This is a genomic window from Kitasatospora sp. NPDC051164, from assembly GCF_044455625.1.
In the GTDB taxonomy this organism is placed as follows: Bacteria; Actinomycetota; Actinomycetes; order Streptomycetales; family Streptomycetaceae; genus Kitasatospora.
On sequence record NZ_JBITFB010000001.1, the window covers coordinates 453,601 to 567,409 of the forward strand.

General features: G+C 73.2%; 96 protein-coding genes and 4 pseudogenes (1 of these 100 cut by a window edge). 38 read left to right on the plus strand and 62 right to left on the minus strand.

Features of this window, described 5'->3' with window-relative positions; translation table 11 throughout:
- The 9 genes from ACIBEC_RS01970 to ACIBEC_RS02010 form a co-directional block, all read right to left on the minus strand.
- Positions 1-316, minus strand: partial view of an urease accessory protein UreD gene (locus tag ACIBEC_RS01970; protein WP_360490751.1) — the 5' portion only. 674 nt of this gene lie to the left of the window's left edge; 316 of the gene's 990 nt are visible here — the first part of the coding sequence; its start codon is at positions 314-316; its stop codon lies off the left edge, out of view.
- A gap of 44 nt (positions 317-360) precedes the next feature.
- Positions 361-981, minus strand: a complete 621-nt coding sequence (gene ureG / locus ACIBEC_RS01975) for an urease accessory protein UreG (RefSeq protein ID WP_360490389.1) — start codon at positions 979-981, stop codon at positions 361-363.
- 42 nt (positions 982-1,023) lie between these two features.
- Positions 1,024-1,728, minus strand: coding sequence for an urease accessory UreF family protein (locus ACIBEC_RS01980; protein ID WP_360490391.1), 705 nt, complete (start codon positions 1,726-1,728; stop codon positions 1,024-1,026).
- A gap of 68 nt (positions 1,729-1,796) precedes the next feature.
- A complete protein-coding gene (gene ureC / locus ACIBEC_RS01985; RefSeq protein WP_360490393.1) occupies positions 1,797-3,521 on the minus strand; it encodes an urease subunit alpha in 1,725 nt (574 codons plus the stop codon).
- Complete coding sequence (locus tag ACIBEC_RS01990) at positions 3,521-3,958, minus strand: urease subunit beta (protein WP_360490395.1); 438 nt, start codon at positions 3,956-3,958, stop codon at positions 3,521-3,523. Before ACIBEC_RS01990 ends, ureC begins: the two co-directional genes overlap by 1 nt.
- Positions 3,959-3,981: 23 nt before the next feature.
- Positions 3,982-4,908: a cobalamin biosynthesis protein CbiX gene (locus ACIBEC_RS01995; RefSeq protein WP_360490397.1), complete on the minus strand. Its 927-nt coding sequence runs from the start codon at positions 4,906-4,908 to the stop codon at positions 3,982-3,984.
- Between the two features lie 3 nt (positions 4,909-4,911).
- Entirely contained in the window at positions 4,912-5,217 is a 306-nt protein-coding gene (locus tag ACIBEC_RS02000; protein WP_360490399.1) for an urease subunit gamma, read from the minus strand.
- 56 nt (positions 5,218-5,273) lie between these two features.
- Positions 5,274-6,245 (minus strand): urea transporter, encoded by a 972-nt coding sequence (locus ACIBEC_RS02005; protein ID WP_360490401.1) that lies wholly within the window; start codon positions 6,243-6,245, stop codon positions 5,274-5,276.
- A 210-nt stretch (positions 6,246-6,455) separates the two neighbouring features.
- Positions 6,456-7,199 carry an alpha/beta hydrolase gene (locus tag ACIBEC_RS02010; RefSeq protein WP_360490403.1) on the minus strand — a complete coding sequence of 248 codons (744 nt, stop codon included), beginning with the start codon at positions 7,197-7,199 and terminating at the stop codon, positions 6,456-6,458.
- A 148-nt stretch (positions 7,200-7,347) separates the two neighbouring features.
- Between ACIBEC_RS02010 and ACIBEC_RS02015 the strand changes: the two genes are divergently transcribed.
- Positions 7,348-9,519 carry a HEAT repeat domain-containing protein gene (locus tag ACIBEC_RS02015; protein WP_360490405.1) on the plus strand — a complete coding sequence of 724 codons (2,172 nt, stop codon included), beginning with the start codon at positions 7,348-7,350 and terminating at the stop codon, positions 9,517-9,519.
- A gap of 142 nt (positions 9,520-9,661) precedes the next feature.
- Here ACIBEC_RS02015 and ACIBEC_RS02020 read toward each other — a convergent pair whose 3' ends face one another.
- Entirely contained in the window at positions 9,662-10,420 is a 759-nt protein-coding gene (locus tag ACIBEC_RS02020) for an alpha/beta fold hydrolase (RefSeq protein ID WP_360490407.1), read from the minus strand.
- A 275-nt stretch (positions 10,421-10,695) separates the two neighbouring features.
- Between ACIBEC_RS02020 and ACIBEC_RS02025 the strand changes: the two genes are divergently transcribed.
- Together ACIBEC_RS02025 and ACIBEC_RS02030 are read left to right on the plus strand one after the other, a co-directional pair.
- Positions 10,696-11,229 carry a SigE family RNA polymerase sigma factor gene (locus ACIBEC_RS02025; protein WP_360490409.1) on the plus strand — a complete coding sequence of 178 codons (534 nt, stop codon included), beginning with the start codon at positions 10,696-10,698 and terminating at the stop codon, positions 11,227-11,229.
- Entirely contained in the window at positions 11,226-12,176 is a 951-nt protein-coding gene (locus ACIBEC_RS02030; protein WP_360490410.1) for a hypothetical protein, read from the plus strand. The genes ACIBEC_RS02025 and ACIBEC_RS02030 overlap by 4 nt, the downstream gene beginning before the upstream one ends.
- A 58-nt stretch (positions 12,177-12,234) precedes the next feature.
- On the opposite strand, the gene ACIBEC_RS02035 is transcribed toward ACIBEC_RS02030, so the two are convergent.
- Positions 12,235-13,449, minus strand: coding sequence for a glycosyltransferase (locus ACIBEC_RS02035; protein WP_360490412.1), 1,215 nt, complete (start codon positions 13,447-13,449; stop codon positions 12,235-12,237).
- A gap of 200 nt (positions 13,450-13,649) precedes the next feature.
- On the opposite strand from ACIBEC_RS02035, the gene ACIBEC_RS02040 reads away from it, so the two are divergent.
- On the plus strand, positions 13,650-14,453 hold the full coding sequence (locus ACIBEC_RS02040) for a nucleotidyltransferase domain-containing protein (RefSeq protein WP_360490414.1): 804 nt from the start codon (positions 13,650-13,652) through the stop codon (positions 14,451-14,453).
- Positions 14,454-14,642: 189 nt separating this feature from the next.
- On the opposite strand, the gene ACIBEC_RS02045 is transcribed toward ACIBEC_RS02040, so the two are convergent.
- Positions 14,643-16,382, minus strand: a complete 1,740-nt coding sequence (locus ACIBEC_RS02045) for a 2-isopropylmalate synthase (protein ID WP_360490416.1) — start codon at positions 16,380-16,382, stop codon at positions 14,643-14,645.
- 180 nt (positions 16,383-16,562) lie between these two features.
- Between ACIBEC_RS02045 and ACIBEC_RS02050 the strand changes: the two genes are divergently transcribed.
- The 6 genes from ACIBEC_RS02050 to ACIBEC_RS02075 all read left to right on the plus strand — a co-directional run bounded on the left by ACIBEC_RS02050 (position 16,563) and on the right by ACIBEC_RS02075 (position 23,518).
- Complete coding sequence (locus ACIBEC_RS02050) at positions 16,563-17,246, plus strand: FCD domain-containing protein (RefSeq protein WP_360490418.1); 684 nt, start codon at positions 16,563-16,565, stop codon at positions 17,244-17,246.
- A 579-nt stretch (positions 17,247-17,825) separates the two neighbouring features.
- Positions 17,826-20,663 carry a nitrate- and nitrite sensing domain-containing protein gene (locus tag ACIBEC_RS02055; protein WP_360490754.1) on the plus strand — a complete coding sequence of 946 codons (2,838 nt, stop codon included), beginning with the start codon at positions 17,826-17,828 and terminating at the stop codon, positions 20,661-20,663.
- Positions 20,663-21,118, plus strand: coding sequence for a roadblock/LC7 domain-containing protein (locus ACIBEC_RS02060; protein ID WP_360490420.1), 456 nt, complete (start codon positions 20,663-20,665; stop codon positions 21,116-21,118). Before ACIBEC_RS02055 ends, ACIBEC_RS02060 begins: the two co-directional genes overlap by 1 nt.
- A gap of 5 nt (positions 21,119-21,123) precedes the next feature.
- Positions 21,124-21,594: a DUF742 domain-containing protein gene (locus tag ACIBEC_RS02065; protein WP_396287664.1), complete on the plus strand. Its 471-nt coding sequence runs from the start codon at positions 21,124-21,126 to the stop codon at positions 21,592-21,594.
- Between the two features lie 2 nt (positions 21,595-21,596).
- Entirely contained in the window at positions 21,597-22,244 is a 648-nt protein-coding gene (locus ACIBEC_RS02070; RefSeq protein WP_360490422.1) for an ATP/GTP-binding protein, read from the plus strand.
- A 104-nt stretch (positions 22,245-22,348) separates the two neighbouring features.
- Entirely contained in the window at positions 22,349-23,518 is a 1,170-nt protein-coding gene (locus ACIBEC_RS02075; RefSeq protein WP_360490424.1) for an FAD-dependent monooxygenase, read from the plus strand.
- A gap of 44 nt (positions 23,519-23,562) precedes the next feature.
- Here the strand turns inward: ACIBEC_RS02075 and ACIBEC_RS02080 are convergent, their stop codons facing one another.
- The 7 genes from ACIBEC_RS02080 to ACIBEC_RS02110 form a co-directional block, all read right to left on the minus strand.
- A complete protein-coding gene (locus ACIBEC_RS02080) occupies positions 23,563-24,165 on the minus strand; it encodes a DUF4328 domain-containing protein (protein WP_360490426.1) in 603 nt (200 codons plus the stop codon).
- A gap of 110 nt (positions 24,166-24,275) precedes the next feature.
- Complete coding sequence (locus ACIBEC_RS02085; protein WP_360490428.1) at positions 24,276-25,490, minus strand: transferase; 1,215 nt, start codon at positions 25,488-25,490, stop codon at positions 24,276-24,278.
- A gap of 270 nt (positions 25,491-25,760) precedes the next feature.
- Entirely contained in the window at positions 25,761-26,624 is an 864-nt protein-coding gene (locus ACIBEC_RS02090; RefSeq protein ID WP_360490430.1) for a serine hydrolase, read from the minus strand.
- A 125-nt stretch (positions 26,625-26,749) separates the two neighbouring features.
- Complete coding sequence (locus tag ACIBEC_RS02095) at positions 26,750-27,556, minus strand: hypothetical protein (RefSeq protein WP_360490432.1); 807 nt, start codon at positions 27,554-27,556, stop codon at positions 26,750-26,752.
- A 78-nt stretch (positions 27,557-27,634) separates the two neighbouring features.
- Positions 27,635-28,141, minus strand: a complete 507-nt coding sequence (locus tag ACIBEC_RS02100; RefSeq protein ID WP_360490434.1) for a SigE family RNA polymerase sigma factor — start codon at positions 28,139-28,141, stop codon at positions 27,635-27,637.
- A 252-nt stretch (positions 28,142-28,393) separates the two neighbouring features.
- Positions 28,394-28,801 carry a VOC family protein gene (locus ACIBEC_RS02105; RefSeq protein WP_360490436.1) on the minus strand — a complete coding sequence of 136 codons (408 nt, stop codon included), beginning with the start codon at positions 28,799-28,801 and terminating at the stop codon, positions 28,394-28,396.
- A gap of 110 nt (positions 28,802-28,911) precedes the next feature.
- Entirely contained in the window at positions 28,912-29,715 is an 804-nt protein-coding gene (locus ACIBEC_RS02110) for a flavodoxin family protein (protein ID WP_360490438.1), read from the minus strand.
- A gap of 139 nt (positions 29,716-29,854) precedes the next feature.
- Between ACIBEC_RS02110 and ACIBEC_RS02115 the strand changes: the two genes are divergently transcribed.
- On the plus strand, positions 29,855-30,760 hold the full coding sequence (locus ACIBEC_RS02115; RefSeq protein ID WP_360490440.1) for a LysR family transcriptional regulator: 906 nt from the start codon (positions 29,855-29,857) through the stop codon (positions 30,758-30,760).
- Positions 30,761-30,832: 72 nt separating this feature from the next.
- Here ACIBEC_RS02115 and ACIBEC_RS02120 read toward each other — a convergent pair whose 3' ends face one another.
- The 5 genes from ACIBEC_RS02120 to ACIBEC_RS02140 all read right to left on the minus strand — a co-directional run bounded on the left by ACIBEC_RS02120 (position 30,833) and on the right by ACIBEC_RS02140 (position 38,159).
- Positions 30,833-31,219 carry a hypothetical protein gene (locus ACIBEC_RS02120; protein WP_360490442.1) on the minus strand — a complete coding sequence of 129 codons (387 nt, stop codon included), beginning with the start codon at positions 31,217-31,219 and terminating at the stop codon, positions 30,833-30,835.
- A gap of 237 nt (positions 31,220-31,456) precedes the next feature.
- On the minus strand, positions 31,457-31,840 hold the full coding sequence (locus tag ACIBEC_RS02125; RefSeq protein WP_360490444.1) for a hypothetical protein: 384 nt from the start codon (positions 31,838-31,840) through the stop codon (positions 31,457-31,459).
- Positions 31,841-32,157: 317 nt separating this feature from the next.
- Positions 32,158-33,735: a hypothetical protein gene (locus ACIBEC_RS02130; RefSeq protein WP_360490446.1), complete on the minus strand. Its 1,578-nt coding sequence runs from the start codon at positions 33,733-33,735 to the stop codon at positions 32,158-32,160.
- A gap of 78 nt (positions 33,736-33,813) precedes the next feature.
- Complete coding sequence (locus tag ACIBEC_RS02135) at positions 33,814-34,677, minus strand: leucyl/phenylalanyl-tRNA--protein transferase (protein WP_360490448.1); 864 nt, start codon at positions 34,675-34,677, stop codon at positions 33,814-33,816.
- Complete coding sequence (locus ACIBEC_RS02140; protein ID WP_360490450.1) at positions 34,674-38,159, minus strand: amino acid adenylation domain-containing protein; 3,486 nt, start codon at positions 38,157-38,159, stop codon at positions 34,674-34,676. The genes ACIBEC_RS02135 and ACIBEC_RS02140 overlap by 4 nt, the downstream gene beginning before the upstream one ends.
- A 223-nt stretch (positions 38,160-38,382) precedes the next feature.
- Here ACIBEC_RS02140 and ACIBEC_RS02145 point away from each other — a divergent pair, with 223 nt between their 5' ends.
- On the plus strand, positions 38,383-41,562 hold the full coding sequence (locus tag ACIBEC_RS02145) for an EAL domain-containing protein (RefSeq protein ID WP_360490452.1): 3,180 nt from the start codon (positions 38,383-38,385) through the stop codon (positions 41,560-41,562).
- Here the strand turns inward: ACIBEC_RS02145 and ACIBEC_RS02150 are convergent.
- Both ACIBEC_RS02150 and ACIBEC_RS02155 read right to left on the minus strand, forming a co-directional pair.
- On the minus strand, positions 41,547-41,837 hold the full coding sequence (locus tag ACIBEC_RS02150) for a helix-turn-helix domain-containing protein (protein ID WP_360490454.1): 291 nt from the start codon (positions 41,835-41,837) through the stop codon (positions 41,547-41,549). The two genes, ACIBEC_RS02145 and ACIBEC_RS02150, sit on opposite strands and share 16 nt — an antisense overlap.
- A gap of 172 nt (positions 41,838-42,009) precedes the next feature.
- Positions 42,010-42,321: a helix-turn-helix transcriptional regulator gene (locus ACIBEC_RS02155; protein ID WP_360490456.1), complete on the minus strand. Its 312-nt coding sequence runs from the start codon at positions 42,319-42,321 to the stop codon at positions 42,010-42,012.
- Between the two features lie 127 nt (positions 42,322-42,448).
- Here ACIBEC_RS02155 and ACIBEC_RS02160 point away from each other — a divergent pair, with 127 nt between their 5' ends.
- Positions 42,449-44,017, plus strand: a complete 1,569-nt coding sequence (locus ACIBEC_RS02160) for an MFS transporter (RefSeq protein ID WP_360490458.1) — start codon at positions 42,449-42,451, stop codon at positions 44,015-44,017.
- 426 nt (positions 44,018-44,443) lie between these two features.
- The gene (locus tag ACIBEC_RS02165) at positions 44,444-45,934 is read left to right on the plus strand and encodes an FAD-dependent monooxygenase (protein WP_360490460.1); all 1,491 of its coding nucleotides are present in this window, start codon (positions 44,444-44,446) and stop codon (positions 45,932-45,934) included.
- A 100-nt stretch (positions 45,935-46,034) separates the two neighbouring features.
- On the opposite strand, the gene ACIBEC_RS02170 is transcribed toward ACIBEC_RS02165, so the two are convergent.
- From ACIBEC_RS02170 to ACIBEC_RS02185, 4 genes are all read right to left on the minus strand, one after another.
- The gene (locus ACIBEC_RS02170; protein ID WP_360490462.1) at positions 46,035-47,243 is read right to left on the minus strand and encodes a cytochrome P450; all 1,209 of its coding nucleotides are present in this window, start codon (positions 47,241-47,243) and stop codon (positions 46,035-46,037) included.
- 67 nt (positions 47,244-47,310) lie between these two features.
- Positions 47,311-47,967: an HAD family phosphatase gene (locus ACIBEC_RS02175; protein WP_360490464.1), complete on the minus strand. Its 657-nt coding sequence runs from the start codon at positions 47,965-47,967 to the stop codon at positions 47,311-47,313.
- Positions 47,968-48,126: 159 nt separating this feature from the next.
- Positions 48,127-49,143, minus strand: a complete 1,017-nt coding sequence (locus ACIBEC_RS02180; RefSeq protein WP_360490466.1) for a ScbA/BarX family gamma-butyrolactone biosynthesis protein — start codon at positions 49,141-49,143, stop codon at positions 48,127-48,129.
- Between the two features lie 248 nt (positions 49,144-49,391).
- Entirely contained in the window at positions 49,392-51,188 is a 1,797-nt protein-coding gene (locus ACIBEC_RS02185; RefSeq protein WP_360490468.1) for an alpha/beta fold hydrolase, read from the minus strand.
- A 289-nt stretch (positions 51,189-51,477) separates the two neighbouring features.
- On the opposite strand from ACIBEC_RS02185, the pseudogene ACIBEC_RS02190 reads away from it, so the two are divergent.
- The 3 genes and pseudogenes from ACIBEC_RS02190 (at position 51,478) to ACIBEC_RS02200 (ending at position 54,672) form a co-directional block, all read left to right on the plus strand.
- Positions 51,478-51,999: pseudogene (locus ACIBEC_RS02190) on the plus strand (peptidylprolyl isomerase).
- A 269-nt stretch (positions 52,000-52,268) separates the two neighbouring features.
- Positions 52,269-53,225 (plus strand): phosphatidylinositol-specific phospholipase C domain-containing protein, encoded by a 957-nt coding sequence (locus ACIBEC_RS02195; protein WP_360490471.1) that lies wholly within the window; start codon positions 52,269-52,271, stop codon positions 53,223-53,225.
- Between the two features lie 208 nt (positions 53,226-53,433).
- On the plus strand, positions 53,434-54,672 hold the full coding sequence (locus tag ACIBEC_RS02200; protein ID WP_360490474.1) for an acetylhydrolase: 1,239 nt from the start codon (positions 53,434-53,436) through the stop codon (positions 54,670-54,672).
- 96 nt (positions 54,673-54,768) lie between these two features.
- Here the strand turns inward: ACIBEC_RS02200 and ACIBEC_RS02205 are convergent, their stop codons facing one another.
- Entirely contained in the window at positions 54,769-55,191 is a 423-nt protein-coding gene (locus ACIBEC_RS02205; protein ID WP_396287665.1) for a winged helix-turn-helix transcriptional regulator, read from the minus strand.
- On the opposite strand from ACIBEC_RS02205, the gene ACIBEC_RS02210 reads away from it, so the two are divergent.
- On the plus strand, positions 55,192-55,590 hold the full coding sequence (locus ACIBEC_RS02210) for a DUF4440 domain-containing protein (RefSeq protein WP_360490480.1): 399 nt from the start codon (positions 55,192-55,194) through the stop codon (positions 55,588-55,590). It abuts the gene before it with no gap.
- A 345-nt stretch (positions 55,591-55,935) separates the two neighbouring features.
- On the opposite strand, the gene ACIBEC_RS02215 is transcribed toward ACIBEC_RS02210, so the two are convergent.
- The 3 genes from ACIBEC_RS02215 to ACIBEC_RS02225 form a co-directional block, all read right to left on the minus strand.
- On the minus strand, positions 55,936-56,664 hold the full coding sequence (locus ACIBEC_RS02215; protein WP_360490483.1) for a hypothetical protein: 729 nt from the start codon (positions 56,662-56,664) through the stop codon (positions 55,936-55,938).
- Between the two features lie 114 nt (positions 56,665-56,778).
- On the minus strand, positions 56,779-57,318 hold the full coding sequence (locus ACIBEC_RS02220) for a PadR family transcriptional regulator (protein ID WP_360490486.1): 540 nt from the start codon (positions 57,316-57,318) through the stop codon (positions 56,779-56,781).
- 247 nt (positions 57,319-57,565) lie between these two features.
- Positions 57,566-59,608 (minus strand): NADPH-dependent 2,4-dienoyl-CoA reductase, encoded by a 2,043-nt coding sequence (locus tag ACIBEC_RS02225; RefSeq protein WP_360490489.1) that lies wholly within the window; start codon positions 59,606-59,608, stop codon positions 57,566-57,568.
- Between the two features lie 249 nt (positions 59,609-59,857).
- On the opposite strand from ACIBEC_RS02225, the gene ACIBEC_RS02230 reads away from it, so the two are divergent.
- Positions 59,858-61,093: an FAD-dependent monooxygenase gene (locus ACIBEC_RS02230; protein ID WP_360490492.1), complete on the plus strand. Its 1,236-nt coding sequence runs from the start codon at positions 59,858-59,860 to the stop codon at positions 61,091-61,093.
- A gap of 31 nt (positions 61,094-61,124) precedes the next feature.
- On the opposite strand, the gene ACIBEC_RS02235 is transcribed toward ACIBEC_RS02230, so the two are convergent.
- Positions 61,125-61,700 (minus strand): TerD family protein, encoded by a 576-nt coding sequence (locus ACIBEC_RS02235; RefSeq protein ID WP_360490494.1) that lies wholly within the window; start codon positions 61,698-61,700, stop codon positions 61,125-61,127.
- 256 nt (positions 61,701-61,956) lie between these two features.
- Between ACIBEC_RS02235 and ACIBEC_RS02240 the strand changes: the two genes are divergently transcribed.
- A complete protein-coding gene (locus ACIBEC_RS02240) occupies positions 61,957-62,250 on the plus strand; it encodes a hypothetical protein (RefSeq protein WP_360490497.1) in 294 nt (97 codons plus the stop codon).
- Between the two features lie 90 nt (positions 62,251-62,340).
- The gene (locus ACIBEC_RS02245; RefSeq protein ID WP_360490500.1) at positions 62,341-62,835 is read left to right on the plus strand and encodes a hypothetical protein; all 495 of its coding nucleotides are present in this window, start codon (positions 62,341-62,343) and stop codon (positions 62,833-62,835) included.
- Here ACIBEC_RS02245 and ACIBEC_RS02250 read toward each other — a convergent pair.
- On the minus strand, positions 62,823-64,382 hold the full coding sequence (locus tag ACIBEC_RS02250) for a glycerol-3-phosphate dehydrogenase/oxidase (RefSeq protein WP_360490503.1): 1,560 nt from the start codon (positions 64,380-64,382) through the stop codon (positions 62,823-62,825). The genes ACIBEC_RS02245 and ACIBEC_RS02250 overlap by 13 nt on opposite strands.
- Positions 64,379-64,981, minus strand: a complete 603-nt coding sequence (locus ACIBEC_RS02255; protein WP_360490506.1) for a TetR/AcrR family transcriptional regulator — start codon at positions 64,979-64,981, stop codon at positions 64,379-64,381. The genes ACIBEC_RS02250 and ACIBEC_RS02255 overlap by 4 nt, the downstream gene beginning before the upstream one ends.
- A gap of 74 nt (positions 64,982-65,055) precedes the next feature.
- Here ACIBEC_RS02255 and ACIBEC_RS02260 point away from each other — a divergent pair, with 74 nt between their 5' ends.
- Together ACIBEC_RS02260 and ACIBEC_RS02265 are read left to right on the plus strand one after the other, a co-directional pair.
- A complete protein-coding gene (locus ACIBEC_RS02260) occupies positions 65,056-66,624 on the plus strand; it encodes an FAD-binding oxidoreductase (protein ID WP_360490509.1) in 1,569 nt (522 codons plus the stop codon).
- Positions 66,621-67,547: a diacylglycerol kinase gene (locus tag ACIBEC_RS02265; RefSeq protein WP_360490512.1), complete on the plus strand. Its 927-nt coding sequence runs from the start codon at positions 66,621-66,623 to the stop codon at positions 67,545-67,547. Before ACIBEC_RS02260 ends, ACIBEC_RS02265 begins: the two co-directional genes overlap by 4 nt.
- 223 nt (positions 67,548-67,770) lie before the next feature.
- On the opposite strand, the gene ACIBEC_RS02270 is transcribed toward ACIBEC_RS02265, so the two are convergent.
- The 3 genes from ACIBEC_RS02270 to ACIBEC_RS02280 all read right to left on the minus strand — a co-directional run bounded on the left by ACIBEC_RS02270 (position 67,771) and on the right by ACIBEC_RS02280 (position 69,996).
- Positions 67,771-68,106 carry a hypothetical protein gene (locus ACIBEC_RS02270; protein ID WP_360490515.1) on the minus strand — a complete coding sequence of 112 codons (336 nt, stop codon included), beginning with the start codon at positions 68,104-68,106 and terminating at the stop codon, positions 67,771-67,773.
- A 121-nt stretch (positions 68,107-68,227) separates the two neighbouring features.
- Positions 68,228-69,148, minus strand: a complete 921-nt coding sequence (locus ACIBEC_RS02275) for a DUF6891 domain-containing protein (RefSeq protein ID WP_360490518.1) — start codon at positions 69,146-69,148, stop codon at positions 68,228-68,230.
- Between the two features lie 305 nt (positions 69,149-69,453).
- Positions 69,454-69,996: a GNAT family N-acetyltransferase gene (locus ACIBEC_RS02280; protein ID WP_360490760.1), complete on the minus strand. Its 543-nt coding sequence runs from the start codon at positions 69,994-69,996 to the stop codon at positions 69,454-69,456.
- 310 nt (positions 69,997-70,306) lie between these two features.
- Between ACIBEC_RS02280 and ACIBEC_RS02285 the strand changes: the two are divergent.
- Both ACIBEC_RS02285 and ACIBEC_RS02290 read left to right on the plus strand, forming a co-directional pair.
- Positions 70,307-71,454 (plus strand): annotated as a pseudogene (locus ACIBEC_RS02285) (Cmx/CmrA family chloramphenicol efflux MFS transporter).
- A gap of 227 nt (positions 71,455-71,681) precedes the next feature.
- Positions 71,682-72,137 (plus strand): hypothetical protein, encoded by a 456-nt coding sequence (locus ACIBEC_RS02290; RefSeq protein ID WP_360490521.1) that lies wholly within the window; start codon positions 71,682-71,684, stop codon positions 72,135-72,137.
- A 13-nt stretch (positions 72,138-72,150) separates the two neighbouring features.
- On the opposite strand, the gene ACIBEC_RS02295 is transcribed toward ACIBEC_RS02290, so the two are convergent.
- The gene (locus ACIBEC_RS02295) at positions 72,151-72,891 is read right to left on the minus strand and encodes a helix-turn-helix transcriptional regulator (protein WP_360490524.1); all 741 of its coding nucleotides are present in this window, start codon (positions 72,889-72,891) and stop codon (positions 72,151-72,153) included.
- 85 nt (positions 72,892-72,976) lie between these two features.
- On the opposite strand from ACIBEC_RS02295, the gene ACIBEC_RS02300 reads away from it, so the two are divergent.
- Entirely contained in the window at positions 72,977-73,915 is a 939-nt protein-coding gene (locus ACIBEC_RS02300; protein WP_360490527.1) for an LLM class flavin-dependent oxidoreductase, read from the plus strand.
- Here the strand turns inward: ACIBEC_RS02300 and ACIBEC_RS02305 are convergent.
- From ACIBEC_RS02305 to ACIBEC_RS02340, 8 genes are all read right to left on the minus strand, one after another.
- Entirely contained in the window at positions 73,893-75,251 is a 1,359-nt protein-coding gene (locus ACIBEC_RS02305; protein WP_360490530.1) for a DUF2252 domain-containing protein, read from the minus strand. The genes ACIBEC_RS02300 and ACIBEC_RS02305 overlap by 23 nt on opposite strands.
- Before the next feature lie 206 nt (positions 75,252-75,457).
- Complete coding sequence (locus ACIBEC_RS02310) at positions 75,458-77,035, minus strand: multicopper oxidase domain-containing protein (protein ID WP_360490533.1); 1,578 nt, start codon at positions 77,033-77,035, stop codon at positions 75,458-75,460.
- The gene (locus tag ACIBEC_RS02315; protein WP_360490536.1) at positions 77,032-77,505 is read right to left on the minus strand and encodes a hypothetical protein; all 474 of its coding nucleotides are present in this window, start codon (positions 77,503-77,505) and stop codon (positions 77,032-77,034) included. Before ACIBEC_RS02315 ends, ACIBEC_RS02310 begins: the two co-directional genes overlap by 4 nt.
- Positions 77,506-77,859: 354 nt before the next feature.
- On the minus strand, positions 77,860-80,415 hold the full coding sequence (locus tag ACIBEC_RS02320; RefSeq protein ID WP_360490539.1) for an FtsX-like permease family protein: 2,556 nt from the start codon (positions 80,413-80,415) through the stop codon (positions 77,860-77,862).
- Positions 80,412-81,254, minus strand: a complete 843-nt coding sequence (locus ACIBEC_RS02325) for an ABC transporter ATP-binding protein (RefSeq protein ID WP_360490542.1) — start codon at positions 81,252-81,254, stop codon at positions 80,412-80,414. Before ACIBEC_RS02325 ends, ACIBEC_RS02320 begins: the two co-directional genes overlap by 4 nt.
- Positions 81,255-81,385: 131 nt before the next feature.
- Complete coding sequence (locus tag ACIBEC_RS02330; protein ID WP_360490545.1) at positions 81,386-82,174, minus strand: aminotransferase class IV; 789 nt, start codon at positions 82,172-82,174, stop codon at positions 81,386-81,388.
- The gene (locus ACIBEC_RS02335) at positions 82,167-83,090 is read right to left on the minus strand and encodes a GNAT family N-acetyltransferase (protein ID WP_360490548.1); all 924 of its coding nucleotides are present in this window, start codon (positions 83,088-83,090) and stop codon (positions 82,167-82,169) included. Before ACIBEC_RS02335 ends, ACIBEC_RS02330 begins: the two co-directional genes overlap by 8 nt.
- A 295-nt stretch (positions 83,091-83,385) precedes the next feature.
- The gene (locus ACIBEC_RS02340; RefSeq protein ID WP_360490551.1) at positions 83,386-84,327 is read right to left on the minus strand and encodes a DMT family transporter; all 942 of its coding nucleotides are present in this window, start codon (positions 84,325-84,327) and stop codon (positions 83,386-83,388) included.
- A gap of 132 nt (positions 84,328-84,459) precedes the next feature.
- Here ACIBEC_RS02340 and ACIBEC_RS02345 point away from each other — a divergent pair, with 132 nt between their 5' ends.
- The 3 genes from ACIBEC_RS02345 (at position 84,460) to ACIBEC_RS02355 (ending at position 87,931) form a co-directional block, all read left to right on the plus strand.
- Positions 84,460-85,362 carry a LysR family transcriptional regulator gene (locus tag ACIBEC_RS02345; protein WP_360490554.1) on the plus strand — a complete coding sequence of 301 codons (903 nt, stop codon included), beginning with the start codon at positions 84,460-84,462 and terminating at the stop codon, positions 85,360-85,362.
- 129 nt (positions 85,363-85,491) lie between these two features.
- On the plus strand, positions 85,492-86,967 hold the full coding sequence (locus tag ACIBEC_RS02350; RefSeq protein WP_360490557.1) for an MFS transporter: 1,476 nt from the start codon (positions 85,492-85,494) through the stop codon (positions 86,965-86,967).
- The gene (locus ACIBEC_RS02355; RefSeq protein WP_360490560.1) at positions 86,957-87,931 is read left to right on the plus strand and encodes an AsnC family transcriptional regulator; all 975 of its coding nucleotides are present in this window, start codon (positions 86,957-86,959) and stop codon (positions 87,929-87,931) included. The genes ACIBEC_RS02350 and ACIBEC_RS02355 overlap by 11 nt, the downstream gene beginning before the upstream one ends.
- A gap of 260 nt (positions 87,932-88,191) precedes the next feature.
- Here ACIBEC_RS02355 and ACIBEC_RS02360 read toward each other — a convergent pair whose 3' ends face one another.
- From ACIBEC_RS02360 to ACIBEC_RS02385, 6 genes and pseudogenes are all read right to left on the minus strand, one after another.
- Positions 88,192-88,662, minus strand: a complete 471-nt coding sequence (locus ACIBEC_RS02360) for a S26 family signal peptidase (protein ID WP_360490563.1) — start codon at positions 88,660-88,662, stop codon at positions 88,192-88,194.
- Between the two features lie 110 nt (positions 88,663-88,772).
- Complete coding sequence (locus ACIBEC_RS02365; RefSeq protein ID WP_360490566.1) at positions 88,773-89,801, minus strand: ABC transporter ATP-binding protein; 1,029 nt, start codon at positions 89,799-89,801, stop codon at positions 88,773-88,775.
- A gap of 160 nt (positions 89,802-89,961) precedes the next feature.
- Positions 89,962-91,290, minus strand: a pseudogene (locus ACIBEC_RS02370) (ABC transporter transmembrane domain-containing protein); the annotation flags it as partial.
- 78 nt (positions 91,291-91,368) lie between these two features.
- Complete coding sequence (locus ACIBEC_RS02375) at positions 91,369-91,563, minus strand: hypothetical protein (protein ID WP_360490569.1); 195 nt, start codon at positions 91,561-91,563, stop codon at positions 91,369-91,371.
- Between the two features lie 115 nt (positions 91,564-91,678).
- Positions 91,679-91,894: pseudogene (locus ACIBEC_RS02380) on the minus strand (MauE/DoxX family redox-associated membrane protein); the annotation flags it as partial.
- 93 nt (positions 91,895-91,987) lie between these two features.
- Entirely contained in the window at positions 91,988-92,188 is a 201-nt protein-coding gene (locus tag ACIBEC_RS02385; protein ID WP_360490572.1) for a hypothetical protein, read from the minus strand.
- A gap of 333 nt (positions 92,189-92,521) precedes the next feature.
- Between ACIBEC_RS02385 and ACIBEC_RS02390 the strand changes: the two genes are divergently transcribed.
- The gene (locus ACIBEC_RS02390; RefSeq protein WP_360490575.1) at positions 92,522-93,877 is read left to right on the plus strand and encodes a carbohydrate-binding protein; all 1,356 of its coding nucleotides are present in this window, start codon (positions 92,522-92,524) and stop codon (positions 93,875-93,877) included.
- 212 nt (positions 93,878-94,089) lie between these two features.
- On the opposite strand, the gene ACIBEC_RS02395 is transcribed toward ACIBEC_RS02390, so the two are convergent.
- The 3 genes from ACIBEC_RS02395 to ACIBEC_RS02405 form a co-directional block, all read right to left on the minus strand.
- Positions 94,090-97,074 carry a hypothetical protein gene (locus ACIBEC_RS02395; RefSeq protein WP_360490577.1) on the minus strand — a complete coding sequence of 995 codons (2,985 nt, stop codon included), beginning with the start codon at positions 97,072-97,074 and terminating at the stop codon, positions 94,090-94,092.
- The gene (locus tag ACIBEC_RS02400) at positions 97,074-98,945 is read right to left on the minus strand and encodes an HSP90 family protein (RefSeq protein ID WP_360490580.1); all 1,872 of its coding nucleotides are present in this window, start codon (positions 98,943-98,945) and stop codon (positions 97,074-97,076) included. The genes ACIBEC_RS02395 and ACIBEC_RS02400 overlap by 1 nt, the downstream gene beginning before the upstream one ends.
- 137 nt (positions 98,946-99,082) lie before the next feature.
- Complete coding sequence (locus ACIBEC_RS02405; RefSeq protein ID WP_360490583.1) at positions 99,083-100,114, minus strand: hypothetical protein; 1,032 nt, start codon at positions 100,112-100,114, stop codon at positions 99,083-99,085.
- A 315-nt stretch (positions 100,115-100,429) separates the two neighbouring features.
- Here ACIBEC_RS02405 and ACIBEC_RS02410 point away from each other — a divergent pair, with 315 nt between their 5' ends.
- Positions 100,430-100,753 carry a hypothetical protein gene (locus tag ACIBEC_RS02410; RefSeq protein ID WP_360490586.1) on the plus strand — a complete coding sequence of 108 codons (324 nt, stop codon included), beginning with the start codon at positions 100,430-100,432 and terminating at the stop codon, positions 100,751-100,753.
- A gap of 53 nt (positions 100,754-100,806) precedes the next feature.
- Here the strand turns inward: ACIBEC_RS02410 and ACIBEC_RS02415 are convergent, their stop codons facing one another.
- The gene (locus ACIBEC_RS02415; RefSeq protein WP_360490589.1) at positions 100,807-101,613 is read right to left on the minus strand and encodes a hypothetical protein; all 807 of its coding nucleotides are present in this window, start codon (positions 101,611-101,613) and stop codon (positions 100,807-100,809) included.
- A gap of 176 nt (positions 101,614-101,789) precedes the next feature.
- On the opposite strand from ACIBEC_RS02415, the gene ACIBEC_RS02420 reads away from it, so the two are divergent.
- Together ACIBEC_RS02420 and ACIBEC_RS02425 are read left to right on the plus strand one after the other, a co-directional pair.
- On the plus strand, positions 101,790-102,323 hold the full coding sequence (locus tag ACIBEC_RS02420) for a sigma-70 family RNA polymerase sigma factor (protein ID WP_360490592.1): 534 nt from the start codon (positions 101,790-101,792) through the stop codon (positions 102,321-102,323).
- An 88-nt stretch (positions 102,324-102,411) separates the two neighbouring features.
- Positions 102,412-103,344: an alpha/beta hydrolase gene (locus ACIBEC_RS02425; RefSeq protein ID WP_360490595.1), complete on the plus strand. Its 933-nt coding sequence runs from the start codon at positions 102,412-102,414 to the stop codon at positions 103,342-103,344.
- On the opposite strand, the gene ACIBEC_RS02430 is transcribed toward ACIBEC_RS02425, so the two are convergent.
- A complete protein-coding gene (locus ACIBEC_RS02430) occupies positions 103,318-103,824 on the minus strand; it encodes a hypothetical protein (RefSeq protein WP_360490598.1) in 507 nt (168 codons plus the stop codon). The genes ACIBEC_RS02425 and ACIBEC_RS02430 overlap by 27 nt on opposite strands.
- A gap of 179 nt (positions 103,825-104,003) precedes the next feature.
- Complete coding sequence (locus ACIBEC_RS02435) at positions 104,004-105,446, minus strand: glyceraldehyde-3-phosphate dehydrogenase (RefSeq protein WP_360490601.1); 1,443 nt, start codon at positions 105,444-105,446, stop codon at positions 104,004-104,006.
- 445 nt (positions 105,447-105,891) lie between these two features.
- Here ACIBEC_RS02435 and ACIBEC_RS02440 point away from each other — a divergent pair, with 445 nt between their 5' ends.
- From ACIBEC_RS02440 to ACIBEC_RS02460, 5 genes are all read left to right on the plus strand, one after another.
- Positions 105,892-106,362, plus strand: coding sequence for a GreA/GreB family elongation factor (locus ACIBEC_RS02440; RefSeq protein ID WP_360490604.1), 471 nt, complete (start codon positions 105,892-105,894; stop codon positions 106,360-106,362).
- Between the two features lie 249 nt (positions 106,363-106,611).
- Entirely contained in the window at positions 106,612-108,012 is a 1,401-nt protein-coding gene (locus ACIBEC_RS02445) for an MFS transporter (RefSeq protein ID WP_360490607.1), read from the plus strand.
- Positions 108,000-108,914 (plus strand): formate dehydrogenase accessory sulfurtransferase FdhD, encoded by a 915-nt coding sequence (gene fdhD, locus ACIBEC_RS02450; RefSeq protein WP_360490610.1) that lies wholly within the window; start codon positions 108,000-108,002, stop codon positions 108,912-108,914. The genes ACIBEC_RS02445 and fdhD overlap by 13 nt, the downstream gene beginning before the upstream one ends.
- Positions 108,915-109,832, plus strand: a complete 918-nt coding sequence (locus tag ACIBEC_RS02455; RefSeq protein WP_360490613.1) for a LysR family transcriptional regulator — start codon at positions 108,915-108,917, stop codon at positions 109,830-109,832.
- A 102-nt stretch (positions 109,833-109,934) separates the two neighbouring features.
- Entirely contained in the window at positions 109,935-112,286 is a 2,352-nt protein-coding gene (locus ACIBEC_RS02460) for an FdhF/YdeP family oxidoreductase (RefSeq protein ID WP_360490616.1), read from the plus strand.
- A 31-nt stretch (positions 112,287-112,317) separates the two neighbouring features.
- On the opposite strand, the gene ACIBEC_RS02465 is transcribed toward ACIBEC_RS02460, so the two are convergent.
- A complete protein-coding gene (locus ACIBEC_RS02465) occupies positions 112,318-113,619 on the minus strand; it encodes a DUF3533 domain-containing protein (protein ID WP_360490619.1) in 1,302 nt (433 codons plus the stop codon).
- Between the last annotated feature and the right edge of the window lie 190 nt (positions 113,620-113,809).

Genomic DNA, 113,809 nt, shown 5'->3' on the forward strand with positions numbered 1-113,809 from the left:
GCACGTCCGTCCGTAGCCGGTCGGCCTGCAGGATGCCGCCGCCGGTGGACATCAGGAAGGTGACGGCGAGGTCGGGGCGGGCCGGGTCGAAGTGCAGCGGGCGCATGATCTGCAGCGGTGACTTCTGGTAGTGGCCGGTGAGTTCGGTGCGTCCGCCGATCTTCTCGAAGGCCAGTTCCAGCAGCCCGACCTTGCCGGGGTGCCCGACCGCGAGGGTGTCGGGCGTCCCGGCGTGGCGGCGGACCTCGTACGGGACGCGGGCCGGCTCGTAGTGGCGGGGGTCGAGCCGGGGTACCGCCTCCGCCACGCCCGTCACGCCCGTCACGCCCGTCACCCCGTCGGTCACGACACCCGCAGCGGTCACGCCGGCACCTTCCGGAACGTCTCCAGGAACGCGGCGATCTCCTCCAGCCCTTCCCCCGTCAGGCAGTTGGTGAGCACCACGGGACCGCCCTCGCGCACCCGGTGGGCGTCGGACTCCATGATGCCGAGGTCGGCGCGGACGTACTGGGCGATGTCGATCTTGTTGATGACCAGCAGGTCCGACTCGGTGATGCCCGGTCCACGCTTGCGGGGCATCTTCTCGCCCTCGGCGGTGTCGAGGACGAAGAGGAAGAGGTCGACCAGTACCGGGCTGAAGGTCAGCGTGAGGTTGTCGCCGCCGGACTCGAACAGCAGGGTGTCGACGTCCGGGAAGCGTTCCAGGAGTTCGGCACCCGCCGCGAGGTTCATCGTCGGGTCGTCCCGGACGGCGGTGTGCGGGCAGGCACCGGTCTCCACACCGACCACCCGTTCGGGGTCCAGCATCCCGGCCAGGGTGCGGCGTACGTGCTGGGCGTCCTCCTGGGTGTAGATGTCGTTGGTGATGACGGCGGGGCGGTGGCCGCCCGCGATCAGCACCGGGACGAGCGCCTCGATCAGCGCCGTCTTCCCGGAGCCCACCGGGCCGCCGATGCCCACACGGAGCACGTTCTCGGTCAACTTTCCTCCTCTGGTGCGAAATGACGTACGAAAAAGGCGGGTTCAGCTCGCGAACAGTCGGGCCTCGGCCCGCTCGTGCCGTCCGGACATCGCGTCGGCGACCGGCACGCAGCCGCCCAGGTCGGCCAACTCCCTTTCCAGTGCCGCCGATACGACCTCACGGATGACCGGCGCGGCCGCCCGCAGCACCACCTGCGCCCTGCGGTGGTCGGTCAGCCGCAGGCGCAGGGCCGCGCCGACGAAGCTGGTGCAGAACGCGAACAGGTCGCCGGTGACGGCCTGTTCGACGGGGACGGCGGCCGAGGCGTAGGCCACCCCGGCGGCGACCGCCTGACAGCCGGGGGCGCGCTTGTCCGCGACCAGCGCCGCGTACCGTTCCAGCGGCTCGCCGCCCACCGATTCCCGGGCGATGTCCAGGAGTTGGCGTCCGGTTCGGGTGGCGGCCAGCCGTAGCTCACGGTTGAGCTTGGTAGCGTGCAGCCGTTGGTCGGTCTCGGCGAGCAGCTCCCAGTCGCCCGCCGTGGCGGCCCGGTGGGCGAGGGCGAGCGCGGTGGCGTCGGACGGTCCGACGCCGTGGCGCAGCAGGTCGGCGAGCAGGTCGGGCACAGCGTCGGGGGTGACCGTCTTGGCCTGGGCGTAGCCCTCCAGGCCGTGCGAGAGGGTGTAGAAGCCGCTGGGGAAGGCGGAGTCGGTCAGCTGGAGGCAGACCAGCAGGGCGTCCAGCCGCTCCTCGGAGACTGCGCTCACGCCGGAGGTCCCGCTCGCGCGAGGAGTCCCGCTCGCGCCGGAAGTCCCGCTACCGCCGGAAGTCCCGCTCACGCGAGGTAGAACAGGTGGTTGAGCGGCAGTTCGCGGGCCGGTTCGATGGTCGCGGGCTCGCCGTCCAGGGTGACCTTGTACGTCTCCGGGTCGACCACGATCTTCGGCAGCGCGTCGTTGCGCACCATGTGCTGCTTGCCGATCGACCGGCAGCGCCGCACCGGCAGGACCCGGCTGTCCAGCCCGAGTCGGGCGGGGACGCCGAGGTCCACCGCGGCCTGCGACATGAAGGAGACCCGGGTGGCCTGCCTGGCCCGACCCGACGCGCCGAACATCGGCCGGTAGTAGACCGGTTGCGGGGTGGGCAGCGAGGCGTTCGGGTCACCCATCAGCGCCCAGTTGATCATCCCGCCCTTGATCACCATCTTGGGCTTGGCGGCGAAGGAGTTGATCGGCCACAGCACGATGTCGGCGAGCTTGCCGGGCTCCAGTGAGCCGATGTGGTCGGCGGTGCCGGAGGCGAGGGCCGGGTTGATGGTGAGCTTGGCGAGGTAGCGCAGTACCCGGACGTTGTCGTGGCGTTCGCTGTCGCCGGCCAGTTTGCCGCGCTGGTCCTTGCAGTGGTGGGCGGTCTGGAAGGCGCGGGTGAAGGACTCGCCGATCCGGCCCATCGCCTGCGAGTCGGAGGAGAAGATCGAGATGACGCCCTCGTCGTGCAGGACGGTCTCGGCGGCGATGGTCTCGGCGCGCACCCGGGAGTCGGCGAAGGAGACGTCCTCGGGGATGTCGTGGCTGAGGTGGTGGCAGACCATCACCATGTCGAGCAGTTCGTCGACCGAGTTGACGGTGTAGGGCAGCGTCGGGTTGGTGGAGGACGGCAGGACGTTGGGCTCGCCGGCGATCCGCATGATGTCGGGGGCGTGGCCGCCGCCCGCGCCCTCGGTGTGGAAGGTGTGGATGGTGCGGCCGTCGATCGCGGACAGGGTGTCCTCGAAGTAGCCGGACTCGTTGAGGGTGTCCGTGTGGATGGCCACCTGGACGTCGTACTCGTCGGCGACGCTCAGCGCGGTGTCGATCGCGGCCGGGGTGCTGCCCCAGTCCTCGTGCACCTTGAGGCCGCACACGCCCGCCTCGACCTGCTCGCGCAGCGCTCCGGGCAGCGAACCGTTGCCCTTGCCGAGCAGCCCCACATTGACCGGCAGGTCCTCGACGGCCTGGTACATCCGGCCGATGTTCCACGGGCCGGGGGTGCAGGTGGTGCCCTTGGTGCCGTCGGACGGGCCGGTGCCGCCGCCGATGAGGGTGGTGATGCCGTTGCTGAGCGCCTCCTGCACCTGCTGCGGGGAGATGAAGTGGATGTGGGTGTCGATGCCGCCGGCGGTGGCGATCAGGTGCTCGCCGGAGATCACCTCGGTGCCCGGGCCGATCACCAGCTCGGGGTGCACGCCGCTCTGGGTGTGCGGGTTGCCGGCCTTGCCGACGGCGGTGATGAAGCCGTCCTTGACGCCGATGTCGCCCTTGACGACGCCGAGCAGCGGGTCCATGACGACGACGTTGGTGATGACCAGGTCGAGCGCGCCCTGGACGGAGGTCGCGGCCGGGTCCTGCGCCATGCCGTCGCGGATGCCCTTGCCGCCGCCGTAGACGGCCTCGTCGCCGTAGTGGCCCTGGTTGAAGTCCTGTTCGACCTCGACCACCAGATTGGTGTCGGCGAGGTGGAAGCGGTCGCCGACGGTGGGGCCGAACAGGTCGGTGTACTGCTTGCGGGAGAGGATGGCCATCAGCGGGCACCTTCCTGGCGGGTCTCCCTGGGGAAGTCCCGGGGCCGGCCTTCCTTGTGGTCGAGGTTGGTGCCCTTGAAGCCGAGGGCGATCGCCCGGTCGATGGCGCGGGCTCGGGTGGCGGGCGCGGTGATGCCGCCGTCCACCAGGTTGCTGAAGCCGACCAGGCGGCGGTGGCCGCCGAACTCGGCGAGCGTGACGTCCTTGGTGTCCCCGGGCTCGAAGCGGACGGCGGTGCCGGCCGGGATGTCCAGGCGCTTGCCGAAGGCGGCGTTGCGGTCGAAGTCGAGGGCGCGGTTGGCCTCGAAGAAGTGGTAGTGGGAACCGATCTGGATCGCCCGGTCACCGGTGTTGCTGACCGTGACGGTGGCCTTGGCGCGGCCGGCGTTGATCTCCACCGGGTCGTCGCCGTACAGGTATGCGGCGCCACCGGACATGGCTGGCCTTCCTCTCTGCCGGTTCAGTGGGGGGTGTGCGCGTGGGGGCGTACGTGGGGGTGCGCGGGGGGCTGGTGGTGAACGTGTTGTGCTTCGCCCGGCCCGTGGCTGTGCGCATGTGCTTCGCCCGGCCCGTGGCTGTGCGCGTAGCCGTGCCCGTGCTCCGCATCGAGGCCGGCCAGGATGCCGTCCTCCCCGTGCCCGAGGAGGTGCAGTGCCGCCGCGGTCCGGGCCGCGACCACGCCGGCGATCGCCGACGGCCGCAGCAGCGGACCGCCGTCGCGCACGTCGAGGGGCGCGCCGGGGGACGTGCCGCCCCGCAAGCCTTCCCGCGCCTCCGCCCGCGCGCCGTCCCGCGATGTGCGCAGGGCCGGGCCGAAGGAGGCCGGAACGGCCGTCACCTCGCGGGCGCCGAGCAGGCGGCAACGTTCGGCGCCCTCGGCCGGGTCGGGGTCGCCGCCGTCGAAGGCGACTTCCACCCAGCGGTGCCGCCCGTACTGGCGGACCAGCCGGGCGATCCGGAACAGCTCGGCGTCCTCGAAGGGGCCGGCCGCCGGGGCGGTGACCAGCACGGCGCCGTCGGGGGCTGTGGCGGCGGCGGCGCGCAGCCAGCCGACGAGGTGCTCGGTGGCGCCGAAGGGCGCGGTCAGGGCGAGCCGGCCGCGGCCGTCCCCGGCGGCGAGCCGGCGCAGCGCCCGGGCGGTGTCGGCCACGAGTCGGGGGTCGCGGCCGAGCGTCATCGGTACGACGCACACCGGCCGCTCGGTCGCGGCGAGCGCCGACCGTACGGCCTCGGCGAGCGGCCGGCCGGCGGGGGCGACGGCGTGGACGGTGGCGTGACTGGGGGCGTGGACGGCGGGCTCGTGCGCCGTCAGGGTGGCCAGGTCGCGTCCGCCGTCGCTCTCGTGTCCGCCGGCCAGCACGACGGTGGCGGGCTGCGGTCGTGCCATGTCTCAGGCACCCACCGGGTCGTGGCAGGAGACGAGCTTGGTGCCGTCGAGGAACGCGGCCTCGACCTGGAGCAGCGGCAGCATCTCGCGCACGCCGGGCATGACGTCCGCGTTACCGACGGCCTGCTTGCCGATCTCCATGCACTCGGCGACGGTGCGGCCGTCCCGGGCGCCTTCCATGATGGCCTCGCTGATCAGCGCGCAGGCTTCGCTGTAGTTCAGTTTGACGCCGCGGTCCCGGCGTTTGCGGGCCAGATCGGCGACGACGTAGATGTACAGCTTGTCCATCTCTCGCGGCGAGAGATTCACGGGAATCACTCTTCCTTTCCGAGGATCCGATGAAATGCAAGGAGTTGGACGGGAAATCAGACCCGGCGCAGACGGGGAACGGCCGGCACGGCCGCCAGGAACAGCATCGTGGTCAGCACGAACGGCCAGGTGAAGGCGTGGCCGCCGAAGGGCGCGGAGATCGCGGAGATCGCCGGCGTCAGGACGGTGGCGGCGGCCGCGCCGAGCAGGGCGTAGCCCGCGCTCCAGCCGCTCGGGGCGACGAACACCCCGCACAGCGCCAGTGCCACCAGCACCCCGCTGTAGCCGAGCAGCCCCTGCCCGACGGCTTCGGCGGGCGCGCCGAACGCCCAGGCGGTGAGCAGTCCGGTGGCGCTGCCCGCGCAGGCCATCAGGCCCGCGAGGTGGCTCGCCGCGAACAGGCCGGCCAGGAACAGCAGGCCGACGTACCACTGGGGCATGAGGAAGATCTGACCGATGTTCGCGAAGAAGCCGCGCCAGAGCTGGTCCCAGCTCAGTCCGGTCTCGCCGGCGGCCACCACGGACAGGGCGGCGGGTGCCTCCGCGCCGCGCCACAGCCGCCGGAAGCCGGGGGCGGCAACCGTGACGGCCGTCGCGACCAGGCAGAACGGCGCGGTCAGCGCCGGGAGCCGCCACGTCTCCAGGACCACCCCGAGCCCCGCCGTGACCACCACGGCGACGGCCGACCCGAGCACCGCCACCGCGACCGTGGCCGGATGCCCGGCCCCGAGGAAGACCGCGCAACCGAGCGCCACCAGGCACCCGTTGTACCCGTGCAGCCCGGCCTCCACGGCGCGCCGGTCGAGCCCCAGCCCGTGCGCGACGGCGGTGGAGACGGCGCTGCCGAGCAGACCGTAGAGGCCGTACCGCGGGTCGGCCGCGAACAGCGCGGCCAGGAAGAGGAGTCCGCACATGACGGACGGCATGAAATCGACCTGTGCGACGCCGCGCAGGACTTCGGCGACCAACCTGACGGATATCGGACGAGCCGCCGCGGCCGTGCTCTCCCCACCCTTTTGCTGACCCATGCTTCGCACCAATTTCCGGTACGGCCGGTGGGTTTGGAGGCAACCCCCGGCGATTCCTCCGGAACCGTACTCCTACGGATTGAGGAGTTGAATGCATACGGGGAGCTACGTCAAATCGACGAAGGGTGACCGCGAGGCCACTGAGCTGCAACATTCTGTTGAAATCGGCGCGCGTCGGGATCGTTGAAGAGAGAAATTCTTTGCGAAGTTTTACTTACCCGCACCCAAGTGCCGGACCAGGAACCGCTCCGAGGCCGCCACCTCGAAGTCCGGCACCTCCAGGTGGCCGCCGGGGTTGGCGTGCAGCGTCTTCTCCCGCGAACCGAACGCGCCGAACAATGCCAGCGCCCCGTCGCGCGGAACCAGCTCGTCGTCCCACTGCAGGACGAACTCCAACGGCACGCCCACCCGCGCCGCCGCCTCCGCCTGCGCCGCGTGCCCCGCCAGCCCGAACACCGCTGCGACGATGCGCGGTTCGGCCGCCGCGAGCGGAATGCCGACCGCACTCCCCAACGACAGCCCCCAGAACCCGACCGGGCCGAGGCCCTCCCCCACCGTGCCGAGCGCATCCAGCACGGCCACCCACTCCGGCACCGCCCGCTCCGCGAGCGCCGCCGTGTACCGCGCCACCCACGCGCTGATCGGCCGCCGGGCCGCCAGCAACTCCCCGATCTCCGTCACGAACCGCTCGTCCTGCGCGGTGCGCGGCCGCTCCCCGTGCCCCGGCGCGTCCAGTGACACCGCCGCGAAGCCGTACCGCGCGACACACCTCCGGGCCCGCTCCGCCACCGCCAGCTTGTCGCCGCCACCCCCGTGCCCGAGCAGCACCAGCGGCCGCCCGTCGAGCGGCCGCCCGTCCGGCCACCAGAGCACGCCGGGCACGCCGGGCACGCCGTCGAGGGTGAAGCCGCGCTGCGTGACGCCGTCCGAGCTGATCTCCGAGGTGAAATGCACCCAGCCATGATGGCGCCCGACACACGTTCGAGTCGCGGGTTTCCCCGCCCTGGCCGATTGTCGCCCCCGCCCTCGGGCGGCGGGGGCGGGCCGGGCCCTGGCTGCCGGACCGGTCCCGCTGTCAGACCGGTCCGGCAGAGTGCCGATCATGTTCAACGGACTGCACGACATCGACTGGGCGCGGCTGTCGCACGCCTACGGGAGCGCCGAGGAGGTGCCGGACCTGCTGGCGGCCCTGGCCTCGCCGGACGAGCAGGAGCGGGCCGACGCGCTCGACCACTACTACAGCGCCGTCCTCCACCAGGGCAGCATCTACTCTGCCACCACGGCCACCTTGCCGTTCCTGATCGAGCTGGTAAGCGACCCCGCGGTGCCCGGGCGGGCCGCGATCGTCGAGCTGCTGGTGAGCATCGGCCGCGAGGCGGCGGACTACGAGGCGTACGGGTTCGCCGGTGGGGACGTTTCCGACTCGCTGGCCCTCCTGCGCCGGCGCGCGGACGTGTTCGTGCGGTTCGCCTCGGACGACGACGCCGACCGGTTGCTGCGGCAGGCCGCCATCCCCGCGCTCGGGCTGCTCGTCGACGACGTACCGCGCGCGGTGGCGGTGCTGCGCGAGCGGCTGCCCGCCGAACCCGGGGTGGTCGAACGGCTGCTGCTGGTCGAGGCGATGGCCACGCTGGTCCTGCGCCGCCCCGAGGCGGTGGGCGAGGCGACGGCGTGGCTCACCGCCCTGGCCGACGACGAGGCCCTGGACACCACCACCCGGCTCGCCGCCCTCGTCCACCGCACCCGCTGCGCGACGGAGCCGGGCGGGGGCGAGGTCACGGCCGCGATCGGGCTGCTGCGGCGGGAGGCGGCACCGGCCGACGGCTGGTGGGCCTCGCCCCGGCCCGTCCAGGAGAAGCCGCCGATCGAGCCAGGCAGCGCTCCGGGGTACGTCATCGCCGCATTCGAGGAGTTGGAGCGCCACTCGGTGGTCCACTCGCCGACCACCCGGCTGCTGCGCACCTTCCACCAGGTGCTGGACGCCCGGGTGGTCGACCGCACCGCGCTGCTCGCGGAGCAGCTGCGCAGCCCGGATCCCGGCGCCCGCCTCGACGCCCTGCGGATGACCGCCGAGCTCGTCACGTCCTGGCGGGGCGACCACGGTTCGCTCATCGGCATGGTCGCCGAGCGGCTGGCCGACCCGCATCCCGAGGTGGTTGCCGAGGCCGCGGCCGTCCTCGGCACCTGCCACGCCGTCGCCGACCCCGCCCGCGAGGCCCTCGCCGCCCTCGTCGCGGCCCAGCGCGCGGAGTTCGGGCCCGAGGTGTGGTCCTCGCCCCAGCCGCACCGGCGCCGGGCCCACCAGGAGGCGGTACTGGCGCTGGCCCACCTCGGCGACGAACGGGCCCGGCCGGGACTGCTGACGGCGCTGGACAGCGGAGCCGACGCCTGGCGGGCGGTCGGTGTCGCGCGCCATCTCCCCTCCGCTGCAGGGACCTTGGCGCCACGCCTGGCCAAGATGCTGCGGGGCTTCGACCTGGCTACGCAGTGGAGCGACACGGAGGTGGGATCGGTCCTCGCCGCCCTCGGGGCGCTCGGGGACACGGCGGCGCTGCCGGCCATCACGGAGGTGCTCGACGCGGCGGTGCGGGAGAAACAGTGGCGTACCGCGTCCACCGCGCTGCAGAACCTGCGGCGCTTCGGCCCGGCGGCCGCAGGTGCGGGTACGGGTGCGGGTGCCGACTCGGGCTGGGGCTCGGGCACGTTGGCGCGGATCCGGGCGCTGACGACGGCCGCCGAGGCGGATCCGAGCGTGGTGGCCGCCGCCCTCGCCGCGCTGTGGGCGGTCGGAGGCGATCCGGCGGAGGTCCTGCCGCTGCTGCTTCCCGCGCTCGACGCCACCGGCCCCTTCCAGGTGAACGAGGCCGCCGACGTCCTCGGCGGGATCGGTCCCGCCGCGGCGGCCGCCCTGCCCCGGCTGCGCGCGTTGCTGGCCGACGACTACGACTGGGTGCGCGTCCACTGCGCCGCCGCGCTGTGGGAGATCGGCGGCGAGCCCGAGGCCCCGGCCGTCCTCGGCGCGCTGCTCCCGGCCTGGGAGAGGAACTCCGCGACCGGCGGCCACGTCGCCGCCTGCCTGGAGCGGATGGGTGCCGCCGCCGCGCCGGCCCTCCCGCTGCTGCGGGCGCAGCTCGAACTGCCGCGCCGGGGCGGCCGGTTCGGGACGATCGAGGAGGACGAGAAGCTGCAACGCCAGTGCCGCGCACTCCTCGCCCGCCTCGACGCGGCCGGCGTGACGTCAGCCGGTGTAACACCGGCCGGTCTGCCGGTGTGACACCGGCCGGCGGCCGGCGTGCAGGCATGACGTCGGCCGGGCGGCGCCACTCTCCGGGGCGCTGAAACGGGCGCGAAGCAGGGAGCGGAAAGTCGGCCGATCCGACGTCCCGCTCCTCCGCCGTGGCCCGGCAACCGGGCCGCTACCGCGCGTCCGCGGCCTCCCGCAGGAAGTCCAGCACCAGGGCGGTCGTCTCCTCCGGCCGCTCCAGGCTCGGCAGGTGGCCGGACCAGGACAGTTCGAGGTGGCGGGCGTTCGGGAGCAAGCCGGGGAGGGCGGCGGCGATCTCGCGGAAGTCCGGCACGTCGTGGGCGCCGCCGACGGCCAGGGTGGGGGCCTTGATCAGGGAGAGGTCGACGTCTTCCCGGTCCGGGCCGGTCGTCGCCTCCGCCTGCACGTCGAAGGCGTGCCGCTGCATCCGCCGGACGTTCGCGCGGACCGTCTCGTCCGCCTCCGGCCCCAGCCAGGTCTCGACGTTCAGCTCGACGGCCCCGTCGATGTCCCCGGCCTCGATCAGCTCGTCCTCGCGGCCCCCGAAGGCACGCAGCGTCTCGCTGGGCTGGTGCCCGGGCATGCCCGGGGCCAGCAGCACCAGCGCCGTCACCGCGTCCGGGCGCAGCGCGGCCGCCGTCAGGGCGATCCGGCCGCCGTGCGAGGAGCCGACCAGCGCCGCGGACTCGATGCCCAGGTGGTCCAGCAGGGCCAGGACGTCCCCGGCGTCGCTGTAGGGGCCGTCCGCGAGCGGCGAGTCACCGAAGCCCCGGAAGTCGCACCGCACCGCCCGGTACCCGGCGTCGACCAGCCGCTGCCACTGCGCGTCCCACATCCGCCGGTCGCATACCGAGGAGTGCAGCAGCACCACGGCGGGCCCGCTGCCTGATACGTCATGAGAAAGGATCATCGGCTGGATGGTAGCGACCCGACCCACGGATTCCCAAGCGGATTTACGCGCGGCCATCAGGCCTCCTGCCAGGCCTTTTGCCCCGCCTTGTGCCCCGCCTCCTGCCCGGCCTCCCGCCAGGCCTTCGGTCAGGCCGCCTCCCGCGCCGGCCCCAGCCCCCTCCGCACCTCGCGTCGATCCCCGGCGGCCCTTCCGGCCGTGGCTCTGAAGGAGGGCCCGCACGGGAGTAAGCGCTTCCGGCCGCCCACGGGCTCTGGGTGGGTGAGGAGGTGCTCATGGGAGACGCGAAGAGCGGGCCGAACGACGAGTTCCAGGCGTTCATCGTCGCGGTCTGGCCGCGCCTGGTACGGACGGCGTACCTGCTGGCCGGCGAGCAGTACGCGGCGGAGGACCTGGTGCAGTCCGCGGCGGAGAAGGCCTGCGCGGCCTGGCCGAAGGTGCGGCGGGCGGACGATCCGTACGCCTACGTGCGGCGGATCCTGGTCAACCAGCACGCCCGCCGGTGGCGGCGCCGGCTGCCGGAGCTGCTGGTGGACGCGGTGCCGGACGCGGCCGGACCGGAGGACGGGTTCGCCCGGTCCGACCAGCGCGGGGCGCTGCTCACCGCGCTGACGACGCTGCCGCCGCGCCAGCGGGAGGCGGTGGTGCTGCGGCACTGGGAGGACCTGAGCGACAGCCAGACGGCGACGGCCATGGGGTGCTCGGTCGGCGCGGTGCGCAGCCACGCGGCGAAGGGCATCGCGCGGCTGCGGCAGGTCACGGAGCTGGTGGGACTCAAGGACACGACACACATCGGAGGAGCGGTATGAGCGCGGACGTGGACGCCGGCAAGGACCTGTGGATCGGGCTCGGCCTGGCCGAGGCGGCGGCGGAGGCGAAGGTCGGCCCGGCGCCGGTCGCGGACATCGTGGCGGGCGGCCACCGGCGGCGGCACCGCCGCCGTACGGTGGTCGGCGCGGTGGCGCTGGCCTCGGTGGCGGCCCTGACGGGCGGGGTGCTGGCGCAGTTGCACCCCGGTCCGGCGGCCACCCAGCATGTCGCCCCCGCCGGGATCGGAGTCCCCGCCGGCACCGGAGCTGTCGGGACCGGAGCCGCCGGAACCGGAGCCGCCGGCGAGTCCGCCACCGTCCCGACGGCCGGAGCCGCCACCCCCGGCGCGCGCGACCCGTTCACCCCGGTCCGGGTCCGGCTCGGGCAGGGTGTCGCCAACGGCAAGACCTGGGAGATCTGGCAGGCGCTCTGGCCGGCGGCGCCGAAGGAGCGGGCGTACGAACAGGCGCTGGCGGTGTGGCAGGAGCGCACGCCCTTCGACTCCACCGTCCCCAAGCCCACTCCGGAGTACGTCGCCCAGTACTGGGACCCCGACTCCGATGTCATCAACACCTACTTCACCGTGGACGGGGTGCGCCTGGGCCACGACGCGGAGGGCAGCACCCCGTCCCCGGGCAAGCTCGACCCGCGCGAGCGGACCGTCCACGGCGGCGGCCTGTTCGGCCGCAGCAGCAAGGACGGCATCGTGCCGCCGGCGGACGTGGTGACGCTCTCCATCGGCCCCGACGTCGGCCGGGTGCTGGTGACCTGGGCGGACGGCACGACCACCGAGCCCCAGCCCGTCACCGTCGGCGACTCCCCGACCCGCCGCATGGTGGTCGCCCGCCCGGGGACGATGCGGGCGACGTCCTGGCAGTTCTTCGACAAGAACGGCAACAAGCTCCCGGACGAGGGCGCCAAGTACCTCACCGAGCCGGCCTCCTGACCTGCTCGGGAGTGGGAAGTCGGCCCCGCCGACTTCCCACTCCGCCCGGGGAACGGTTTCAGCCCACCGCGTCCAGCAGCAGCCTCGCCGCCACCGCGGTGCCGTCCGTGCGGATCTCGCCCGCGACGGCGGCGGCCCGCCGGGTGGTCTCCGGGGTCAGGGCCTGCCGGAGGGCGGCGGCCAGGGAGTCGGCCGTCGGGGTGGGGCCGTCGTGGGCGACGCCGATGCCCAACTCGGCCACCCGCGAAGCCCAGTACGGCTGGTCGACGATCTGCGGGACCAGGACCTGGGGCACACCGGCCCGGGCGGCCGTGGTGGTGGTGCCCGCGCCGCCGTGGTGGACGACGGCCGCGACCCGACGGAACAGCGCCTGCTGGTTGACCTCCCCGACGGCGAAGCAGTCGTCCGCGCCGTCGACCTCGGCCAGCTGGGCCCAGCCGCGTCCCAGCAGCACCCGGCGGCCCTGCGCGCGGACGGCCTCGACCGCCGCCCGGGCCGCGCCCGGCGCGTCGCGCAGCGGCATGCTGCCGAAGCCGACGTACACCGGTGCCTCGCCGGCCGCCAGGAAGGCCTCCAGGTCGGCGGGCAGCGGGCGCTCGTCCGGCAGGATCCACGGGCCGGTCTGTTCCACCTCGAGGTCGGCCGGGAGCCGCCACGGGTCGAGCGTCGGATCGGTGGCCAGCCACGGGCGGTCGGTGAGGACGTGGTCGCGGACGTTCTCGACCACCGGCAGCCCGACGGCCGCCCGGTGGTCGTTGACCGGCCCGCCGAACAGCGCGTTCATGGCCCCGATGTTGAGCTCCCACAGCTCCCGGTGGTCGGTCACCTCCGCCGGGTACGGCTGCATCGGGTACTCGAACGGCCGGTGGTGCGGGGAGGGCAGGACGGTCGGCTGCAGCGCGAGGTACGCGAAGCGCGCGCCCAGCTTCTCGGCTGCCGCCTGCGCCCCGGCCACGGCCGGGAACAGCCCGGTCGCCACCACCGCGCCGCCCGGCTCGGCCGCCCCGAGCACCGCCTCGTAGAACTGCTGGACCAGCGCGGCCGCCCGCTTCGGCAGGTCCGACGGCGCCGGCGGCGGCCCGCTCACCAGCGAACGCACCGACTGGCCGACCGGCACCAGGTCCACCCCGACCTCGGCCAGCCGCGCCGCGAACTCCTCGTCCGGCGGCGCGCACACCCGCACCTGCACGCCAAGCTCCTGCAGCCGCAGCGCCAACCCGGCCAGCGGCTCGACATCCCCGCGCGACCCGTACGCCGACAACACCACTCGCACTCGTGACTCTCCCGTTTTCGCCGGTCCTTGGGCTTGAGTTGGTGATTCTGCGGCATGACGGGGGCCTTGCGGCAAGGCCCCCGTGGCTCTATATCTTGAGAGTGGCGAGGAGTGAGTTCACCTCCTCTGCTTCCCTCACCTCGTCCTCCACTCCCTCGGCCGTTCGACCCTTCCGCCTTTCGCTCTGTCAGACTCTGTCCATGCGAACGATCATCGAGGGCATGGCCGATCAACTGACCACCGTGCCGGGCGTGGTGGGCGTGATGCTCGGGGGCAGCCGGGCGCGGGGCGAGTACAGTGCGGGCTCGGACTGGGATCTCGGGGTGTACTACCGGGGCGACCTCGACCTGGAAGCGCTGCGGGCACTGGCCGGCCCCGGCGTGGAGGTCGCCGGGCCGGGCGGCTGGGGGCCGTGGGTGAACGGCGGCGCGTGGCTGCGGGTCGACGGCGTCGCCGTGGACTGGATCCTGCGGGACCTGGACCGCGTCGAGCAGGTGTGGGCGGACTGCCGCGAGGGCCGCTACGAGGTAGGGGTTCAACCGGGCCATCCGCTCGGATTCTGGTCGCCCTGCTACCCCGGCGAGGTGGCGTGCGGGCAGGTACTCGCCGACCCCGCCGGCGAGTTGACGGCTCTGAAGCGGCAGACAGCACGCTACCCCGAGCCGCTCCGCGAGGCCCTGACGGCGGCCGCCTGGGAGGCCGGGTTCCTTCTCGACGTCGCCGAGAAGGGAGCCGCCCGCGCGGACGCGCTGTACGTCTCGCTCTGCCTGTCCCGGGCGTTCGGCGTCCTGGTGCAGGCCCTGCACGCCCACGACCGCCGCTGGTGCCTCAACGAGAAGGGCGCCCTGGCCGTCGCCGAGCAACTCACCGCCGCACCCGAGGACTTCGGCCGGCGAGTCCGCACCCTCCTCGCAGCACCCGGCGGATCGGCGCACGACCTGACCGCGACGGTCTCCCGGGCACAGGAGCTGACCCGGGAGACTGTCGTGAAGCTCGGACGTTGACCGACCATCAGGCGGAGCGGTCTTCAGGCGAAGCGGCCCTCAGGCGAAGCGGCCCTCAGGCGAAGCGAACGGGCTGCCGTCCGGACGGTGTTCCGGTCGGTTCGGCGTCACGGCGGACGGGGCTCCATGAGTCCCTCTCATGACCCCGACCTATGAGTTCCTCGCATGACCCCGACCCATGAGCCCCGCTCATGACCCCGACCCATGAGCCCCCCTCATGACCTTCCCGGTAGCGCCGCCGGCGGCGGCCCGGCCCGCCGCGCTCAGCACCGCCCGTACGCCGGCTGTGAGGACGGAGGTGTCCCGTCCGGCGCCCCAGACGACCCGGCCTCCGATCCGCGCCTCGACGTAGGCGACCGCTTCGGGCCCGGAGCCCACCGCGTGTTCGCTGAAGGAGAGGATCTCTGCCCCGACCGCGTCCGCGACGGCGTCCAGCGGTCCGACGCCGGTGCCGCGCCGTCCGTCGACCTCGGCCCAGTCGTCACCCACCTGCCAGGCCCATGAGGAACTCTCATCGAGGTACTCCGCCCGGAACAGCCGGTACAGCTCCTCGCCCGTCACTTCCCTGCCGCTGTCGTCGGTCGCCTGCTGTACGGTCCGCGCGAACTCGATCTGCAGTCGTCGGGGCAGCTCGAGCCCTTCGCCGGCGCGCAGCAGATAGGCGATGCCGCCCTTGCCGGACTGGCTGTTGACGCGGATCACCGCCTCGTAGTCGCGGCCCAGGTCGGCCGGATCGATCGGCAGGTAGGGCACCGACCAGGGTGCCTCCCGTTCGGGGACGCCCAGTTCGGCGGCGGTTTTGGCGTGTTGCACGAACCCCTTCTTGATGGCGTCCTGGTGGGTGCCGGAGAAGGCGGTGTGCACCAGGTCGCCGGCGTACGGGTGTCGTTCGTGGACGGGCAGCCGGTTGCAGTGTTCGACGGTGCGCCGGATCTCGTCGATGTCGGACAGGTCGAGCATCGGGTCGACGCCCTGGGTGTGCAGGTTGAGTGCCAGGGTGACCAGGTCGACGTTCCCGGTGCGCTCGCCGTTGCCGAACAGGCAGCCTTCGATCCGCTGTGCGCCGGCCAGCACCGCGAGTTCGGCGCAGGCGACGCCCGTGCCCCGGTCGTTGTGCGGGTGGACGGAGAGGATCACCGCGTCGCGCCGTTCCAGGTGCCGGTCCATGTACTCGATCTGGTCGGCGTAGACGTTGGGTGTGGCGATCTCGACGGTCGCCGGCAGGTTGTGGATGACCGGACGGTCGGGACTCGCGTCCCACAGCCGGGTCAGCCCGTTGCACACCTCCAGCACGTAGTCGGGTTCGGTCAGGTTGAACACCTCGGGCGAGAACTGGAACCGCAGGCCGTCCCGGCCCTCCCCGAGCCGGGCCATGTGGGTGGCGGCTTCGGTGATGAGCGCCCGCAGCTCCGCCCGTTCCTTGCCGAGGACGACGTCCCGCCACAGCGGCGCGGTCGCGGTGTAGAGGTGGACGACGACGTGCGGCAGGCCGGCGACGGCCTCGAAGGTGCGCTCGATCAGGTCCGCCCGGGCGGCGGTGAAGACGACGACCGTGACGTCTTCGGGGACGGCGCCGGGGGTGGTGGCGAGTTGGCGGACGAAGTCGAAGTCGGCGCGGCTGGCGGAGGGGTAGCCGACTTCGATCTCCTTGAAGCCCATGGCCAGGAAGAGGTCGAACATCCGTTGCTTGCGCGTCGGGTCCATCGGTTCGGCGAGGGCCTGGTTGCCGTCCCGCAGGTCGACGGGCACCCACAGCGGCGCCCGCTCGATGCGCCGGCCGGGCCAGCGCCGCATCAGGGCGGGGACGTGGACCCGGTCGTGGGCGGGGCGGTAGCGGTGGGAGGGCATGGCGCCGCCGCGTTGCGGGTTCCAGGCGGGGGTGCCGGCCGGGACGGGCCCGGCGGGGGCGTGCAGGGTCGGGAAGATCATGCGAGTTCCTCATGACGCATACCGGTGACCGGCAGGTCGGCGCCCCGCAGCGGGGTGCCGGTCCGGTCACGCCCCGCTGCGGCCACCAAGAAGAAGGCCCCCCACGGGGAGGATCCACGGCTGCATGTTGGGTAGAGTACCCACGACACAAGTCCTCAGACAACCTGACAGGTGAGCCCGATGATCCCGCTCCGCCCCTCCCCCCTCGCCGAGCAGGCCGCCGCGCGGATCGAGGAGCAGATCCGGTCCGGCCAGTGGCCGGTGGGCGGGAAGCTGCCGGGCGAGGTCGCACTGGCCAAGGAGCTGGGTGTCGGCCGCTCGACGATCCGGGAGGCGCTGCGCACGCTCGCCGCGGCCGGAATGGTGCAGAGCCGCCAGGGCTCCGGGGTGTTCGTCACCGCCGACCGCCCCGCCGAGGACTGGCCTGCCCGGCTGCGCCGCGCCGAACTGGCGCACGTCTACGAGGTGCGGACGATGGTCGAGGTGCAGGCCGCCCGCCTCGCGGCCACCCGGCGCACGGAGGCGGACCTCGCCGCCCTCGACGCCGCACTGGCGGCCCGCCGCGCGGCGGGCGGGGCCGACGACACCGCCTTCGTGGACGCCGACATCGCCCTGCACACCGCCCTCGTGACCGCTGCCCACAATCCCGTCCTGGACGACCTCTTCGCCCAGTTCGCCCCGGTTCTGCGGGAGCAACTGGTCACCCTGGTCGGCCTGTTCGACCTCCGGACCGAGGACCCGAACCAGGGCTACGACTCGCACGCCGCTCTCGTCCGCGCCGTTCACGACGGCGACCCGGAGGCCGCCGGTCGGGTCCTGGCGGCCGAGCTGGAGGCCACCCGCTCCCGCCTCCTTGCGGACTGAGCCTTCCGACGGACCGCGAAGCCGGCGAACGTGCCCGGTGAACCCGCCGAGGCCCGGTCCCGTTGAGTCCGGTGGAGCACCCGTCACGGGCGCTCCCGATACGGCGTCACACAGTTTTCACACGGTGGCCACCCGCCGGCCGCGCGACGCGTTGACACTGTGTCAAGCGAGTCCGAAACGGCCTGCTCCGTATGCATACAGTCAACGACTGAATGACATTGTGTCCCATGTGTGTGCAAGCACAGCCCAGGTGGCGAACAGGCTTTCACTCCAATCACACGGTATGACTAGTATCGCTTCGTCAAAAACCCGTGCCCGGACGGCCCGGCCCCTTACCGGCCGGCCGCCAGCCCCAAGGAGTCTGCTCTGCGCGCGCGTGCGAATCGGCGGCCCCCGACGCCGAAGGGCCCCCGCAGGCGTCCACGCCTGTCCCTGCGGACGGCGCTGCTCGTCCTGGCCGTCGTCCCCAGCATCGCCCTCGTCGTCCTCTGGGCGGTCACCAGCGGCGAGACCGTCTTCGACTTCCAGCGGCAGGCCGCCCAGGGCCTCCTGGCCCAGAAGGCCGGCCAGCCGTCGAACATCGTCTACTACAACCTCCAGGAGGAGCGCCGGCTCAGCGCCGAGGCACTCGCCCGGCCCGGCGCCAACACCGACCAGCTACGCCGCCAGCGGCAGTCGACCGACGACGCGGTGCGCCAGTTCCAGGCCCTGTCCGGCGAGACCGCCGACAGCGCGCCCGGGGAGGTGCGCAGCGCCGTCGCCGAGGCCCGCCAGGCCATGGGCAAGCTGGCCGAGCAGCGCGCCGCCGTGGACCGCGGATCGGTCGACCAGCAGACCGTCTACGCCTACTACACCGACCTGATCGCGGTGGACCTGCGGCTGTTCACCGCGCTCAGCCACGTGGACACCGGCGAGGTCACCTGGATCTCCAAGACCCTGGTCAACGCCTTCTGGGCGAAGGAGATGCTGGCCCGCGAAGACGCCGTCCTGGCCCGCGGCTGGCCCACCGGCCGGCTGAGCACCGCCGACTACCAGGCCGTCCAACAGGCCATCGGCGCGCAGGACCACCTGCTCACCGTGCAGGTCCTCCCGTACATCCCGGACGGCGAGGCCCCCGCCTGGCACGACCTGATGAACAGCCCGGCCTGGCAGGCCAAGGCCGCCGTCGAACAGCAGCTGACCAAGCCCACCGCCGCCGACGCGGCCGGCACCGTCAAGCTGCCCGCCGGCCAGGACCAGTGGCGCCAGGCCCTCGACCAGCTCAACCCCCCGCTGGTCAAGGCGATCGAGACCCGCACCAGCGGCATCGTCGAGGTCGGCAAGGGCACCATCCTGAGCCTGCTGACCCGGGTCGTGCTGACCACCGTCATCGGACTGATCACGGTCGTCGCGGTGGTCATCGCCTCCTGGCGGATCAGCCGCTCGCTGCGCCGCCGCATCAAGGAACTGCACACCCAGGCCGAGGAGATGCGGCGCACCCTGCCCGAGGTGGTCGAGCGCCTCGGGCGCGGCGAGCAGGTGGACGTCGAGGCCGAGACCCGCACCATCACCGCCGGCCCGCACGGCAACGGCACCGACGAGCTGGCCCGCCTCGGCCTGGCCCTCAACCTGGCCCGCGCCTCCGCCCTGGAGGCCGCCGTCGGCCAGGCCGAGCAGCACCGCGGCTTCGAACGGCTGCTGCAGCGCATCGCCCGCCGCACCCAGCTGCTGATCGGCCGCCAGCTGCGCAAGCTGGACGAGCTGGAGCGCAAGCACGAGGACCCGGAGGTCCTGGAGGGCCTGTTCGACCTCGACCACCTCACCGCCCGTCTGCGCCGCTACGAGGAGAACCTCGTGATCATGGCCGGCGGCCAGCCGCAGCGGCGCTGGCGCAAGCCCGTCCCGCTGCTGGACGTGCTGCGCGCCGCGCAGGGCGAGGTGCAGGACTACCGCCGGATCATGCTCGACGTCGAGGGCCACCCGTGGCTGTCCGAGCGGGCCGTCGGACCGGTCGCGCACGTGCTCGCCGAGCTGATGGAGAACGCCACCACCTTCTCCAAGCCGCCCACGCCGGTCGAGGTCCGGGCCGCCCTGGTCGGCCGCGGGCTCGCGATCGAGATCGAGGACCGCGGCCTGGGCATGGACCCGGCGCAGTACGACGCGGCCAACGAGCTGATGAGCCGTCCGCCGCGCACCGACGTGCTGGCCCGGGCCGACGACATCCGCCTCGGCTTCCACGTGGTCGCCCGCCTCGCCACGCTGCACGGGCTGAAGATCGAGTTCCGCCCGTCGGCCTTCGGCGGTACCCGGGTGGTCGTGCTCGTCCCGGACGAGCTGGTCATCGACGGCGACACCGGGCTGCCGGACGGCTCCCCCGGCGCGCCCGCCGAGCCCATCCCGCTGGTCCGGCGCTCGCGCCGGGCGGTGCGCTCGGCCTCCGACGAGGTGCCCGCCCAAGAACCGGCCGGACCGCCGGTCGCACCGGTGGAGTCCTTCGGACAGGGCCACTTCGTGCCGCAGGCCGCGCCCGTGCCACTGGCGGTGGCGGCGGCTCCCTACCCGGCGGGCCCCTACCAGGCTGCGCCCGAGCAGGAGGTGCCCCACCCGGCAGCCCCCGCGCACGAGGGTCCCGTACCGGCGGATCCGGTCCAGGAGGCACCCGTACAGGAGGCCTTCCCACCGGTGCCGGCGGCCCCCGCCCTGGAGGCGCCGTACCCGTCGGTTCCCGTCCAGGAGCCGTTCCCGCAGGGGCCCTACTCGCAGCCGCCCTTCCAGGAGCAGCCCCTCCCGCAATCCGCCCTCCCGCAGTCCCCGCTCCCGCCCGAGCAGCCGATCGAGCACAGCTCCCCCGGCGACCCCGCGCCCGCGGGGGACACCCCGGCCTACCCGGACATCGCCTACGCCCGGGTCACCGAGGCCGAGGCCCCGTACGCCGACGAGCAGTACCGCCCGGCCGACCACTATCGGCTGGCCGAGCGGCGCAGCACCCGCGAGTACCCCACCTCGGTGCCGTACAGCCCGGCCGAGGGCGGGCAGCCGCCGCTGCCGCAGCGCGTGCGGCAGGCCAGCCTGGCCGCCGAGCTGCGGGTGCCGCCGCCGGCCCCGCAGTGGGTCGAGCGCCCCGCCGAGGCCGGATCCGGGGCCGGGTCCCAGGCCGGGACCGAGGTCACCGCCGACGCCGCCGCACCGCCCGCGGGCCCGTTCCAGCGCTCCGACCGCCCGGTGCGGCGCGCGGGTGCGGCAATCGGTGCCTTCCAGCGCCAGTCCCGTGCCGCCCGGGCGCAGGACAGCGGCGAGCACCGGCTGCCCGCGGTCCCCACCCCGGCGGCTCCCCCCGCCCCCGGCGCCCCCGCCGGTCCCCCGGCTCCCGCGCCCGGCCCCTCCCCCTGGGCCCTGCCTGCCGCGGACTCCCGAACCACACGAACGGATGACCAGTGATGAACCGCACGATCGCCACCCACCAGGACCTGGACTGGCTGCTGGACGGACTCGTCGACTCGGTGCCCGGGACCAGGAACGCCGTCCTGCTCTCCGACGACGGTCTCGTGGTGAGCCACTCCCGCACCATCGAGCGGGCCGACGCCGAGCGGCTGGCCGCCGTCGCCACCGGCCAGCAGAGCCTGGCCCGCGGCGTCGGGCAGCTCTTCGACGGCGGGCCGGTGCACCAGGTGATCGTCGAGCTCGCCGAGTGCTGGCTGTTCATCATCGCCGCCGCCCAGGGCACCCACCTGGCCGTGGTCGCCTCCCAGGAGGTGGACGCCGAGGTGATGTCCGTCGCGATGCACACCCTGGTGCAGCAGGTCGGCCAGAAGCTCACCACCCCGGCCCGCAGCGAGAACGCCCCTGGTGCCCCCGCCTCGTTCGACGTGTTCGCCGCCCGGAACCGGGGCTGACCCGGGTGGGCCCGTACGGGAACGACGCCGCGCGGGAGGACCCCCGGCGGCGCGGCGCGGTGCCGCACTGGAGCGAGCTGGAGGAGGACGCGGAGGACGAGGCGGGCAGCATGGTCCGCCCGTACACCATCACCCGCGGCCGCACCGCGCCCGAGCGGGACGACCTCACCCTCATCACCGTGCTCACCACGGTCGAGGAGGAGGCCGCCGTGGCCCTGGCGCGGGGCAGCCGCGCCGGTGCCCGCGGCCTCCAGCCCGAGCACCGTCTGATCCTCGACCGCTGCCGGCGCCCGGCCGCCGTCGCCGAGGTGTCGGCCGGCCTGGACCTCCCGGTCTCGGTCACCAAGATCCTGCTGGGCGACCTGGTCGCCCAGGGCCTGCTGAAGGCCCGGGCGCCGCTCTCGGTGGCCCGGGCCGCCGGGGGCGTGGACCTCGGCCTGCTCACGGCCGTACGCGAAGGACTCCGGAGACTCTGAACATGGCAACCCCCCGCTCCGCCATCGGCGACCCCACCGCCCCCCACTCCGCCACCCACTCCGCCATCGACAGCCCCGCGGCCGCCCCGGCCGCCCCGGCCGCCGTCAAGATCCTCATCGCCGGCGGCTTCGGCGTCGGCAAGACCACCCTGGTCGGCTCGGTCAGCGAGGTCACCCCGCTGCGCACCGAGGAGTACCTGACCCGGGCCAGCGTCGGCGTGGACGACCTGTCCGGCGTCGACCAGAAGGACACCACCACCGTCGCCCTGGACTTCGGCCGGATCACCGTCAGCCCCGAGCTGGTCGTCTACCTGTTCGGCACGCCCGGGCAGGAACGCTTCTGGTTCATGTGGAACGACCTGGTCAACGGCGCCCTCGGCGGGATCGTCATCGCCGACACCCGCAGGTTGGAGACCAGCTTCGCCTCGATCGACTTCTTCGAGAGCCGGGGCATCCCGTTCGTGGTCGCGATCAACTGCTTCCACAACACCAACACCCGTACCCCCGACGAGATCCGGGCCGCGCTCGACCTCGACCCGCAGGTGCCGATGCTGCTCGGCGACGTACGCGAGCGCGCGTTCGGGCGGGACCTGCTGCTCGCCCTGGTCGACCACCTGATGGAACTCGCCGCCGCCTCCCCCGTCGGCTGAACCGTCCTTCCTCCTCCCCCGGCGATACCCGTCATCCCAGCCTCACACGTCGTCCCAGCCTCACCCGTCCCCCGGCTGAACCGCACTTCCCTGGGAGCACCAGCATGACCACACCCCTGCGCGTCCTCGTCCACGGCGGCGGCATCGGCGGCCTCACCCTCGCCACCGCCCTCGCCCAGCGCGGCCACCACGTCGATGTCGCCGAGCTGCACGAGCAGTTGGAGGCGCTCGGCGTCGGCATCATCCAGCCGTCCAACGCCCTGCACGTGATGCGCGAGATCGGCGTCCTGGACGACTGCCTGGCCGCCGGCTTCGAGTGGGAGGTGCTGACCATCTGCGACCCGGCCGGCGCCACCCTCGCCAAGATCCCGCAGCCCCGGATGGGCGACGCCCCGTCCAACAACGGCATACCGCGTCCCGCCCTCGCCCGGGTCCTCGCCGACGCGGCCGCCAAGGCCGGCGCGACCGTCCGCTTCGGCACCACCATCGCCTCGATCTCGGACCACACCAGCGGCGATGGTGACGGCGCAGGCGCAGACGCAGGCGGCGGCGTCGACGTCACCCTCACCGACGGCCACGCCGCCCGCTACGACCTGGTCGTCGGCTTCGACGGCATCGGCTCGCCGCTGCGCAAGCACCTGTACGGCGAGACGTACGCCCCCGAGTACACCGGCTTCGCCAACTGGCGCGTGACGCTGCCGCGTTCCCCCGAGGTGCAGGGCGTGGTGATGTCCGCCGGCAACCTCGAGGCGAAGGCGCTGCTCACCCCGATCAGCGAGGAACTCATGTACCTGGGCTCGGTGTTCGCCGAGGCCGAGGACTTCCGTCCGGACCCGGAGCGCGCCCACGAGCAGCTGCGCGAGCGCCTGGCCGGCTTCGACGGCCCGATCGCCGAGGCGCTGGCGCAGGTCACCGACCCGACCGCCGTGGTCTACTCGCGGATCTCCCAGGTCACCGTCGAGGAGCCGTGGCACGTCGGCCGGATCGTCCTCGCGGGCGACGCCGCCCACGCCTCCACCCCGCACCTGGCCCAGGGCGCCGCGATGGCCGTCGAGGACGCGCTCGTGCTCGCCCAGAGCCTGGACGCCGCCGACACCGTCCCGGCCGCCCTCACCGCCTGGGAGGAGCGCCGCCGCCCGCGCGCCATGTGGGTCCAGGGCCTGTCCCGCGCGATCCTCAAGCAGGAGACCGGCACCCCGACCACCCCGGAGGAGGACGAGCTCCTCAAGGTGGGCATCCCGGGCGCGGCGCACGTCCTCGTCCAGCCGTACTGACGGCTACGCCTGGTCGGCTGCCGGCTGCCGGCAGCCGACCAGGCTCAGCGGAGTGCTTCAGCGCGCCGCTGGGTCTGCCAGCTGCCGATCCGGTGGATGGTGTAGATGATCAGCACCCCGGCGAGCACGTCGAGTGCGGCGGCCACGGTGCCCAGGTACACGGCACGGCGCAGATCGTCCTCCGAGAGCGCGTCCTGCATGACCTGGTACGTGTAGGCCCGCCCCACGTAACCCCCGATCACCCACGCTCCCCACCAGGCGGCGAGCAGCGGACCGGGATTCGACCGCCGGGGCGCGCTGGCCTTCCAGATGTCCGTCACGACCTGGTACGGGATCCACAGGTTCGCCACCGGGGTGATCCAGGAACCGACCGTCCAGCCCCGGGCCCGGCGCTGGCTGCTCGGGCCGCCCAGCGACTCCGCGTTGATCCGCGCCCGCCACAGCCAGGCCAGGAACACCACGCCGGCCGCGACGACCAGTACCAGGCCCTTCCAGAAGGTGAAGAAGCTCGAGAAGTCATCGGCCGCCTGGAGATCCGACTCGGTCGCGTTCCCCGCGAGGGCGTCCTCGACCGCGAGGTAGACGCGCCAGTCGGCCACCGTGAGCAGGACGTCGTACAGCAGCGACAGGAGGATCAGGACCGTCACGGCGACACCCCAGCCGGTCACGGCCCGGCGCTGCCCCGTTCCGCCCCCGCCCGTGCTCTCGAACGTGCTGCCTTGCTGCGGATGGTCCACGTTTCCCCCAGAGTTCGTGTTCACCAGAGTCCGATCAACTGCAGTGCCCGATAGCCGAGCCAGCCCGCCAGGACCACCGCGACCACCAGCCCGAAGCCCGTCTGAGCAGCGATGTGCGTCACGAACCAGGCTCTCAAGACCATCGTCCGCCGACGCGGCCCCGAGGACGCCAGCGCTGTCCCCACCGCACGAGCCACCTCGGCTGCGGGCGTTTCCCTCGCGCCGAGACTCGCTCGCTGGTTCCAGCCCCGCCACCCCTTGAGCCGGAGCCCCACGGGGAACACGCGGGGCGTCCAGGAGTCGTCGAAGACGATGACGGCGGAGATCCAGTGCTCGCCGGTGCCCGACCCTTCCGACGGTACGGGCTCGGGCAGGTACGCGCTCAGCCGGGCGACCAGGTCGGACGGGGCGCCGCCCGGAACCAGCAGGACCAGTTTCTTCGCGGGCTGGGTGGTTCGCGCCTGCTCGACTTCCCACCACAGCCCGTCCCCCTGCCCGAGGCACAGGACGATGAGCTGGGACAGGTCCATCAGCCGCAGCACGGTGGGCTTCCAGTCGTCCAGCGGCAGGTAGAAGCGCGCCGCGCCGAGATGCGGCAGGCGCTCCTCCGGACGGCCCACCGCGATCACGGGGCCGACGGCGCCCAGAGCGCCCGCGAGCTGCTCCTCCCGCGTGTGGAGGTTGATCTCCGCTACGTCGTCGACCTGGGCGGCGCTGTCGTCGTCACCGAAACTGCGCAGGTAGAGGACGGGTTGGCGGCCGCTCAGCAGCAGGGCCCGGGCCGCCGGTCGAGCCGCGTACGGGCGGGTGCGGCGCAAGATCAGGAAGCCTGCCGCCAGGGCCGCCAGACCGCCGAACAGCAGCAGGAACTGCGCCTCCAGCGGCATCTTGTGGCCTTGCTTCTCCGACTCGGTGACCGCGTAGAATCCCCCCCCGAACAGCATCAGTCCCAGGCCGTTGGCCAGCCGGAGCGCCCTGTGCCACGGCTGCCGGCGCGGCACGTACCGGCTGACGATCCGCACGAGCTCCGCCGCCCCCGACCGGCGGCGGTGGCGCAGCCACAGGACCGGCCCGAGCAACACCAGGGCGGGCGCCCCGAACCAGAGTGCCAGGGTCGCGTTCCGGCCCATCTGTTGGCCCATGCCCACGCTGACCAGCAGGTGCAACGCGACGTAGGCCGACAGGACAGTGAGCCCCGTGACCAGTCGGGCGAAATTCCGCAGGCGCGACGACACTTCGGCTCACCCCCAAGCTCTCCCCCGACAGTGTGAGCGGAATGCCCCGAGTCCATACCACGTTTGACTGATCGTCATGCACACGGAGACCGTCTTGTATCCGTACGGGACGGCGGGGCACGACAGCACCCCGGCGGACGGCCTGCACGCCGGTCGAGACCGGGTACTTCCGGTTCGCCCGGCCTGCGGCTCCGGGTGATCGGCTGCTCGCGCTCGATCAGCGGCGCTTCGGACTCACCGGGCACAACGGGTTCGTACGGATCAACCTGCTCAACGAAGCGGCGCTGGACGGGCTGACGGCCCTCGCCCGTTCATCTCCCCGCCGACGGTTCCGCTGACGGCCCCGCCGGTGGCCCCGCCGGTGGCCCCGCCGACGGCCCTGCTGATCTGCCCGCGTCGTGCCCAGACCGCCGCCGAGATGCGGGCCAGGAGGCGGGCGGCCGGATCGGTGCGGTCGGTGCCGGAGGCGAGCGGGCCGGTGTAGCAGACGGCGAGGAGGTACGGCGGGCAGTCCCTGGGGTGAATGAGGCCCACGCTGTGGCGGACGCCGGGGAACCAGCCGTTCTTGAACGCGATCCGGGTGCCCGGGGGGAGGCCGGCGGCGAGGTCCACCCGGAAGTCGTTGTCTTCGAGGAGCGCGAGGAGTTCGGGCTCCCCGGCGAGCGAGTGCAGCAGCCGGACCAGGTCGCGGGCGCTGACCCGGTTGTGCACGCCCGCTTCGCGCGCCGCGTAGTCCTCGATCCCGCGCGGGCTGGCGCTGCGGGTCGCCCCCGCGCGCCGCCAGACGTCGGCGACGGCCTGCGGGGTGGTGCGGGCCAGGCAGAGGTTGGTGGCGAGGTTGGAGGAGTGCGTGATCATCCGCTCGGCGAGGAGACGGAGGGGCACGTGGGTACCCAACAGCTCCCAGGGAAGCGGATCGCTGTCCCAGTCCGGATCGTTGCCGAAGTCCCCGCCCACGACGGACGCGAAGCGGTTCACCACCGGAACCTCGGCATCGAGGTTCACCCGGCTACGGGTCAGCGCGGCCAGCACCGCGACCTTCATCGTGCTCGCGGCGTCGTGCAGTTCATCCGGATTACGGACGAATACCGGCTCCGCCACGCCCGCCCAAGGGGCCACCACCACAGAGAGCATGGAGGAAGAGTAGGGGACGGGGAGGCCGCTCCGACCCCCACCGCAACCGCGTGAAGGAAAAGGAGTGGGAAGTCGGCCGTCCCGACTTCCCGCTCTCCGCCACGGGCTTTCGGCCAGGCAACGCGTCAGGCGAGGGCGCCGAGGATAGGCGCCCAGGTGGCACCGGTGAGTGCGGCCACCGCCTGCTGCTCGGTGAGCGGGGGCGCGGCCCGGGTCGGCTTCGGCGTCTCGCTGCCGGTGCCGCCGCCGGTGCTGTTCCACTGCACCATCTGGAGCTGCGCGCCGGTCGACTTCAGGGTCACCGTCACCGTCCAGCGGTGGGCGGTGTCGGCACCCACCGGGTGCTTGGCCGCGTTCTGCTCGGCCATCACCACGGCACCGCCGGGAATCGCGGCACTGCTCGGCAGCTCGCTCAGCGCGCAGATGTCACCCTTGGGGCGCGCGGGCGTCCGATCGCAGCTCAGCCCGTCGCCGTCCCTGAGCGGCAGCTTGAGCCGCACGGCAGAGACGCCGACGAACGCGGCGCCCTGACCGTCGTCCAGGACCAGTCCACCGTTGGCGACGTACCCGCCAGACGGGTCCGAGGGGTTGTTGCTCTGCCCGGTCTCCTGGCTGAACCGGCCCCCGGGGAACGTCGCCTCCAGGGCCTGGACCATCTGGGTGTCGGTGATCGCGGAACGGGGCGTCGCCAGCGCCGCCACGGTCTCCATGTCGGATCCCGCGGAGCGGCCCCAGGTGAGCGCGCCGGGCATCACCAGGCCGGCGGCCGCGAGCACGGCGCAGGCACCGACCCCGGCGATGACGCCGGCGGTGCGCCGCCGCCGGCGGCTGCGCCCGCGCTCGACGGATCCGCGCATGAGCGTGGTGAGATCGGGGTCGAGGGAGTCGGTCGTGCGGTCCAGGGCATGTGCGAGGTCTGCTTCGAACGGCATGCTGGCGTCACCTTTTCTGTCGCTGCTGGGGGCTGTGTGGCGGCTTTGACCTGCGTGCACCGGTACTCGGTGCGGCACTCAGTGCGGAACCAGGTCGGACAGGCTGTCGCCGAGCAACGCACGCACCCTGCCGAGCGCGCGGGTGCCCTGGGAGCGGACCGCGCTGCTGCTCAGCTTGAGCATCCGGGCGGTCTCCTCGATGCTGCGGTCCTCCCAGTAGCGCAGCAGCAGCACCGCCCGGTCGCGGGGCGGCAGTTGGCCGAGCGCGTCCAGCAGGGTGAGCCGCAGCGCGGTGTCCGGACCGGACGCCGCACTGTCGGGCATGGTCCCGACGGGGCGCTCCCCGGTGCTCCGCCGACGCCGCAGGCTGAGGAAGGTGCGGACCAGGACCGTCTGCGCATAGGCCTCCGGGCTGTCCGCACCGGCCACCCGCTTCCAGTGCACGTACACCCGGCTGAGGGTTTCCTGGACCAGGTCCTCGGCGAGGTGCGCGTCGCCGGCCGCGAGGACGTACGCCGAGCGGTACAGCGCCTTCGCCCTCGCCGCCACGAACTCCAGGTACTCGGCCTCCTGTGCTGATTTCACGCGGTCCCCGCCCGTTCTCTTGTTCCGTGATCCCCGTGCATACCCCTGATGACTACGTGGGGCGCCAGGATGTCGCGCGGGCGGGAACCCTTTCTTCAGGGAGCCGGAATACGGTCGGCCCCCGAGCGAAGACCTCCGGCGACAACCGCCAGGTCTCGGCTCAGGGGCCGACGTACGCGAACACGCCTCCGCGAGGGTGTCATCACATCACGGTGTCACAGCAAGGCGTCGCACCAAGGCGTCGCAGCAAGGTCAGGCGTCGGCGCTGCCGCCCCGGCCGCGCTCGCGCAGCGAGATGCGGTTACCGTCCGGATCCACGGCCTCGATGGCGATGCCGAACCTGTAGTCCTCCGGCTCCGGGCGGTCGAAGGTCACACCACGGTCGCGGAAGACCTTGAAGTCCGCCCGCAGATCATCCGATTCGAGGATGACCGGACCGGGCGCGGCGCCCAGCAGCACCTCGGACGGCTGCCCCGCGGCCGCGTCGTCGGCCCACAGGATGATCTCGACCGGGCTGCCGGGGACGCCCACGGTGAGGAAACGCCCACCCGGGTTCGGGAAGTCGATGCGCTTCTCCAGGCCGAGCTGCTCCGTGTAGAACCTCAGCGCGCGGTCCTGATCGGTGACGTAGAGCGTGACGTACATGACGTTGGTGAGCATCGCGGTGTCCTTCCATCTGTCGGCCTGCGGTACTTCACCGACGGACCCCGGCAGACGAATGTGACGGACGGACGAGAGAAGGCTCCGCGATCCGCCGGTCCGGTCGGCCGTCAGGCGCCGGTCAGCACGGTCGGCACGCCGTCCGTCTCCCTGAGGGAGGCCGACAGGGCGCGCGCCTCGTGCTCGGTCATCCGGGGAGTGTCGTACGGCACGGCGTTGACCCAGCGCTGGGTCAACCGGGCGATCCGCTCGCCGTAGCGCTGCGCGGTGATCCGGTCGCCGCGCGATCCGGCGTGCTCCGGCCCCAGATCGGCATGACTCTGACTCATCAGACCCAGCCACGAACCCAGCCGGTTCACATCGTCGCGGGTGCCGCCGCTCCAGTTGTTGCCCGGCATGTCGCCCACGCCGATCCACTGCATGCCCAACTGCGCGGCGAAGACCGCCAGCTGCTCCAGGACCGTCAGCTTGTCGCCGCTCTGCGACGCGGACATGGTGAACCCCCCGGCCAGCTTGTCCTTCCACGCCTGCGTGACGAACGGCGTGAACGCCGCCTCCATGAACGCCTTGAACACCGCCGACACGCTGCCCATCAGCGTCGGGCAGCCGAGGACGATCGCATCGGAGCGCTCGAGCAGCGCCAGCACCTCGGCATCGTGCCAGCGGCCCGCGACGACGTCCTCGGGCCGGACCTCGACGAGATGCACCCGGGCGCCCGGCACCTGCCGCGCCCCGTCGGCGAGGTGCTCGGCCAGCACCCGGGTGTGCCCGTGCACCGAGTGGAAAGCCACCGCCACCGTGACCTCCGGCGGCTCCTGCCCACGGTCAACGCCCGCGCCCGTGCGGTCAGCACCCTCGCCCTGCCCACGGTCAGCACCGTCGCCCTGCGCACGGTCAACACCACTGAATGCCATGTCTCTTCACTACTTCCGGTCGATCGTGGGGAAGCTCCCCGCTTGCCCACCCATCACAGCCCGCGCACGGCACGGCATCAACGCCGAACTCCGGCACACAGCGATCGGCCCCACCGATCGATCGCGTTAGCCTGGTCCCGTGGACAGGATCGAACTGGAAGCATTCGTCGCCGTCGCCGAAGAACTCCACTTCGGCCGCGCCGCCGCCCGCCTGCACCGGGGGCAACCCACCGTCAGCGACGCCGTCAGACGGCTGAAGAACACCCTCGGCGGAAGGCTGTTCCACCGCACCAGCCGCCGGGTGGCGCTGACCGACCTCGGCGAAGCACTGCTGCCCGACGCCCACGCCGCCCTCGCCCAGCTGCGCCGCTTCCACCAACGCGGACGTTCCCTCGCCGCCGGCGGCCGGACCCCTGCCACCCTCGTCGTCGCCCACGCCGAATACACCGGCCACCAGTTGCTGCTGCACTGTCTGCCGCAACTGCGCGACCGCTTCCCCGACGTGGCGATCGTGCCGGAGGCCATGCCGACCACCGCCCAACTCACCGCCCTGCGGGCCGAGACCATCGGGCTCGGCATCGGCTGGGCAACCGGCGACATCACCGGCGTCCGGGCGAGGGTCCTGTCCACCGAGAGGTTCGTGGCGCTCGTCCCCGCGGCCCACCCCTTCGCCGGACACGCCGAGCTCCACGCGTCCGAACTGTCCACCACCGACCTGCTCACCTGGCCCCACCAGATCAACAGCGGCCTCTGCGACCGGCTCCTGTCCGCCTTCCACATCGGCGGGGCCGACCTGCGCATCATCAGGACCGCCGGCAGCGTGCACGCCATCGCCGCCCACGTCGCCGCCGGCACGGGCATCGGCATCACCGTCGAATCCGCACTCGACCACCAGCCGCCCGGCCTGCGCGTCATCCCCCTCGCCGGCCCCTCGACCACCGTCGACCAGGTCGTCCTCACCCCCACCGAGCCGTCGGACACCGCCACCGCCCTGCTCGACCTGCTGCTGCGCGCCGCGGCACAGTCACTCCCACGCCCGGCATGAGCAAAGCTCATGGAAGAGCATCCCCCTTCGAACCCGTCCGACTGCCGGTCGCCCCCGCAGGTGACCGGCGGGTCAGCGGGCCGGGTCCTCGAACTGCCGGATCTTGTCACCGGCGGAGTAGACCTGCCGCCCGCCGGCGTCGAGGGCCGTGAGGTCGGTGGCGGTACCCGGCTTCACAGCGTAGGCGAAGAACCCCCGCCCGCCGGGTGCGGCCGTGATGGCGACCGGCCGGGGTGCGCCCGCGCTGCTGTGGGCGAGGAGGCCCGCCACGCTGGGGTCGGCGGCGCCGTACACGAGCAGGACGCGGTCGTCCAGGCCGTCGACGGCGACGTTGACCGGGACGGTCTTCGAGACCGGCGGGTCGCAGCCGTGCCCGGTGGCGCGGTGGTCGACCGAGGCCTGGGTGCAGAGTTGTCCGTTCTCGGCCAGGAGGTCCACCTGCCAGGGGATACCGTCCACTTCCCCCCCCAGCGATCACCGCGACCCGTGGTGCGTCCGTGCCGGGGAGGGTGGTGGCGGCCGCCGGGGCGGGGGCCGCGGGCGAGCCCGAGCCCGCGGGGCCGCAGGCGGCGAGCGCCGCGGCCAGGGAGAGCAGGATGACGAGGCGGGTCCGGCGCATGACCGTTCCTTCCGTACCGGAGCGGAGGGCGGGGCCCGCGCCCGACGGCGCGGGCCCCTCGTGCTGGACGTCCTCGGTCAGTTCGTCGCGAACGCCTTCGAGCAGGGCGCCGAGCCGTTCCCGTACCACCGCAGGTAGTACGCCGTGCTGGTGTTGACCCCGATGCCGCGCGGGTCGACGTGGTCCCTGCCGTCCACGTCCCAGCTGTAGCTGGAGAACACCTTCTGGGAGCCGCTGGTCTTGACGAGCGAGACGTAGAAGTTGTGGGCGGAACCGCCCTCGCAGGCCCAGCCGCCGATGTGCACCAGGCCACCGCTGGGAACGAAGTCCGAGCTCGTGTGGTACGACCCCGCGCCCCAGGCCTGCCAGAAGTCGGTGGCCTGCGCCGAGCCAGTGGCGAGTCCGGCCGCCAGAACCGTGGTGGCCGCGATGGTGGCTGTGCTCAGGACCTTTCGGAACATGTGCGTTCTCCTGTCATCAGAGTGATTCACACGCCGGATTGGCAACCTCGCATGAGCTTCGAGCGCGACGGCCTCGACACCATCCGGCTTCGACACCATCCGGCCTCGACACGATCCGGCCTCGCCCTCGGAGGAAATCCTGCGCGGGCGACCACGACACCGAATTGTAGAAATGCGCATGACAGAAGGAGCTCGAGCGGCGGCCCCATCCCCTCCACCCACCGGCACCCCCTGGGGCCCGGCGCCCGGAGGGCGACAACGACAGCGGGCCCCTCGACCGGTGAACAGGTCGAGGGGCCCGCGGCGATGACGGTTGGTCAGCTCGCGCTGGGCTTCGGCGCCGGCAGGGTCGCCGAGCCGGCGATCAGCGGCCATTCGCGGTGGAACGGGGGCAGCGGCAGCTTGCCCTCGATGATCGGGGTGCCGAAGATCTTCAGGTGGGCGGTCAGCGCGCCGTTCAGGTCGACGCCGCCGAGCAGCGACCAACCGCCCTGCGCCTGCGGCGGGTTGCCTGAGGAGACGGTCAGGGAGCCTTCGGCCTGGGCCTTCAGGTAGGGGGCGACGGTGGTCTCCACGCCGACGGTGTCGTACAGGCCGACACTGATCTCGGCGCCGAGCGCGGCCCGCACGCCGGCCTTGCCGTTGAGCCGCACGTGGACCGGGGTGACCTTGGTCTCGGCGTTGGTGACCGGGGTCCAGCCCTTGCCGCCGGTGTAGTCGGCGCGGACGGCCCAGGTGCCGGTCGCATCCTGTTCCGCTTCCAGGTGGACCTGGCCGTCGGCGCTGACCTCCAGGTAGCAGGTCAGGCCGAGGTTGACGACCACAGGCAGGCCGGCGACGGTCAGTACGGGGCTGGCCTGCAGCTTGGCGAAGGGCACACGGATGGGCGCCGCACCGGTGTTGCGGGTGACGTCGCCGGTGACCTTCCACTGGGCGTGGGCGCCCAGGTCGAAGCCGATCGACGCGGTGCGCGGGCTGCCTGCGGCGGCGCCGTGGTAGGCGAAGTGGACGGCCGGGTGGAGCTGGAGCGAGCCGGAGGCGTCCAGGCTGGCACCTTCGGGCAGCGGCACGGGGGCCTTGAGGTTCACTTCCAGGGTGCCGGAGGCGTCGGCCTGCACGCCGTCGAGGTCGGCGCCGACTGTCGCCTTGAGGTCCTTGACCAGCGGGGTCACCGTGATGCCGTGCGGGTCGACGGGCACACTGCCGTCGGCCTCGGTGCCGCCGAGGAGTTCGGCGAGGGTGGCGGGGCGGGTGGCCAGGTTGAGGGTGTTGCCCGCGCCGGGGTGGACGGCGGTGACGGCGACCAGCGCGCCCTGCGGCGCGGCGGCGGTGGGCGGGCTGGCGATCAGCTGGCCGGGCTGGACGGCGGCCGCAACGGGAGCGGCTGACGGGGCGGCAGCGGTCGACGGGCCGGCGGGAGACGGCGCGGCGGGAGACGGCGCGGCGGGAGACGGGACAGCGGCAGCGCTCGGGGAGGCCGCGCCCGTCGGGGCCGGACCGGCAGCCGCCGTCAGGACGGCCGTGCCGCCCGCCGGGTCGTACGCGGTCAGCTGCAGGCTCTTCGTCGCCGCCGTGACGGCGGCGCCGTCCTTGCCGGGGCTGCCGATCGCGGCTTGCCGGTCTCCGGCGGGTGCGGCGGTGACGGCCGCCTGGCCGGCGGTCGGTCGGCTGGTGGCGGGCGAGGCCGCCTTGGCGCGCGGGACGCCGCCTGCGGGCGCGGCCGCGGCCGGGCTGCCCCCGGCGGCGGTCGGACTCGCGTCGGCGACGGTGGCGGCCGCCGGGGCGGCGCCGGTCTGGGAGGTTCCGGGGCTGGTCGGCCCGCACGCGGCGGCCCCGGCGAGGATGAGGGTGAGGACGGCGGGGCCCGCGGCCCTGCCTATGGAGCTCTTGAACACGCGGCGTCATGTTACTGACGAGGAATAAGTTTGTCGAAGGCAGGCCAAACCGACGGCCAACGCCGGGTGAACCGGTGGTCACCCGAGGCGTGCCGCTCGCCCTGCCGCCGGCCCCGTCGCCCGCCCTGCCCCCGCCCCTGTCGCTCGTCCCGCCGTCGGCCGCGCCCCCAGCTGTGCCACCGGCCGCGCCTCGCCGGGCAGTGGGCCCGCCGCGTCGCCCACGGCGGCCAGCTCCGCGAGGTAGCGCGAGCGCGCCATCGGCTCCGCCCCCAGGCTGCGCACGTGCGGACCGTCCCACTGCGCGTCGAGCAGCCGCCCGCCGGCCGCACCGAACCGCGCGCCGAGGTCGGCGACGGCGACCCGGGCGGCGTCCGGGCGGCGGTGGAACATCGAGTCGAGGCTCAGCACCGGCCCGACCGCCACCCCGAACACCCCGCCGATCAGCTCCTCCCCCTCCCACACCTCCGCGCTGTGCGCCGCCCCGAGCGCGTGCAGCTGTGCCATCATCGACGCCAACTCATCGGTGAGCCACACCGGTTGACGCCCATCGGCGCAGGCCGCCAGCACCTGCCCGAAGGCCCGGTCCGCGCTCGTCCACCACGCCGACCGATTGCGCAGTCGCCGGGCCAGCCGGCTCCCGAGCCGTACGCCGTCGGCCGCGATCACCGGCCGGGGGTCGGGCGACCACCACGCCAGCGCGTACGGGTCCTCCGCGCCCGGCAGCAGCGGCAGCTCCCCCGCTTCGACAGCGTCCCCGTACACCGCCTCGTTGTACGCGCTCGCGTACATGTCCGCGGCCGGCAGCGGGAACAGTCCGCGCCGGTACGCCGCCAGCAGCTCCCGCGGCCCGAGTGCGCCGCCGAACGCCACCGGGCCGTCGCCCGGGGCGAGTCGGAGGTCCAGCGCGTCGAAGGTGGCGGCGACGTGGCCCCGGCCGCTCATCGCGCCTCCCCCAGATATCCTTCCGCCTCCAGCTCCGCCAGGTAGTGGTCGATCAACTCATCGCCCACCGGCGGTAGTTCGATGCCGCTCCCGACCAGCGCCGCGTCCGTGTTCGCCCGGTCGAACAGGGGGAACGTCGGCCGGAAGTACATCTCGCTGATCGACAGCTCCGACCCGGGCGCGCGATCCACGAACAGGGGGACGAACGGCGCGATCGGATGGGTCGGGTTCCCGGCCGCAAACCGGACCAGGCCCTGCACCCATTCCCCGTAGGGCAGTTGGACGATCCGGTGGCCGCGCGCCCGCAGCCGGTCGGCGAGGTCGGCGAGGACGCCCGGCTGCGGCGAGGTGAGGTGGTAGACCTCTCCGTCGGCGGGCGCGTGGGCGGCGATGTGGGCGATGGCGTGGGTGAAACGGTCGGCCGGGACGAAGTCGAGCAGCAGCTCGACGTCCGGGCATGTCCCGCTGTCCGCCAGGTACTTGATCAACGCGCACAGTTCGGTACCGGTGTTCATCACGCCGTTGGTCAGGTCCCCGGTGACGTCGTTGGTGCGCAGCACGGTGACGGGCAGCCCGACCTCGGCCGCGTTGTGCAGCAGCTGCTCGGCCACCCATTTGCTCTCGACGTAGCCGACGCCGATCCGTTCGGGGTGGGCGAGCTGGGTCCGCTCGGTGACCTTGCCGACGCCCGCCGCTCCGAAGCCGGCCAGAACGGCGAGGGTGGAGAGGTAGTGCACGGGGATGCCCCGACTGTGCCCGGCGAGCCGGACGATCTCGCGGGTGCCGCCGACGTTGGAGTCGCGCAGCTGGCGGTACGGGTAGAGGAAGTTGACCTGCCCGCCGAGGTGGTGGATCGCGTCCAGGTTGCCCGCCATCCAGTGGAACCGACGTTCTGTGAGCCCTATTCGGTCCTTGGTGAGGTCGCCCACCAGCGGCACCACCCGGCTGTCGGCGAGGTCGTGCCGCAGGAAGCGCTGCTGGGTGGCCCGCAGCCGTTCCAGGGCGTGCTCCTCGTCGGGCGCCCGAACCAGGCAGTGGATCCGGGCCCGGGTGGTGGCGAGCAGCGCGTGCAGCAGGTGCGCGCCGCAGAAGCCGGTGGCGCCGGTGAGCAGGATCTCGGCGGGTTCAGCGCGGGAGGGCGCGGGGCTCCAGGACTGGCCGACGGGGTCGGTGAGCCGGGCCTCCGCGAACCAGTCGACCGGTGCTTCCCGGGCGCTCGGGCCGCCTCCGCCCGGTTCCGTGTGCGCGCCGCCGCCCACACCACCGCCGCCCCTACGCGCCTCCTGCAGCGCCGCCGCGAAGGGCCGCAGCTCGGGCTCGCGCAGCAGCGCGCGGGTGAGCGTCCGCACCCGGCCGACGTCGACGCCGAACATGATCCGGGCGCGCGCCAGCATCTCCATCGCCAGCAGCGAGGTGCCGCCGAGTGCGAAGAAGTCGTCGTCGGGGCCGACGGTCTCGACGCCGAGCAGCTCCGCCCAGAGGTGCCCGACCGCCTCCTCGATCGGATAGCCCTCGCCACCGCCCGCGTCCGCCGCCTTGGGCGCCGTCCGTACCGGGGCGTCCGGCAGCCGGGCCCGGTCGATCTTGCCGGCCGCCGTGAGCGGCATCGCCTCCAGCGGCACGAACTCGGCCGGCACCAGGTACTCCGGCAGCCGCTCGGCAAGGAACGCCCGGATCCCCGCGGCGCCGTCCACCGCCCCGGCCGCGAGCGTGTAGTAGGCGGTGAGGGCCCGGCTGCCGTCCGCCGCCGTCCCGCCGGCCGAGACCCGGGCCTGCCGGACGTCCGGATGCGCGGCCAGCACCGCCTCGATCTCCGCCGGGTCCACCCGGTGGCCGCGCACCTTCATCTGGTCGTCGAAGCGCCCGAGGATCTCCAGCTGGCCGTCCGCCCGCCACCGTCCGGCGTCGCCGGTGCGGTACATCCGCTCGCCGGGCAGCGGCGCGTACGGGTCGGGCAGGAACGTTTCGGCGGTGAGCCCGGGGCTGCGCCAGTAGCCCCGGGCGAGACCGGGCCCGCCGAGGTGGATGTGTCCCTTCTCGCCGGGCCGGACCGGGCGCAGCCGCGAGTCCAGCACGTGCACCCGCACGCCCGGCAGCGGCCGCCCGATCGGCACCGGCGCGGCCGGGGCCCCGCCCGTGCCCGCGCCGTCCAGCAGCTCCGCCGTGACCTCGCAGAGCATCGAGGTGACGGCCGCCTCGGTGACCCCGTACGCGTTGAGCAGCCGCGTGCCCGGCAGCCGCTCCAGGCAGCCTCGGCAGTCGGCGGCGTGCACGACGTCCCCGCCGACCACCACCAGGCGCAGCCTGTCCGGGCCGCCTCCGCCGGACGGGAGCAGGTCGAGCACGTGGTGCCAGTAGGCGGGGGTGAAGTCGGCGACGGCCAGGCCGAGCCCGGGCAGCCGGCCGACCAGCTCGGTGGGCGCCCAGGTGCCGCCCCCACTGCCGCCGCCCAGGACGACCGTCGCGCCCGCGAGCAGCGCGCCCAGCACCTGCTCGAGCGCGGTGTCGGAGCCCAGTGCGGCCAGCTGAAGGACGCGCTCGCCGGGCGCGAGCCGGTATGCGTGGACGATCCGGTCGAGGGTGAACACCAGCGCACGGTGGGTGACCGGGACGCCCTTGGGGTGGCCGGTCGTGCCGGAGGTGTAGATCAGGTACGCGAGGTCGTCCGGTACGACGCCGTCGCCGAGCCGGGCCTGCCCGACCTCGGTGCCGGTGCCGGTCCCGCTGAAGTCGTCGGGCCGGGGTTGCCCGGGCCCGGCGCCGCCCATCCACGGCGACGGGGCCGAGGCCGGGGCGTCCCCCACGCCGCCGCCGTCCGCCCGCACCGCCGTCACCCCCGGAAACTCGTGACCGTCGGTGATCACCACCCGGGCCCCGCTGTCCTCCACCAGCCGCGCCAGCCGCCGCGGCGGGTGCGCCGGGTCCAGCGGCAGGAAGGCCCCGCCCGCCTTGAGCACGCCCAGCCAGGCGGTCACCAGCCCGGCCCCGCGTTCCAGGCAGATCGGCACCACCTGCTCCGGCCCCGTTCCGTACGCCCGCAGCTCGGCGGCCAACCGGTCGCTGCGCAGGTCGAGTTCGCGGTAACTCAGCGTGGTGCCCTCGGCGACGACGGCGAGCGCCTGCGGGTCGTGCGCCGCCCGCGTGCGGAACAGCCCGTGCACCGTGTCGGCGAACCCGGCCGGGGCCCGCCGGACGCCTTCGGAACCCGCGAACCCCAGCTCCGCCGGCCGCCACTCCCGCTCCACCCAGGCCCGACAGTCGGCCCGCTCGGCCGGACCGTACACCTGCCGCCACCCGCCGGGAACGGTCAAGTCCCCCGGCCAGAGCGCGTACTGACCGTTGTCGTTGCGGACCACGGCGTGACGTCCGGAACTCGCATCCGTTCGTACGCCCTGTGCGCTGTCTGCTGCGTCATCCACCGGCTTGACCTCGTGCTGTGGCGGCAGAATGCTTGGGGGTGCGACATTTCCGACTATACGCACTCACGGCACATTGAGTAACGTCCGGTCGCCCACCGACCGGACGCCGCGCACGTGCGCGAAGAAGCGCCGGTCCGAGCACGAGTACGCGCCCGGTCCCGACCGCCGACACGCGCCCAGTCCCCAGCCCTCGGACGACCGGTGACACCCGGACCGCCCGGGCCCCGCCCTCGCCCGAACTCCCCCGCCCGACCGGCGGGGCGATGTCGCGGAGGAGGTAGCCTCGTTGACACGCCGGCGACAACGCCTGATGGCCTGTTACCTGCTCTGGATGGTGCTGTTCATCGGCATCTACTACACCAACCCGGGCCAACGGATCATCTGGTGGACGGGCATCGGCCTCGGCGGCGTCGCCGCCATCGTGGTCGGCATCCGCCTCAACCACCCCGCGCACGCGCGCTTCTGGTACCTGCTGGCGCTCGCCAACCTGAGCTTCACCGCAGGCGAAGTGGTGCAGGCGATCCAGCTGGACATCCTGCACCTGCCCAACCCGTTCCCCTCCGTCGCGGACGGCTTCTACCTCGCCGAGTTCGTGCTGTACGCGGCCGGCGTGCTCGGCTTCATCCGCTGGCGCACCGCCCGTCAGGACCGCGCCGGACTGCTCGACGCGCTGATCCCCACCATCGGCCTGGCCCTGCTCTCCTGGATCTACCTGATCCTCCCGTACACCCACAGCCCCGACCTGACCTGGTTCCAGCGGGCCGTGTCGATGGCCTACCCGCTCGGCGACCTGGTCGTCCTCGCCCTGCTGCTGCGCCTGCTGACCCCGCGCGGCGGCAACTCCCGCTCGCTGCAGCTGCTCGCGGTCGGCACCGTCGGCCTGCTCGTCTCCGACGTGCTGTACGGGCTGATCCAGCTGCACGGCACCTGGCGCATCGGCACGCCCGTCGAGCTCGGCTGGGCCGCCTTCTACACCGCCTGGGGCGCGGCCGCCCTGCACCCGTCGATGGTCGAGCTGACCAGACCCGTCCCCACCCAGCAACCGGACCTCAGCGCCGCCCGGCTGGTCCTGCTCACCCTCACCTCGCTGATCGCCCCGGCGATCCTGATCATCGAATCGCTGAACGGGAACACCGGCAACGCGGGCGTGATCGGCGCCTTCTCCGCGCTCCTCTACCTGCTCGTACTCGCCCGGCTCGCGGTGGTCGTCTCCGCCCGCAGACAGGCCATCGCCCGCGAACGGGCGCTGCGCGAGGCGGGCGCCCGGCTGACCGCGGCCGTCACCGTGGAGGAGGTCGCGGACGCCGTCCAGTCCGCCGCCTCCACCCTGATGCCCGCCGAGCCCGGGCACGTCGCCCTGCTCGCCGTCGCCGAGGCCGGCGTGCTGCACGTCCGGCACGCCGAACACGGCGCGGCCGAGCACCGGCTGGGAACCGCCTCCGACTCCGACCAGGTGCTGGCCCTCGCCGCCTACCGCGAGAGCCGACTGCTGCCCGTCGAGTCAGTCGACCTGCCCGGCCACGAGCTGACCGGGCACCTCGACAGCCTGACGTACGCCCTGATCTGCCCGCTCACCCTCGCCGAACGCCCCTCCGGCGACCCGCTGATCGGCGCCCTCATCGTCACCGGCACCGAGCAGGAACTGGCCAGCCTCTGGAGCTCACTGGAGATCCTCGCCGCGCAGGCCGCCCTCGCCGTCGAACGGGTCGTACTGAGCCAGGAGGTCAACCGCCGCAACAGCGAGCTGTACTTCCGCACGCTCGTCCAGAACGCCAGCGACGTCATCCTGATCCTCGACGCCGACGACGGCGTGCGCTACGCCTCCCCCTCCGCCGAGTCCGTGCTCGGCAACCCCGCACTGGAAGGCACCCTGCTCATCGACCTCGTCCCGCCTGAGGACAGCCGGGACGTCAGCAAGGCGCTCGCCCGGATGCGCGGCTCGACACCCCCGCCCCGCGGCGAGCAGCCCCGCGAACAGTCCAGGGAACAGCTGCGCGAGCACTGGCGGCTGCTGCGCCAGGACCGCACCCCGATCGAGGCCGAGGTCCGCTTCAACGACCTGCGCGCCGACCCGACCGTCGGCGCCCTGGTGCTCACCCTGCGCGACGTCACCGAGCAGCGGCAGATGGAGCGCGAGCTGACCCACCGGGCCTTCCACGACTCCCTCACCGGCCTCGCCAACCGGGTGCTGTTCCAGGACCGGGTCGGGCACGCGCTGTCCCGCGGCGAGCGCAGCGGGTCCGTCACCGGGGTGCTCTTCATCGACCTGGACGACTTCAAGGTGGTCAACGACACCCAGGGTCACGCGGTCGGCGACGAGCTGCTGATCGCCGTCTCCCTGCGGATCTCCACCACGCTGCGCTCCTCCGACACCGCCGCCCGGCTCGGCGGCGACGAGTTCGCGGTGCTGGTGGAGGACGCGATGCGGACCTCGGACGTGGACACCATCGCGGCCGGCGTGCTGGAGGTCTTCACCGAGCCGTTCAAGCTCAAGGCGGGCGCGGTCCGAGTGAACGCCAGCATCGGCGTGGCGACCACCGAGGACAGCGTCGACGCCGCCGAACTGCTCACCCACGCCGACCTCGCGCTCTACTCCGCCAAGGCGGCCGGCCGCCGCCAGTGGTGCCACTACCGGCCGGCCCTGCAGGCCGGGCTGGTGGAACGGCACGAGATGAACGAGCACCTCGACTCCGCGATCGCGGAATCGGCGTTCCAGCTGTACTACCAGCCGATCGTCGACCTGCGCACCGGCGACCTGGTCGCCTTCGAAGCCCTGGTCCGCTGGCCGCACGACCGGCGCGGCCTGGTCCTGCCCGACGAATTCATCGCCCTCGCCGAGGAGAGCGGCCAGATCGTCCCGCTCGGCGCCTGGGTCCTCGAACGCGCCACCCAGGAGGCCGCCGCCTGGCACGCCGCCAGCTCCACCGCCCGCACCACCGCCGGCCGCCTCCCGCTCCGGGTCAACGTCAACGTCTCCGCCCGCCAGTTCCGCGACGCCGGCTTCGTCGACGTGGTCCGCCACGCCATCGCCACCTCCGGCATCGACCCGCACACCCTCGTCCTGGAACTCACCGAATCCGTCCTGATGCGCCGCGACGACCGCATCCACGCCGACATGGCCACCCTCTCCAGCCTCGGCGTCGGCATCGCCATCGACGACTTCGGCACCGGCTACTCCTCGCTCTCCTACCTGCGGGAGTTCCCGATCTCCCTACTCAAGATCGATAAATCCTTCATCGACGGCCTCGGCCACTCCCACCAGCAGTACGCCCTGGTCGAGGGCATCGCCCGCATCGCCGACACCCTCGGTGTCCAGGTCATCGCCGAGGGCATCGAACACCCCGAACAGCGCGACCTCCTCGCCGCCATGGGCTGCCCCCTCGGCCAGGGCTACCTCTTCGCCCACCCCATGGACTCCCCCCACGCCCGCTCCCTCGTCCGCAACACCACCTACGAACCGGCGTGAGGGGCCCGCGTGAGGGGAAGGCCCGTCGGGAGGCCCGCCCGGTGATCCTCGTGCAGCGCCCTCGACAGCACCGTCAGCAGCGCGAGCGTCGGCATCGCGTGCCCGGCCTCGATCGCGCGCAGGTGGGTCTCGGGCAGGCCGGAGCGGGTGGCGAGGTCGGCGAGGGCGAGGCCGAGGGCGGCACGACGGTCCCGGACGGCGCGGGCCAGGGTTGCGGCGGGATCGCCGTCGGGATGGGCGGGGAAGTCCTCGATCAGGGGGCGCGCGTGGTCCACCGGGGTCTCCTCATCGTCCTGTGAGGGCGCACAGTTTGACACACCGTCACCAGCAGGAGAGGCCAAGGGGCGGTCAAGGTTCCTTGACCGCCCCTTGGTTCCGGATGCCCGCCCGGAGAGCTCAGGGGTTCGCGCGACTCAGGGGTTCGCGCGGCTCAAAGATTTGCGCGACTCAGGGATTTGCGCGGATCAGGTCGAGCAGTCCGGGGAAGCGCTTGTCCAGGTCCTCGCGGCGAAGGGTGGCCGCGCGACTGTTGCCGCGGTCGACCTGACGGACCAGGCCGGCCTCGCGCAGGACGCGGAAGTGGTGGGTGATCGTGGACTTGGAGACCGGAAGATTGAAGGAGGCGCAGGTGCGTGCCGCCCCCTCGGCTTCCTGCAGCAGGGCGGAGATCACCCCGTAGCGCAACGGATCGGCCAGTGCGTTCAGGACCATCCGCAGATCCATCTCCCCGGTCGAGGGGTGGCCTTCCGGGTCGGGCATCGGATCCTCCTTCCTCAGACATCCTCAGGTATGGGTTGCATCGTACCTCGCCCGCATGGCACCGTAAGGTTCGAAAAATTCCTTACCTGGCCGTTCCGCGGTCGGGCCGAGCCTGGAGTTGTGCCCCATGAGTACGCAGACCACGTCGTCTGCCACGCCGCCGGTGGTAACGGAAGCGCAGCAGCCCGGCCGAACGCTGACACTGGCCGCGGTTCTCCTCGCAGTGTTCGTCGTGCCCATGTCCATCTCCGGCACGGCGGTCGCCCTCCCCGACATCGGCACCAGCACCCACGCCGACCTCGCCCCGCTCCAGTGGGTGGTGAACGCCTTCAACGTCGCGTTCGCCTGCTTCACCCTGGTCTGGGGCTCGATCGCCGATGTCATCGGCCGGGTCAAGGCCTTCGCCGCCGGTGTCGCCGTCTACGCCGTCGCCTCGCTCGCCAGCGCCGTCGCCACCGACGTCATCTGGCTGGACGCCGCCCGCGCCCTCACCGGCATCGGCGGCGCCGCGATCTTCTCCTGCGGAGCGGCGATCGTCTCCACCGTCTTCGACGGCCCGGCCCGCGCCAGGGCCTTCGCCATGTTCGGCACCATCGCCGGCATCGGCGTCGCCATCGGACCCTCCCTCGCCGGCGTACTGGTCCAGGGCCTCGGCTGGCGCTGGGTGTTCGCCGTCCACGCCGTCGCCCTCGCCGTCGTCCTGCTCGCAGTGCCCGCGATCTCCCGCGCCATGCCCTCCGACAGCGGCAGCGGCGGACGGATCGACGTCCCCGGCAGCGCGCTGTTCGTCGTCGCCATGGTGCTGCTCACCACCGCCATCGTGCAGGGCTCCCAGTGGGGTTGGGGCAGCGTCGGAGTGATCGGCCTGTTCGTCGGCGCGGTCGTCGTGCTGGCCGTCTTCGCGGCCGTCGAGAACCGCAGCGCGCACCCCATGCTGGACCTGAGCGTGCTGCGCAACCGCCGCTTCGTCGGCCTGTGCCTGGTGCCGGTCGCCGCCTCCTTCGGCTTCGTCACCATGCTCACCTACCTGCCGAGCTACCTGACCGCCGTCACCGGCCGCAACACCGGCGCCGCCGGCGTGCTGATGCTGCTGCTCACCGCCCCCGTGCTGGTCTTCCCGATGCTCGCCGTCAAGCTCGTCACCCGCGGCGTCTCGGCGCTCACCCTGATCTACGTCAGCCTGGTCTGCCTGGTCGTCGGCGACATCGCCCTCACCCTGCTCTCCCCCTCCGTCACCGTCCTGGTGCTCGCGGCCCCGATGCTGATCACCGGCGCCGGCATGGGCCTGTCAGCCGGCCTGGTCGACGGCCAGGCACTGGAACTGGTCGACCCCGCCAAGGCGGGCATGGCGGCCGGCTTCCTCAACACCCTGCGCCTGGGCAGCGAGGCCGTCGCCGTCGCGGTGTACGGCTCCGCGCTGGCCACCGTGCTCGGCACCCGCATCACCGACGGCATCGGCGCGCACGAGGGCGCCTCGCAGGCCGACAAGGTCGCCGACCAGGCAGCCGGCGGCGACCTCTCGGGAGCGGCCGACCTGTCCGGCGCCACCGACCACAAGGGCTTCGTGGACTTCCTCGCCAGCGCCTACGACTACGCCTTCCACTCCGTCCTGTGGGGCCTCGCGGCCGTCGGCGTGGTGCTGATCGTCGTGATCGCGGCCATGCTGCGCGGCGGCAGGCAGAAGGCCCAGGCCTGACGGTCCGGCTCTCACGGGACGGGCCTGACGGTCCGGGCCTGACAGCCCCCGACGACCACGGCCGTGAGGCCGTTCCGAGACGCGGGAGGGCGGCTACCCCCGGGCCGCCCTCCCGCACCATCTCCCCGAGACCGGGCCCGGCGCCGACACCCCCGAACGGCGCCGGGCCCTCACCCATGCGCCGACCGCCATGAGCTCCGCGCATGCGCATGGCCATGAGCGGAGCTCATGCAGTTCGCCCATAAACGCCACTCATGTACGCGGCCCATGAGCACCGCTCATGCACCTGGCCCATGAGCGTCACTCATGTCGCCTTGCCCATGAACGCCACTCATGTGGACCCGCCCATGAACTCCGCTCATGCCGCCCACCCATGAGCGCCGCTCATGCCCGCGCCTACCCCACCCGGAAAGGACCTCCGCACCCATGGATCCCGCCACCACCTCCCGTGCCCAAGTCGTCGTCATCGGGGGCGGCCCCGTGGGCATGCTCGTCGCCGCCGAGCTGGGCCATCACGGCATCTCCACCGTCGTCCTGGAGACGAACCCGGAGACCGTCGACCAGCCCAAGGCCGGCACCCTGCACGCCCGTACCGTCCAGGGCCTGGCCCGCCGCGGCCACCTGCGCGCCCACCAGGCCACCGACACCGGCCTCGCCCGTCCGAACGCCGACGCCTTCCACTTCGCGGGCTTGCCCGGCCTGGTCATCACCGCCCCCGGCACCGAGCCCGCGCCGATCTACGGCCGCTCCCAGGCCGACCTGGAGCGGGACTTCGAGGCCCGGGCCCGCGCCCGCGGCGTCACCGTCCTGCGCGGCCACACCGTGACCGACCTCGTCCAGGGCCCGGACACCGTCGAGGTCGTCGCCGAGGGCCCGGACGGCGTACGGCAGCTGACCGCCGAGTACGTCGTCGCCGCGGACGGCGCCCGCAGCACCATGCGCGACCTGCTCGGCTTCGCGAGCGAGACCCACCCGGCGACCGTCTCCGCCCTGCTCGGCCTGGTCCGCCTCAGCGACCCCCACCGGGTGCCCTCCGGCTGGAACCGCACCCCGCGCGGCTGGACGATCGCGGGCGTGAACCCGTACGGGCACAGCCGCTTCTTCACTATCGACTTCCGTGGCCCGCACCGCGACCGCCACGCCCCGCTCACCCTAGGCGAGCTGCGATCCGAGGCCGAGCGCATCCTCGGCCACGCGGTGCCGATGACGGACCCGGTGTTCTTCTCCAAGTTCAACGACTTCTCCCGCGTGGTGTGCGACTACCGCAAGGGCCGGGTCTTCCTGGCCGGCGACGCCGCCCACGTGCACTTCCCGGTCGGCGGCCAGGGCCTCAACCTCGGCTTGCAGGACGCGCTCAACATCACCTGGAAGCTCGCCCACACCCTGGCCGGCACGGCAGGCAAGGACCTGCTGGACACCTACAGCGCCGAGCGCCGCCCGGTCGCCCGCCGGGTGGTCGACAACACCCGCGCCCAACTCGCCCTGATGCGGCCCGATCCGGGCCTGGACCCGCTGCGCGACCTGGTCTCCGAACTGCTCGGCGTCGAGGGTGCCAACACCCACCTCGGCAACATGATCAGCGCCCAGGACACCGTCTACCCGGCGCGCACCTCGGACGGATCCCCCTGGGAGGGACACTTCCTTCCCAACCTCCCCCTCACCACCGAGGACGGCCCCACCGACGTCATCCGTCTGCTGCTGGACGGACGCCCGGTGCTGCTCCTGCTCGGCGCCGACGAGGAGGCGCACCGCAAGCAGGCCGAGGGCTGGTCGCACCTGCTGCGCGTGGTCCGGGCCGAGGGCAACCGCAAGCTGCCGTGGGACGCCGTCCTGGTCCGCCCGGACGGCTACGTGGCCTGGGCGTCCGACGGCGGTCCGCTGGCCGGCACGCTGCGCGAGTGGTTCGGCGAGCCGTAGCGGACGCCGGCCCGGCCGGCCATGCCCGAAGGGCGGGTACGGCTTCCCGTACCCGCCCTTTCACGCACCTACCGGACCGCCACCGCGACTGCCGGTGCGGCTACCACCGCACCGGCAGCGAGGTCGGCCGCCGCAGCACCGTGCCGATGTCCCACGGCACGTCCGCCGGCTCGACGGCCAGTGCCAGCGTCGGGAACTCCTGCGCCAGGCGGGTCAGCACGGACACGATCTCCATCCGGGCCAGCGCCGCGCCCATGCAGTGGTGCATCCCGTACCCGAACTGCAGGTGCCGCTTGGCCGGTTGGCGGTCGGGGTCGATCACCAGCGGGTCCGGGAACACCTCCGGGTCGCGGTTGGCGGCGAAGGCGTCCGGGTAGACGACGCTGCCCTCGGGCACCAGGCCGACGCTGGTCTCCAGGTCCCGGCCCGCGATGCGCGGGAAGGCGGAGATGGTGCCGAGCGGGATGAGCCGGATCAGTTCCTCGGCCAGCCGCGGCGCGATCTCCGGTTCCTCGGCGAGCCGGCGCCACAGCGCCGGGGCGGCCAGCAGGGTGTAGAGCGACTTGGTGAGCACGGACACGATGTTCTGGTCCGCGCCGAGCAGGGAGCCGAAGAAGAGTCCGGTCAACTCAGCGTCGTCCATGGCGGGTTCGACGCGGTCGCGGTTGGCCCGGAACTGCTCGATCAGGCCGCCGGGCAGCACCGGCCGGGCGCCGGTGACCAGGTCCTGGACGTAGCCGTAGACCTGGTAGAAGTGCTGGACGAGGTCGGGCACGTTCTCGTGGGAGGCGATCTGCACCACCCGCGAGGACGGCCGGAAGTAGTCGACGTCGTCCAGCGGCACGCCGAGGAAGTGGCAGTTGACGGTGATCGGCACGCGGTCGATCAGGTCGCTGAACAGGTCCGGGGATTCGGCCGTGCGCAGCCGCGCGATCCCCTCCTCGATCACCCGGTCGAGCACCGGGCGCAGCCGCTCCACGCCGGTCGCGCTGTAGTCGGCGGCGACGAAGCCGCGCACCCGGGCGTGGTGCGGGGCGTCCAGGTTGAGCAGCAGTTCCTTCGGCATCACGGTGGGCAGGAAGCTCGGCCCGCCGTCGACGTTGGTCTCGGTGCGGCCGGAGGCCGGGTCGGTGAGCAGCTTGTGGACGTCGGCGTAGCGGGTGAGGTGGACGGCGGAGTGGCCGCTGGGCAGCTCGATCAGCGGCACGCCGTTTGGTCCGGGCTCGGTCAGCGGGGTGAAGGCCGGGACAGGGTCCAGGTGCGGGATGTCCGTGACGGTGGCGGTCGCGGACGGGATGACGGTGGTCATGCGTTCTCCGGTGGGAGGTGGGGGTGGGGAGCGCGGCCGAGGACAGCCGAGGGCAGCCGATGAGCGGTCAGGTGAGCGCGGGCAGTCCGATCAGGCCGGTCAACTCCCGTACGGCCTGGGCGCTGTTGCGGAAGTGCACCGCGCGCCAGCCGCAGCGGCGGGCGGCGACGCAGTTCTCGGGGAGGTCGTCGATCAGCACACACTCCTCGGGCGTCACCCCCGCCTGCTGCTCGGCGAGGCGGAAGATCTCCGGGTCGGGCTTGCGGAACCCGACCTTGCAGGAGTCGACCACGCAGTCGACCTCCCCGGCGGGCGCCACGATGGCCTGCCAGTACGGCTCCCACTCCACGACGTTGTTGCTGAGGATGCCGACCCGGAAGCCGTTCTCCTTGGCGTGCCGCACGGTCGCGGTCATCACCGGGTTGGCGTTGACCCCCTCGAACCACTGCTCGCCGAAGCGCTCGAAGCGGGCGCGGGTCAGGTCGATGCCGGGGTTCTTGTCCCGCAGGACGCGGACCATGGCGTCGCCCCACTCGGCCTCGGTGAGCATGGCGAGTTCGATGGGCGCGAGCGGTTCGACGCCGAGCTCGCCGGCGACGGTGCCGAGGGCGGTCTTCAGCTGGCGCGGGGTGATGCCGGTGCGGGTGTGGTACGAGTCGAAGAGGTCGTCCAGCGGCGGCGAGAGCACACCGCCGAAGTCGAACCAGATCATGGGCTTGGACATGGCGGTGTCTCCTTGCGGTGCCGTGACGTGGCGGCGCCGTGACATGGCACAGTGACGTGGCGCCGCGACTCGGGATGTTCGGGCTGTTCGGCTTTTTCGCGCTGCTCAGGCTTCTCGGGCTGCTCAGGTTTTTCGCGCTGCTCAGGTTTTTCGCGCTGCTCAGGCACTGGCCGCGGCATAGGCGAAACGATTCTCCAGAGCACCCGTGATCGGGCTGGTACGGGCGAGGTGCACCCGGGCGCGGGCGATCTGCTCGTCCTCCTGCACCATGCTGATCTCGAACGCGACGGTGTCCGCCGCCGGCGACTCGACGACCCGCACGACACAGTCGGTCGGCAGCTCGAACTCGCCGAAGCGGGTGAAGTCCGTCTCCACCCGGGAGAGCAGCAGGCTGCGCGACGAGAGTCCGAACAGCTCCTGCGCCGCGTACATCGCGGACTGGCGGAAGCCTTCGAAGATCAGCGCGCCCGGGATGTGGTCCAGCGGGTGGTCGAACAGCGCCGGGTTGCCCTGGTCCACGACGACCTGGGCGCGCAGCTCGTGGCCCCCCAGCTCGACCCCGGCCAGCACGACGTTCTGCCCCGAGGCGCGGCCGACGGAGATCGACGGCACCCGGCGCCCGGTGTGGTGCGGCCGGGCCGGGGCCAGGGTGAGGGCGGCGCGGCCCTTGTCACGCATCCGGTCCCAGGCGGCACCCGGCATCCACTGGCAGACGGTGCGCATGGTGGCGGCCTCGTCTCCGTCCACCGAGAGGACCAGGTCGAGGGTGCTGCCGGTGACCACGCCGTCCCGGCGCTTCAGGTCGACCTGGTGGGCCCGGATCTCGGCCTGGCCGGGGCGGGCCCCGATCCGCAGCGCCTCCGGGTCGGTGATGTCGAGTTCACCGCTGACGAAGATGAACTTGTTGTCCAGCGGCGCGTCCAGGAAGGTGTGCGCGGCGTAGATGGACGCCTGGCGGAAGACCTCGACCAGCAGCAGCGGGTCGTAGGCGGCGGGCGCGGTGACGTTGTCGCTGTAGTAGCTGTGCACCCGCGGCAGCTGCGCGGCGATGAGGTACTCGCCCTCGGCCACCCGGGCGGAGTCGGTGAGGAAGACCTCACAGATGGCGGCCCGGTGGACGGTGGCACGCGGGACGGTGTTCGAGTAGGTGAGAGTACCGTCCAGGATTGCGGACATGACTGAGCTTCCCCCTCTGGGCTCTTGCATGTAGGTACCCCTCCGATCGGAGGTGCGAGCGTGATCGTACCTCTGTTCGTGGCGAGGTTACTGTGGCGTAGGCCACGTGAAAGCGAACAGGTGTGTTAAAAGTTCGTGTGGACCTTGTTGCGGGGATTGCCCAGGTCAGCGGCCGATCCAGGACGGCGACCAGGAGACCGCCAACGGCCCGCCGCAGGTTGGCGACGGGCCGCTGACGGAACAACGGGTCAGCCGAGCGGCAGCTCCAGGCTCGCCTCGCTGCCGGTCTGCGAGCTGATCGTGGTGGTGCTGCCGTCCACGCTCGCGAAGGAGTACAGCTGGTCACGGCTGTTCACGACCAGGACGAGGCGGTGTCCGGCCGGCAGGTCGTAGGCGGCCGGCTGCAGCTCCCAGCTGACGGCACTGTTGACGTTCGGGGTCAGGTCCGTCGCCGTGTACGGCTCGTGGGTGATGATCCGCGCGGTGCCGTCCGGCGCTACGTCGTACAGGTAGGCCACCAGCGTGGTGGCGTCAGCCGTGCTGCGCACGGTGAGCTTCACGGTGGCGGCGCCACGGATCCGCCGCGCCACGTCGCCCTGGCCGGTGAGCGGGTCGGTCGACCAGACCAGCAGCTGCGCGCGGTCGAACTTGGCGACGTCGTAGACCTTGGGATTGCCGAACCACTCCTGCTGCCCGGTCGCCATGAGGGCGTTCACCGCGGTGGCCTCGGTCAGGTTCCCGGCGGTGAAGTCCCGCGACCACCCGGCGGTCGGCTTGTCGGACAGCGCGCCGTCGCCCGCACCACCCGTGCCGGTGAGATACCAGGACTCGCTGCCGGTGGTGACGTCCTCCCAGGCCCCGTGCGGCTCGCGGCGCGCCGGGACGGTGATCAGCTTGGTGCCGCCGGGGATGACGATGGTCCGGTAGGTGAACATGCTCTGGTTGTTCACCGCCGTCCAGCTCGGCACGTCGTTGTCCGCGCCGAGCAGGTGGCGGTCCAGCCACTCGTAGGCCTCCCGCATCGGCACCGCCAGACCGGGGAACGGCAGGCCGCCGACCAGACCGGCCAGCCCCGGGCCCTCGGGGGCGCCGTGGTCGCCGATCCACAGGTTGAGGCGCTTCGGGACAGTCAGCCGGGTGAACGTGTCGATCACCGAGGCGACCGGGAACAGCGTCTCGTGCCAGGTGTTCGAGACGAAGGTCGGAATGTCGCGCTCGTTGGTGATGTCCAGGTAGGCCTCCGGGGAACGCTCGGTGCCCCAGGCGACCACGCCCTCCAGGTTCTGCCCGCTGAGGAAGTCCTTGAGGAGTTGCTGGGTGGCCTCGTCGAACTTCTCCTCCAGCGCGCCGCCGGTGAAGCCGATCAGCGCCTGGACGGCCGAGAGGTGCCGGGTGTCGTTGTGGAACAGGCTGGTGGCCAGGTTGCCCCAGGTGCTCAGCGCGACGACGGCGTCGACCCGGTCGGCCGGGTCGTGCGCGGCGACCAGCTGGCTGATCCCGGAGCCGTAGGACTCGCCGAGGAAGCCGATCCGGGAGGGGGTGAAGTGCTCCTGCGCGTAGTCGATCACGGCCGAGCCGTCGGCCCAGTCGTTCGGCCCGGCCACGTCGATGAAGCCCTCGGAGGTGGACAGCCACCCCGCGATGCCGATGCCGCGCGGCGAGTAGGCCAGCACGTGGTAGCCGCGCCGCGCCAGCGTGAGGTACGCGTAGAGGAACGGCAGCCAGCCGTACGGGTTCCAGCCGGCGGGCACGATCACGACGGGGTGCGGGTTGCCGTCGTTCAGCTTGATGCTGAGCGCCGACAGACGGACGCCGTCGGGCGCCGTGATGCGGGGCAGCTCGACCGTGGCGGCCTGCCGGATATCGGCCACCAACTCGGATAGCTCCGAAGGGAGTTCGCCGACGGGCTCCCCCCGGAGGGCCGCCAGCAGCGCCTGGGCCACTTCGACGACGGACGGGTTGACGGTGAGACCGGCGCCCCAGATGCCGTTGGTGGCGATGTCAGTGAGTGTCGCGTCGGTGATCGACGGGGTCTGGTCGGTCATGCGGAACCACCCTCTCGTGAACGGATACCAAAGCGCTTCTTGGCCACAAGGGACGTATCCAAACTGATGGCATGGCAGCTTCGCCCGAACGAATGAGCCGCAGAGACCCTCACCCACGGACCCCCGGCCTGGGTAATCGCCGCCTCCGAGGCCATGCCATCCGCATGCCTCATCCGCTGCCGCGACACTCGCGGTCACTCGTGCGAGTGAGATGCCGTGCCGTCGCCCCGAGTCGTCCGCCCGGTCGGAAGACTGGCCCGCGCCAGTAGGACCGACCGAAGGATGTGCCATGGCAGAAGAGCTGTACGCGACGCTGAAGACCAACCAGGGCGACCGTGATCCGGCTCCTGCCGCATCACGCCCCAAGACCGTCCGGAACTTCGTGGAGCTCGCCAAGGGCGACCGGGAGTGGATCAACCCGGAGACGGGGCAGAGGACGACCGACAGGCTGTACGACGGCACGGTCTTCCACCGGGTCATCGAGGGCTTCATGATCCAGGGCGGCGACCCCCTGGGCAACGGGACCGGCGGGCCCGGCTACAAGTTCGCGGACGAGTTCCACCCGGACCTGGCGTTCACCAAGCCGTACCTGGGGGCGATGGCCAACGCCGGGCCGGGCACCAACGGGTCCCAGTTCTTCATCACCGTCACACCGACCACCTGACTCACCGGCAAGCACACCATCTTCGGCGAGGTCGCCGACGAGGCCGGCCGAAAGGTCGTCGACGGCATCGCCACGGCGGAAACCGGCCGCAACGACCGCCCGGTGAAGGACGTGGTCATCGAGTCGGTCGCCATCGAGACCCGCTGACCGGCGGAGGCCCACCACCCCCGGAGTGGGAGGTCGACCCCGCCGCCTTCCCACTCCCACCACCGACGGTTGATCGGCGACCGGCTGCGCGAGCGTGAACCCGGCCCACTGCCCCCGGGGGGGGACACTCCTGCCTCAGCACATCACCGGGTCGGTAGTCGTGACTCATGGGCGGGCCCCTCGTACAGTGGACCCGCCGACGCCGAGGCCGCGTTCGGAGCAGCGACAGCGCACGTCCCAGCCGATCCGAAGGCCGAAGGAGCCACGCCATGGGCATCGCACGTCGTGATCTTCTCAAGTGGGGCGCGGGAGTCAGCGGGGCAGCCGCCCTGGGAGGCGGCCTCGTCCTGCCGTCCACCACCTGGGCCGCCGCGCGGACCACTCCACGCGGACTGCCGACCGACAACTGGATGAGCCGCCTGGACGGGAACGCCTCCCTGCTCGGCCTCACCATCCCCGGCACCCACGATTCGTGCTGCGAGAACCCCGGCTACGGCACCGAGTGGTCGCACACCCAGAACTGGGGCATCCCACAGCAGTTGCAGGAAGGCGTTCGCTTCCTCGACATCCGCTGCAACGGCCTGCAGGGCGCGCCCGACGAACTCGGGATCTACCACTCCGACAACTACCAGCACATCCGGCTGCAGGACGTCCTCGACCAGTGCCGGTCCTTCCTGCAGGCACACTCCGGCGAGACCATCGTGATGCGCCTCAGGAACGAGCGGGCGGGCGGGCAGGCCCTCGGCGACGACGAGTTCATGCGACGGGTCAACTACTACTTCAACGAGTTCGGCTTCCGGAGCCTGTTCCACCTCTACGGCTGGCCGACGCTCGGCACCGCGCGCGGCAAGGTCGTCCTGCTCGCCGACTTCTCCAACCCCTGGGGTCTGATCGACTGGTCCAGCGGCCAGAACGAGTACCTCGACACCCAGGACGTCTGGGAGATCGGCGGCAGCGACCCGCTGGGCAAGAAGGGCCAGTACATCGTCGCCCAGTTCGACAAGGCGTTCCTCAACCCGAACTACTCGAAGATGTTCGTCAACTTCCTGAGCTACGCCGGTGGTTACTGGCCCAAGAACAGCTCGCAGAGCCTCATGGACCGCACCGTCTACCCGTACCTGAACGCCCGCACCCAGCAGCGCGCCCGGTTCGGCATCGTGCCGATGGACTTCCCGGACTTCCACGTCAACGTGCTGCAGATGCTGATCGACAAGAACTTCGCCTGACCGGGACAGGCACACGGTGAACACCGAGCCCGAGCCCACGCCCGGCGCACCGGCGCACCGGCGCACCGGCGCACCGGCGCACCGCCAGGCTGTCGCCTTCCGCTCCGCATCAGCCCAAGGACGTAAACCCGTGGGCCAATACCCGGTGACGGAGGATCAATCGGCGGGCTGATGCAGCCCGCCCGCCCCGCGTGACAGCGTTCAGCGCATGGACACCACGCCGTTCGCAAGCCGTACCGGACTGACGCGCCGCCGCATGATGGGCGCCGCCCTGGCCGTGGGCACCGCCGTGCCGCTCGGCCTCGCCGGCGCCGCCTGGGGCGCCCCGGCCTCCTCCGGCGGTCCGGCCACGCCCACCGGGTCCGCCCCCGCCCGACTCACCCTTCCCGCGCCCACCGGCCCGTGCCCCGTGGGCATGGTGCCGCTCCACCTGCGTGACACCTCCCGCCCGGACCCGATCGCCGGCCCCGGCCGGTACCGCGAGCTGATGGCCACCGTCTGGTACCCGGCCCGGAGCGCCGACACCTACGCCTACCCGCTCGCCCCCTGGATGACCGACGGCGCCCTGCGAGCCTTCCTCGACGACGCCGGCTACCCGCTCGACCCCTCCGTCGCCCCGCTCACCGCCGGCCACCAGGGCGCGCCCGTCCACCGGACCGGCCACCGGCTGCCCGTCGTCGTCTTCTCGCACGGCTCCGGCAGCCACCGCGCCGACCACACGGTCATCTGCCAGGAGCTCGCCAGCCACGGCTACGCCGTCGTCACCGTCGACCACACCCACGACGCGTTCACCGAGTTCCCCGACGGCACCGTCTCCACCCCGTCGGACCTCGTCCCGATGGCCCCGAAGGACTACGCCGCCGACGTCCGCTTCCTCCTCGACCGCGTCGACGACCTCGCCGCCGGCCGCAACCCCGACGTCGACGGTCGCACCCTTCCGGTCGGCCTGCTCGGCGGCCTCGACCCTTACGCCGTCGGCGCGTTCGGCTGGTCCAAGGGCGGCACCGCCACCGCCCTCGCCATGGCCGCCGACCAGCGCATCCGCGCCGGACTCTCCCTCGACGGGCCGATGATCGCCAACCCCGCCCCCACCGCCGACCTCGACCGGCCGTTCATGATGATGACCGCCGTCTGGGCCCGGGCCACCAACCCCGCCGCCGAAACCTTCTGGACCCACCTGCGCGGCTGGCGGCTCGACATCCAGGCCACGGGCGCCATCCACGCCTCGTACGGCGACAACATGACGCTGATCCCCCAGGCGGGGAAGCTGCTCGGCATGACCGAACAGCAGATCCAGTCCCAGGTCGGCACCCTCGACCCCGACCGCGGCATCCGCATCCAGCAGGCCTACCCGCTCGCCTTCTTCGACCTCCACCTGCGCCACCGAGGCCGCCAGCTGCTCGACGGGCCCTCGCCGGCCTTCCCGGAGGTCACCTACCACCCGTAGGCCGCAAGCCCGGACGGGAGGGGGCCGGGGCGAGGGGTCCGGGTGGGAGGGGCCCGGGGGGGGAGGGCGGCCGCCACGGGGGTGCGGCCGCCCCTCTCACCGGCTGCCCGCCAGCCGCTCACCCGTGCGGTACAGCTCCACCAGCAACGGGCGCAGTGCCTCCCCCGCCGGCGTCAGCCGGTACGAGGTCCGCACCGGAAAGCCGGTCAGCCGCTCCCGCACCACCAACTCCCGTTCCCCCAGGGCCTGCAGCCGCTCCGCGAGCACCTTCGAGCTGATCTCCGGCAGCCGCGCCCGCAACTCCCCGTACGAGGCGGGGCCGTGCATCAACTCCCGCAGCACCAGGGTCGTCCACCGGCCCGCCACCGCCGCGAGCGCCACCTCCACCGGACAGTCCGTCTCCGGTCGCACCGTACGGCCGCGCTCGCCGGGCACCAACTCCGCGTCCCAGCTCCGGCTTTCGGCGCGCGCGCCGCTTCCCGTTTGGTGACCTACGGCACGCCCGTCTTCACTGCTCACATGACTCACCCCACCAGCCTCCCCGCGAGCACCGACCCGGCACAACACCCGGCAGCCTTCGCCGCCGCGTTCAACTCCGGCGACCCGGGCCTCCTCGCCCAGGTCTACGAGCCCGGCGCCGTCTTCGTCCCCTCCCCCGGCGCCGCCGTCACCGGATCCGAACTCCACCGCGCCAGCGCCGAGTTCCTGGCTCTCGGCCTGCCCATCACCGTCCGCCCCCGGCACACCTACGTCGCCGACGACATCGCCCTCCTCATCGTCGACTGGGAGATCACCGGCACCGCCCCGGACGGCACCCCCGTCCACCTCACCGGCACCGCCACCGACGTCGCCCGCCGCGACCCGGCCGGCCACTGGCGCTACGTGATCGACAACCCCTTCGGCACGGCGAGGCCTTGAACGGCGCGGCTTTGAGAGGCGCGGCTTTGAGAGGCGGGGCTTTGAGGGGCGGGGCCAGTCGACTCGCACCCTCGGGTTCACCGCGCAGGAGCAGACCTGGCCGGTCTGCGGGTCGAAGGAGAAGCAACCCAGGTACCGGCCCCGGGTGACCGACCGGTCGAACAGCCCGCCGTGCAACCAGTTCCTGGGCCCCAGTGGCCGTAGCCGACGTCCTCCACCGCGCCGTACCGCCAGGTGTCGGCGAACGTCACCGCCGGGCACGATGTGTCCCCACCGCACGCGGCGGGGCACGCGGCGGGGAGCAGGGCCACCTCGAGCACACGTCCTTCAGGAACCCGACCGAAGTCAGACCCGCATGCCCTGGGTGGCCACGACGGTGGGCGGGGTGGTGCTGCCGGCGGTGGTGCCGAGGGTGCGCTCTACCTTGGCCACGGCGGTGCGGTACTGCATCGAGGCGGTCTGCGAGGAGGCGCCCTCGCGCTGGAAGTAGCCGAAGGCCATCGCGACCGTGCCGAAGCGCTCGATGCCGATGAAGGCGTTGAGTTGGACGCCGGCCAGGGTGCCGTCGAGGCGGACCGCGGGGGCGTCCTGGCGGTCGCCGAGGGTGATCGGGGTGACGGTGAAGGTCACCGTGTCCTCGGTCCCGGCGTTGAAGGTGATGTTGTGGCAGCTTCGGAGGGCGTCGGCCACGCTGTTGAAGTCGGCGGCGAGCCGATCGGGCGCCTCTGCGGCGAGGGCCTCGGTCACCATCGGGTTGCCGTCCGGGCCGTCGAGTTCGGTCTCGGCGCGCGGGTTCGCGAGGCCGGGCTGGGTGGCGCGCATGTTGATCAAGGCACTGAGCGCGTCACAGCCGCTGACCGGGCTCGGGTTCTCGCCCGGGCTGGGGCTCTGAGTGGCGGGTGCCTCGGTGAAATCTGGGCCGAGGTCGGCCGCGGTGAGCAGGGCAGATCTCAGCTGGTCGGCGGAGGGGAGCTCCTGGGTGGGCGCGGCCGACGCCAGGTGGGCCGGGCCCAGAGCGACCGCCACGACGACGGCCGCGGCGGTGATGGCGTGGAGAGGCCTAGGAAGAGACATACGGGCCCCCGGTCGAGAGTTCGGGCAGGGACAAGGCAACCAGTGTCCCACCGGCGGCTGGGCGTGGCGCGCGGGGCGGGCATCTTCGCAGGTCAGAGCCGGGTGCGGCGAGGGTCAGGCATGGTCCGGGGAGAGGGCTACGAGGGTCTCGGCAAGCCACTCCAGCCAGAAGGTCTCCAGCCCGATCCCGGCCCGCAGCACCGCGTGCTGGAGCCGGTTCTCGCCGTCCGCCTTCTCGGCCGGGAAGTCGCGTCGCTCGATCTCCAGGTAGTCGGCCAACTGCGCGCGGTGAAGCGCCAGATGGCGCTCCAGCTCGGCCGTCAGGCCGTCCGCGCCGACCACCGCCGCCGCCCGCAGCCGCAGCAGCAGCGGCTCCCGGACGGCGCGCGGTGCGGCGCCCTCGGCCGTCCAGCGGACCAGTTCGGCACGGCCCTCCGGCAGGACCTCGTACTCCTTCTTCTGCCCGCGCACCGGCGCGTCCGGCCGAAGGGCCCGGATGTGACCGGAGGCCTCCAGCCGGCCCAGCTCGCGGTAGATCTGCTGGTGGGTGGCGGGCCAGAAGAAGGCGATCGACTTGTCGAACCGCCTGGTCAGTTCCAGCCCCGAGGACGGCTTCTCCAGGAGGGCGGTGAGGATGGCGTGCGGCAGCGACATGCGGACGATCCTAGGGGCGCATGAGCGGGTCGGATGGCTGCGGGCCGTGAGCGGGTCTCATGGAGCAAGGCCATGAGCAGGCCTCATGGGGCACGCTCATGAGAAGGTCTCATGGCCGGGCGCATGAACAAGTCTCATGGGGCACGCCCATGAACGGATCTCATGACCGCCCCCCATGAGCAGGTCACATGACCCGGCCACATGACCGCGTGCATGAGCAGCCCTCATGCACGCGCCCATGAGCCGCTCAGAGCGAGGCGGCCAGTTCGGTGCCCTGCTTGATGGCCCGCTTGGCGTCCAGCTCGGCGGCCACGTCGGCGCCGCCGATCAGGTGCACTGCCAGGCCGCGCTCGCTCAGCGCCTCGTACAGGTCGCGGCGCGGCTCCTGGCCGGTGCAGAGCACCACGGTGTCGACCGGGATCAGCTGACGCTCGCCGTCCACGGTGATGTGGAGGCCGGCGTCGTCGATCAGGTCATACGTCACGCCGGGGACCATCACCACGCCGCGGTGCTTGAGCTCGGTGCGGTGGATCCAGCCGGTGGTCTTGCCGAGCCCGGCGCCGACCTTGCTGGTCTTGCGCTGCAGCAGGTGGACGCTGCGCGGGGGCTTCGGGCGCTCGGGGGCGCGCAGGCCGCCGCGCTCGCGGTATTCCGGGTCGATGCCCCACTTGGACTGGAACACCGGCGGGTTGAGGCTCGCCTGGTCGCCCTGGTCGGTGAGGAACTCGGCCACGTCGAAGCCGATGCCGCCCGCGCCGAGGATGGCGACCCGCTCGCCGACGGGCGCGCCGTCGCGCAGCACGTCGAGGTAGCCGACCACGCTGGGGTGGTCGATCCCGGGGAGGTCGGCGGGGGTGCGCGGGGTGACGCCGGTGGCGAGGACGAGGTCGTCGTAGCCCGCTTCGGCCAGTTGTTCGGCGGTGGCGGTGGCCCCGAGGCGCAGCGTGACGCCCAGTTCGGCGAGCCGGGTGCGGTAGTAGCGCAGCGTCTCGTCGAACTCCTCCTTGCCGGGGATGCGCCGGGCCACGTTCAGCTGTCCACCGACCGTCTCGGCGGCGTCGTACAGCGTGACCTCGTGGCCGCGCTCGGCGGCGGAGACGGCGAAGGCGAGGCCGGCCGGGCCGGCGCCGACGACGCCGATGCGCTTGCGCACCTTGGTGGGCGCGAGGACGAGTTCGGTCTCGTGGCAGGCGCGCGGGTTGACCAGGCAGGAGGTGATCTTGAGGCTGAAGGTGTGGTCCAGGCAGGCCTGGTTGCAGCCGATGCAGGTGTTGATGGCGTCGGCGCGGTCGTCGCGGGCCTTGGCGACGAAGTCGGCGTCGGCGAGCAGCGGGCGGGCCATCGAGACCAGGTCCGCGTTGCCCTCGGCGAGCAGGCTTTCGGCGATCTCGGGGGTGTTGATGCGGTTGGTGGTGACCAGCGGGATGCCGACCTTGCCCATGACCTTCTTGGTCACCCAGGCGAAGGCGCCGCGCGGCACCGAGGTGGCGATGGTCGGGATGCGGGCCTCGTGCCAGCCGATGCCGCTGTTGATGATGGTCGCCCCGGCGGCTTCGACGGCCTGGGCGAGCCGGATCACCTCGTCCAGGGTGGAGCCGCCCGGCACCAGGTCGAGCATGGAGAGGCGGTAGACGATGATGAAGTCGTCGCCGACCCGCTCGCGGACCCGGCGGACGATCTCCACCGGGAAGCGCATCCGCCGCTCGTACGGGCCGCCCCACTCGTCGTCGCGCCGGTTGGTCGCGGCGACGATGAACTCGTTGACCAGGTAGCCCTCGGAGCCCATGATCTCGACGCCGTCGTACCCGGCTCGGCGGGCGAGTTCGGCGCAGCGGGCGAAGTCCTCGACGGTCTGCTCGACCTGTTCGGCGGTGAGCTCGTTGGGCACGAAGGGGCTGATCGGGGCCTGGAGGGCGCTGGGGGCGACGAGGTCGGGGTGGTAGGCGTAGCGGCCGAAGTGCAGGATCTGCAGGGCGATCTTCCCGCCCGCGGCATGCACCGCGTCGGTGACCACGCGGTGCCGGTCGGCTTCTTCCTCGGTGGTCAGCATCGCCCCGCCTTCCCAGGGGCGTCCGGCCTCGTTGGGGGCGATGCCGCCGGTGACGATCAGGCCGACGCCCCCGCGGGCGCGCTCGGCGTAGAAGGCGGCCATCCGCTCGTAGCCGTGGGGGGCTTCTTCCAGGCCGACGTGCATCGAGCCCATGATCACGCGGTTGGACAGGGTGGTGAAGCCGAGGTCGAGTGGGCTGAGCAGGTGCGGGTAGCGGCTGCTGCCGGGCGTGGCGCTCATCGACGTCTCCTGGGGCGCGGGCTGGGTGTCGTGTTACCGCAGGGTAAGGGGACGGGTCGATCGGTTGCAACTAGTTGCATAAAGCGGGGGAAGCCCGGCGGCCACGGCCCGAACCGGCCGCCCTGCGGCTCGGACCTGCCGCCCAGGACCGAACCGACCGAACGCCGCGCGGACGGCGGGACGCCCGCGTATCGTCGTGTCCCGGACATCGCGGGCTCGGGAGAGGGGGCGGCCGTGCGGGGTGGTTCGGTGGCCGTGGTCGGGGGCAGCATCGCCGGGAGCGCGTTCGCCGGGGCCGCCGCCCGGCTGGGCGCGGAACGGGTCGTGGTGCTGGAACGCAGCCCGGGCCGACTGGAGGACCGCGGCGTGGGCATCTGCACCCACAACGACCGCTTCGACGAACTAGTGCGCGCCGGGCACCTCGCCGCGGACACCCGCCGCCACCGCCTCACCGTCCGCCGCTGGACCACCCGGGGACCGGCCGGCGAGGGCGACGGCCCGGACGGGCGCGGGCGGGTGCTCTGGGACCAGCCGTTCCCGTTCCACTCCCACCACTGGGCCGTCCTCTGGCAGGCCCTGCGCGAGCGCAAACCCGAGCAGGTCGAGTACCGGCTGGGCACCACCGTCACCGCGGTCGGCGGCGACGAGCAGGGCGCCTGGGCCGAGGACGCCGACGGCGGCCGCCATGCCTACGACCTGGTGATCGGCGCGGACGGCTACCGCTCGGTGGTCCGCGCCGCCGTCTGCCCGCAGGCCGCGCCCGAGTACGCCGGGTACGTGTGCTGGCGCGGCAGCTACGACGCCGCACTGCTCGACGGGCTTCCCGGCGGGGCCGCGGTCTGGCCGGAGGAGGAGTGCATCACCGCCTGCTACCGCGGCGGACAAGTCGTGATCTACCGCATCCCCGGGCTGGACCCCGGCCGCACCCAGGTGAACTGGGTCTTCTACGCACCCACCCCGGCCTGGCTGCGCCTGGACGGCCCGACCAGCCTCCCGGCGGGCGCCCTCACCGACGGGCGGCTGGACGAGCTACGGCAGCTCGCGGAGCGGCACCTGCCGCCGTACTGGGCCGGGCTGGTCACCCTCACCCCGCGTGAACGGACCTTCCTGCAGCCCGTCTACGACCTGGCGACCCCGCGCCGCACGGCCGGGCGGCTGCTCATCGGCGGGGACGCGGCCACCGTCGTGCGCCCGCACAACACGAGCGGCGCGGTGAAGGCCATGCAGGACGCACACGCCTTCGAGCAGGCCGGACGGGCCGCCGGCTCCTGGTCGTCCCTATTGGCCGCGTACGACCGCGAACGGAGCGCGGCCGGCCGGGAGTTGGTGGAACTGGGCCGGACGCTCGGCCGGGCGCAGGTCACCGAGGCACCGGACTGGTCGACCATGGACGAGCCCGCGATGACCGCCTGGTGGCAGCACCAGCTCACCGGCAGCGGGGGTTTCGGCGGCCACGCGCTCGGACGGACCGAACCTTCCGCGTGACCACCGAAACCCGCTGGCTTCGGCGCGAGGATCAGACGTTGACGCCGTAGTCGGTCGCGATGCCGCGCAGGCCGGAGGCGTAGCCCTGGCCGATGGCGCGGAACTTCCACTCGGCGCCGTTGCGGTACAGCTCGCCGAAGACCATCGCGGTCTCGGTCGAGGCGTCCTCGGACAGGTCGTAGCGCGCGATCTCCTGGCCGTTGGCCTGGTTGACGATCCGGATGAACGCGTTGCGGACCTGACCGAAGCTCTGCAGCCGGGCGTCGGCGTCGTAGATCGACACCGGGAAGACCACCTTGGCCACGTCGGCCGGCACCCGGTCCAGGTCGACCTTGATCTGCTCGTCGTCGCCGTCGCCGCCACCGGTCAGGTTGTCGCCGCTGTGCTCGACCGAACCGTCGGGGCTGCGAAGGTTGTTGAAGAACACGAAGTGCTGGTCCGAGATCACCTTGCCGAGCGCGTTGCACAGCAGCGCACTGGCGTCCAGGTCGTAGTCGGCCCCGGTGGTGGTGCGCACGTCCCAGCCGAGACCCACGATCACGGCGCTCAGACCGGGCGCCTCCTTGCTCAGCGAGACGTTGCCGCCCTTGGCCAGTGAAACTCCCACAATGCCCTCCTCTGATCTCTCCCTGCGGACGAATCTACAACACTGTAGAGATCACGAGAATCCGCCTGAAGGCGGGCTCCGCCCCGGGAATTTCTCCGGGTCCTTTTCAGGGACCCCGACGGGAACCGATCGAGGGGAGCCCGAGGCCGGATCGACCGGGGCGCCGGGGGCGCCCGGGCGGTGCGGCCGACCTAGACTGGCGGTGGTTCCCCGATTCCCGGCTCCCCCGGCTGCGGCGCCCTCGCGGGAGGTTCCCATGCGCCAGCGGTACAGCTTCCACGTCGACCAGGGCGGACACTCCGTGACCGTCAACGTCCGCTCCGGCTGGATCACCGAGACCGAGCTGCTGGTGGACGGCAAGGAGTGCGCCTTCCACCGCGTCCACGGGCACGGCAGCTACCCGCTGACCCTAGCCGCCCAGCTCGCCGAGGAACCGCCCCGGCCGCTCGCGGTGACCCTGGACCGCACCGGCAGGGCCGAGCAGCCGCTCTCCTGCGTCCTGGAGCTCGCCGGCGCCGAGCTCCCCATGCCGGAGCACGCGGCCCGCTGAAACCGTCCGTGCGGGTGGTTTGCCCGCGAATGCGCCGAAACCCTACGATCTCCCATTCGCATGTTCCACCCTCCCCCATGAGAGCCCCGCATGCCCTCCTCCGCGACCCCCCACGCCTCGGACTCCCCGGACGCCCCGGGCTGCCCCGACGCCCCGGACTCCCCCGACGCCTTCGCCGTCTTCGACGACCTGCTGCGCGAGGCGATGACCGGAGCCGAGCGCTTCGGCCACCGCCAGCACGTCCGCCTGACCTGGCTCGCGGTCCGCCGGCACGGCGCCGCCACCGCCCTCGGCCTGATCGGCGACGGCATCCGGCGCACCGCCACCAAGGCCGGGGCGCCGCAGAAGTTCCACGTCACCATGACCCGGGCCTGGGTCGAGCTGGTGGCCCACCACGCCGACGGCGCACCGGCTTTCGAGGAGCGCGAGAACTTCGAGGCGTTCGCGGCCCGCCATCCCGAGCTGCTCGACAAGGAGCTGCTCGCCCGCCACTACCGGCCCGGAACGCTCGCGAGCGAGCAGGCCCGGACCAGCTGGGTCGAACCGGACCTGACGCCCTTCCCCTGGGCCGATCAGCCGTCCTGACACTCCGTCAGAATCTCTTCGACCACCTTCCGCGCCCGTTCCGCGTCCTCCGCGACCAGCCCGATCCGGGTGCGGCGGTCGAGCACGTCGGCGGCGTCCAGCGCGCCCTCGTGGGTGACCGCGTACGCGATCTCGGCGCGCGTGACGTCCAGACCCTCGGCCACCGGCACCGACTCCCCCGCCGCCAGCACCTCGTGGGCGGCGCCGCCGTGCCGGGCGAGCAGTGAGGAGGGCACCTTCTGCGCGGGCAGGGGTCGGCTGTCCCGGTGTCCGGGGGCGCCGACCAGTGGCAACCGCGCCGTCCAGCAGGTCCGGGCGGGCAGACCGCGCAGCCGGACGGCGGCGTCCACCGCGTCCTCGGCCATCCGGCGGTAGGTGGTGAGCTTGCCGCCGACCACGGTGACCAGCCCGGACGGGGACTCCAGCACCGCGTGCTCGCGCGAGATGTCGGCGGTGCTGCCGCCCCCGGTGTCGATCAGCGGGCGCAGCCCGGCGTAGGCGCCGCGCACGTCCGCCCTGGTCAGCGCGGTGGCGAGGGCGGCGTTGACGGTGTCGAGGAGGAAGGTCAGCTCGGCCTCGGCGGGCTGCGGCTCGTCCGGGATCGGGCCCGGGGCCTCCTCGTCGGTCAGGCCGATCGCGACCCGGCCGAGCTGCTGCGGCAGGGCGAACACGAAGCGGCTGGTCGAGCCGGGCACCGGCACGGTGAGGGCGGCGGTCGGATTCCCCAGCAGCCCCGCGTCCACCAGGACATGGGTGCCACGGCTCGGACGCAACGTGATCGAGGTATCCACCTCACCCGCCCAGACGCCGGTGGCATTGACCACCGCGCCCGCCCGGACGGCCAGTTCCTGCCCGGTCAGCGTGTCGACGAGCCGGGCGGAGGTGCCGGTCACCACCTCGGCCCGGACCCTGGTCAGCACGCTCGCGCCGTACTGCGCGGCGGTTCGCGCCAGGGCGACCACCAACCGTGCGTCGTCCACGAGTTGGCCGTCGTGCGCGACCAGCGCGCCGCGCAGGCCCGCGGTCCGGACGCCCGGCACCAGCTGTCGGGTGCGGGCCGCGTCGATCCGGCGCATCCGGGGCAGCAGCGCGCCCGGCGTGCCGGCGCTGACCCGCAGCGCGTCGCCGGCGTGGAAGCCCGCGCGGATCAGCGCGCCCTGCCCGGGGCGCAGCAAGTCCGGGAGCAGCGGCACCAGTTGGGGCAGCGCGCGGATCAGGTGCGGGGCGGTGCGGGTCATCAGCACGCCGCGCTCGACCGCACTCTCCCGGGCTACCTTGATCCTGCCGGAGGCGAGGTAGCGCAGTCCGCCGTGCACCAGCTTGGAGCTCCAGCGGCTGGTGCCGAAGGCCAGGTCGCGGGACTCGACCAGCACGGTGCGCAGGCCGCGCGAGGCGGCGTCCAGGGCCACCCCGGCGCCGGTGACACCGCCACCGATCACCAGCAGGTCGATGTGCGGGTCGTCGCCGAGCGCCTCGAGTTCCAGCGTGCGGCGTGCGGCGTTGAGTCGGCTGGTCCCCGCGAAGGGGCCGACGGCGGGCGTCGTCATGGTGCGAGGTATCCGTTCAGCGCTCTGGCCAGTTCGCGCCGCCAGGCCGCCTCTGGCAGCAGGGAGGCGACCATGCGGTGCGACTGGACGGTGGACTGGGCGATCAGCAGGACCATGGCGGCCAGTTCGAGCGGCTCCCCGGCGCGGACCGAGCCGTGCGCCTGGCCCCGCTCGATGCCGCTGCGCAGCGCCTCCAGCAGGCCGCGCTGGCTGGCGCCGAGCCGCTCGACCACGTACTCGAGCAGCAGGTCGGAGTCCTCGGAGTGGAGCAGCGCGCCGAGCACCGGGTGGTCGCGCAGCCGGACGGCGACCTCGACGACCCGTTCCACGAGGGTCTCCCGGTCCTGGACGTCCAGCGAGGCGCCCTCCAGGGTGGCCAGGATCTCCCGGGTGAGCAGCGCGCCGATCACCGCCCGGACGTCCGGCCAGCGCCGGTAGACGGTCGGCCGGCTGACCCCGGCGCGGCGCGCGATCTCGGCCAACTGCGTGCGGCGCACGCCGAGGTGGACGAGCAGGTCGGCGGCGGCGTCCAGGATCGCGTCGTCGGTGCTGCGGGGCTGCCCGGCTGCTGCCGCCGGCTCGGCGTTACTACTTGACATGATGTGTGAAACTGTAACGCATGGCACCTGAGACGCAAGCGGGACCGGCGGGCGCCGCTCTTCCGCTCCCCCCGATGAAGTGGGACGCCTGGGGCGACCCGGCCCTGGCCAAGGAGCTGTCCGCCGACATCAAGGGACTGCTCGCCGCGGCCCTCGGCGTCACCGGCGACGCAGCCCCCGGGCCGAGCGCCGAGGAGGTCGTACTGCACCCGTCCCGGACCTCCGCCGAGGACCTCAAGGCACTCGCCGCCGCCGTCGGCGAGACCCACGTCAGCACCGCCGACGCCGACCGCCTGCCGCGCGCAGGCGGCAAGTCCACCCCCGACCTGCTGCGCCGCCGCAGCCGCGAGCCGCAGGACGCGCCCGACGCCGTCGTGCTGCCCGGCAGCGAGCAGGAGGTCGCCGCCGTTCTCGCGGTGTGCGCCGAACGCCGCATCGCCGTCGTCCCCTTCGGCGGCGGCACCAGCGTCGTCGGCGGCCTCGACCCCGAGCGCGGCCCCTTCCACGCCGTCGTCTCGCTCGACCTGCGCCGCTTCGACGAACTGCTCGACCTGGACGAGACCTCCGGCGAGGCCGTCCTCGGCGCCGGCCTCACCGGCCCGGCCGCCGAAGCACTGCTCGCCGAACGCGGTTGGGAACTCGGCCACTACCCGCAGAGCTTCCGCTACGCCACCATCGGCGGCTTCGCGGCCACCCGCTCCTCCGGCCAGGACTCCGCCGGGTACGGGCGCTTCGACGAGATGGTGCGCGGCCTGCGGGTGGTCACCCCCGCCGGGGTGCTCGACCTCGGCCGCGCCCCCGCCTCCGCCGCCGGCCCCGACCTGCGCCAGCTCTTCCTCGGCTCCGAGGGCACCCTCGGCGTGATCACCGCCGTCCGGCTGCGCGTCCACTCGCTGCCCGCCGTCAAGGCCTACGAGGCGTGGAGCTTCCCCGACTTCGCCACCGGGACGGCCGCGCTGCGCGCCGTCGAGCAGCAGGGCACCGGCCCGACCGTGATCCGGCTCTCCGACGAGGCCGAGACCATGGTCAACCTCGCCATGACCGAACAGATCGGCGGCAGCCCGACCGTCAGCGGCTGCCTGGCCGTCACCGTCTTCGAAGGCAGCGCCGAACAGGTCGCCGCCCGGCACCGTGCCACCCGCGAGGCGCTGCTCGCCGCCGGCGCCACCTCGCTCGGCGAAGCCCCCGCCCGGGCCTGGGAACACGGCCGGTTCAACGCACCCTACCTGCGCGACTCACTGCTCGGCGCGGGGGCGCTGTGCGAAACCCTGGAGACGGCCGCCGGCTGGAGCCGACTGCCGGCCCTGCGGGCCGCCGTCACCGAGGCACTCACCGCCGCCCTGCCCGGCGCGCTCGTGCTCTGCCACATCTCGCACGTCTACCCGACCGGCGCCTCGCTCTACTTCACCGTCGTCGCCGCCCTCGGCGAGGACCCGCTCACCCGCTGGGGCGCCGCCAAGCGCGCCGCCGGGGACGCCATCGTCGGCGCGGGCGGCACCATCACCCACCACCACGCCGTCGGCGCCGACCACCGGCCCTGGATGACCGACGAGGTCGGCGACCTGGGCGTCCGCATCCTGCGCGCCGTCAAGGCCGAGCTCGACCCGGCGGGCATCCTCAACCCCGGCAAGCTGATCCCATGAGCCGGGCTCATGGGGCGGACGGCCCGAGAACCGTCCGCAGGGTCGCCGTTCTCACCAACCCGGCGGCGGGCGCCGGCCACGCCGGCCCCGCCGCGGAGCGGGCGGTCGCCCGCCTGCGCTCCCTCGGCATCGACGCCGAACCCCACGCCGGGCGCTCCGCCGACGACGCCGTCCGCCTCGCCCGCGAAGCGGCCGCGGGCGGCGTGGACGCGCTCGCCGTGGTCGGCGGTGACGGCATGATCAACCTCGCCCTGCAGGCCCTCGCCGGCACCACCGTCCCGCTCGGCGTGATACCGGCCGGCACCGGCAACGACCACGCCCGCGCGTACGGCCTGCCGCTCGACGCCCCCGAGGCCGCCGCCGACATCATCGCCGCCGGCCGCATCCGCACCGTCGACCTCGGCCGGGTAACCGGTCCGGACGGGTCCGTCCGCCGGTTCGGCTCCATCCTCGCCACCGGCTTCGACTCCCTGGTCAGCGACCGCACCAACCGCCTGCGCTGGCCACGCGGCCGGATGCGCTACAACCTCGCCATCCTCATCGAGTTCGCCAACCTGCGCCCGCTCCCGTTCCGGATCACTCTCGCCGACGGCACCGTCATCGAACGCGACCTCACCCTCGCCGCCGTCGGCAACACCCGCAGCTACGGCGGCGGCATGCTCATGTGCCCGGAGGCTCTCCCGGACGACGGCCTACTCGACGTCACCCTCGTCGACGCCATGCCCCGCCTGCGCATCGCCCGGTTCTTCCCCACCCTCTTCAAAGGCACCCACACCACCCGCCCCGAGGTCACCACCCTGCGCACCGAGTCCCTGCGCATCGACTCCCCGGGCATCACCGCCTACGCCGACGGAGAATTCATCGCACCCCTGCCGGTCGAGGTCGCGGTGGAAAGGAACGCCCTGCACCTGCTGGTGCCGTGAAACCCGATGCCGCGGTCCGGTCCGCCGGCCTGCTGGCCTGCTGGCCTGCTGGCCTGCTGGCCTGCTGGCCTGCTGGCCTGCTGGTCGGCCGGACCGGGGCACCGGTCATCCGTCCTCATGGGAAGAGGCGCGCCGGCCGCTCGGACGCCGACCGGTCCGGCTGCCAGGACGGTCCGCCGGGATCACCGACAGAACGTCATCGCTCACGTCTCGGCTTCCTTCCTCACGGCCGCCGCACCGGGTTGGCCGCCTCGACCCGCCGCGCCCAGCGGCGGACCAGCGGGTTGGCGTCGTGGTCCGGGGAACCGTCGAGGATGTCCACGCCCGCCGTGGCACCCGGGCCGGCGCTCATGACCGCGTTGAGCAGGTAGCCCAGCAGCGCGCCGAGGTCCCTTCGACGGGCGTCCGGGGTGCCGAGCACCTGCCAGGCCCAGCCGACGGCCACCGCCGCCACCCGCCGGTCCTCCCAGGCCCGCCCCCGCCGGGCCTCCGCGATCACCTGCCGCCGCACACTCCTCGGCAACGCCCCCCACAGCTCCCGCGCGTTGCTCCGCGGCACCTGCCCCCGCTCCATCATGCTGCTCCCCCGTTCCGTCGAACGTTACCGAACACCGTCGGACAGCGTCGGACGCCGTCGGGCACCGTTATCGGCCCCGGAGGATACGGCAGTTCAGGTCCGATCACCCGCCCAGGCGGCGGCGCCAGAGCAGGGGGCGTATCTCGATCGTGTGCGACGGGTCGCCGTTCCAGACCGTGGGCAGGCCGGCGGCGGTGAGGGCGGCGACAACCTCGTGGCCGACGGCCGTGGCGGTCGACGGGGAGCCGTCGAAGCCGCCGTACAGGAGAGACAGGCCGTGGCCGGCGGCGGCGGATTCGGTGCACTGGGAGTGGAAGTAGACGAAGCCGCGGGCGTCCGGGGCGCCGGCCGCGCCGATCTCTGCCTCGCCGCAGGACCGGCAGCAGGTGAAGTCCTCCCGGGCCGTGATGCCGCTCGCCTCCAGGGCGGCGAAGGCGTGGGCGAGGCGCTCCGGGTCGGTGTCGCCGATCCAGCCGGTCTGCTCGCCGACGCGCTCCAGCCAGAGCCGGTCGGCGAGTTGCTCGGCCTGCGCACGCGAGAGGGGACGGAGGCCGCACGACACCAGGTACTCCTCGGCCTCCTCGACCAGCCGGGCCCGGTCGGTGTAGCCGCAGGCCAGGGTCAGCCGCAGCCGGTCCTCCAACTCCCGCCGCTCGCCCGCACCCAGCTCCACCGGCGGTACGGGCTCCGGCACCGGGCCCATGTCGAGTGGCTGCCAGTCCAGGCCGTCGCCCCAGCCCGCCTCGCCGCGCGCCCAGGCCGTCATCGCCTCGGCCACCGGCCCGGGCCCGTCCAGCCGCACCTCGAAGTGCCGCTGGGCGGAGCCGTCGCGGTGCTCCAGCGTGTAGCCCTCGCCGTCGGAGTGCCACACCTGGATGTACACGTCCGGCAGGTCCGGTATCCGCTCCAGGACGAGGAAGCGGTCGTCCTCCGCGCCGATGCCCCAGACCAGCCCCGCCAACTCGTCCGCGCTCGGTCGGGAACGCCGCTTCCCGTCGTTCGTCTGCACCGTGATCGCCAGCATGGGGCCACCCTTGCACACCCCTCTGACAATCGCGCCGCCCGATCCCGCAGTTCAGGCCCGGTGCAAGCGGGGCCGGTCGGCCAGATGCGCGACGGCCTCCGCCACCCGGGCGGCGAACCTCGCGCCATCCACGGCCAGGCGATCGGACGGCGCCGACGCTCTCGGTGCCGGTGGGTTCACCGGCTCCCGGTCGGCGCTGAGGACCCGTGACCCGGTGTCGGTGATATCGGTGACGTCGGTGGTGACGGTGATCCGGTCGGAGGCGGTCCACACGGCCGACCGGAAGGCGGGGCCGGTCCCCTCTCCTAGGACAGACGGTCCTCGCGGCGCAGCCGGAAGACCGTGTTGCGGCGCAGCGGACCGTCCGGGGCGGCGGGGTCGTCGAAGTCCTCAGCGGGGTCGTGGGTCATGCCGAGGCGGCGCATCACCGACTGGGAGCGCTGGTTGGCGGCCGTGGTGATGGCGAGGACCTCGGGGAGGCCGAGGGCGTCGAAGCCGTACGCCAGGACGGCGCGGGCCGCCTCCGTGGCGTAGCCGTGTCCCCAGGCGGAGCGGGCCAGGCGCCAGCCGATCTCGACGCCGTCGACCGGGTCCGTCTCCTCGATGTCGTCCAGGCCCACGAAGCCGACGAACTCGCCGCTGTCCCGTACTTCGACGGCCAGCCAGCCGTACCCCCGCCGCTCGATCGCCGCTTCGAAGCGTGCCACCGACGCGTCGCTCCGCTCCCGGGTGAGCGGGCCGCCCAGGTGCTCGCGGACCTCGGGGTCAGCGTTCATCGCGGCCCACGGGACGAGGTCCGACTCGCGCCAGCGGCGGATCAGCAGGCGTTCGGTGCGCAGCTCGGTCAGCGGTCGGTTCAGCGGTTCGTTCATGCGGCCAACCCAACGGCATCCCGACCTCTCGGGCAAACGGAAATAACTCCGGTGCCGGGACGGCCGCCCGTCGGGTAGCGTACGGAGCATGTCGAGCCCTGAGGCATCCAGGGTGGGGACTTTCGGTCACGCCGTCAGCCCCCTGAACCCCCGCAGCCGTTGAAGCGTGAGCGCTGAAATGCCGTGCGCGAGCGCGGGCCCGGCCGCGAACGCGTGCGCCCTCGGGGGCTGAGCGCGGTGACGAGACGCCGTTCCTCGTTGCTTCTCCTCGTTCCGGAACCCCTCGATGCCCCTTCCGCTCTATCTGCTCGCCCTGGCCGTGTTCGCCATGGGCACCTCGGAGTTCATGCTCGCCGGTCTGCTGCCGGACCTCGCCGACGATCTCGGCGTCACCGTCGGCACGGCGGGCGGCCTCACCTCGGCTTTCGCGGTCGGGATGGCCGTCGGCGCGCCGCTGATGGCCGCGCTCGCCCGCAGCCGGCCGGGGCGCGGCAGCCTGCACGGGTTCGTCCTGGCGTTCGCGGCGGCTCACGCCGTGGTCGCCCTGACCTCGAGCTTCCCGGTGCTGTTGTCGACCCGGGTGGTGGCCGCGCTAGCCAACGCCGGGTTCCTCGCCCTGGCGATGACCACGGCGCCGCCGCGCTGGTGCCGGCGGACCGGAAGGGGCGGGCGCTCGCCGTGCTGCTGTCGGGGACGACGGTGGCGACGGTCGCCGGGGTCCCGGGCGGTTCGGTCCTCGGCGCGCTGTGCGGGTGGCGCGCCGCATTCTGGGCCGTCGCCGTGCTCTGCCTGCCCGCCGCCGTCGGCCTCGCCTGGGGTCTCCCCGCCCGTCCCACGACCGCGCGCGGGCCCCACGCCCCGTCCCTGCGCACGGAGTTCCGGCAGCTGGGCCGTCCGCGGCTGCTCCGTGCGATGCTGCTCGCCGCTCTCGTCAATGCGGCGACCTTCGGCGGCTTCACCTTCCTCGCCCCTGTGGTGACCGGCCCCGCCGGGCTCGGCGCACTGTGGGTGCCGGTCGTGCTGGTGCTGTTCGGCGCCGGGTCCGTCGTCGGCGTCACCACGGGACGGCTGGCGGACCGCCGCCCCGGTCTGGTCCTCGCCACCGGCGGCCCGCTGCTGCTGGCCGGCTGGCCCACGGCGGCCGTCCTCGCGGACCGACCGGCCGTCCTGCTGCCCCTGGTGTTCCTGCTGGGCGCGCTGTCCTTCGCCGTCGGCGGCACGCTGATCACCGGGGTGCTGTACGAGGCGGCCGGAGCGCCCACCATGGCCGGCGCCTACGCGACCGCCGCCCTCAACCTCGGCGCCACCGCCGGCCCGCTGCTCGCCGCGACCACGCTCGGCTCGGCGGCCGGCGACCTCGGCCCGCTCTACACCGCCGGCCTCCTGGTGGCGACGGCCCTGCCGATCGCCGCCGTCCGACCCGGAGCCGGTTAGCGGTACCCTGCCGCCGTCCGACCACGGCGGCGCGGGTCCACGGGGTCGACCGCGGACCGCTCGAAGGAAGCTCGAGGGGTCCGAGACCTCAGGCCCGTGGGCCGCCCGGCGGGCCCACCGACCGACAATGCCGCCAACCGGCCATTCCCCGGCGGGAATTGTCCGGCTGCAGGGCCATCCCCAGGATGGGTCGCACCGAGACCGGCCGAACACCACAGGAGTCCGCCATGACCACCGGTACGCCCATCGCCACCGGCACATCCATCGCCACCAGCGCTCAGCAACTCGCCGACCGCTACGCCGCGTTGTGGACCGAGCCCGACGCTGTTGCCCGCCGGTCGGCGGTCGAGCGGTTGTGGGCCGTGGGCGGCGTGCACCTCCTGCACCCGCCTGTCGAAGCCCGGGAGGCAGCCGCGCGGGTCGGGTTCGCGGAGCCGGTCCTGGAGGCGCGCGGCTACGACGAGTTGGAGTTCCGGGTGGCCCGCGCCCACGAGGAGTTCGTGGCGCCCGGCGAGTTCACCTTCCGGGCCCGGCCGGACGCCGTGCGGCTGCGGGACGTCGTCCGCTTCACCTGGGAGATGGTGCCCGTCGGCGGTGGCGAACCGGTCGGCGGCGGGGTGGAGTTCGTCGCCCTGGACACCGACGGCCGGATCACCGCCGACTACCAGTTCCCGGGGCTCTGAGCGGCCGCTCCCACTATGCCGCGGCCGCTCCCCGTAACGCCTCGGCGGTGGCCGCGTCCGCCGGCAGGAAGGCTTCCAGTTTCAGTTCGGCGAGGGTGACATCCACGGCGGTGGCGAAGGTGGTGACCGTTGTCATCAGACGCAGCTCGCCGAGCGAGGTGCGCAGCTCGAGCGGGACGGCGAATCCCAAGTGCTGTTGTCCCAACTCGACTTCGGGAACGTACGAGCTCAACTCCGCGTGCAGTTCGCCGAGATGCCGGGTGCGTTCGACGATGTGGCGGGCCCAGGCGGCGAAGTTGAGGATGCGCGGGGCGAGGCCGTCCGGGTGCAGGGCGAGCCGGTAGGCGTTGGTGCCGGGGCCGACGAGCCGCGGGTCGGCGCCTGCGGTGATCACGTCCAGGGCGGCGTTGGCGGCCACCACGTCACCTCGGTGGTCCACGACGAGTGCCGGGTACGGGAGGTGGCCGGCCAGGATGTGGCCGATCGCTTCCCGCACCGGTGCCAGCGTCGGCCCGTCCAGCGGTGTCTCCGGGTAGACGGGTGCGTAACCGGCGGCCAGCAGCAGCTCGTTGCGGTCCCGCAGCGACAGGTCGAGCGATTCGGCGAGCCGGACGACCATGCCCCGGCCCGGCACGGAGCGGCCGGACTCGATGAAGCTCAGGTGCCGCTGGGTCGTTCCCGCTCGGGTGGCGAGGTCGAGCTGGCTCAGGCGGCGGCTGGTACGGCGCTCACGCAGCGTTTGGGAGAAGTCCACGGCACCAGCCAACCGCGGGCGGCCGCGGCCCGCCATTCCCCCGGGGGAATTGAGGCCATTCGCCCCGGCCGCCAGCATCGACGCCATGGACATCGGTGTTTTCCTCCCCACCGGCCAGGACCAGTGGGCCGCGCACGGCCCCCGCGACCTGGTCGCATTCGCCCGCCGCAGCGAAGAGTTGGGCTTCTCCTCGCTGTTCGTCAACGACTCCCTGCTGAGCCCGAGGATCGAACCGCTCACGATGCTTGCGGCCGCCGCCACGGTGACGGAACGCGTCCGGCTGGGCACCGGCGCCCTGCTGCCGGTCCTGCGCCGCCCGGTGCAGGCCGCGCAGACGCTGGCCTCGGTGGACCAGTTGTCCGGCGGCCGACTGACGGTCGCGGTCGGCGCCGGCTTCCCGGGGCGCTTCGGCCGCCCGCTGCACGAGCTGTCCCAAGTGCCGTGGGAGCGCCGCTTCGCCCGGCTGGACGAGACGGTCGCCCTGTGGCGGGCGCTCTGGGCCGGGGCGAAGGAGTTCCACGGCGAGTTCCACTCCTTCGCCGAACTCCCGCCCGCCACCAGGCCGTTCCACGAGCAGGGGCCACCCGTCTGGCTCGGCGGCGCGACCCCGGCGGCCCTGGCCCGAACCGGGCGCCACTACGACGGCTGGCTGCCCTATCCGCCCGACCCGGCCGACTACGCCACCGGGCTCGCCGCCGTCCGGGCGACGGCCCGCCAGGCTGGACGCCCACCGGAGGCCGTCACCCCCGCCCTCTTCGTCAACGTCCGGATCGACCGCGACACGGAAGCCGCCCGCCGGGCCATGGACGTCTACACCCGCTCCAACTACGGCCTGCCGCTGGCCGAGACGGAGCAGATCCAGGCGTTCGCCCTCGGCACGCCGGACGAGGTGGCCGCCAAGCTCACCCGGTACACGTCGGCCGGTGCCCGGCACCTGGTGGCCCGCCTCGGCGCGCTCGAACTGGCGGATCAGAGGGAGCAGTTGGAGAGGCTGGCCGCTCTCACACTCCCCGGGTCGCCGTGATCCTCCCGTCCGCGACGGCGGCCACCAACTCGCGGTGATCCACCTCCGTCCGGTCCGCGTACCGCACCGCGAACTCGGCCACCGCCTCCGCGAAGGTGTCCGCGCTGCCGAGGTAGCCGGCGATGGCGAGGCGGTCGCCGGTGCGGGCGTGGGCGCGGGCGAGGGTGCGGCCGCAGAGGTCGGCGTAGGCGCGCAGGCCGGAGGGCTTCATGTCGCCGACCTCGACCGAGCCCTTCATGTCACGCAGTTGGCGGCCGTAGAAGTGGCGCCCGGCGGGGCCGGTGGTCCAGCCGAGGAAGATGTCGCTGGCGGCCTGCATCAGGTGCTGGCCGGTGACCACCCGGCGGCCGCCGTGGTGAGGGGCGACCTCGGCGTCCACCTTGGCGGGCGGCAGGTGGTCCTCCAGTACCGACCGGCCGGCCTCTTTGAGTTGCAGGAACAACGGGTCGCGGCCGTCCCGGCCCTCCAGCAGGACGATGAAGCAGCGGGTGCCGACGCTGCCGACACCGACCACCTTGGTGGCCGCGTCGACGAAGCGGTAGCGGTCCAGCAGGACACGGCGGCTCTCGGCGAGGGTGCCCCGGTAGTCGCTGAACACCTTGCCGATGCCGCGCAGTTCGGTCTTCTTCAGCGGCTCGATCAGCGGTGGCGCGCTGATGATCCGGCGCCGCCCGTCCCGGTCCTCGGTGAGCTTGCCGAAGGCCTGCAGGCTGGTACGGCGCCGGGCGTGCGCGAATTGGGCCTCGGCGCGCTTGCGCTGCCGGGGCTTGCCCAGCAGCGGCAGCAGCTGCGCGGTGTCCACCCGGGCGTACCAGACGTCGAGTTCGCCCAGGCCCGCCAGGCGTCGCATCGCGGTCGCGTAGCCCTCGACGGCGGTGCGGGCGGCGCGGCGCACGCGCTCCTCGTCCTGGCCGTTGTCGCGGGCCGCGACGGCGACGCTGGCGGCGAGGCGTTTGACGTCCCACTCGAAGGGGCCGGGGTAGGTCTCGTCGAAGTCGTTGACGTCGAAGAGCAGGGCGCGTTCCGGCGAGGCGTACACGCCGAAGTTCACCAGGTGGGCGTCGCCGCAGAGTTGGACGGTGAGACCGGTGTCGGGCACGGCCCCGAGGTCGGCGGCCATCACGGCGGCGGCGCCGCGCAGGTAGCTGAACGGGCTTTCGGCCATCCGCCCGTAGCGGATCGGCAGCAGCCGGGTGATCCGGTCCTCGCCCTGCCGTTCCAGCACGCCGAGCGGGTCGGGCCGGTCCGCGGCCGGGATCCACCGGCCGTGGTCGGAGCGGGAGACGCGGTCGCGGGCGGCCCGGCCGCGGCGGCGGCGTTCGGCGGGAGTGGTCATGCGGCAGCTCCATCCGTCGGTGGGCGCTGCCAGCGACGCCGGGCGGCCGGCGGGTGCCCCTCTCCGCGACGCTAGGACACGCGTGCCGGAGGGCGCAGCGCACGCCCTCCGGCACTCGGCCGTCCGAGTGAAACCGGGCGGTTCACCGCAGGACGGCTCACCACACCGATCACCCCGCCGCTCACCGGGCCGACTCACCGCACGGTTCACTGCACCGTGAAGTCCGCCATCATCGCCATGTCCTCGTGCTCCAGGTTGTGGCAGTGCAGCATGTACGCCCCCGCGTAGTCGGTGAAGCGCACCAGTAGCTCCACTGCCTCGGCCGGGCGCAGGTCCACGGTGTCCTTCCACCCCGCGTCGTAGGGGCCCGGGTTCGCGCCGTTGCGTCCGATCACCTGGAAGTGGTCCAGGTGGACGTGCACGGGGTGGTGCAGGTCGGACGAGAAGCGCCAGCGCTCGATCGTCCCGAGGGCGGGCGTGGCGATGTTCTGGCCTGGCTGGTAGGGCTCGCCGTTGATGGTCCAGCCGTCGCTGCGGCTGCGGCGGAAGGTGAAGTCGCGGGTGGTGACGGCGGCGGAGGCGTCCAGGCCCTCGACGGCGGCGAGCTTGTCGGGCACCGTCGCGTCGTCGTTCACCTGCTTCGAGGAGACGTCGAACCGCATGACCTCGGCCGTCCGACCACTGCCGAAGCGGTTGACCAGGCGCACCTGGGTGCCGGGCGCGTAGCGCGAGAAGTCGACCACGACGTCGAAGCGTTCGGCGGGAGCGATCTCGATGCCGTCGTGGGCGACCGGGGCGGCGAGCAGGCCGCCGTCGGAGCCGATCTGGACCAGGGCGCCGCCGCCGGGGGGCTGCGGGTCGAGTTCGAGCCGGTAGAGGCGGGCGTTGGAGGCGTTGAGCAGGCGCAGCCGGTAGCGGGCGCGGTCGACATCCAGCCGGGGCCACGGCGCGCCGTTGACCAGGATGACGTCGCCGAGCACGCCGTTGGCGTAGCCGGCGGTGACGCCGGGCTCGCCGAGCGCGGGGTCGGTGGAGGGGTACTGAAAGGACCCGTCGGCGGCGAAGGAGCGGTCGGCGATCATCAGTGGCAGGTCGCGCTCGCCGCGCGGCAGCGGCAGAGCGCCCTCCTCGTCGTCCTGGACGAGGTGGAAGCCGGCCAGTCCGCGCCAGACTCCGGGGCCGGTGAAGCCCATCCGGTGGTCGTGGTACCAGAGGGTGGCGGCGCGCTGCCTGCCCGGGTAGGTGTGGCTGCGCTCGCCGACGATGCTGCGGCCCCCCGCGTGGCGCATCCCCGGCATGCCCTGCATGCCGGCCATGCCCTGGGCGGCGTCGGCCGACGACCCGACGGGGAGCAGCAGGTCCACCGGGTAGCCGTCGCTGTCCGCCGGGGTGTGCCCGCCGTGCAGGTGGGTGACGGACGGCACCGGCAGCTCGTTGCGGTGCTTGACCACCGCCGCCCGCCCGGAGCGGGTGACCAGGGTCGGCCCGGGGAAGCTGCCCCCGTACGTCCAGGCCTCGGTCTTCACACCGGGGATGATCTCCAGCTTGGCGACCTGCTGGGTGATCTCGTAGTAGTCGCTGGTCCCGTCGGTGCGCACCGGATTCAGCACGGCCGGCACCGGAAGCGGGACCTGGAACGCCTCGGGCAGGTCGAGCGCGCTGCTCAGCAGCTGCCCGGGGCGGCCCTCGGCGAGCAGCCGGGCGGCCGAGGGGACGGCGACGGCGGCCAGCGCGCCCGCGCCGAGGACGGAGGCGCCGATGCCCAGGAACCGGCGACGCTTCACTTGGACACCTCCACTGGCCCGCCGGGGCGCGGCAGCAGTCCGCTGCCGTCCGGGCCCGCATCGGGCTGCCCCGTCCGGGCGGGCAGCGGCAACCGCCAGGCTTCGACCAGGCCGAACAGGATGCCGCTGACCAGCAGCACGCCGAGGGTGACGTGCACGCCGACGGCCCGGGCGTAGCCGGCCGCGATCTGGCCGATGACCGCGACGTTGAGCAGGAGGGTCGTCCACAGCGGCCACAGCGGGCCGCGCCCGGGCCACCGCACCGCGACGGCGACCACCAGCTGGAGCACCACCACGGTGGCCAGCGTCATCGCGTTGCCCTCGTGGTCCTTCAGGGAGTCGAACGTGCCGTTGAGGAAGCTACTGGCCAGCATGACCTGGAGCAGGGCCAGCAGGGCCAGCGCGGTGGCGGTGGTGCGCAGCAGGATCAGCGGCCAGCGGGCCGCGGGGACGGCAGGGGGACTGCTCATGTCGGGCTACTCTCTGCTTCGGCGGTCGGGCGGGGCGGGCGAGAGCGTAGCTGATCCGACATCACGATCAGTTCCAATAAAGTCCTTTGGGCCTTCCGGTTACCCCATTGCGCCTGCTCGTCCCGCCTTTGTCACCCGGACGAGTGATGCCCTTGAGTGGTTCTCAAGGGCATCCGTCATGAGCTTCTCTCCAGTGCGTCTCATGGGCTTCTCGCCGGGGCGCCTCATGAGGCGGTCTCATGGGGGACGCCATGAGACCGCCTCATGAGGACCTCATGCACTCCTCTCATGGGAGGGCCTCATGAGCTCGTCTCACGGGGCGGCCCCATGAGTCCCGCTCATCGCCCCACCGGCCTACTGCCGCGCCGCTCCCAGCGCCGCCGGACGGGTCCGCAGCAGCGCCCGGACCGGCAGCCCGGTCGCGCCGAGGCAGAGCAGCACGGCCCCTGCCGCCAGTGGCAGGGCGAGCATCGGCGGGACGTACGGGGAAGCGTTGGCGACGCCACGGGTGACCGGCACCAGGGTGATCCAGGCGATCACCGCGCCGACCGCCAGCCCGGTCGCGGCCACCAGCAGAGCCTCCCAGCGCATCATGTCGCGCACCTGGCGCCGGGTGGTGCCGGCCAGTCGCAGCAGCGCGACCTCGCGGCGGCGGTCCAGCACGGTCATCACCAGGGTGTTGGCGGCGCTGACGGCGGCGAACCCGCCGAGCACGCCGGCCATCACGGTGTTGGCCCAGCCGCTGAGCTCCATGTCCTTGTCGGCCTGGGCGACGAACCCGGCCCGGTCGGTCACGCTCGTCCCGGCCTGCGTGCCCAGCCCGGCGGCCACCGCCGTGCGGTCGGCGCCCGGCACGTCGGCGACCAGCACCTGGCTGTCGTACCCGGTGGTGACGTGCTCGGCCAGGGCCGCCCGGGGCAGCACCGCCTGGCCGACGCCGAGCCCGCGTTCGTACACGGCGACCACGGCGGGCCGGACGGCGGTGCCATCGCCGAGGCGCAGCGGGACGCGGTCGCCGACCTTGGCATCCAGGGCGTCGGCCAGGGTGGTGCTCAGGGCGATGGTGTCGGTGCCGCGACCGAGGTCGGCGAGCGAGCCGCTGCGTACGCCCAGGTCGAGCACCTTGGGCAGCCGGGCCGGGTCGCCGTCGACGCCGAGCGCGGGGGCGGAGCTCAGCCGGCCGCCGCTCTCGAGGACCAGGCCGGTGCGGAGCACGCCGACGGCGGTGTCCACGCCGGGCACCTTGGCCGCCCGCTCGGCGGTCCCGGCGGGCAGGCCGGGGCCGGTGGTGCCGATCACGTGGTCGGCGGTGATGCCGGCCCGGACGTTCTCGCCGGTGGTGTGGCGCAGGGTGCTCTGCAGGATCAGCAGGGTGCCGCAGAAGGCGGTGACCAGGACGATCGGGGTGATCGCGGAGGCCAGCCGGCGGGCGTTGGCGCGGGTGTTGTCGGCGGCCAGCGAGCCGGGCGCGCCGCCGGCCCGCAGCGGGGCGCCGAGCACGGCGGCGGCGGTCCGGGCCACCCACGGGCCGAGCAGGGCGACGGCCGTCATGAAGCACATGACCACGCCGAGCGCGGTCTGGGCGGCCTTGGCGCCGTCGAGGGAGGCGGCGAGGGCGGCGACGGCGATGCCGCCGCCGGCGAAGACCAGTCCGAGGAGGGTGCGCACCTTGCCCGGGCGGGGCGCCTCGACGGCGGCCTCGCCGAGTGCCTCGGCGGCGCGCAGCTTGGACGGTCGGCGGGCGGCCAGGAAGCCGGCGGTCAGTGCGGCGAGGGTGCAGGTGAGGACGGGGGCGAGCATCGGCAGTGGGCCGACGTCGAGGCGGATGCCCTCGGGGACGGCGCCGCGTTCGGCCAGCTGGCCGAACCACCAGCGGGCGAGCGCGAGTCCGGGCAGGATGCCGAGCGCCGCGGCGACCGGGGCGACCAGCATCGCCTCGGCGGCGATGGTTCGGCGGATCTGGCGCGGGGTGGCGCCGATGGCGCGCAGCAGGGCGAACTCGCGGGCGCGCTGTCCGGTGGCGAGGGCGACGGTGCTCATCACCACGAAGATCGCGGTCATGGTGGCGTAGCCGCCGAAGGTGCCGCCGAGGGCCATCAGCGTCGTCCGGGCCTCGCCGAGAGCGGGGTGCTCGACGGTGCCCCGGTCGTCTCCCGAGAAGGCCTTCGCCTCGCCGCCGACGGCCTGGCGCACCTGTGTGGCGAGCGCGGCGGCGGTCACGCCCTGGCGGGGCTGGACGGCGATGGCGTCGATCCGGCCGGGGTGGCCGGAGAGGAGGTCGGCGGTGGTGTCGGCGAACCAGGCGGTGGGGCCGGCCGTCTGGGCGGCGGCGAGGCCGGAGACCCGGTAGCTCGCGGTGCCGCCGGGCGCGGTGAGCGTGAGGTTCGCGCCGGGCGCGAGGTGGGCGGCGCGCGCGGTGTCGGCGTCGAGCACGACCTCGTTCGCGCCGGGTGCACGGCCCTCGGTCAGCTTGTCGGCCGGTCCGGCGATGCCGAGGGCGGCGTAGCCGCGGCCGGTCAGGGCCGGGCTGTCGTTCGCAGCGGTATGCGGGAAGGCGGTGAGCGGGAAGGCGGTGAGCGGGAAGGCGGTGTCCGGCCGGGCGACCGCGACCCCGGGCAGGGCGGTCAGCCGGCCTACCAGCGCGGCGTCCGCACGGGCCCGCTCCGGGGTGGCTTGCTCCTGGGTCTCGGTGTCCTCGCCGACCTTCTTCTGGATCTTCACCGTCTGCTCGGCCGCGACCACCACGGGCGCGGAGGCGTACCGGTCGGGTTCGAGGCCGGCGGTCAGGCCGGTCTGCAGCAGCACGCCGCAGGCCGTCACGACGGCGGCGCCGAGCAGCAGGGCGACCAGGGTGCCCACGAAGGAGGCGGGACGGAAGCGCACCGAGGCGCGGGCGAGTCCGTTGGTCATGCCGCCGCTCCCACCGGGCGGGCGGTGAGCGCGACCATCCGGTCGGCGACGGCCTGCGGGCTGGGGTGCGGCAGGTCGTCCACGATCGTGCCGCCGGCCAGGAACAGCACCCGGTCGGCGAAGGAGGCGGCCACCGGGTCGTGGGTCACCATGACGACGGTCGCGCCGAGGGAGTCCACGGCCTGCCGCAGCAGGCCCAGCACCTCGTGTGCGGTGCGGGTGTCCAGCGCGCCGGTGGGCTCGTCGGCGAACAGCACGTCCGGGCGGGTGATCAGCGCGCGGGCGATCGCGACCCGCTGCTGCTGGCCGCCGGAGAGCTGGCCCGGCCGCCGCCGGGCGTGCTGCCCGAGGCCGACCCGTTCCAACAACTCCCCCGCCCGGGCGCGGTCCTGGCGCTCCCCGGCGAGCCGCTGCGGGAGCAGCACGTTCTGCTCGACGCTCAGCGAGGGCAGCAAGTTGAAGGACTGGAAGACGAAGCCGATCCGGCTGCGGCGCAGCTTGGTGAGCCGGTTCTCGCTCAGCGCGGTGATCTCCTCGCCGCCGAGCCGGATCTCCCCCGCCTCCGGGCGGTCCAGGCCCGCAGCGCACTGCAGGAAAGTCGACTTGCCGGAGCCGGAGGGGCCCATCACGGCGGTGAAGCTCCCGCGGGCGAGCGCCAGGTCGATCCCGCGCAGCGCCTGCACCGCCGCCTCGCCGCGCCCGTAGGTGCGGCGTACGCCGCGCAGTTCGATCGCGGGGGCCGCCGACGGTGCGGCGTGCGGGGCACCGTCGTACGCGTCGGTGGCGTACGGGTGGGTCACCCGCTCGTCGGTCCTGCGGCGGTCGTGGCGGCGTGCCATGGAGAGGCCTTCCTTCGGTTCTGCGTCGCTCGTCGTCAACGTGTTTCGCTCGTCGTCAACGTGTTCAACGCTAGGAAGTCCGGGCCCCGCGGACCATGGAGGTCACCGGCGGAACGGGGGTGGGGTTATCCCTACACCGCTTCGGCGGTGGTCCCGAGGTAGGCCGCGCGCAGCTCGGCGAGCACCGGGTGGGCGGGGTCGAGGGTGGTGCCGTCGACGGCCGCCAGCGGCCGGACGCCGATGCCCGCGTTCACCGCGAAGGCGGCTCCGAAGCGGCCCAGCGCGGCGGCGGGCAGCGGCTCGCGGGACTGCGGGCCCCGGTACGCCCGGGAGAGCAGGGACTCGGTGACGCCGGGCAGGCTCGGGCCTTCAGGCCAGACCAGCTTGTCCTCGTCCAGGAAGCCGACGTTCCAGGTCGCGCCCTCGGTCACCCGGCCGTCCGTGTCGATCAGCAGCACGTCGTCGTAGCCGGCGAGTTGGGCCTGCCGCCGGTGGTGGACCAGGCCGAACAGGCCGACGTGCTTCACCGCCGGCAGTTCCCGCCGGTACACCGAGGTGCGCACCCGCAGCGGGGCGGGCTCGGCCGTCGCGGCGGGGCGGGTGGTGACCAGAAGGGCGGGTGCGGCCGGGGCGGCGGGGCGTTCCAGACCGAGCGCCGGGTCGTACACGGTGACCCGGACGATCACCGGTGCGCCGCCGGCGGGCAGCACCGCGCGGATCCGGTCCCGCACCGCCGCCCTGTCCAGCTCGACGGCGAACAGCGTGCGGCAGTCACGGACCAGCCGGTCCAGGTGCAGCGTCAGGCCGCGGACCCGGCCCGCCTCGGCGCGCAGGGTGGTGAAGTGCCCGTAGTTGAGCAGCCCCAGCGCGGCCAGCCGCGCCGGGTCGGCGGGGGCGCCGTCGATCTCGATCTCAGCCATCCCCCGAGTCTGCCAGCTGCGACGACGGGACCGAGGCCTGCGACGGGGCCTGCGTCGCCGCCCGCTCCGGGGCTTGTGCCGGGTCCCGCTCCGGGTACTGCACCGAACCCTGCGTCGGGCTCTGCGGAGCGGGGACCGGCGCCGGGCCGTACGGGGAGGACGCCGGGCGGGGGGCGGCCCGCTCGAACTCCTCGATCCGGTACGCCAGTCCCTCCGGCTCGCCCGCGTCCGACCAGCGCCACGCCTCCGCCCACCACTGCGGGCCGCGCACCAGCGGGAAGCCCGCCAGCGCCAGGTGCAGGGCCAGCGTCGAGCGCGCGTAGTCGTGCACCCAGCCGTCGGCGCCCCGGTAGTCGGCCGTCTCGTCCAGCCGCAGCCAGCGGCCCTCGCGGCCGGCGGTCAGTATCGGCACCCAGCCGCGCAGCCGGTCGGCGACCAGCAGGAGCAGCCGTCCGTCCTCCTCGCGCACCCGGTAGGAAGGGAGTTGGGACATCCGCGCGAGCGCGAGCGAGCGTTTCCAGCCGACCGCCCACAGCCCTCGGCGCAGGTAGTAGCGGACAGCCGGCTGCCAGGTCCAGTGCGCCTCCAGCCGGAATCCGGGCAGGCCCTCGGCGGTGGCCGCCGCGTACACCTCGTCCAGCGTGGCGGCGGCCAGCCCGCGACCGCGCGCCGCCGGGCTCACATAGAGGGAGGAGACGGCGAGTTGGCCCGGGCCCTTGGTCCAGTTGTCGACCGCGACGGTGCCCACGACGGCGCCGTCGTCGCCCTGGATCCAGTACCTCCGCCGGTACAGCTCCCCGCCGGGCCACTCCCGACCGCTCTCGCCCAGCCGCTCTCGCCAGCCGCGCTCCGCCGACGGCGCCAGCCCGTCCGGGTCCACCAGCGCGCCCAGCTCGCCCTCCACCAGAGACGCCAAGTCCCAGAGGGCGAACCGACGTTCGTCCCCCTCTGCGACCGCCCTCAGCTGCGGCCCCGCCGCCAGCCGGTCCTGTGCCCGCTCAACCGCCGCATCCCACGCCCTCACCACGCCGCCACCCTAGCGGGGCCCGAAGACATTCCGTAATTCATTGGACACCGAACGTCAGGTCGGGTACGAATGCGCTGTCCGATCAGCCCGGTTCCCGCCGGCTTGTCCCGGGTGGGCCCGTTCAGGGAAGGAGATCCCCATGCGCGGCATCTTCGTACGCGCCGTCGTCGGGGCGGCGCGTGCCCTATCCGACGGTCTGGCCCGCCTTCGGGGTCTGGTCCGCCGCGCCGGTCGCGGTCCGGGGGCGGGGGCGGGGGCGGGTCAGCGCCACCGCCGCGATCACCAGGACACCACCGGCCAGGGCGTTCCAGCCGACCGGCTCCGCGAGGAACAGCGCACCGATCGCGGTGGACCACAGCGGCATCACGTAGGCGACGGCCGAGGCCACCCCGGTGCCCGCGGTCCGGACCAGGCCGAGGTTGAGCAGGTACGCCAGGCCGGTGCCGACCACGCCGAACACCAGCAGGGCGACGGCCGGGCCGGCCCCGGGCCAGTGCGGGGCGCCCGCGGCGAACGGCACGATGACGGCCAACTCGGCGGTGGCGCAGCCGATCTGGAGCGCGGAGAGGGTGGTGACCGACTCCGGCCGACCGGACAGGAAACGCCGCAGGTAGGCGAAGCCCGCCCCGTAGCAACAGGCGGCGGCCAGGCAGGTGAGGCCCCCGACCGCCGTACCGGATCCGATGCCGCGCCAGACCCCGAGCACGGTGAGCACGCCAACGAAGCCGAGGACGAGGCCGGTGAGCCGGCGGGCGCCCGGGCGGCGCTCCTCGGGGACGGTGAGCACCGTGAGCAGCAGGGCGAACAGCGGAGTGGTCGCGTTCATCACGCCGGCGAGCACCGAGCTGGCCCTGGTCTCGCCGAACGGGAACAGGATGAACGGCACGGTGTTGAGCAGCACCGCGACCACCGCCGAGTGCCCCCACAACGCACGGTCACGCGGGACCTTCTCACCGCGCAGCACCAGGACCGCGCCCAGCGTGGCCGTGCCCAGCAGGCACCGCCACAGCGCCACCCAGACCGGGGGCACCCCCGCGTCGACCGCCACCTTGATCAGGGCGAAGCTCGCACCCCAGATCGCCGACAGTGCCGCAAAACGCGGCAACCAGCGCCGCACCGCAACCACCCCCGTATTCCTCCGGTGTTCCCTGCACCTGGACAGAGGATGGGGCGACGTTCGACCATGAGTCCAACAAGTGGCATTCCGACGTGGATGAGGAAGTCTCATGACCCGAGGTCACACGCCCCAGGGCGTCCGATGACCACGGAGGTCAACCTGGCTCAGCTCAGGGCTCTGGTCGCGGTTGCCGACACCGGCGGCTTCGGCGCGGCCGCCGACGAACTGGGAATCAGCCAGTCCGCCGTCTCACACGCCGTCGGCGCGCTGGAGCGGGCCCTCGGCGCACCCGTCCTGATGCGCGGCACCCCCTGCCGGCCGACCCCGCTGGGCGAGCAGGTCCTGCCGCACGCCCGTACCGCCGTCGCCTCCGCCACCGCCGTCCGCCTCATCGCCACCCAGCACACGGGCGGCCTGACCGGCACCGTCCGGCTCGCCGCACCGACCACCGTCTGCCAGGCGCTGCTGCCCGGGCTGCTGCGGGACTGGAAGGCCGCGTACCCGGAGGTCACCGTCCGGGTCTTCGAGGGTGAGGACGCCGAGCTGACCGCCTGGCTGGAGGCCGGCACGGTGGACGCCGCCGTCCTGGTGGACGCCGGGCCGCTCCAGCCCGGGGCGGTCGCGCTCGGTGCCGACTCGATGCACGCGCTGCTGCGCCGCGACCACCCCCTCGCCGGTCAGGAGACCATCCATGTCACCGAGTTGGAGGACGACGACTTCCTGCTCTCCGAGGGCGGCTGCGAGCGCCACATCCGCGAGGCCTACCGGCGGGCCGGCACCCGCTTCGCACCCCGGCACCGGATCCGCGACCTCAACACGCTGATCGGCATGGTGCACGCGGGCGTCGGAGTCTCGGTGATGCCCGCGCTGGCACTGACCATGCTCCCGGCCGACTGCGTGCTGGTCCCGATCCGGCCCGCTGTCCACCGGACGCTGACGCTCACCGGACCGGCGAGCCGGCCGTGGTCCCCGGTGGTCAGCGGGCTGCTCGCAGGAGTGGGGGCGATGACGAAGGGCAAGGCTCTGGCCGGGTCGCCGGCCTGAGTGGAGTTTTTCGGCTCTGCGGGCAGGGTTGATGGAACTTCCCGTCGATACGGGCGGCAGCAGCTGGTCGGCACGGGTGTACGGCCGGAGGGTGACGGCATTCCGGCCGTACACCCGAGGGAGGACCCGTTGTCCGCACACCCGCTGCCCCCGCCGTCCGCGCGCCCGACAACCGAGCAGCCGACGCCCGTGAACCCGCGCCGCTGGTGGGCGCTCTGCGCGCTGCTCACCGCGGAGGCGATGAACCTGCTGGACGCGACGATCGTGCAGGTCGCCGCGCCGCGCATGCGTGCCGACCTCGGCGGGCCGGCGGCGGCCGTGCCCTGGCTCACCACCGCGTACACCCTGCCGTTCGCCGTACTGCTGCTCACCGGCGGGCGGCTCGGCGACCGGGCCGGACGGCGGCGGGTGTTCCGGATCGGGGTCGCGGGCTTCCTGCTCGCCTCGCTGGCCTGCGCCTGCGCGCCCACGCTCGGCGCGCTGCTCGCCTTCCGGGCCGTCCAGGGCGCGGCCGCGGCCGTGATCGTCCCGCAGACCATCGGCCTGATCAAGGCCATGTTCCGCGGCCCGGAGACGGCCCGGGCCCTCGGCACGATCGGGCCGGTGATGGGGCTGGCGGCCGTCGCCGGCCCGGTGCTCGGCGGGGTGCTCACCCACGCCGACCTGTTCGGCTCCTCCTGGCGCGCGGTCTTCCTGGTCAACCTCCCACTCTCGCTCGCCGTCCTCGCCCTCGCCCCGCTGCTCGCCGAGGACCGCGCCCCGCGCCGCCCCGGCCTCGACCCGGCAGGCAGCGCGCTCGCGGCGCTCGCCACCGGGCTGGTCGTGCTGCCGCTGCTGGCCACCGGAAGCACCCCGCCGGTGTGGACGGCTGCCGGAGCGGTCGCCGCGGTGGTCTTCGCCGTCCACCAGCGGCGCGGGGCCCGGCGCGGCACCGACACCCTGGTCGAGCCGAGCCTGTTCACCTCCGTACGGTTCCCGGCCGCGCTGGTCGCCCTCTCGCTCGCCTTCGCGGCCACCACCGGGCTCACCCTGGTCGTCGTGCTACAGCTCCAACTCGGCAGCGGAGCCGACGCGTTGGCCTCCGGCCTGACCCTGCTGCCGATGTCGGCCGGGCTTGCGGTCGGCTCCCTGTGGGCGGGCGCCTCGCTGGTCCGGCGGTACGGGGCGCGGGTGATGCCCGTCGGGCTGGCCGTGATGGCGGTCGGGGTGGTGTCCGCTGTCGGCGCCTACCGCACGGGCCAGCGGCCGGAGGCCCTGCCCTACGCGCTCGCCCTGGTCGGGCTCGGGCAGGGACTGTTCACACCCGCCTTCTTCACCACCGCCCTGACGCCGCTGCGGCCGCAGGAGACCGGCTCGGCGGCAGGCCTTCTCAACGCCGTGCAGCAGCTCGGCTCCACGCTCGGCGTCGCCGTGCTCGGACGGATCTACCTGGCCGCCCCGGACACCACCGGGGCGCAGCGCGCCTGCTGGCTGGCGGTGGGGGTACTGGCGGCCGCCGCCGTGGCGGTCCGGCTGATGAGCAACTCTCATGGCACTCGTACCGCCAGCCACACGGCAGAATCGGACGGTGTGTCCGACCACCGGGAACCCACACATGCTCGATGACCTCGACCGCGCGCTCGTCCACGCCCTGCGCGTCGACGGGCGCGCCCCGTTCAACCGGATCGCCGCTGTCCTCGACGTCTCCCCGCAGACCGTGGCACGCCGCTACCGGCGGCTGCGCGCCGAGGCCGGACTGCGGGTGGTCGGGCTCGCCGACCCGCACCGGGCCGGACGGTCCCAGTGGCTGCTGCGCCTCACCGCCGGGCCGCACACCGCCCAGAACCTCGCCCAGGCGCTGGTCCGGCGCGCCGACACCGCCTGGGTGAAACTCACCTCCGGCGGCACCGAGATCACCGCCATCGTCGACACCGGCCCCGGCCCCGACGGCCACAGCCTCCTCCTGCGCGACATCCCCCGCACCGCCACCGTCACCGGCGTCTCCGCCCACTGCCTGCTGCACACCTACCGGGGCGGCCCCTCCGCCTGGCCGGTCAGCACCGAGACACTCAGCGAGGAACAGCAGGACCGGCTCCGCCCGGTCGCCGTGAGCCCTCCGTCCGGCGGCCTCGACGAGGCCGACCACGCCCTGCTCGGCGCGCTGCACCGTGACGGCCGCACACCCCTCGGCTACCTCGCCGCAGCGACCGGCCGCACCCCGGCCACCGTCGCCCGCCGGCTCGCCGAGCTCCGGGCGGACGGCACGGTCTTCCTCGACGTGGAACTCGACGCCCGGCTCCTGGGCGCGGACATGCAGGCACTGCTCTGGCTGAGCGTCGCGCCCGCCCACCTCGACCACGTCGGCCGCGCCCTCGCCACCCACCGCGAACTCGCCTTCGTCGCCGCCACCACCGGCCCCAGCAACCTCACCGCCCTCGCCCTGTGCACCGACCCGGCCGACCTCCACCGGTACGTGACACAGCAGTTGGGCGCGGTCAAGGAGATCACCGCCCTGGAGTCCTCCCCCGTCCTGCGCACCCTCAAGGCCGCCGGCCCGGTCCCGGCACCGCCGGGACACGGACGCCCCTGACCGCGCCGCGACCGAGTGGGTGGCCCCTCCCTCACACCGGCGGGTGGAACAGTCGACACCCTCCCGGCCGCGGGCGAGCGCCCGCCGGGGCCGAAGCCGGACGTTCTCGCCGACCTCCCGGACGCCGCCCCCCAACGCGACGCCCGCCACGGGACGGGATCCCGCCAGACGCCGCCCCACGTCCCGGGCAAGGGCCCGAACCATCCCGGGCCCCGAACCATCCCGAGCCCCGGGCCGCCCCGGACCGTACGACCGGCCGCTCAGCCCCGCAGCCGGACGCCGTCGAGCACCACGCCCACGACACTCCGCGCCGGGACGGCACCCCACGTCCGGGAGTCCGTGCTGAACTCCGGGTTGTCGCCCAGCAGCACCACGTGCCCGCCCGGCACCGTCCCGCCCGCCACGACCGGGCGGACGGACTGCGGGACCGGGTCACCGGGCAGCGCCGCCAGGCGCTTCACCAGCAGACGGTCCGGCTGCCGCCGGGCCGGGCCGCCGCCGGGCGCGGCGAGCCCGTTCGGGGAGACCACCACGATCCGCCCCGCACGCAGCCGGGCCAGGCCTCGGCGCAGCACCAGGACGCGCTGGCCGGGCCGCAAGGCCGGGCTCATGCTCGGCCCTGACACCACGACCACCGACAGCGCCACCCGCAACAGGACGACGAGGGTCATCACCGCCGCCAGCACCGCACCGCCGACCACCGACCACCGACCACAGACCCACCGGCACACCTCCTCCGCTCAACGGGCCGACCGGCCCGACATCCCGGCCCGCCGCAACACCGCGACGGCCGACGGCCGTTCCCGTCCCCACCTGCCGGCCACTGCCTCGCACCTTCCGGTCACTGCCTCGCGCGACCCGACACCACCGCGTCCTGGTAGCCGGAGGCCTGCAGGGTGAACAGCTCCGCGTAGCGCCCGCCGAGGGCCATCAGCGCGTCGTGGGTGCCTTCTTCGACCACCTGGCCGGCGCCGAGGACGACGATCCGGTCGGCGTCGCGGACCGCGCTGAGCCGGTGGGAGATGACCAGGCTGGTGGTGCCCCGGCGCAACTCCCGCACGTTCTCGTGGAGTTCCTGTTCGGCTTCCGTGTCGAGGCCCGCACTGGGTTCGTCCAGGATCACCAGGTCGGCGTCGCCGCGCATGAACGCCCGGGCCACGGCGAGGCGTTGCCACTCCCCGCCGGACAGGGAGTGGCCCCAGCTCGCCTGCGTCGCGCCTTCGGGCAGGAAGATCCGGCTGAGCAGGGCCCCGTACCCGCCGTCCAGCCGCTGCACCCGTTCGTGGATGCCGGCCGCACGGGCTGCGTCGGCGACGCGGGCCCGGTCGTCGAGGTGGGCGAGGCGGCCGAGGCCGATGTTCTCGCCGGCGGTCAGGTCGTAGCGGCAGTAGTCCTGGAAGACCACGCCGATCCGCTGCCGGTACTCCTCGGGCGGGAACTCCCGGATGTCGACGCCGTCCCAGAGCACCCGGCCGCGGTCCGGGTCGTAGAGTCGGCAGAGCAGCTTGACGACGGTGCTGTTGCCGGCGCCGTTGAGTCCGACCAGGGCGGTGACGGAGCCGGCTCGCAGGGTGAGGTCGACGCCGCGCAGGGTCCACGGTGCGTCGGGGTGGTAGCGGAACCAGACGTCCTGGAACTCGATGGTGCCGCGGAGCGCGGTGGGCGGACGCTGGTCGATAGCCGGGGCGAGGTCGGGCGGGGCTTCGCCGAGTGTGCAGTAATGGTCGAAGGTAAGTGCGGCCTGGTAGGCGGAGGCGCCGCCGGCCGCGAGTTGGCCGAGGCCGGTCCGGATGCCGGCCACGGCGGCGAGGCACACCGAGACCTGACCGAGGGACAGTTCGCCGTGCCGGGCGGCCCGCACCGCCCACACCAGGCCGAGCGCGTAGACGGCAACGCCGAGCAGCGAGGCGGGCAGTCGACGGGCGAGGTTCTGCCGGCCGGTCGGTCCGTTCCTCAGCGCCGCAGATCGCCTGCAGTTCGTGCCGGGCGCGTCCGCGTAGGAAGTCCTGCAGGCCGAAGAGGCGGATCTCCTTCACCGCGTCGACGTCGGAGACCAGGCTGCTGCAGAAGGACTGGCGCCGGTTGCGGCACATGGTCTCGCTCAGGACGGCGGCCCGACGGCGGCCGGCCGTCAGCTGCGTCCGCACCAGGAGGAGTGTGAGCAGCAGGGTGACTGCGCCGAGCACCGGGTTGACGACGAAGACCGTGCCGAGGAAGCCGACGACGGTGAAGAGCGCCTGAAGGCTGCCGAAGGCCGCGCCGACCAGGATGTCGGGGGCGACGCCGCCGGCCTGCTGGGCGAGGCGGAGCCGGTCCTGGAACTGCGGGTCCTCGAAGGGCCGCAGACCGGGCAGGCGGTTGACCGCGTCGAACAGCTCCTCCTGCACCCGTTGCCGGATCGCCCGGCTGGAATGCGCGCGGGTGTACTCGCTGAGTGCGGGGGCCAGTGCCATTCCGAGGCTCGCCGTGACCAGCAGGACGCAGGTTCCGGTGGTCGGGCCGGTCGCCGCGCCGGTGAGCGTGTCGAACAGGCGGCTCACCAGCAGCGCGGTGGAGGCGGGCAGCAGGCCGGCGATCAGCCCGCAGAGCAGCGAGAGCAGCAGGACGGTCCGGCCGGCCTGCCAGGCCAGCGAACCGGCGGCCCCCGCCGAACGCAGCACCCGCCCGACCCCGGCCGGCCCACGCCCACGACCAGGCCCACCCCCGGAGCCGCCCCCGGACCCGCGACCGGAACCCCGGCCAACGGCAGCGACATCGGCACCGGCACCGGCACCGGCATGAGCGGCGCTCATCACGCGGCGGTCGGGGATGACGAGCTCGCCCGGGACCAGGTGGTTGGTGATCCGGCCGTCGGCGGAGACGGAGACGTAGCTGGGCCAGCGCACGATCCCGAACGCCTCGGCCGTGGACTCGGCGCCGGCCCCGGAGGTCTCCACCGACACCCGGGCCACCGGTTCGAGCAGTGTGCGCAGTTCGGCGATCACCGGGCCGCTGCCCTTGACGACCGCGAGGACCCGTTCGCGCCCGCCCGGGTAGCCGCTGACCGCCTTGACGAAGTCGGGTGCCAGCTCCAGGCACGGCCCGCAGGTGCCGGAGAAGAAGCCGACCACCGCCGGGGCCTCGGCCAGGTCCGCCCGGGTGACCTCGCCCTCCGATCCGGTGAGCGCCCGGAATTCCGGTATCGGGGCACCGTCCGGAACCCGGTCGTCGGGCACCGAAACTCCCATCTTGACGTTTCCGAAAGCGGTCGGCGAGCCGTGCGCGGAGCCGTCCGTGTTGGTTTTCCGCGCGAGCGCGAGAGTCAGCATCGGATTGAACAGTGAAAGACAGCCGATAATGACGACGAAAAGCATGGTCATAACGGTTCCTGGCCTCGTTCCGGGTGCAGGCGGGTACAGGGAAAGGGGGAGCTCGGACGATCGGAAAGGAGGCGCGGCTCAGCGCGCCGCCGAGAAGAGTTCGACCAGCGTGTCGGTGGCGATGATCAACGCACTCGTGAAGCCGGCCGCGAGCAGCACCACGGCCACCCCGGCCGGGCCCAGGCCGCCGGGACCGGGCTCGGCACTCGCCGCCAGTCCGGCCGCGGCGACGGCGATCAGGACCAGGTTGCGCGCCACATGAGCCTTGCTCACGGGCACGCCGGAGGCACCGAAGCGCGCTCAGGAGATGTCGGCGCCCCGCCGCAGCAGCCGGACCAGGACGGCCGCGAACAGCGCGATCAACCCGCCGGTCCGCGGCAAACGCCCAGGTCGTGAGGGGTTCGGGCGCCCAGACCAGGAGGGCGAGACCGGCCTCGGCGACCGGTACGCCGATCGCCGCAGCGCCGGTCAGCCGGGGCGGTACGACTGCCATCACGCGCAGCGCGCAGGCGGAGTCGCGGCGCGCGCGGAGCTTGGCGAGGGCGGACTTCGCGAACACCACCGCGATCACGGCGCAGCAGCCGAGCAACAGGTATGCGGTCATGACTCCCCCTCCGCCGGCGCCCCCGCCGGCGCAGGGCGGGGGCACCGGCGGCCGCGTGTCAGCCGGCCGGTTCGGTCAGCAAACCGGGACGGGTCAGCAGCCGCCGACGATGACGTAGGTGACACAGGACGGCTTGACCGCACAGTTCCAGGAGCAGCACTCCGTGACGTACAGGTTTTCGCCGCTGCAGTGGGTGGTGGTGCCGGCCGGGCAGGCGCAGTAAGCGTCCGCGACATTCGTGTTGCGGCCGCCGGAAACCACGCGGTCGACCAGGTTGAGAACCGCCTGAACCATTGTGTTCCTCCGCTCGGGAAGGTGGATTGGAGAGGCTGTGCACGTACTCGCGAGATCTCGCGGGTCGAAAAGCCAACTGACCGTTCGAGAGCTTGTCTAGACCAACTTCGAAAGCCGTCAACGCATGGCGATCCGGAATCGAAGGCTCCTGTTCCCCGGCGTTCACACTCGCGCTCCACCGGGTCTTGACCCATCCCACGGGACAGGTCTATACCAGTGGGAGCCTGCCGCAACCACCCCACGCCCCTGGGCCGTTCGGCCTGCCGCCGCGCCACCCCCACCTCCGGCGCGAACGGGCGCGTCCCCCCACCGCCGTTTCCTGGAAGGCCTCCGATGGAACGTGCTATTCCCCCACACCCCGTCAGCCCGGAACACTCCACCGGCTCGCACCGCTCCGCCGGCTCGGAACACTCCACGGACTCGCAACACTCCGCCGGTCACCGGCGCCGCTCCCGCCGGGCCGCCCTCGCCGTGACCGGCGTGCTCAGCCTGGTCGCCGGGGGCGTCGCCGCACTGGCCGGCACCGGCTCCGCCTCCGCGGACACCGCCACCACCGCCGCGACCGGCCTGGGCAGCAACTGGTACGCCTCCGCGCCGTACCTGATGCCCGAGGACAACAGCCCGCCGGACGCGGCCGCCGTCATGGACGCCACCGGTCAGAAGGCCTTCCAGCTGGCGTTCATCCTGACCCAGGGCAACAGCTGCTCCCCCGCCTGGGGCGGCACCTCCTCGATCGACACCGACAGCACCATGCCGAACGTCATCCAGACCATCCGCGGCAAGGGCGGGGACGTCTCGGTGTCGGTCGGCGGGTACGGCGGCACCAAGCTGGGCCAGGTCTGCGGCACGCCGGAAGCGACCGCCGCCGGCTACCAGAAGGTGATCACCACGTACCAGCTCAAGGCGATCGACTTCGACCTGGAGGAGCCCGAGTACGAGAACACCGCGGCCATCCACAACGAGATCGGCGCCGCGCGGATCCTCCAGCAGAACAACCCGGGCCTGTACATCTCGATCACCACCGCCGGCACCAACGCGGGCACCGGCTGGTTCGGCACCCAGATGCTCAACGAGGCCAAGTCCCAGGGCTTCGCGCCGAACAACTACTCGATCATGCCGTTCGACGGCGGCTTCAACGGCGCGGCGGCGCAGACCGACGCGCTGGTGAAGTTCAACCAGATCCTGCAGAGCACCTTCGGCTGGAACGAGGCCACCGCGTACGCCCACGAGGGCGTGTCGATGATGAACGGCCGTACCGACGCCGCCGAGTACTTCCGCCAGGCCGACTTCCAGACCGTACTGGACTTCGCCACCGCGCACGGCCTGGCCCGGTACACCTACTGGTCGGTCAACCGCGACCGGCAGTGCCAGGGCCCGGTGGACCCGGGGCTGTCCGGCTCCTGCTCCAGCGTGGCGCAGAACGACTGGGACTTCACCAAGTACACGGTGAAGTTCGCCGGGGCGACCCCGCCCACCGCTCCGCCCACCACCCCGCCGACGACTCCCCCGACCGGCCCGGGCACCCCCGGCACCTGCACCGCCCCGGCGTGGAGCGCGAGCACCACGTACAACGGCGGCGCCAAGGTCTCGTACAACGGCCACAACTACCACGCCAAGTGGTGGACGCTGAACGAGGTGCCGAGCGCCAGCGGCCAGTGGGGCGTCTGGGCCGACGACGGCCCCTGCTGACCGAACCGCGCACACCGACAGGACCGGCCGAACCCCGCGCTCACCACAGACCGGCCGAACCGCGCGCTCACCGCAGACCGGCCGAACCCCGCGCACCGGCCGAACCCCGCGCACGACGGTACGACGGAACCGCACGCGCGAGAGGTCCCGGGGTACACAACCCCGGGGCCCCTCACCTCAGTTCGACGCTCGCGCCGGGCGGCCCTCCGGCGTCACTGCGGCGCCGCGAACCGCTCCCGCAGCTCCACCAGCACGTCCACCGCCTCCGGCATCCCGGCCGCCTCGCAGCGCGCGATGCCGGCGGTCAGCCGGGCCACCGCCGCCCCGGTGCGGCCGAGGTCACTGCCCTCGATCAGCGCGGCCAGCCGGACGGACTCCGCCCGAGGCGCCTCGGCCCGCTCGCCGCCCTGCTCGTACAGCGCGATGGCCCGCTCGACCTCCGCCAGCGCCTCCTCGTACCGCTCGGCGACGGCCAGGCAGCGCGCCCGCTCGTAGTGCGAACCACCGCGCAGGTACCAGGCGTTGTACTCCTGGCCGTGCTGCTCGGCGGTCGCGCCGACCGCGTCCGCCTCGGCCAGCAGGGCCAGCGCAGCGGACAGCCCGTCCGCGCCCTGCGCGCGCATCGTGGTCCGCGCCAACTCCCTCAGGGTGGCTGCCATTTGGTCGACCTGCGGGGCCCTGCCATGAGCCTCGCGGGCCCGCGCGAGCGCCGCCTCGGCCGCGTCCCAACGGTCCGCCTGGGCGAGCGCCAGGGTGGCCTCGCAGGCGACCATGGTGTGGGTCTCCTGGTCCTCCCAGCCGGCCACCAGGTCGGCCAGCCGCAGGTACTCCTCGGCGGCGTCCCGGTACTCCTCCAGTTCGGCCAGGCCCCGGGCAAGGTCCAGCCGGGTCTGGGCGAGCATCCGGACGTCCAGCCGCGCCGCCGACGCGTCGAGCAGCACCGACTCCAGGACGGCAACCGCGTCCGCCGCCCGACCGGTGTCCCGCAGCACGTCGGCCAGCTGCAGCCGCACCTGGGCGGCTTCCTCGACGGCCTCCGGGCCCTTGCGGTCGTAGCGCGCGGCCGCCTCCGACAGCGCCCGGACCGCGCCACCGAGGTCACCCGTCTGCAGGCAGGAGTGGCCGAGCATCATGTACGTCGGCGCGTACGGGTAGGAGTCGTCGCCCCAGCGCACCGCCTCGGCCAGCGCCCGGTGGAACACCTCGCCGGCCTGGGCCGGTTCGCGGCTCTGCAGCAGCACCTGGCCGAGCAGGCCGAGCACCCGCGGGGTTTGCCAGGGCAGCTCGGCCGCGTCCAACTGGGCCAGCGTCTTGCGCAGTTCGGCGATCGCCTCGGCCGACCGGCCCTGCCGGGCGGCGACATCGGCGGTGTACTGCCGGGAGGTGGCGGCCCGACGGGCGGAGCCCAGCTCGACGGCGGTTCGGTGGTAGCCACCGACCGCCGCCTCGAAGCGCGCGGAGGTCTCGGCGGAGGGCTCGGCGGAGGGCTCGGCGGAGGGCTCGGACATCGCCTCGACCAGGTCGTGGTGGGCGGCGTAGGCGCGGGTCTGCAGCACGATCAGGTAGTCGTCGTCGGTCAGCTCACCGGTCGCCCTCAGTTCCTCGGCCCGGGCCAGCGCCGCATCGAGCGCCGGCCAGTCGGCCGCCCTGCCCTTGCCGCTGTCAGAACCCTCGCCGCCACCGGAACCCTCACCACTGGAGTCCTCGTCGAGGTCGACGATCAGTGTCCGGGTGCGCACCATCAGCGCCGCCCCGGGCATCCCCGCCGCCTCGAACAGCTCGGCGGCGGCCAGCAGCCCGGCCTTGCCCTCGGCGTGCTCGTCGCGCTGCAGCGCGTCGTGGGCGGCCTGCTCGGCGAGTTCGGCGCGCAGCCGCTCGGGGCTGCCGACCTCCGTGCCCTCGGGGTGGACGAAGTCCGGGGCCGCGACGCGCTCGGCGATCCGCTTCCAGAGCCGGTCGGAGTCGGGGTGCCCGAGCACGTCCAGCTCGCGGGCCCGGACCACCAGGGCGGTGAAGTCCTCCGGCTCGGCCTCGACCGCCCGGCGTGGCGCGGGCGCGACGGCCGGGGCTGCGGCGGACAGCTCGGGCGCGACGGCGGCGCGCACGCCCAGGGCCAGCGGCTCGCTGAGCAGTGGTTCGACGGCCAGCCGGGCACGCCGCGCGGCGCTGACCGCGTCGGTGCCGTTGCGCGCGTCGAAGCGGGCGGCCAGCGCGTCCGCCTCGGTGCGCAGGTGGGCGAGCAGGGTGTCCACGGTCCAGGCGGTGCCGGCCGGGCCGCTGACGGCGAGCTCGCCGTGGCCGGCCCGGGCCAGGGCGGCGATCAGGACCTCGACGCCGGTCAGGAAGTCCAGCCGGGCGGCGGCCTCGCCGGTTACCGTGAACAGGTCGCGGTTCTCGGCGAGCAGTTCCAGGCCGCGCGGCTCGTTGCCGGACAGCGCGCAGAACTCGATGTGCCGGGCGACGGAGCCCAGCATCGACGACTTGCCGCGCGCGAAGCGGTAGCCGGTCAGGTGTCCGGAGCGGGCCTCGTCCAGCCGGCCCTGGCGCAGCAGCGGCAGCAGGGCGACCGACTGGCTGAGGTAGGGCTCCAGCTCGCAGGTGCTGTGCCCGCTCAGCACTGGGGCCAGTACCTCCAGGGCCCGGGCGTCGTCGCCGAGGTCGAGGAAGTGCCGGGCGCGGGACCGGGTCTCGCAGGCGTGGCAGTCACTCATCTCGGAGCGCGGGCGGGCCGCCCACAGCTCGTAGGCCTCCTGGACGCCGACGCCGGTGAGGTCGGCCAGGTGGTAGCGCTCGGCGTAGTACGGCTGGAGGCCGAAGCCGGCCGCGCGGTAGCGGTCGCGCAGTTCGGTGAGCCAGCGGTCGACGGCCGTCAGCGGTACGTCCGGGTTGTCCCGGAGCGCGCCGGCCACCCACTTGAAGCGCCAGAACACCTGGTGGCGGGCCCACTCGCCGAAGCCGTCCGGGTCCTTGTCCCAGAGCCCCAGCACGCGGGCGAACACGACCGGGGTCTTGTTGCGCTCGCCGTCGTACTCGTAGGCCTCCATCAGCTCGAGCAGAGCCATCGAGCGGACCTTGGTGTCGTCGAACTGCTCGGCGGCGTCGACGAGTTCCTCGGCGGTGACGGTCCGGGTACGGCCGTACGGGCGGGAGTCGTTCTCGTGCAGCGCGGCCATCACCGCCTCGGGGGTGTCCAGCATCACGCCTCCTTCGAACCGTGGCGATCCGGGCCGCCGGCCTCGTGGCCGAGCATGGCATGGTCGAGCAGGCTGATGAACGAGCGGTTGAGCAGGGCGGACTCGCTGGCCTTGAGCGGGCGGCGGGTCATCAGCACGGCCTGCCCGTACAGCGCCTCGACGGCGGTGACGGCCAGCTCGCGGTTGGTCACCGTCGCGGCGCGGCGCACCAGCGGGTTGAGGTGGTTGAGCACCAGCTGGGCGCGGGGCACCTCGGCGCGCAGCGAGCCGAGGATGTCGGCCCACAACCCGTCGGCCTCGTCGGCGAGTTGGGCGCGGGTGCGCTCGTGCCGGGCCTCCCGGTTGTCGAGCAGCAGGGCGGGCGCGTTGGTCGGGTGGAAGCTGCGCAGGGCGACGTCGCAGTCGAACCGGCCGACCACCTCGCGGGCGATCGCGAGGAAGACGCCCGCGGCCAGCTCGGCGGCCGGGTCGACGGTGTCCAGGTGCGCGGTGACGGTGCCCGGGTCGAGGTCGGAGACCGAGACGCCGGGGCGGATCTCGGGCAGCCGGTGGACCAGGTCGCGGTCGTAGGTGTAGCCGCCGTTGACGACGCCGAGGCCGGCCGCGCCGGCGATCGGGGCGACCTGGCGGAACTCCTCGACCGTGCGGGTCACCAGCACCACCGGGTGACTGCGGGCGAACTCGTCCAGGGTGACGTTGCCGTCGGTGGTTTCGAACGGCAGCCAGGGCAGCATCATCCGCAGCAACTCGTCGTCGTAGCGTGCGAGTTCCTTGACCGCCAGGTGGTGGACGGACAGGAAGCGGTGCAGCAGCGCCGGGTCGCTCGCGGACAGGCCGGTCAGCCAGTCACGGATCCGGGCGCCGAGCGCATCGCGGACGGCGGCCAGTGTCTCGTCGGCGTACAGGCCCTCGCGGGAGGCGGTGGGGCGCAGGCCGTCGGTGTCGACGACGCAGCGGAGGAAGAACGCCCAGTCCGGCAGCAGTTCGTCGGCCTGGTCGGAGAGCAGCATGCCCTTGAGGTGCACCCGGTGGCCGTTGCGGCGCGAGGGCGGGGCGGCGTCCGGCAGCACGTACGCGACGCCGCGCAGGCCGACCAGCGGCAGGTCCAGCTCGATGGTGTCGAGCGGGGTGAAGTCGAAGGTGGCGCGGCAGTACTCGCCGAGCGCGTCGCGCTTGGCCGGCGGGGAGGCGTACCGCTCGGCCCACGGCGGGGTGCGGTTGACCCGGTGCTCGGTGCCGCCCGCGTCGATCACGGTGACGTCATGGCGCAGCAGGCTGCCGAAGTCCCGGGCGAGGGTGAGCACCCGGCCGGGGCGGGTCCACTCGGCGGCGTCGGCGCGCGGGGCCAGGGTGACGGTGGTGCCCGGCTCGGGCTTGGCCTCGGCGGGCAGGGTGCGGATGGTGTAGCTGCCGTCGGAGCTGCCGCGCCACTCGATCACCGGGGCGTCCGGGGTGGCGGCGGAGCGGGTGACGACGGTGATCTCGTCGGCGACCACGAAGCAGGCGAGCAGGCCGATGCCGAACTGGCCGATGAAGTCGCCGCGGGCCTTGGCCAGGCCGGCGCCGTCGAAGCGGCCGTCGGCGTCGCGCTTGGAGCTGCGGCCGATGGTGGCGAGGAAGGTGTGGACGTCCTTCTCGGTCAGGCCGACGCCGGTGTCGGTCACGGACAGCTCGTCGTCAGCGCGGACGGTGATCCGGGCCGGCGCCTCGGGGTCGAGAGCGCGGCGGGCTGAGATCGCGTCCACCGCGTTCTGCAGCAGCTCGCGCAGGTAGACCCGCGGGCTGGAGTAGAGGTGGTGGGAGAGCAGGTCCACCAGGCCGCGCAGGTCCACCTGGAAGGTGTGCGCACTCGTCGGGTTGTCGGTAGGGGACACCGGAGGCTCTTTCGATCGCGGGTGGGGTGGGTGACGTTCAGGGGGTGGCGGCTCGGTGTCAGGACACGGCCGGCGTCGCCACGGCGCCGGGACACGGTCGGCGTCCCTACGGCGTCAGGACACGGTCGGCCGCGGCCTCAGTAGGCGGCGCAGCGGTCGCGGTGGGCGCGGAAGACCTTGACCGGGTCCCCCGAGAGGTAGTGCCAGGGCGATTCGGTGACGGCCCCGTCCAGGGCCTCGAACAGCAGCCGGGCGGTCTTGCGCTGGTCGGCGAGCGAGAACGCCATCGCGAAGGTGTTGAAGCTGCCCTGCCAGCCGCGCGCCGGCGTGAAGTCCGGGTGCAGGACGGAGCGGAAGGCGGCCTCCTGCAGCTCGGCCAGCACCGTCGGGCTGGTCAGGTAGGCGTGGTCCTCGCCGTCCGGGAGGTCCAGCCAGTGCTCCAGGTGCGCGAGCGCCACCAGCTCGCCGAGGTGGCTGCCCTCGGGCGCGGCCAGCATCGCCGAGCGGGCGAAGTGGTGCATCTCCTCGTGCGAGCCGCCCCACTTGGCGGACAGCTGCTGCAGCCGCTGCCGGTGCGAGCCCCCGTGGTCGGGTGAGCGGCGCACGGCGGCCTCGAAGCGGCAGGTGGCGACCTCCGGGCCGAGCGAGGCGCCGCGGGCGCTGATCTGCAGGAAATACCAGGGGGCGAGCCAGGACGGCTCGCGCTCGGCCGCCTCCAGTAGCTGTTCCTCGGCGGTGTCCAGCCGCTCGTGGAACAGCTTCCACTGCTCCTCGGTGACCTGCTTGGCCCGGGCGCCGGTGCGCGCCTCCCAGGCCCAGGTGATCTGCCGGGCGCCGGACAGCAGCAGCGCCACGGTGTCGTCCGGGGTCTCGGCGAGGACGCGGCCGGTCCACTCCTCGACCCCGGGCACGTCGGCGATCGCCCCGACGAGGTGGGTCAGCTCGGTGCCGTCCTCGACGGCGGCCAGCACGGGGCGCAGCGCGGCCCAGTCCCCGGCCTCGGCCTGCCCGAGCAGCCGGCGCAGGGACTCGTCCCCGAAGGCCGGGTCGAGTCGCGGCTCGGCACCGCGGGCCGCCGCCTCGGGGGCGCGCCGGCCGAACCCGAACCCGCGCCGCCCGGCCCGGTCCTGCGCGCCCTCCCCGCCGGAGCGGCGTCGGAACAGCGGCATGTGGTGGCCCCCTCGAACGTCATCGGCATCTTTCGCATGGCCGGCCGCACTGCGACCACCCGAGATGAGTACATATCACGCTCGACTGACATCCGTTTCCCCAGCCCAACGCCCTGCCGGATCGGCGACCGGCAGGGCGTTGGGTGGGGCCGCACCGGGCACGGGTCGCAGACGGTCACGGGCCGTGCCGTGCCGTGCCGGGGACCATCCCGGGCCGGCACGGGCGGACCATCAGGGGTGACATCTTGCCGCCTGACAGTGATCTGCCACCGCCCACCACACCGCACGGGCGGACGATCCGTCAGTCTTGTGACCGTGCACCTCATCCGCTTTCACCTGCGCGCTCCCGACCGTCCCCGCAGCGCGGACCAGCCGACCCCCGAGGCCGTACGGGACGGGCTGGAGCGCGGGCTGCGCGGTCCGGTCCGGATCGGGCACGCCCGGATCCTGGCCGGCCCCGGCACCGTGGACGCGATGGCCTTCACCCTCGCCGACCACCCGCTCACCGCCGAGACCGCGCTGACCGCCGCCTGCGCCGAGCTGACCGGCCCGGACGGCCCGCTGCCCGACTGGCGGGTGGCCCACTGCGCGGCGGACGACTGGCTCGCACTCGGGCTGCACGAGCCGGCCCAGCGCTGACGGCCCAGCGCTGACGGGCGGGCGCCCCGGAGCCGGGCACCCGTCGCCGCTTCTCAGGCCGGGCCGGGCCCGGCGTCCGGCGTCGTGCCCGCCTGCGCCTGCTCGATCCGCTTGACCAGCATCACCGCGAACCGCCGCGTCGCGGCCACGTCCACCGGGCCGCCCTCGGTGGTCACGCTCGCCACCACGGTGCCCGAGCGCACCACGATGCCGACGCCCTCGCCCTCGGCCAGCGGCCCCTGGAAGGCCTGGCCCTCGCTGCCCAGCGCCGGGGTGTCGATCTTCTTGAACGGCCCGGCGGCGTACGAGGCGTACGACTCCTTGAGCCGGCTCTTGGCCGCGTCCCGGCTGGGCAGGGTCTCCACGATGAAGCGGGTGACCACGTCGCCCGAGGAGAACCGGACCGACGCGCTCAGCGGCTTGCCCGTACAGGGTTTGGCGGCGGTGCAGGTGACGCTGTGGTCGGCGGTGTCGACCTGGCGCTTCTCCTCCTCCCAGCCGGCCATCGCCTTGGCGTCCGGCAGCACCTGGCCGACCAGCTTGTCGTCCAGCAGCGCCGCCTCCAGGTCCGCACTGGGCGCCGCCACCGGGGCGGCCGCCGTGGGCGCGGCGCCGGGAGCCGAGGCCGCCCCGGACGCGGCCGCCGTCCCGGCCGGCACGGAGGGTGCGGCCGGGTCCGCGGGCGCGGACGCCGCAGCCGTACCGGCGGCCGTACTCGCCGCCGCCGTACTCGCCGCGCTCGGCGCCCCCGACGCCGTCCCCGCAGCGCCCTTCGACCCCCCGGACGAGCACCCGGCCAGCACCGCCGCCAGCACCCCGGCCGCAACCCCGGCGGCCATCCGCCGACCACCCATCCCCATCGCCCGCTCCCTCCGGCTGTCAGTGACCCCTCAACATAGCCGCAGCTCCCGCCCCCACCCACCGCCACCCCCGGACCCGCCGCCGAACCGTGCCCGCCGCTGCCGTGCCCACCGCCACGGCCACCACCCCCATCCAGTACCGTCCACCCGGGGCGACGAGCAGCGACGGGGGCGACATGACAGGCACGGACGGGCGGCGGGAGGACCTGGGCGCGCTCGTGCGGGCCGCCCAGCAGGGCGATGCCTTCGCCCTGGACGAGGTGGTGAGCCTGCTCATGCCGTACGTCGGCCGGGTCTGCGCGCCGATCGCGCTGCAGGACGCTCCCGACGCCGCCCAGGAAGCGATGATCGCGATCGTCCGGAACCTGCGCCAACTCAAGTCCCCCGAGGCCCTGTTCGGCTGGGCCCGGGCGATCGCCGCCCGCGAGGCCGTCCGCTTCGCCACCCGCCGGTCCCCCCGTTCCGAAGCCGCCACCGACCGGGCGGACGACCAACCGGGCGACCACGACCCCGAGTTGGCCACCGACATCCGGGACGTCCTGGAACGCCTGCCGCCCGAACACCGCGCGGTCCTGACTCTCCGCCATGTCGAGGGCCTGGACGAGCAGTCGGTGTCCGAGATCCTCGATCTCCCGCTCGGGACCGTCCGTTCACGACTCTTCCGTGCCCGGCACGGATTCCGCACCGCCTGGGGCGCCGAACACCGCTGAGCCGGAAGAAATCCGCCGACCCCGGGGATTGCGGCGCCCTTTCCCGCCCTCTTCTCTCCTGAGACCACCACCCAGGAGGGACACCCCGATGACCGACCCCCGCCCGCTCCCCGACCTGCCCGGCGTACGGCACCACGACATCGAGTGCGCCGACGGCACCCGACTGCACCTCGCCGAAGCCGGCACAAGCACAAGCACAAGCAGCGGCGCCGGCGCCGCCACCGGCACGCCGCTTCTGCTCCTTCACGGCTTCCCGCAGCACTGGTACGCCTGGCGGCGCCTACTCCCCCTCCTCGACGGGGAGTTCCGCCTGCTCTGCCTCGACCTCCCCGGCTTCGGCTGGTCGCAGGCCCCGCACCGATCCGGCTACACGACCGACGACCGTGCCCGCCTCGTCCTCTCCGTCCTCGACCGACTCGGCCTGGAACGCGTCGGCCTGGTCGGCCACGACTGGGGCGCCTGGACGGGCTTCGAGCTGGCGCTACGCGCTCCCGAGCGGTTCACCGGCCTCCTCGCGCTCAACATGACCCACCCGTGGCCGCGACAACGCGCCCTGCTCGGTACGGCCTGGCGGTTCTGGTACACCGCGCTGCTGGAGTACCCGGGCATCGGCCGCCGGGTCGTGCGCCACTACCCGGGCCTCCTCGGCCACCTCCTCCGGCGCGGCGTGACCGCCGAAACCCCCTGGCCCGCCGAGGAGTTGGCCGAGTACGTGGCGGCGGGCAGCACGCCCGACGCCGCCTACGCCGCCGAACGGCTGCACTGGGGCTTCGTCGCCCGGGACATCCCGCGCCTGGCCCTCGGCCGGTTCCGGCACCGCCGGCTGACCGTCCCCACCCGTCTGCTCGGCGGCGCGCTGGACCCGGTGATCCGCCCCGCCCTGCTTTCCCCTGTCGGCGCGCAGGCGGACGACCTGACGGCCGAAGTCCTCCCCGGCTGCGGGCACTTCCTGCCGCACGAGCGCCCCGAGGAGGTGGCCGCCGCGATCCGCCGCCTATTCGCCGCCCGCGTCAGCCCCTGATCCGACCCGCCGCTCCAGCCGGTCCAGCAGCACCTCGCCGCGCCGGTCCACCAGCCCGCCGAAGAACCGCTGGACCGGCCCCGCGCCGGGCACCCGCAGGGCGGCGAGCAGGGCGAAGCGCGTCCCGTCGCCGTCCGGCACGGCGGCCATCCCGCCGAGCAGCACTCGGCTCTGCATCAGGCACCAGCCGCTGCGCAGCACGATGTCGAACCGCTCGCGGTGGCCGACCACGCTCACCGCGAGCCCCTCCAGCCGGTCCCCGCCCGCAGCGCCACCGCTCGGCGGCCCGACCTCGAAGGAGCGCAACCCGCCGATCAGCCCGGGCAGTTCACCGGACAGGTCGCCGGCGACCGACCACACCTCGTCGAACCCGGCCGCGAACCGCCGCTCCGCGAACAGCGGACGCCCGGCCCCGGCCGCCGCCAGCACCCTCAGCCGCCGCACCGGGTCCAACTCGACCGTCGGCCACCCGTCCGCCATCCCCACCCCTCCCATCCACCACCCGAAGCCGGGTCCGGGGTCCCGAGTCCCGAAGACCGAACCCCGAGTTCCACCGCCCGAAGCCCGCCCAGCACCGTACCGCCCCCGGCAGGACCCGAAACGCCGGCGGGGCGGCGACCGACCGGTCACCGCCCCGCCACCGAATCCTCGCGGTCCGATCAGACCGCCGGAGCCGGGTACGTCGGGTACTCGACGCCCGAGATGTACTGCACGACCCGGACGACCTGGCACGAGTAGCCGAACTCGTTGTCGTACCACAGGTACAGGATCGCGTTGTCGCCCTCGACCTTGGTCGCGCCGGCGTCCACGATCGAGGCGTGGCGCGAGCCGATGAAGTCGCTGGAGACCGCGTCGGGCGAGTCGATGAAGTCGATCTGGCGCTTCAGCGGCGAGGTCAGCGAGACGTTGCGCAGGTACTCCAGGACGTCCTCGCGGTTGGTCTCCCGCTTCAGCTGGAGGTTGAGGATCGCGATGGAGACGTCCGGCACCGGAACGCGGATGGAGCTGCCGGTGATCTTCGCCTTGAGGTCCGGCAGGGCCTTGGCGACGGCCGAGGCGGCACCGGTCTCGGTGATCACCATGTTCAGCGGCGCCGAGCGACCACGACGGTCGGCCTTGTGGTAGTTGTCCAGCAGGTTCTGGTCGTTGGTGAACGAGTGGACGGTTTCCACGTGGCCGCGGACCACGCCGTACTCGTCCTCCATCGCCTTCAGCGGCGGGACGATGGCGTTGGTGGTGCAGGAGGCGCAGGAGATGATCTGCTCGTCCGGCTTGATCATGTCGTGGTTGACGCCGTGGACGATGTTCGGGACGTCGCCCTTGCCCGGAGCGGTCAGCACGACCTTGGCGATGCCGGGCTGCAGGTGCTTCGACAGGCCCTCGCGGTCACGCCACTTGCCGGTGTTGTCGATCAGGATCGCGTCCTTGATCCCGTACTCCGTGTAGTCGACCTTGGTCGGGTCGTCGGAGTAGATCACCGTGATCTCGTTGCCGTTGACGACGATCTTGTTGTTCGCCTCGTCGACGGTGATCGTGCCCTGGAACTGGCCGTGGATGGAGTCACGGCGCAGCAGCGAGGCCCGCTTGACCAGGTCGTCGCCGCCGCCGTTGCGCACGACGATGGCCTTCAGCCGCAGACCGTTGGCCGAGGCCTTCTCGATCAGCAGACGGGCGACCAGCCGGCCGATGCGGCCGAACCCGTACAGCACGACGTCCTGGGCGGACCGGCGCTCCAGCTTGTTCTCACCGGTGGCACCCGCCACGGCCTGGGCGGTGAACTCCTCCACCGACAGGCCGCGGTCATCCGCCTTGTACGTGGCGGCGAGCATGCCGAGGTCGATCTGCGAGGGGCCGAGGTCCAGGGCGGTCAGCGCACTCAGGAACGGCATCGTCTCGGTGACCGAGAGCTCCTCGCCGGCTATCTGCCGGGCGAAGCGGTGCGTCTTGAGGATGCTGACCACCGACTTGTTCACCAGGGAACGGCTGTGGCACAGGACGGTGACGTCCCGCTCCCGATGCAGCCGCCCGATGATCGGGATCATCGACTCCGCGATCTCCTCGCGGGTCATCCAGTCCGTGAACACGTCGTCGTTGACAGTCACAAGTCCATCTTTCGAGCTGAGGGTGTTGCGCACATGGTAGCTTCGCCCGCCCGCGCCCCCACCGCCGGTCCCTGCTCTCCCCCCTTCGGCCACCCCTCCCACCTGCGCTTTCCCCGGGGTCCCCACCCCATAAGGTGATCACCGCCACCCTCGGAAGCCGCCGCGGACCCCGTCGACGGAGCCGACCACGCAGCGCGCCCGAGCCGGACCGCGCGCACCTGGAGAAGCCCACCAAGCAACGGGATTCCCGGATCCGGACGATCGGTCAACGCCGCCACCCACGGCGTCGAGATCCGCACGATGTCGCACTGGAACGCACCACCCGGTCGCTGAGGGGAATCGGCTGCTCCCGCCCGCTCCGGGAGGAGTTGCCCGGGGCCCGGCGGGGTGGGGTAATGGGAGGCGACCGGAGTTTGAGCGTTTCGCGAGAGACCCGGGAGCAGGTATGACCGGCGGTCCCGAACCCATCAGTGCCGAAGGCCTGCACGCGGTGCAGGAGGAATTGGCGCAACTGCGGGCGGAGCGGGGGGAGGTGGCCGCGACGCTGCGTGGGGTGGAACCGGTGGGGGACCGGGCGGACGCCGCGGACGAGTTGCAGCGGGCGTCGGAGGTGACCCGGCTGGACCGGCGGATCGCCGAGTTGGAGGAGCGGCTGCGCGAGGCGTCCGTCGCCGGGGCGCCGTCCACGGAGGTGGTGGGGGTGGGGTCCACCGTCACCGTGCGGTTCGCGGACGGGGAGGAGGAGACCGTCGAGGTCGCGGAGCTCGCCGAGGAGCGGGAGCTGACCCTGGTGACCTACGACAGCCCGCTCGGGAAGGCACTGCTCGGGCGTCACGCCGGGGAGACGGTGCACTACGAGACGCCGGGCGGCGCGGCCAGCGCGGTCGTGCTGTCGGTGGGGCCGGGCACGGACTGAAGCACCGACGGAAGCCGTCCACGAAATCCCGTTGACGAATGTCGAAGCGGAATTCGCGATCGCTCGATCGAAAACATCTGCCGGGCCGCACCAAGGACCTCGACAAGTGCCGCCTATCAGCTCACAGGAATTGCCTCTTTGACGACCGTAGACCACCGGAAACACACTGAAAGGGAGAAATCCAGGAAACCCGGAAAAGGGTCTGGGAGGACGGCCGGGCGCAACCGTCCGAGAGAGCAGAGCACGTAGATGCCCACCCGTTGGCTCCCCCGCTGGTTCCCCGCAGCGGCCGCCGTGGCCGTCGCCGCCTGGGGCGCGAACCAGTTCACCGCCCTGGCGACCGTGTACCGGGCGCGCACCGACTGGTCGGCGCTGTCGCTGGCCGCCATGTTCTCGGTCTACCTGGTCGGGCTGGTCCCCGGTCTGCTGCTGGGCCGCTCCTTCGACGGCCGGTACGGCCGTCGGCGGGTGGTGCGCGGTGCGCTGGTCCTGTCCGCAGCCGCCAGCGCCGTCCTGGCGGTGGCCGACGAACCGGCCGTGTATGCCGCCCGGACGGCCACCGGTTTCGCCGCCGGTCTGGTGTTCCTCGCCGGGACGGCCTGGCTCCGGGAGCTCTCCGGCCCGTCCGTCCCGCCCGCGGTCTCGGCCCGCCGCGCGATGTACGCCACCGGGGCCGGCTTCTCGGCGGGCGCGCTGGCCTCCGGGGTGCTCGCCGAGTGGCTGCCCGGCCCGACGGTGCTGCCCGCGCTCGCCCACGCCCTCGGCTGCCTGCTGGTGCTGCGCGCCACCCGCCGCCTGCCGGAGACCGCACCGGGCCTCCGCCCGGTCCCCGGCCCTGCACCCGGCCCGATCTCCCGCCTCGGCCCGCGCCCCGAGCAGGGCGTCGAGCACAGCGCGGCAGTACGACACCCGCGGTTCCGCTACGTCGTCCTCCCCGCCAGCCCCGCCGTCCTCGGCTCCGCCACCGTGGCGTACGTCGTGCTGCCCCCACTGGTCGCCGACCGCGTCCCCGGCTACGCGCCGCTGTTCGGCGGCCTGGTGGCGGCGCTCACGCTCGCCACGGGCGTGCTGGCCCAGCCCTTCGCGGCCCGGCTGGACGACCGCAGCAGCGCCCGGGCCACCCTCACCGCGATGGCCACCGTGATCGTCGGACTGCTGATCGGCGCCCTCGCCGCCGAGCGCGACTCGGTGGGGCTGGTGGTCGCGGCCGCCGTCGTCCTCGGCACCGGGTACGGGCTGACGCTCGGCGCGGGGCTGCAGGAGGTGGAACGGCTGACGCCGAGGCCCCCCGCGCACTCCGCACACTCCGGGCGCCCCGAGCCTGCCGACCCCGCCGGCTCCTCCGGCCCGACCGCCGCTTCGCTCTACCAGAGCACCACCTCCAGCGGCTTCCTCACCCCGCTGCTGCTCGCCGGAACGGCCGGCCACGCCTCCTACCCGGCCCTGCTGACCGGCATGGCCGCTGTGGGCCTGCTCTGCCTGGCCGTGACGGGCGCGCACAGCCGCCGTCACCTGCCCGAACCGGACCGCGCGACGCACCTCGACCGCCGGACGAGCGAGGATTCATCCGTAGAGTCCGCTACGACAACGTCCACGACACAGTCCGCGACGCAGAACCCGCCGAGGAGCCGACGACCATGGGCCGAGTGACCGTACCGCGCAGAGTGCTGCGCCTGCGCCAGGGCACGCCCTCGTACCGCCCCGACACCCTGGCCGCCGAGGAGCCGATGGAGATCCGGGTCGGCGGGCGCCCGCTGACGGTGACCATGCGCACCCCGGGCAGCGACTTCGACCTGGCGGCCGGCTTCCTGGTCAGCGAGGGCGCGCTGCACGCCGCCCACCAGGTGGCCGGCATCCGCTACTGCGCCGGTGCCACCGCCGACGGCGGCAACACCTACAACGTCGTGGATGTCGTCCTCGCCCCCGGCGTGCCCGCCCCCGACGCCTCGCTGGAGCGCAACTTCTACACCACCTCCTCCTGCGGCCTGTGCGGCAAGGCCAGCCTGGACGCGGTGCGCACCACCGCACCCTGGAGCGTCGCCGAGGACGGGCTGCGCGTCACACCCGCGCTGCTCTCCGCCCTGCCCGACCGGCTGCGCGCCGCCCAGAAGGTCTTCGACAGCACCGGCGGCCTGCACGCGGCCGGCCTGTTCGACGCGGACGGGCGGCTGCTCTGCCTGCGGGAGGACGTCGGCCGGCACAACGCGGTGGACAAGGTGGTCGGCCACGCCCTGCGCGAGGGCCTGCTGCCGGCCCGCGGCACGGTGCTGATGGTCAGCGGCCGGGCGTCCTTCGAACTGGTCCAGAAGGCCGTGATGGCGGGCATCCCGATGCTGGCGGCGGTCTCCGCCCCGTCCTCGCTGGCCGTGGACCTCGCCGAGGAGACCGGCCTGACCCTGGTCGGCTTCCTGCGGGGCGACTCGATGAACGTCTACACCCGCACGGACCGCATCGACACGGGAACCAACGGCACGGGAACCGACGGCACGGGAACCAACGCCACGGAACCGGCAGGCACGGAACCGGCCGACTCCGCCCCCGGGGCCGGCTAGATGCTGTTCCGCCAGCTCGAGTACCTCGTCGCCCTCGCCCGAGAGCGTCACTTCGCCCGCGCCGCCCAGGCCTGTCACGTCTCCCAGCCCGCGCTCTCCGAGGCCGTCCGCAAGCTGGAGGACGAGTTGAAGGTGCTGCTGGTGCGGCGCGGCCGCGCCTTCGAGGGCCTGACGCCCGAGGGCGAGCGGATCGTGCTGTGGGCGCAGCGGATCCTGGCCGACCGGGATGCCCTGCGGGACGAGGTGGACGCGCTGCGCACCGGTCTGAGCGGACGGCTGCGGATCGGCTCGGTGCCGACTGCCTCGGGCGCCGTCTCGCTGCTCACCGGACCGCTCTGCGCCGCCCATCCGCTGGTCACCGTGGAGCTGTCCACCGACCTGCGCTCCGAGGAACTCCTGCGCCAGGTAAGGAACTTCGAGATCGACGCGGGCATCACGTACCTGCCCGAGCCGGGCGCCGACGACCTGCGCACGCTGCCCCTGTACGAGGAGCGGTACGTCCTGCTGACCAGCCTGGCCGACGGCCTGGCCCGCCACCCGAGGGCGACCTGGGAGGAGGCCTCCCGGCTGCCGCTGTGCCTGCTGCACGCGGGCATGCAGGGGCGGCGGGTGCTGGACGAGGTGTTCGCCGGCCTCGGGCTGGCGCCGACCCCGCGGGTGGAGACGGATTCGGTGGCCTCGCTCTTCGCGCACGTGCGGACCGGGCACTGGGCGAGCGTCGTGCCCTACGCCTGGCTGCACGTGTTCGGCGTGCCGCACGGCATGCAGGCCGTCCCGTTGGTGGAGCCGGTGCACGGCGCGCCGATAGGTCTGGTGGTCGCTGCCCGGGAGCCGGGCTCGGTGATGGCCCGCGCGCTGCTGGAGGTCGCCCGGCGCACCGGGATCGCCGCCGTCCTCGGCAGTCTCCCGAGCGGCTGACCGCTCCGCTCGCCGGTCCCGACCACCCGGCGTAGCCTCGAGCCGACCGCCGGGTCTCCGCCGAACTCCGAGCCCCGACCCGAGCGAGGGAAGGCGAGTGCCGTGACGACTTCCGACGACCGCGCGAACACCGGCCGCGAGTCCGCGGACTCCACAGAATCCCCAGAGTCCGGGCGGGAAGCGGACGTCGGCCCCTCCCCCGCCGGTCCGCCGCGGTTCGCGCCGTACCACCACCCCGCCGCGGGCTGGGGCGCGGCCAAGAGCGTGACCCGCTTCCTGGCCCGCGAGGGCGCATACCTGGACGGGCCGCGGGCGGTCATGCGGATGAACCACGAGGACGGTGGCTTCGACTGCCCCGGCTGCGCCTGGCCCGACGACACCAAGGGCCTGCACCTGGACATCTGCGAGAACGGCATCAAGCACGTCACCTGGGAGATGACCCGCAAGCGGGTCGCCCGCGCGTTCTTCGCCGCCCATTCGGTGACCGAGCTGTCCGGGTGGAGCGACTTCGCCTTGGAGGACCAGGGCCGGCTCACCGAGCCGATGGTCTACGACGCCGCCACCGACCACTACGTGCCGATCGGCTGGAAGGACGCCTTCGAGCTCGTCGGCCGGACGCTGCGCGGGCTGGACGACCCGAACCAGGCCGCGTTCTACACCTCCGGCCGGCTCGGCAACGAGGCGACGTTCCTCTACCAGCTGATGGCCCGCGAGCTGGGCACCAACAACCTGCCCGACTGCTCCAACATGTGCCACGAGGCCAGCGGGCGGGCGCTGCAGGCCTCGCTGGGCACCGGGAAGGGCACGGTCGACCTCAAGGACTGGGAGGTCACCGACGCGCTGTTCATCCTGGGCGTCAACGCGGCCTCCAACGCGCCGCGGATGCTCACCGCGCTCGCCGAGGCGTTCAAGCGCGGCGCGCAGATCGTGCACGTCAACCCGCTGGTCGAGGCGGCGGCGACCCGGACGATCATTCCGCACGACTTCACGGACATGGCGCTGAACAGGTCCACCCGCACCGGCACCCTGAACCTGCAGCCGCGCATCGGCGGCGACATGGCGCTGCTGCGCGGCATGGCGAAGGCCGTCCTGGAGCAGTCCGCGACCGACGAGAAGGCGCTGGACCGGCTGTTCATCGACCGCCACACCAGCGGCTTCGAGGCCTACCGGGACGTCTGCGAGGCCACGCCCTGGGCGCAGATCGAGCGCCAGAGCGGGCTGGACCGGGCCGCCATCCTCAAGGCCGCGCGGATCTACCGCGACGCCGACCGCTCGATCTTCAGCTGGTGCCTGGGCGTCACCCAGCACGAGCACGGCGTGGACACCGTCCGGGAGATCGTCAACCTCCTGCTGCTGCGCGGAAATCTGGGCCGCGAGGGCGCCGGGCCCTCCCCCGTGCGCGGGCACAGCAACGTCCAGGGCAACCGCACCTGCGGCATCGACCACCGGCCGGCCGGGGAGTTCCTGGACCGGCTCGCCGAGGTGTGCGGGATCGAGCCGCCGCGCGAGCACGGGCTGGACACCGTCGGCACGATCGAGGCGATGCGCCGCGGCGCGGTCAGGGTCTTCGTCGGCATGGGCGGCAACTTCGCGCTCGCCGCCCCGGACACGCCCTACACCCACGAGGCCCTGGGCAGGTGCGAGCTGACCGTCCAGGTGAGCACCAAGCTGAACCGCAGCCACCTGGTGCACGGCCGGACGGCCCTGATCCTGCCCTGCCTGGGCCGCACCGAGAAGGACCACCAGCGCGGCGGGGTGCAGTCCACCTCGGTCGAGGACTCCATGAGCATGGTTCATCTCTCGGTCGGCATGAAGAAACCGGCCTCATCGCACCTGCTCTCCGAGCCCGCGATCATCGCCGGGATGGCCCGCGCGGCACTCCCGGACAGCCCCACCCCGTGGGAGTGGTACATCGAGGACTACGACCGGATCCGCGACACCATGGCGCAGGTGCTGGACGGCTTCGAGGACTTCAACCGCCGGGTGCGGCTGCCGCTGGGGTTCCGGATCAAGCAGCCGGCCCGCGAGCTGGTCTTCCTGACCGGCTCCGGCAAGGCCGAGTTCTCCGCCGCCCCACTGCCCGACGTCGTCCCCGAGCCCGGCACCCTGGCGCTCGGCACGATGCGCTCGCACGACCAGTGGAACACCACCATCTACTCGGACAACGACCGCTACCGGGGCGTGAAGAACCTGCGCACCCTGGTCTTCCTGAACAAGGACGACATGCGCGAGCGCGGCATCGCCGAGCTCGACCGGGTGGACGTCACCAGCACCGCCCGGGACGGCAGCACCCGCTCGGTGACCGGCTACCTGGCCGTCCCGTACGACATCCCGCACGGCTGCGCGGCCGGCTACATGCCGGAGATGAACGTGCTCTGCGCGATCGGCGACCACAGCACGCAGAGCGACCAGCCGATCATGAAGCACCTCAAGGTGACGGTGACGAAGTCCTGACCTTCCGGCCCCGAACGCCCCTGCCGAAGCGTCAGTCGGTCGGCTGGGGCGTCCAGCGGTGCAGGCCCTTGCGGTCGTAGTAGCGGGTCATCCCGAAGCCGAACGCCAGGGCCAGCACCACACCGACCGCGATCATGATCCAGCCGCGGGCCAGCCCGGCGTCGCCCCGGGCGTCGAAGAAGAGGATCGCCCGGATGCCGTCGCTGAGCTGGCGCATCGGTTCGAAGACGCTCAGGAAGCGGTAGAAGCCGGGCACCGCCTGCAGGGGGACGGTCGCGCCGGAGGAGGGCAGGGCCAGCGCGATGAAGACGAACATCGACACCAGCTGCCCGATCCCGCCGAACGCGGCGTTGATCGCCTGCACCCCGAGGCCGACGGCGAGGCTGGCGCAGTAGGCGAAGAGCCAGAGCATCGCCTGGTGCGGGGCGTCCATGCCGAGGATGCCGACCGCGCCGAGCATCACCAGGCAGGTGGTGAGCAGCATGATCCCGGCCGTCATGATCATCTTGAGCAGCAGGGTCTGGGTGCGGTTGATCGGGACGGTCGGACGGCGGGTGTGCCAGGGGCCGATCTCGCTGTCGCTGTAGCCGAGCGCGCCGTCGACGCCGTTGTGGATGATGTTGCCGCCGATGAAGCCGGTCAGGACGGCCAGCAGGGTGAAGTAGAAGGCGCTCAGGCCGAGTCCGCTGTGGCTGCCGATCGGGTGGCCGACCTGGGTGGCGACGGCGATCGGGTCGGCGAGCAGCAGGCGCGCGGTGGCGCCGGTGTCCGGGCCCGGAGTGGTCGCGGCCGGGACGGCGGCCAGCAGTTCGCGGCCGGCCGCCTGGGAGGCCTGGTGGGCGGCGTTCTGGGCGATCTGCGCGGCCATCGAGGAGCCGAGGCTGCCCAGCCCGGGGTTGGTCAACACGGTCACGGTCGGCCGCTCGGTGGCGCCGCCGGTGACCAGCGCGGTGACGGCGGAGGTGAAGCCCCTGGGCACGAGCAGGGCGCCGTAGACCTTGCCGGAGGCGAGCTGCTCGCGCATCCCGGCCTCGTCCACCTGCCGCCAGTCGACGGTGCTGTCGGGCGTGCCGGCCACGATCGCCCTGGTCAGCTGGGTACCGAGGTTCGCCGGCTGTCCGGGCGGCGGCGCGCCCTGATCCGCGTTCACCAGGGCGATGGGGAGCCGGTGCAGATGCCCGGTCGGGTTCACGATGCCGCCCATGTAGAGCAGCGAGAGCACGACGGCCAGCAGGCCGCACAGGAGGCTCGGGAAGAGCCACAGTTTAGGGTGCCGGGCGAGCGCCAACGCCCTCGCCTGCCGGGGAGCCTCCTGGGAACCTGCGGTCGCCATGCCACCCCTCGGGTTCGGGCACAACCTGGTGCGCCGCTGCCGGTACGGCGGGAAGACGTTCCGTGGCGACCCGGCGGCCAAACCCGCGTCACCCGGTTGGCAGCCGGGGCCGACGCACCCTCACCCCCTTTGCAGAGGGCCGGGGGTGAGGCACGTCTGCACGTCGACGGTTCAGCGCACGCCGACGGTT

Coding starts and splice junctions, on each gene's coding strand:
- ureC (WP_360490393.1), bottom strand. CDS start 3,521: ATGGCCATCCTCTCCCGCAAGCAGTACACCGACCTGTTCGGCCCCACC.
- ACIBEC_RS01990 (WP_360490395.1), bottom strand. CDS start 3,958: ATGTCCGGTGGCGCCGCATACCTGTACGGCGACGACCCGGTGGAGATC.
- ACIBEC_RS01995 (WP_360490397.1), bottom strand. CDS start 4,908: ATGGCACGACCGCAGCCCGCCACCGTCGTGCTGGCCGGCGGACACGAG.
- ACIBEC_RS02005 (WP_360490401.1), bottom strand. CDS start 6,245: ATGGGTCAGCAAAAGGGTGGGGAGAGCACGGCCGCGGCGGCTCGTCCG.
- ACIBEC_RS02015 (WP_360490405.1), top strand. CDS start 7,348: ATGTTCAACGGACTGCACGACATCGACTGGGCGCGGCTGTCGCACGCC.
- ACIBEC_RS02020 (WP_360490407.1), bottom strand. CDS start 10,420: ATGATCCTTTCTCATGACGTATCAGGCAGCGGGCCCGCCGTGGTGCTG.
- ACIBEC_RS02025 (WP_360490409.1), top strand. CDS start 10,696: ATGGGAGACGCGAAGAGCGGGCCGAACGACGAGTTCCAGGCGTTCATC.
- ACIBEC_RS02030 (WP_360490410.1), top strand. CDS start 11,226: ATGAGCGCGGACGTGGACGCCGGCAAGGACCTGTGGATCGGGCTCGGC.
- ACIBEC_RS02040 (WP_360490414.1), top strand. CDS start 13,650: ATGCGAACGATCATCGAGGGCATGGCCGATCAACTGACCACCGTGCCG.
- ACIBEC_RS02045 (WP_360490416.1), bottom strand. CDS start 16,382: ATGATCTTCCCGACCCTGCACGCCCCCGCCGGGCCCGTCCCGGCCGGC.
- ACIBEC_RS02050 (WP_360490418.1), top strand. CDS start 16,563: ATGATCCCGCTCCGCCCCTCCCCCCTCGCCGAGCAGGCCGCCGCGCGG.
- ACIBEC_RS02060 (WP_360490420.1), top strand. CDS start 20,663: ATGAACCGCACGATCGCCACCCACCAGGACCTGGACTGGCTGCTGGAC.
- ACIBEC_RS02070 (WP_360490422.1), top strand. CDS start 21,597: ATGGCAACCCCCCGCTCCGCCATCGGCGACCCCACCGCCCCCCACTCC.
- ACIBEC_RS02075 (WP_360490424.1), top strand. CDS start 22,349: ATGACCACACCCCTGCGCGTCCTCGTCCACGGCGGCGGCATCGGCGGC.
- ACIBEC_RS02090 (WP_360490430.1), bottom strand. CDS start 26,624: ATGCTCTCTGTGGTGGTGGCCCCTTGGGCGGGCGTGGCGGAGCCGGTA.
- ACIBEC_RS02095 (WP_360490432.1), bottom strand. CDS start 27,556: ATGCCGTTCGAAGCAGACCTCGCACATGCCCTGGACCGCACGACCGAC.
- ACIBEC_RS02105 (WP_360490436.1), bottom strand. CDS start 28,801: ATGCTCACCAACGTCATGTACGTCACGCTCTACGTCACCGATCAGGAC.
- ACIBEC_RS02110 (WP_360490438.1), bottom strand. CDS start 29,715: ATGGCATTCAGTGGTGTTGACCGTGCGCAGGGCGACGGTGCTGACCGT.
- ACIBEC_RS02125 (WP_360490444.1), bottom strand. CDS start 31,840: ATGTTCCGAAAGGTCCTGAGCACAGCCACCATCGCGGCCACCACGGTT.
- ACIBEC_RS02135 (WP_360490448.1), bottom strand. CDS start 34,677: ATGAGCGGCCGGGGCCACGTCGCCGCCACCTTCGACGCGCTGGACCTC.
- ACIBEC_RS02155 (WP_360490456.1), bottom strand. CDS start 42,321: ATGCCCGACCCGGAAGGCCACCCCTCGACCGGGGAGATGGATCTGCGG.
- ACIBEC_RS02160 (WP_360490458.1), top strand. CDS start 42,449: ATGAGTACGCAGACCACGTCGTCTGCCACGCCGCCGGTGGTAACGGAA.
- ACIBEC_RS02165 (WP_360490460.1), top strand. CDS start 44,444: ATGGATCCCGCCACCACCTCCCGTGCCCAAGTCGTCGTCATCGGGGGC.
- ACIBEC_RS02170 (WP_360490462.1), bottom strand. CDS start 47,243: ATGACCACCGTCATCCCGTCCGCGACCGCCACCGTCACGGACATCCCG.
- ACIBEC_RS02175 (WP_360490464.1), bottom strand. CDS start 47,967: ATGTCCAAGCCCATGATCTGGTTCGACTTCGGCGGTGTGCTCTCGCCG.
- ACIBEC_RS02180 (WP_360490466.1), bottom strand. CDS start 49,143: ATGTCCGCAATCCTGGACGGTACTCTCACCTACTCGAACACCGTCCCG.
- ACIBEC_RS02185 (WP_360490468.1), bottom strand. CDS start 51,188: ATGACCGACCAGACCCCGTCGATCACCGACGCGACACTCACTGACATC.
- ACIBEC_RS02195 (WP_360490471.1), top strand. CDS start 52,269: ATGGGCATCGCACGTCGTGATCTTCTCAAGTGGGGCGCGGGAGTCAGC.
- ACIBEC_RS02200 (WP_360490474.1), top strand. CDS start 53,434: ATGGACACCACGCCGTTCGCAAGCCGTACCGGACTGACGCGCCGCCGC.
- ACIBEC_RS02210 (WP_360490480.1), top strand. CDS start 55,192: ATGACTCACCCCACCAGCCTCCCCGCGAGCACCGACCCGGCACAACAC.
- ACIBEC_RS02215 (WP_360490483.1), bottom strand. CDS start 56,664: ATGTCTCTTCCTAGGCCTCTCCACGCCATCACCGCCGCGGCCGTCGTC.
- ACIBEC_RS02220 (WP_360490486.1), bottom strand. CDS start 57,318: ATGTCGCTGCCGCACGCCATCCTCACCGCCCTCCTGGAGAAGCCGTCC.
- ACIBEC_RS02225 (WP_360490489.1), bottom strand. CDS start 59,608: ATGAGCGCCACGCCCGGCAGCAGCCGCTACCCGCACCTGCTCAGCCCA.
- ACIBEC_RS02240 (WP_360490497.1), top strand. CDS start 61,957: ATGCGCCAGCGGTACAGCTTCCACGTCGACCAGGGCGGACACTCCGTG.
- ACIBEC_RS02245 (WP_360490500.1), top strand. CDS start 62,341: ATGCCCTCCTCCGCGACCCCCCACGCCTCGGACTCCCCGGACGCCCCG.
- ACIBEC_RS02250 (WP_360490503.1), bottom strand. CDS start 64,382: ATGACGACGCCCGCCGTCGGCCCCTTCGCGGGGACCAGCCGACTCAAC.
- ACIBEC_RS02255 (WP_360490506.1), bottom strand. CDS start 64,981: ATGTCAAGTAGTAACGCCGAGCCGGCGGCAGCAGCCGGGCAGCCCCGC.
- ACIBEC_RS02260 (WP_360490509.1), top strand. CDS start 65,056: ATGAAGTGGGACGCCTGGGGCGACCCGGCCCTGGCCAAGGAGCTGTCC.
- ACIBEC_RS02265 (WP_360490512.1), top strand. CDS start 66,621: ATGAGCCGGGCTCATGGGGCGGACGGCCCGAGAACCGTCCGCAGGGTC.
- ACIBEC_RS02275 (WP_360490518.1), bottom strand. CDS start 69,148: ATGCTGGCGATCACGGTGCAGACGAACGACGGGAAGCGGCGTTCCCGA.
- ACIBEC_RS02290 (WP_360490521.1), top strand. CDS start 71,682: ATGACCACCGGTACGCCCATCGCCACCGGCACATCCATCGCCACCAGC.
- ACIBEC_RS02300 (WP_360490527.1), top strand. CDS start 72,977: ATGGACATCGGTGTTTTCCTCCCCACCGGCCAGGACCAGTGGGCCGCG.
- ACIBEC_RS02305 (WP_360490530.1), bottom strand. CDS start 75,251: ATGACCACTCCCGCCGAACGCCGCCGCCGCGGCCGGGCCGCCCGCGAC.
- ACIBEC_RS02315 (WP_360490536.1), bottom strand. CDS start 77,505: ATGAGCAGTCCCCCTGCCGTCCCCGCGGCCCGCTGGCCGCTGATCCTG.
- ACIBEC_RS02320 (WP_360490539.1), bottom strand. CDS start 80,415: ATGACCAACGGACTCGCCCGCGCCTCGGTGCGCTTCCGTCCCGCCTCC.
- ACIBEC_RS02325 (WP_360490542.1), bottom strand. CDS start 81,254: ATGGCACGCCGCCACGACCGCCGCAGGACCGACGAGCGGGTGACCCAC.
- ACIBEC_RS02330 (WP_360490545.1), bottom strand. CDS start 82,174: ATGGCTGAGATCGAGATCGACGGCGCCCCCGCCGACCCGGCGCGGCTG.
- ACIBEC_RS02345 (WP_360490554.1), top strand. CDS start 84,460: ATGACCACGGAGGTCAACCTGGCTCAGCTCAGGGCTCTGGTCGCGGTT.
- ACIBEC_RS02355 (WP_360490560.1), top strand. CDS start 86,957: ATGCTCGATGACCTCGACCGCGCGCTCGTCCACGCCCTGCGCGTCGAC.
- ACIBEC_RS02385 (WP_360490572.1), bottom strand. CDS start 92,188: ATGGTTCAGGCGGTTCTCAACCTGGTCGACCGCGTGGTTTCCGGCGGC.
- ACIBEC_RS02390 (WP_360490575.1), top strand. CDS start 92,522: ATGGAACGTGCTATTCCCCCACACCCCGTCAGCCCGGAACACTCCACC.
- ACIBEC_RS02395 (WP_360490577.1), bottom strand. CDS start 97,074: ATGCTGGACACCCCCGAGGCGGTGATGGCCGCGCTGCACGAGAACGAC.
- ACIBEC_RS02405 (WP_360490583.1), bottom strand. CDS start 100,114: ATGCCGCTGTTCCGACGCCGCTCCGGCGGGGAGGGCGCGCAGGACCGG.
- ACIBEC_RS02415 (WP_360490589.1), bottom strand. CDS start 101,613: ATGGGGATGGGTGGTCGGCGGATGGCCGCCGGGGTTGCGGCCGGGGTG.
- ACIBEC_RS02420 (WP_360490592.1), top strand. CDS start 101,790: ATGACAGGCACGGACGGGCGGCGGGAGGACCTGGGCGCGCTCGTGCGG.
- ACIBEC_RS02425 (WP_360490595.1), top strand. CDS start 102,412: ATGACCGACCCCCGCCCGCTCCCCGACCTGCCCGGCGTACGGCACCAC.
- ACIBEC_RS02430 (WP_360490598.1), bottom strand. CDS start 103,824: ATGGCGGACGGGTGGCCGACGGTCGAGTTGGACCCGGTGCGGCGGCTG.
- ACIBEC_RS02440 (WP_360490604.1), top strand. CDS start 105,892: ATGACCGGCGGTCCCGAACCCATCAGTGCCGAAGGCCTGCACGCGGTG.
- ACIBEC_RS02445 (WP_360490607.1), top strand. CDS start 106,612: ATGCCCACCCGTTGGCTCCCCCGCTGGTTCCCCGCAGCGGCCGCCGTG.
- fdhD (WP_360490610.1), top strand. CDS start 108,000: ATGGGCCGAGTGACCGTACCGCGCAGAGTGCTGCGCCTGCGCCAGGGC.
- ACIBEC_RS02455 (WP_360490613.1), top strand. CDS start 108,915: ATGCTGTTCCGCCAGCTCGAGTACCTCGTCGCCCTCGCCCGAGAGCGT.
- ACIBEC_RS02465 (WP_360490619.1), bottom strand. CDS start 113,619: ATGGCGACCGCAGGTTCCCAGGAGGCTCCCCGGCAGGCGAGGGCGTTG.